We start from the raw sequence: 115343 nt of genomic DNA, 5'->3' as shown, positions 1-115343 counted from the left end.
GGTAGCCGCAGTATCCGTAAGCATTATCAACGTATGCGCCAAATGGGCGCAACCGCCAGAACCATGCTTGAACAAGCCGCAGCACAAATATGGCAAGTTCCAGTGACTGAAGTGTACGCTAAAGCTCATAAAGTCCATCACAAAGGCAGTAAAAAGAGTCTTACTTACGGTGAGTTAGCACTAGTTGCAGCGACATTAGCGATGCCAGAGTTAGATTCGGTTGTGCTCAAGCCCGAAAGTGAATTCACTCATATCGGTCAATCCCACACCATTGTCGACATGGATGCGATGCTAACGGGTAAAGCAATATACGGATATGATATTAAACTCGATGGAATGTTGTATGCCAGTATCACTCGTCCGCCAGTGTTAGGCAGTGATGTGGTTAGTGTTGATGATGCAAAAGCTCGTAAGATTGCTGGGGTGGTTGATATTATTACTTTGCCAGTGCCTAAAGGTGCGCCATTATTCCAAGCTCTAGGTGGGGTTGCCGTGATTGCAACAAACAGCTGGAGTGCAATTGAAGCACGTAAAGCGTTAACCATTACCTGGTCTAAATCGATTAATGATAGTCATGACTCAGAGACATATTTGCAAGGCTTGGTTGAGAGAGTTAACCAACCGGGTAAAGTGATGCGTCAATTAGGTGAGTCTGTTACTGATTGGCCAAAAGCTTCTACGGTTAAGGCCGTTTATACCGTTCCGTATTTAACTCATGCAATGATGGAGCCGCCAGTAGCAACGGCGAATGTGACGGCTGAAGGTTGCGAGTTGTGGGCTTCGAGCCAAACACCACAAAGTACCCAGCAAAATGTGGCAGGTGCGTTAGGGCTTAAAGAAGAGCAAGTTACGGTTAATGTGACTTTGTTGGGCGGTGGTTTTGGACGTAAATCAAAGCCGGACTTTAGTGTTGAAGCTGCTATTTTATCGCAAAAACTCAATAAGCCGATCAAAGTCTGCTGGAGTCGAGAAGACGAAATTCAAAACGGTTATTACCATGCGATCAGTGCACAGATGTATCAAGTTGCATTAGACTGCAATAAGATGCCGACAGCATTATTAGCGCGTACTGGTTTCCCTTCAATTAGTTCAACATTTGCCGAAGGTGTTGAATATCCTTCAGCTGGCGAACTTGATTTAGGCTTTAGCGATGTACCGCTAGCCCTTAAAAATATCCAACTTGAAGCCGTTAAAGCTCCTGCCCACACTCGTATAGGTTGGATGCGGTCAGTATGTAATATTCAACATGCTTTTGGTATTGGCAGTTTTGTCGACGAAATAGCGGTAAATGCTAACAAACCCTGTGTGCAAATGTGGCGTGATTTATTAGGTCCGTCTCGAATTGAGCCGTTTGAAAATCAAGCTTTTACTTATGGTAATTACGGTGAGGAGTTAGCGGATCATCCTGTTGATGTGGGCCGTTATCATAAGGCGTTAGATAAGTTAGAAGCGGTAATGGCAGATGCGCCTAAAGCGGCTGAAAACCAAGGTTGGGGTATGGCTGTTCATCGCAGTTTTGTTAGCTATGTTGCGGTAGCAACATTAGTTGAAGTGGTGGATAAACAGCTCAAAGTATTGAAATCCATAGCGGTGATTGACGCCGGTAGAGTGGTTAATCCTGATCGGGTTAAATCACAACTAGAAGGCGCAATCATTTTTGGGCTAAGTTTAGCCATGATGGGCGAAATCAGCTTTAAAGATGGCAAGGTTGAACAATCTAACTTCCATGATTATCCTTTATTGCGTTTACCGCAATGCCCTGATATTGAGACCTATATTATTGAGTCTACGGCAAAACCTGCCGGTGTTGGTGAGCCAGGCGTACCGCCTGTTGCGCCGAGTTTAACCAATGCGATTTTTGCGGCCACGGGGATCAGATATCGCGATTTACCGCTTAATAAGTTTTTATCGATCTAGCCATTTTCGTGAGCTATAGCACTTAAGTTTTATTATCTTAAGCCGATAATAAATAAGCCAAATGCCTAAGTGTATGCGCACTTAGGCATTATTATTGTGTGCAAAAAAAAATTTAAAAATGTTGGTTATTGAATAGTAATTGAATCTGAATAATCAGACTCTTCTATAATATTAATTGGCGTTTGTGTGGGTGTTATTCGTTTATGTCGTTTTGTTCTCACTGTTGAGATAATGGCCAATTGCCTTAGGAAGCTTATATGAAGCAAATCCAGTTTAGAAAAATTGATGCAATCTTGATTAAATTCAGCCTAAATGGAAAATTTTGGGTGGTGTGTTCACTTGTGGCATTGATCACCAGTGTTGTAGCGCTAATGAATTACCAACAAACAAACGACTTAATTGAACAAACATCGTTACAACGTGTTAAAGCAAGTATTGAAAGTTATGCTTCGGTTGCTAATAATCAAGGTTTAGCAAATGATGCCCTTAAGCAATTTGCCCAAGAAAATCAATTGCAGCTATCTGGGCGCGACAATACGTTACGTAGCGGCGATGTAGTGACGGCATCGGCGAGTGTGGGCAACCAATTTTTAACGATGAGTCAAAATGTACAACCGTCGGAACAAGAGCCGTTAAGCCAAACTAGTTTTATGTTAATAATCGCATTGGTGGGTTTATTACCCTTATTTCAGTTGAGTTACTGGATCTCAACCTCATTAGGGGGAGGTTTATGGGAAATGTACATGGCAATCAAGCGTCTAGCTGACGGTGATTTAACCATGAGGTTAAATTTTTTTGGTACAGACGACTTCAGTTTAATCGCCAAAGATATTGATCGTTGCGCCGATAATATGAGTGAAATGGTCAGTGCTATCCGCAGTAATGCTGAAACCTTGGCTGTTGCCGCTAACGAGTTTAATCATCAAGCCAGTACCAACGACGAGCTGATTGATCAGCAACATCACTTTTTAGACTCAGTGGCACACGCCATGGATCAAATGACGGCCGCCATAGCCGATGTGTCACATCACGCGAGTGATACATCATTAAATACTAAGCAAAATGCAACGCAAATGGATCAAAGCCAAAGTAAGATTAACGATGCCGTCAAACGTATTAGCTATTTGTCTGAGCGTATCGCTGAAGCGTTTTCATCTGTCGAGCAGCTCTCCCGCGATGCCACCCAAATTAATGATGCTGTTACTACCATTGATAGTATTTCTGAACAAACCAATTTATTGGCATTAAATGCTGCCATTGAAGCGGCGCGTGCCGGGGAGCAAGGTCGTGGTTTTGCTGTGGTGGCGGACGAAGTGCGAACCCTTGCGGGGCGTACCCAAAAAGCCACCGTAGAAATTCAAAACATGATTGAAGGGTTGCAACAAGGTTCTAAAAAACTGACCAGTATTACCAATGTGATTGTTGCTGAAGCAGACCAAGGGAGTGCGAGCATTAAGGCGGTCGGTGATGATATTACTCATATGGCTGAGTCTATTAATGCGGTGTTCGATATGAGCAGCCAAATAGCCGCATCCGCGGAACAACAAAGCATGTCTGCGAGGGATATCGCCTCACAACTTAATCAAATTCGTCATCAATCGGAAACGATTCGCAGTACTTCCAAACAAGCTGGTGTATTAGCTAAAGATTTGAATCAATCGTCTAAAGGCTTAGCTGCGATTTTAAGTCAATATAAAATCTAGCGCTTACAGCCTTATCATTAAAGAGGAGATCGTTGATATATTTTTGATTAGCTTGAAATAAAGTACTAAGGTATCTGGTCTGTTACTAAGTTGTTAAGTGGTGATTTAAGTGTATTGACTCTAATTAGTCGTCGAACACCACTTGAGTTAGTCGCATTACACTATTAGATATTTGTGAATAGCATGGTGTATGTGTCATCGCTACCTTATTGCGGCGCTTTATTGTGTTATTAGGCAAACATCATTAGGAGTATAAATGATTATTATCTCTACGCGCGTTGTTATAGCGCTGACCTTAAGCTGTGTATTATTGAGTACCTCTGCCGCGATCGCAGCACCTCAGAGTATTGCGGTGTTAAACGCCCAAGGCCAACCAGCACAAAACATGGTGGTGTATTTACTCCCCAGCGACCCTGCCAATATTGTTACCACCGTTGCTCCGCCAAAAGCTGAAGTTCATCAAAAAGATAAGCAGTTTTCTCCCTATATTACTGTTGTACAAAAAGGCAATGATGTGGCTTTTGTCAATGAAGATGATATTACTCATCATATTTTTTCTGCATTAGGGCCGAAGCGTTTTTCATTCAAACTTCGTCATCAGCAACAACAGCAAATATTGAGATTTGAGCAAACAGGGCATGTGTCTATGGGCTGCAATGTTCATGACTGGATGTCTGGACATTTATTGGTGGTCGACACCCCATATTATGCTGTGACCAATTTAGAAGGGATAGTAGCATTTGCGGATTTACCTGCTGATGACTTCAAGCTGGTTGTGTGGCATCCACAGCTAAAAATGCCTGATAATCAGCAAGTGAAAACTGTTCATTTCCCTAGAGATAACGCTATGACTATCACCTTACAGGCAGAATTTGATAATATTCCCAGCCAGCAAAGTTTAGATGAATTTGAATTTTTAGAAGGATACTAGTATTGCTATTTTTTAATCGGTTGCAAACTCGGATTTTTGCTTTTTTTGTATTGCTAATCATTGCCGTACTGAGTTTGTCTTTTTGGTTAACGTATCAATCTAATCAAAGGTTAGAGCAACAGTATGTGGCCAATCAACTTGAAGTAGCGAGTTTAGTTTTCGAGTCGCAATATGATAACCGAAATTATTATTTGGCTGCATTTGCCGCGACGGCCGCAAAGGATTTTGGTTTAAAAGATATCTTTATTGATGGCGATAATCGTAGTTTTCTAGTGGCGTTAAATAATCATCGCAGTCGGATTAATGCATCTTTAGCAATGGCGGTGTCTGCTGAAGGTAAAGTTATTGGCCAGCTGGTGGCTTCACAAGGTGAATTAGGTCGTGAAGCCGTTGCTCTGGGCTCGGAGCAGAACGAGGTGTTTCGATACAAGTTAGGTTCTGAATTTGAAACACTAAGTCCATTCTATTTATTAGATAATAAACTGTATCAAATTAAGTTTTCACCACTCACTAGTGGCGGTAATAGCGTTATCGGTTGGGTGGGTTTTGGGTTTCTTATTGATGATACCTTAGCTAATTCGTTGCAGAAGCTCACCGGCTTAAACAGCGGTTTTATGTTAACAACTGAAAGTAAAGTCACTGAAATTGGTCATTCAGGTCTGTCGTTGCCTGAAGATGAAAGCTCATTATTATCGCGTTATATCATTGAAGAGAAAACCAACCACGATTATATTCTCTGGAAGCAATCTTTAGGTGAAGTCGATGGTCAGTCTTTACATGCCTATATGTATAAATCCCGCTCTGATTTATTGGCATCAATAGAGTCTCAGTGGTTACAACAAGTTGCGGTGTTAGTCATGATGTTACCGGTGTCCTTACTGTTGGCGTTTTGGATATCGGGCAGTATCACTCGACCTATTACACAGTTAATTGCCCAGGCACGTTTTATCGCACAAGGTAATTATGATTCTAATGTGAGTGTCGATTCCAGTATTGAGCTACAGCAATTAGCCAATGAATTTACCTCGATGCAGCAAGCTATTCTACAACGAGAAAAAGCCATTGCTCATCAAGCCTATCATGACCCATTAACCAATTTAGGCAATCGTAATGAATTACAGCGCATGATTGAACCTTGGTTAGTATCGGGGTCAACCATGGGGCTGTGTTTAATTAATATTCGCCGTATGACTGAAATTAATGTCACCTTAGGTCACGCTGTAGGTGATGAAGTAATTAAAGAAGTGGCTAAACGTTTATGTGAGGTTAATCCCGATGCCTTAGCTTATCGATTGTCGGGTGATGAGTTCGTTTTAGCATTTAAGCATTGTGAACATCAATCGTTTGATGTGCTTCTCAAAAAGCTTCAAGATCAGATTGGCCAAGATTATCACTATCAAGATGTAATGTTACATTTGCAGTTTACTGCTGGTGTCAGTTTTTATCAGCCAAACGTAGATATTGTTACCCTGCTAAGACAAGCTGACACGGCTTTGCAGCACGCTAAAATAAATAAGCGTGATTATCAAATCTACGATGCCAATATCGATAAAAATAGCATTGAACGTTTTCAACTCATTAACGAGCTTAAAGTGGCGATTGAGCAAAATCAGTTAGTGCTTTACTACCAACCAAAATTAAACTTAGCCAAACAAAAAATTACCCATGTTGAAGCGTTAGTTCGCTGGGATCATCCCGCTAGAGGCATTATTCCACCGGATACGTTTATTCCTATCGCTGAAAAAACCATGCAAATGGATGCATTGACCCGCTGGGTGATTACCGAAGCGATAGCTCAATATCATCGTTGGCAATTACTGGGCATTGATATGTGTATAGCAGTAAATATTTCGGCTGAAAATTTAAAAGACGAGCAATTTTGCCACTGGGTCATTAATGCCCTCGCTGAGCATAATGTACCTGTTACCGCGATGACGTTAGAAATAACTGAAGATGCGGTGGTATCTGATCCCGAGCTGGCAATAAAACAGCTCACGTTATTGCGTCAAAATGGACTCACGTTATCAATAGATGACTATGGCACTGGCTATTCTTCATTGGCACAATTGAAACAGCTGCCGGTCGATGAACTTAAAATTGATAAGTCGTTTGTGCAAAAGTTACTTGAAAATGAAGCAGACCAAATCATTGTGCAATCGACGTTACAATTAGCTCATAATTTAGGCCTTAAAGTGGTTGCCGAAGGCATTGAAGACAAGGCTACTTTAGAATGGTTAACCAATCTAAACTGCGAAATGGGCCAAGGCTTTTATTTGTCGCGACCATTGCCTGAACAACAGTTTAATGACTGGTTAGGGCAATCTGATTACCTGTAGGAGAATTGATTATTTGCGGCTTACGTACAAGGATAGTGTGTTGCTTACTGTGTGTGAGTAGCAGTATTTATGCCGAACCATTGGATAATGACGTGATTGGTCATGCAGATGTTGAGCATGATTTCAGTGGCGTGATAGATGTCCGTGTTGGTTATGCCGATAGCATCGATTCATATTTGGATGGTGGATTGGGCAAGTTTGGCGTTGATAATGGCGCGCACTTAGCCTTATCACAACTGGGGTTAAGTTATCACAGCCAATGGGGCGATGCCTGGTCGAGTCGTATTGTGGCGAATGGATATGTTGATGGTATCAATAATGGATTGGGTATCACTGAAGCCATTTTACGTTATCGGGATATTCCGAGTGAGCAAGGTATTCGGTTTGATGTTCAGTTTGGCTTGATGTATCCGCAAATATCGTTAGAAAATGTCGCTACCGCATGGGCATCACCTTTCACCTTAAACTATTCAACCATGAATAGTTGGCTGGCCGAAGAGGTTAGGCACATTGGCCTGTCGACAACGGTTGAATCATTAGGGAAATATCGGCAATCAGAGCATGATTTTTCGTTAACTGCAGAAGCCTTTATGTTTAACGATACCACCGGCGCTATGCTGGCCTGGCATGGCTGGACTCAAACCTCAAGACAAACATTAGTGCAAGAAACCATTCCTATCACTGCCATTCCTGCAATGGAAGAGGAGGGTATGTTAGAGGCCCAAGCCGCTAACTCAGACCCTTTTACTGAACTTGACGACCGCATTGGTGGGCATGTACTCGCAAAGTGGACTTGGCGTAATAAAGGCAGTGTTCAAGCGGGTTACTATGATAATAACGCCAATACGCATATTGTTAAGCAAGGTCAATATGTGTGGTTGACTCAGTTTGGTCATGTTGGCGCAAAATGGCGTTTGCCTTTTGGTGTCAGTTTAATCAGTCAATTTATGCAAGGAACCACCTTAATGACCAACACTGATGGTTATCCTGTGGTCGATAATGATTTTCAATCGGGTTACGTGTTATTGAGTAAACGTTGGGACAAGCACAGATTAAGTTTAAGAGTTGAAGACTTTTCTGTTACCGATAATGATCTTACTCCTGAAGATAATAATAATGAAGATGGCCAATCATTGACCCTTGCGTATCAATATCAACTCGATAGACCGTGGTTTATCCAATTTGAATACAATGCTGTTGATTCAACTCGTCCTGCTAGAGCGTATCTTAATGAATCGGTCGAACTGCTTGAGCAACAATGGCAAGTGTCTAGCCGTTACTTTTTTTAGTTAAGCCTACTGCAAGTTAATTCAATAAAGTTAGCAAGACAAAGTTAGCAAGATAGGGAGCAGTTTGAAAGGTGTTTATTATTCCACGTTTAGGTTAGTTAACGGCTAATATGGGTTAACTACAAGCATGGGCTAATGGCTAATGCAGAGTCAACAATCATAAAAAAACGCTATGCTGTTAGGCATAGCGTTTTTTGTTCAAGCATCATGTCGTTTAATCTAAGGGTCAGTTAACATCCACTTCGATTAACTAAATGTGCTCCAAATTGGCGCATGGTCTGATGGTTTATCAATACCACGTAATTCGTAATCTACATCTGACTCAACTAAACGTGGCAACATTGACTCTGTGACCAGAATGACGTCAATTCGAAGTCCACGGTTATCATCAAAACCTTTACTACGATAATCAAACCATGAATAACGTTCAGTGCGAGTAGGGTGTAATTGACGGAAACTGTCGATAAAGCCCCATTGCTGTAAACGTGCTAACCATTCACGTTCTTCTGGTTGGAAACTACATTTACCGGTTTTTAACCAACGTTTGGCGTTAACCTCACCAATACCGATGTCTAAATCGGTTGGCGAAATATTAATGTCGCCAATAATCGCGATGTCTTCACTTGGATTGTGATGTTTATCTAAATGCAGCATTAAGTCTTGATAAAACTTGCGCTTAGCTGGATATTTCGTTTCGTGATGGATACTTTCACCTTGTGGGAAGTAACCATTAAAAACGGTTAATATACGGCCATTATCTTGTGTGAACTGACCAATAATAAGACGGCGTTGCGCGTCTTCATCATCGGTTTCATACCCTTTAATGATTTCAAGAGGTTCTGCTTTTGACAGCATAGCGACACCGTAATGTGCTTTGCCACCATGATAATGGACTTTGTACCCCATAGCCTCAACGTCAGCAACAGGAAAAGCTTCGTCATGTACTTTGGTTTCTTGTAAGCCAATTATATCGGGTGAATGACTGTCGATGAGAGCTTGCAGTTGATGCAAACGAGCACGAATACCATTGATATTAAAAGAAACTATTTTCATTAAGGAAGCACTCGTTTAAATGGCTTAACGATAACGCTTTTGTACACGCCAGCACCAATATAAGGATCCACATCTGCCCAAGCTTGTGCATCTTCTAATGAAGGGAAATCAGCAACCACTAATGACCCTGTGAAACCCGCTTCACCAGGATTTTCATTATCAATAGCAGGATGTGGTCCAGCGGTTAATAAACGGCCTTCATCGGCTAAAACTTGTAAACGGGCTAAATGTTCAGCACGAACAGATAAACGTTTTTCTAAACTGTTTTCAATATCTTGAGATGAAATCATATACCACATAGAGCTGCTTCCTTTATTTGATTTTACATAAACAATTATTGGTTATCAGTAGGTTGCGAGTTGTCATCTTGCATATTTTTATACAGATACACTACCGTTATCACTGTGTTAATTAAGGTAAGGGCGGTTAAGCCAAATACTTTGAAGTTAACCCAGGTTTCTAAAGGTAAATTAAACGCAATATAAATATTGGCGAAACTACATAATACAAAAAATCCAACCCAATACCATGTGACTTGAGTCCATATTCTATCGTCTACTTTCATTTCTTTGCCTAACATGCTCTTAAGCGCTGATTTCCCCATGATTTGTGAGGCAATTAACCCTATAGCAAACAAGGCATAAACAATACTGACTTTCCATTTGATAAAAGCATCATCGTGGAAAAATAGGGTGAGTGAACCAAATACAGTCACCATGGCGAAGGTGGCTAAATGCATTTTTTCAATATGTTTATAAATCAGATACGTAATGACGAGTTGAATAGCCGTGGCAGCAATCAATACTCCTGTTGCGGCGTAGATATCATAGAATTTGTAAACGGCAAAAAAAATGACCAGTGGTAAAAAGTCTAACAGTTGTTTCATAAAAATCTCTTGCAGAAAAAGGACAACAAACAGCTGTCACTACGACAATATACGCCGATTGTAACATGATGAGATAGTGTTTATGAACCATAAGCAGTTGTGCAATTGCAACCTTAGTGATCATTGTTGTTTTAAGGTGAGCCATAACTGAGTTTCACTTAGTAGATCAGCACTTTTTTTAGATAAAAAGGGATTATGCAGCACAAATTCGGTGCGGTTATCTAATTCGGATTTACTGAGCATACCTTGAGTGATTGGGTGGTTATAGAATAAGTCATCGAAGCTACCGTCATCGATAGCTTTTCTGAGGCCGTATTCGATGCGCTGAGCTAAGGATGTGTTGTCTTTACTGACAAAAAAATAAATGGGCGCGGGATACTTTAATAAGATTTTTTGTTCAAGTGCTAGGTCTGGATAACGGTCCAAGTCTCGCCATGGTTCGTGTATTGAGCGGGGATAGTAGTCAAAGCGACCTTTCAGTAACATGGCTATTAAACGACTATCACTGCCAGATGTGACGGTAAAACCATTACTGTGCAAAATAGGTACATCTGGCCAATCAGCGCCTTGGCCAATTAAGGTCTTTTTGATGTCTTCTATCGCGTTTATGTTGTCAAATTTAGCTTGATCATTTTTACGGATTAGCCCAATTCGGTAACCCATTAGTCCTTTAAGTAATGGCACATAAATAGCTTGTAATTGATCTTCTCGTTCAATGCTGGTCATGGTCCAGACAACATCAATAATCGTGTTATCAGCCACCATTTTAAGTGCTCGACCCTGCGGCATTTGGATCATGGCGGCATTCATTTGAAAGTCGCCATATTTATCGCGACTTTTCTCTAACGCAAGTTCAAGTAACGACACAAAATATGCCTGTTTTGGATCAGTGCCTTGAATTGCAGCATTATAAGTGACAATAATTTTAGGTTGTTCAGACGTCGCCACAGTTTTAAAACTGCAGATAACAGATAGAATGGCAATCGTTAAAATCCCTATTAACGAACTTTTCATATAATACCGAATTGGTTGATATTTATCCTAGTATAACGGACATAAAAAAAGGAGCAATAAAATCGCTCCTTTTTCAACCGGAAAGTGGTCGTTATGTAGCCGCTTTCATTGCTGCGGTAAATTCGGCGAGTTTGGCCAATAATGTCACTTCATCATGTTGATGCGCTTCAATGATTTTAACCACGGCAGAACCTGAAATAGCACCCGCTGCTCCAGCCTTGATGGCGGCGCGTACTTGCTCCGGTTCAGCAATACCAAAACCTAATAGTGGCGGTGGGGCATTAAATTCGACCAGTTGCGCCAGAATATTCTCAATTGGCTCACCCGCTTTGGATTCTGTGCCCGTTACGCCGGCACGAGATAATAGGTAGGTATAACCTTCACCTTGTTCACTAACCAGTTTTAAGGTGTCAGCATCAGCATTAGGCGGTGCAATAAAGATAGGCGCGATACCATGTGCTTTTGCAGCCAAACTAAAGGGTTTTGATTCTTCTACAGGCACATCGGCAATCAATACAGAATCAACACCAGCAGCTTGTGCTTTGGCATAAAATGAATCGATACCATTAGCAAATACTAAGTTGGCATATAGCAATAATCCGATAGGCAGCTCAGGATATTGCGCACGTATTTTAGCGATAATGTCAAAGCAATCACTTTGTTTAGTACCTGCCGCTAATGAGCGCAGGTTAGCACCTTGTATCACCGGACCATCGGCTAATGGATCTGAAAAAGGAAAACCTAATTCAAGTGCATCAGCGCCATTATCAACTAAGGTTTGAATGATTTTCATCGATAATTCAGGACTTGGATCGCCAATGGTCACAAAGGGAACAAATGCGCCTTGATGTTGTGCTTTCAGTGCAGCAAATTTTGCTTGATAACGGTTACTCATTGCCGCTCTCCTGTTGTTTTTGTTTGGCCTCTAAAATATCTGCCACTGTGAAAATATCTTTGTCACCACGACCGGATAAATTAACCACTAAAATGGTTTCTTTAGTGGCTTCCTTTGCCATGCGAACGGCGTAAGCAAGTGCGTGGGCTGATTCTAATGCAGGAATAATGCCTTCACAACGAGCGAGTGTTTGGAACATTTCAAGTGCTTCATCATCGGTTGCCGACTCATAACGAGCACGACCAATAGCGTTTAAATGTGCATGTTGTGGGCCTACCGATGGAAAATCAAGTCCGGCAGAAACTGAATACGATTCTTCAATTTGTCCGTCACTGTTTTGCATTAACGGTGATTTCATGCCAAAGAATATACCTGTTTTACCGTGTTTAAGCGGCGCGCCGTGCATTGCCGTATCAAGGCCTTTACCTGCAGGTTCAACGCCAATCAACTCAACCGATGCTTCGTCAATAAAGTCAGCAAACATACCAATAGCATTTGAGCCTCCGCCAACACAGGCAATAACGGCGTCGGGTAAACGGCCTTCTTTTTCAAGAATTTGTTTTTTAGTTTCTTCACCAATAATGCGCTGAAACTCGCGCACAATTGTCGGAAATGGGTGCGGTCCAGCAGCGGTGCCTAATAAGTAATGCGCTTTATCATAGCTGCCCGACCAGTCGCGCATGGCTTCGTTACACGCATCTTTTAGGGTTGATGAACCTGAGGTAACCGGTATAACTTCAGCGCCCATTAATTTCATGCGGAACACATTTGGCGATTGACGTTCAATGTCTTTAGCGCCCATGTAGACTCTACATTTTAAGCCTAAAAGCGCACAGGCTAGAGCAGTGGCTACGCCGTGTTGACCAGCACCGGTTTCAGCGATGATTTCTTTTTTACCCATGCGTCTGGCTAACAACGCTTGTCCCAATACCTGGTTGGTTTTATGGGCGCCGCCATGAAGTAAGTCTTCACGTTTTAGGTAAATTTTTACCAACGGATTTGGACTTAAATTACGAGTCAGTGTTAGCGCTGTTGGGCGGCCAGCATAGTTCTTTAGCAGGTCGGTAAATTCAGCGATAAAGCTTTCATCTTGTTGTGCTTCAACAAAGGCCGTTTCGAGTTGTTTTAATGCAGGCACTAAAATCTGCGGTACGTACATCCCACCGTATTCGCCGAAATAAGGGTTAAGCTTGAGCTCGGTCATAAATATTCCCTTGAGTAATCATGTTTTTAACTAAAAATGGTGTCGTAAATAGAAAATTAATTACGGCGTAATTGAGTAAATGCAGCAATCAGTTTTTGATGGTCTTTATGGCCAGGGGTAGATTCTACTCCTGAATTTAAGTCGACCCCATAAAATCCTTGTTGGCTTGCTAGATAAACGTTGTCAGGGGTTAATCCACCGGCCAACATCGCATCTTGTTTATCATTAATATTGGCTTGCCAGTTGAATGTTTTTCCGGTGCCGCCAAATTGTTGTGCTGATTTGCTGTCGTATAAATAACGATCGGCGCCAGCAGGTTGTTGACTCACTTCGCCGCTGTTGCTGTCAATTGCAACGGCTTTCCAAATCTCGGTTTTTAGCTGCTGTTGATTCAATAACGCTTTTAATTCGGTGATTTCAAGTTCAGTTTCATTGCCGTGTAATTGCACTGCAAAAAGATTCAGTGTTTGGGCCAATGAAGCGATATCTGCAACGGGGTGATTAACAAACACACCCACCATATTTAAGCCAATATTACGTTGCTGCATTTGGGCGACTAATTCACTTGCTTGTGCTGGTGTTACGGCTCTAGGTGATTTGGGATGAAAAATTAACCCACCAAATACCGCCCCAGCAGTTGCCACCGCCTCAATATCGTCAATTCGAGTCAAACCACAGACTTTATTGTTTCCAAAAATAAGTTGTCTGCACGCTAAATCAATATCGTCTTGCGCCATAATTGAACTGCCAACAAGATAACCGTCAACCAATGGATTTAGGCGGCAAACTTGTTGATGGTTATAAATACCTGATTCGCTAATAACGACTCTGTCTGCTGGGATCTGTGGCGCTAATAACTCAGTTGTCGCCAAATTAGTACTTAAGTCGCGTAAATTACGATTGTTAATACCAATAATTGGGGCAAGGAGATCAATCGCTCGGATCAATTCTTCTTGGTTACTCACTTCGGTTAAGGTATCTAATTGATACTTAGCCGCTTCGTTGGCTAATAAACGATATTGCTCATCATCAAGCACTGACAACATGAGTAAAATAGCATCAGCACCTTGATGGGCCGCCAATTTCACTTGATACGGGTCGACAAAAAAGTCTTTACAGATAATGGGCTGAGTCACTCTGGCGCGGACTTTTGGTATGTAGTCCATGTCACCTTGGAAAAATTGTTCATCGGTGAGTACAGAGATGCCTGCAGCGTAATTGACATAAATATCTGCGATGGCTTCAACATCAAATACAGGGCGAATAAGCCCTTTAGAAGGACTGGCCTTTTTACATTCAAAAATAAACTGAGCATTAGGTGCTTTCAGGGCTTCGTATAAGCTACGGTCAGATATTTTAGGCTGTAGACTGGCCTCAGGGAAACGCAGTTTTAGCGCGGCGATATGTGCCACTTTAGTATCAACGATACGGGTTAATACATTACTTTCTGGCTTACTCATGGTGTTCTCCAGCTTGGCTCGCGGCAGCTAAATCGGTTAATAAGGTAAAAGCTGTACCGCTGGCGAGTGTCGTGAGCGCTAGCTGAGTACCGGCTTGAACTGAGTCGCAAATACCACTGATATACAAAGCACAACCTGCATTAATCGCCACCGCATCTCTATGTGCTGGTAGACCTTTACCTTGTAAAATGGCTTGGGTGATTAAGGCATTATCAGCTGGTTCTCCACCCGTTAACTGCAATATGTCTGCACGGTTAACGCCGAGATCTTCAGGGCTCAGTTGGTAAGTACGCACCACACCGTCTTTTAGTTCTGCCACATGAGTATTATCATGAAGCGCCACTTCATCTAAGCCACTGCCATACACCACCATTGCGCGTTTAACGCCTAGGGCATGTAACACTTGTGCAATAGGTTCGATGAGTTCAAGTGTATATACGCCCAATAGCATAAATTCTGGGCTTGCTGGGTTAATTAATGGGCCTAACACATTAAAAATAGTACGGGTTTTTAACGCTTGCCTTACAGGCACAGCATGTTTCACCCCGCCATGGTAATGCGGCGCAAATAGAAAACATAAACCAAGCTTATCTAAACACTGGCTTGCTGCATCAGGCGCCATGGTGAGCGCGATACCGCAATGTGACAGTAAGTCAGAAGAGCCAGACTTGCTTGAGACGCTGCGGTTACCGTGTTTAGCTACTTTTGCACCTGCTGCTGCTGCAACAAAAGCGGCAGTAGTAGAAATGTTGATGGTGTTATGGCCATCGCCGCCAGTACCGACAATATCAACAATGCCAGTTTGCTTTGAGGCATCACTTCGTGGAAAGGGTTTAGCTGCTTGGCGCAATGCGTCAGCCGCTCCGGCTATTTCATCAATGGTTTCGCCGCGCATTTTTAGCGCCACTAACATACCCGCCATGGTTGCAGGTTGCATATCACCTTGAATAATAGCGCTAAACACTTGTGCCATTTGTTCACGAGTTAATGGCTTACCTTGATACAGATGGTCGAATAACGTTTGCAGATTATCCATTATTCTCCTCCAGTAAAGGCATGGTCTTGGGTTAAATACGCTAATGTCTGCGTGAGTAACTGGCTGCCTAGGGTGGTTAAAATTGATTCTGGATGAAATTGAAAGCCCATAGCTTGATGTTGTGGATGTAATATTGCCATTGGCATGTCATCTGTGGTGGCAATAACGTCTAAGCAGTCAGGTACCTTAGTCGCAACTAAGCTGTGATAACGGGCCACCGGTAATGGTGAGGGTAAGTTTGCAAATACGCCTTGACCATTATGGAAGGTCGGGCTGGCTTTACCGTGGACAACAAACGGCGCTCGCTCTACTTTGCCGCCATAATATTCAACCATGGCTTGATGACCTAAACAAATGCCAAGCATCGGGACTTTACCAGCCACTTTGCCAATGAGTTCCATCATGCAGCCAGCCTCGTGAGGAGCTCCAGGTCCGGGTGATAGCACTAATGCCTTTTTACCCGTTTCATTCATGAGTTTTTCAGCAACATAATCGGCACTGACATCATTACGATAAATGACAACTTCACAGCCAAGGCTGCGGAATTGATCGACTAGATTGTAAGTAAACGAATCGAAGTTATCGAGTAAATATATTTTCATCCGTTGATCGTTTTGTGTGGTTGCGGTGCTCATAGCCCACCTCCCATTTTTATCGCAGAAATGACCGCTTGGGCTTTTTGACGTGTTTCATCTGCTTCGGCTTGTGGATCTGAGTCAAACACCACTCCAGCACCTGCTTGTATATGAGCAACATCATTTTTAACAAACGCGGAACGGATAACAATGCAGGTATCCATGTCGCCGAGACCATTGAGGTAACCCACTGCGCCACCATAACTGCCGCGACGAGCTTGCTCCGCTTGGCGAACTAATTGCGATGCACGCACTTTTGGCGCACCCACTAAGGTTCCCATGTTCATGCAAGCTTGATAAGCGTGCAGGGCATCTAAATCTAAACGTAATTGACCAGTGACGCGACTGACTAAATGCATCACGTGCGAGTAACGATCAACTTTTAACAGTTCGGCCACTTTACGGCTACCGCTTTGGCTGATGCGAGCAATGTCGTTACGTGCTAAATCGACCAGCATTAAATGTTCTGACAATTCTTTCTTATCTAAACGCAGCTCGAGCTCTATACGGCTGTCTAGGTCAAAATCAATCTCACCTTGAGCATTTTTACCGCGCTTACGCGTGCCAGCAATGGGATACACTTCAACTTGGTTACTGGCCGCATCGTATTTCAGGGCACTTTCTGGCGACGCACCAAATAAGGTGAAATCAGGACCTCTAAAATAGAACATATACGGACTTGGATTAGTTAAACGCAAAGCCCGATAAGCCCCGAGTGTATTTGGACAAGGTAAGCTGAAACAACGAGATGGCACTACTTGGAAAATATCGCCGGCGACAATGTGTTCTTTTAAATCAATCACGGTTTGCTTAAATTGCTCGTCGGTGATGTTAACTTCTTCGTCGGTTGTCACTGGTGTTAATTGAGCTATATCACCTAGATCGGCACATTGTTCGATAACGTGTTGCAGTTGCTGAACTAATTGTTGTGCAATCATTTCATCTTGACCGAATTGGTGGCTAACAATCTCGGCTTGCTGAGTTTGATGGTCAATTAAAATAAGTGTTTCAGCAAGATAGAATAAATAATCTGGGCAATCATTGTGAGCGTTGGGCGCTGCAGGGAGTGGCTCGACAGTATCAATTAAGTCATAAGCTAATACACCACCTAAAAATAAATCTTCAAATTTAAGCGGATTATTGGTTTGAATGTGTTTAATAAACATTCTTAAGCCATCAAGAGGAGATGTTGACTTTAAACGTGCATCTTCATCTTGTAACTCGGTGGCCTTTTGCAGCGTCACGATGAGAGTATTATTATCTCGTTGTTGCTGTGCATCGCTGAAGAAGTTGGCTATTGGCGTTAATAACGCTGCACCATTTTGAGTTAATGCGCTGAAGCTGAGCTGATAACCGTCGCAACGTATCATCATTGCCGCATGAGTGAGTACAATGCTTTTTAAATGGTCTTTACTTTCGACCTCTGCTGATTCTAACAGCATGGTATGAGGCGCATTATTAGTCACTTGCTGATACAGTTTTAGTGGATCAGTATGGTAGGTTAATGCCTGCTTTTGCGTGCTAACCTGAGCGAGTTGGTTTGGTGTGGTCACTGTTGTCGTCACTGTTGTCATCACTATGTCGCCGCTCCTTGTATCCTGTTTGTTTATCATCTGTTGGCCTTTAATATTATGTAACCCGAGTGACTAAAGTGAGTGGGCCAAATAACAAGAAAGCCCACATCTCTGCGGGCTTTTTGGTAAAATCTTGTCTCTTAAAAATGAGCACAACGCTTCACACCACCCGTTAATTTGGGAAGTGCCACCACCAAGTAATGTGTAATGAAGCTAAAGAGTGTGTCATTGTTAATCGCTATTTTTTGTCTGTGTTTAATGCCTATAGGAAAACCCAGCTGGAGATTAATGTCAATTGAATATTTCTCAAAAGCTAACAAAAAATGGCAATATGGACAAATCTAGTCTACTTATTGAGCCCTCTAACTAACTTATGCATAAATAATTCATCAATTGCCATCATTTATTCATAAATCCAAGCAGTATTTTAATCGCCACTCTAGTACAATAACCACATGATTACAGAGACTCTCTTGGCCGATCTTCACAGCCACACGACCGCATCAGACGGTCAATTAACACCGACAGAATTATTAACTCGCGCTATTGAAAAAGGCGTTGAGGTGTTTGCTATTACTGACCATGACACTGTCGGAGGGTTAGCGGAAGCGCATCTTGCTAATCAAAACCATGCCACGCCATTAGTATTAATTAATGGTTGTGAGATTTCGACTCGTTGGAACAGTTTTGATATTCATATCGTCGGATTAAACTTGGATATCGCTCATACGGGATTATTGGATTTTTTAACTCATCAACGTGAGTTACGTGAAGTCCGAGCCCAAGAAATTGGTGAACGTTTAGCTAAAGCGGGGATAGAGGGTGCCTATGATGGTGCTAAAGCTATTGCCGGCGATGCAGCGCTGAGTCGTGGCCATTATGCTAGATGGTTAGCCGATAATGGTCATGCGACTGATATGCCTAGTGTATTTAAACGCTTTTTAGCTCGTGGCAAAACAGGTTATGTACCCAATAATTGGGGCGATATGGCCAATGCGATAGCGCATATTCATCAAGCCGGTGGTGTTGCAGTATTAGCTCACCCTAGCGGTTATAAATTATCGGCCAAATGGCTTAAGCGCTTAGTGCGTGAATTTGCAGAGGCCGGTGGCGATGCGATGGAAGTTATTTTAGGCCAGCAAACATTAGACGACCGTAATAACCTTATCGCATTAAGTAAGCAAAATAACCTACTTGCTTCTGTGGGGAGCGATTTTCACTTCCCGAGTAATTGGATCGAGTTAGGTAAAAACTTATTCCAACCACAAGGTGTGGAATGGGTTTGGCAATCACAACATTGGACGAAAAGAGCATGAGTCAATTTTGGTATATTCATGATGAGAACCCACAGGCACGATTAATTAACCAAGCTGTGGCGATTCTTAAACAAGGTGGAGTCATTGTTTATCCCACTGACTCAGGTTATGCATTGGGTTGTATGATTGGCGAAAAAAATGCCATGACGCGTATGGCGCGCATTCGCCAGATTGAAAATGACACTAATTTTTCATTAATGTGTCGTGATCTCTCTGAGTTGGCCAATTTTGCCCGCGTTGATAACCAAGCATATCGTTTATTAAAAAGCTGTATGCCTGGTCCATATACGTTTATTTTCAAAGCCACTAAAGAAGTGCCACGTCGTTTACAGTGTGACAAAAAGCGCACTATTGGTATTCGCGTGCCTAATAATGTCATTGCGCTCGCGTTACTTGAAGCATTGGGTGAACCAATGATGACCACTAGTTTAGTTATGCCAAATGAGCAATTTGCTGAATCTGACCCTGAACATATTCGCGATATACTCGATAACTTGGTAGACGGTATTATTCACGGTGGTTATTTACCTGAAAATCAAACGACAGTGATTGATATGTCTGAAGATGAGATGGTGATATTACGTCATGGTGCTGGCGATACCAGTGCATTTGAATAAACCAACGTGATACCCGCAGACGAATCATCTAAGATAAACATGCCAGGCAGTCAGCAAAGCCTGCCATTAGCAATGGTTCGTGGCCAAGCGCTTAATAGCATGCCCCTAGACTTGTTTATTCCGCCTGAGGCCTTAGAAGTGTTTCTTGAAACCTTTGAAGGCCCATTAGATTTATTATTATATTTAATCCGCAAACAAAAATTAGATGTGGTTGATTTGCCTATTCAACAAATCACCCAACAATATTTACTCTATATTGAAATTCTCACTGAAGCGCGCATTGAACTGGCTGCCGACTACCTTGTGATGGCGGCAACATTAGCGGAGATTAAATCCCGATTATTGTTACCTAAAATGGCCAGTGAAGATGATGAGGAAGAAGATCCTCGCGTGGTGCTTATACGGCAATTAAAAGCCTATGAAGTGATCAAACAAGCTGCTGTGGATATTGATACGTTACCGCGGATTGAACGAGATGTGTTTCAAGCATCTGTTAGCGCAGCCCCAGACATTAAACCGGTGACGGTACCACCAGATGTTTCGCTGGTGGATATAGCTCGTGCGTTTGGCGAAGTGCTAAAACGCATTGATGCCAACGAAGATCATCATGTAAAGCGTGAACATTTATCTACCCGTGAACGCATGAGCCAAATTTTAGCTAAATTATCCAGTACAGAATACATTGGTTTTGAGTGTTTGTTTGATGTCAGTGAAGGTCGAGCCGGTGTAGTGGTGAGTTTTTTGGCACTCATGGAGCTGGTTAAAGAGTTACTCGTTGAGTTAGTGCAAAATGAACCGTTTTCACCCATCTATGTAAAAGCGTATTAATTAACGATATTCGAAGAGATCCATGAAGCCCATTAATCCTATTCAGTTAAAACAGCTTATTGAAGCCAGTTTGTTTGTCTTAGCTAAGCCATTGTCGGTAAAAGCCATTAAAGAAACGGTGTTAGCTGACTTTAGTGTATCGCGCACGCGCATTCAGGAAACGCTTGATGAATTACAGCAAGATTATCAAGAGCGGGGCGTACAGCTAGTTAAAGTCGCTAGTGGTTATCGTTTTCAAACTCAAGAAATACTCAGCCCTTATTTACAACCTCTGTGGCAAGACAAATCCCCTAAGTACTCTCGTGCAACGCTTGAAACGTTGGCGGTGATTGCATATCGGCAACCAGTAACGCGTGGTGATATTGAATATATTAGAGGCGTTGCGATTAGCAGTAATATCATAAAAAGCTTAGCGGATCGGCAGTGGATTAAAGTGGTTGGCCATAAGGAAGTACCTGGTAAACCAGCATTGTATGCGACCACCCCTGCATTTCTGGATTATTTTAATTTAACAAAACTTGCCGATTTACCTGCATTAACCGATGCAGCATCACTGCAAGGGTTATTTGATAAAGTGCAAGTTGCTCTCGATGAGCCTACAGATGATGCCAGTAGTGATGATCACCAAGACGATGGTCAACAAGTCAATGACGAGCAAAACGATAGCGAAAACAGCAGTGATACAACCACAAATGAACTTGATGATGTAGACGATGAAGCCGATGATATTGTTAAAAATAGTCAAAATCTAACCCATTAAATCCACACTTTAGTATTGTTTGCCGCCCCTTTGTCGCTAGTTTGAACAGGGAGCTGGGCGAGCATGTAATCGAGTAAGCGCTGACCCGTTAGGCTTAAAAATCGTCTTGACGGATACACTAGAAATACCACGCCAGTATAAGGCGCTAAATCATTAAATAAACGCACTAACGCCCCTTGCTCTACGTCATCCTGACATAATTTTTTGGGTAAATAACCAATCCCTCGGCCTAATTTTGTGGCTTCATAAGCCAGTTGAATGCTATTGGTGCATAAATTGCCTTTTACGGCCTGCATAGCGTCATTGGCGAGTGGCACTTCACTGAAGGTTTTACCATTTGGGAAGCGAAATAAAATTGAGTTGTGTTGTTCAATATCACTCAAGGTGACAGGCATGCCAGCTTTGGCTAAGTATTCTGGGCTGGCAAAGAAACACATATCTTCACTGATAACCGGTTTGGCCACCATGTCGAGCTCACTAAACGTTTCATTCACCATAAATGCGATATCAATATTGTTACGCACCATGTCTAAGGGCTCGGTACTGGTAATGATCTCAAGCGAAAACTTAGAATTTTCATCCATAAAGGCAAATATTTTACTCACGATATCCATTATCTGCGGGATAGGAAATATCAAAATCCGTAAGTGGCCAGTCAACTCTGCTTTGTTGTCGGTAATATCTGCAAGAGTTCGATCTAAGTCAGCTAACATTACCAAGGTTTTTTCGTAGAAATGACTGCCTGCAGAGGTCAGTGTTATTGCGCGACTTTGACGATGAAACAACTTTAAATTTAATGACTCTTCTAACGATTGCAAGCGTCTGCTGACGGTCGATTTAGGCAAATTCAATAAGTTAGCCGCTTCAAGTATGCTGCCGGTTTCGACAATTCGATGAAATAATGCAATGTCTTCGGTTTTCATGTGGATTGCTCTGATTATGGCAAATAAGTCAAACTCAAATAATGGGATTGATGTTCCCAAATAAACCCATTTATTGCAACTATGATTCAGGGTATTGTTCGGCACAATTGTGAATTAACTGTTATCCCTGAAAAGGGAAATATTGTTGTCACCACGTCTTTTTAATGCTTAGTTCCCAAGGATCATAGTCGATGAAATATCACTCAACGTTGCCGTTGGCATTGCTTATTTCTCTTATTTTAGTCGGTTGTACGCCTGTTGAAAGCGCCGTACAAGATGTACTGGTGCGCCCAGTAAAGTTGTTTGATGTGACACAGGCATCAGGCAATACCATTCGTCAGTTTCCTGCAAGAGTCGAAGCAAATAGCCGTGCAGAATTATCATTTAGGATTTCAGGCCAACTTGTCAGACTGGATCTTGTTGAAGGGCAACATGTTAAACAAGGTTTTTTACTGGCTCAATTAGACGATCGCGATGCGCATAATAATTTAATGACTCGTGAGGCCGAGTATGACTTGTTGCTCGCAGACTTTAGCCGTAATCAAACCTTATTAGAACGTAAATTAATTTCGCAAGCGCTATTTGACAGCAGTAAAGCCCAACTTAAATCGGCCAAAGCAGCGTTAGCTGCTGCCAATGATCAAGTCAGTTATACCCGTTTAGAAGCGCCATTTAGCGGCACCATTGCAAAACGCTTGGTGGATAACCACCAAATTGTTCAAGCAAACCAAGGTGTGATGACCTTGCAAAATAATCAGTTACTTGATGTCAGCATTCAGGTACCTGAAGCAATGGCGGCAGTATTAACTCAAGATATTGCCAATGGTTTAGCTGCAAAAGTTCGTTTTAGCGCATTAGATGACATGGTGTTTGATGCAAAATTTAAAGAATACTCAACTCAAGTGACGCCAGGCACACAAGCTTACGAGGTAGTGTTTTCATTACCACAACCTGACAATGTACAACTATTGCCAGGCATGAGTGCCGAATTAACTTTAGCGACGCTAAATGACTCCCAAAAAGGCTTTAGTACCATAGTGCCTATTTCAGCCGTAGACAAACAAGACCAAAATGGTGATGTAACCGTGTGGCGTTATCAGCCAGATAGTGGAGATGTTAGCCCGGTAAAAGTGACTCTCGGGCGGGTGAGTACTGACGGTGTCGAAGTGTTAACTGGGCTCCAAAAAGGCGATGCTATTGTTGCAGCAGGATTATCGCAATTATCTGAAGGCATGAAAGTGAAGCCTCTACGCTGGCAACGAGGAGTGTAATTGATGAATGTTGCTGAGTATTCCATTCATCACAAAGTCATTAGCTGGATGTTTGCGTTTTTACTGCTTATTGGCGGCAGTGTGGCGTTTACTGGTTTAGGACAATTAGAATTTCCCGAATTTACCATTAAGCAAGCATTGGTGATCACCGCTTATCCTGGCGCGTCGCCTGAGCAAGTAGAAGAAGAGGTGACATTACCGCTTGAAGACGCTTTACAGCAGCTTGATGGTATTAAACATATCACCTCTATCAATAGTGCTGGATTATCACAAATTCAGGTTGAGATTAAAGACAGTTATGACAAACATCGATTACCACAAGTGTGGGATGAGGTGCGTCGAAAAGTTAATGACACTACAGGGCGTTTACCACCCGGTACCGCAAAGCCACAAGTGATTGATGATTTTGGTGATGTATACGGTATTTTACTTAACTTGTCAGGTAACGATTTTAGTAACCGAGAACTGAGCAACTATTCAGATTATTTACGCCGCGAACTGGTGCTTGTTCCCGGGGTAAAAAAAGTCTCTGTGGTGGGTGATGTGACAGAGCAAGTGGTGATTGAGATTTCACAACAAAAATTGTCAGCGCTAGGCTTAGATCAAAATTACATCTATGGATTAGTCAACAATCAGAACGTGGTGTCTAATGCTGGCAGTATTGTCATTGGTGATAATCGTATCCGTTTACATCCTACCGGTGAGTTTAGTTCGGTAGAGGAATTGTCTCGTTTAGTGGTGAGCTCACCTGGCAGCACTGAGCTTATTTATCTCGGGGATATTGCCAACATTGAAAAAGACTATGACGACACTCCCAATGTGCTTTATCACAATAGTGGTGAGGCGGCGTTATCGTTAGGTATTGCGTTTTCTGGCGGCGTAAACGTAGTCGATGTGGGTCAACGTGTTAGTGAACGCTTAGTTGAGCTTGAATCACAACGACCGTTAGGTATGAGCCTTGATACCGTTTATAACCAAAGCTCAGCTGTCGATAATACTGTACAAGGTTTTTTGATTAACCTTTTAGAGTCGATTGCGATTGTTATCGCGGTATTGTTATTGTTTATGGGCCTTCGTTCTGGGTTATTGATGGGCTTAATTCTGTTGCTAACGATTCTAGGTACTTTCATTGTGATGAAAGTATTAGACATTGAATTGCAGCTTATTTCTCTGGGCGCGCTGATCATTGCCTTAGGCATGTTGGTCGACAACGCCATTGTGGTGACCGAAGGTATTTTGATTGGCTTACAACGGGGTAAAACCCGTCTTGAAGCGGCCAAGCAAGTGGTATCGCAAACGCAGTGGCCATTGTTAGGTGCCACTGTGATTGCCATTATTGCTTTTGCACCCATTGGTTTGTCACAAAATGCTGCCGGTGAATTTTGTCGTTCATTGTTCCAAGTGTTGATGATTTCACTGTTTATCAGTTGGATAACGGCAATCACCTTAACACCGTTTTTCTGTAATTTGCTATTCAAAGAGACCTCGCCACAAGCTGAGCAGGTAGATCCTTATAAAGGCTGGTTATTTACCACTTATCGCAGTTTTCTGTACTTTGTATTGCGCTTTCGCCTCGTTACATTGTCAGTGGTGTTGGCGATGTTAGTCACTGCCGTAATAGGCTTTGGTCATATTAAAAACGTGTTTTTCCCCGCGTCTAATACGCCAATATTTTTTGTTGATGTATGGATGCCAGAAGGGACAGACATTAAAGCAACTGAACGTTTTACCGGCGAAATAGAGAAAAAGCTACTGCAAGAAAGTGAGCTTAATGACACAGGTTTAGTGCACCTGACATCTGTCATCGGCCAGGGTGCCCAGCGTTTTGTATTACCTTATCAGCCTGAAAAAGGCTATCCAGCTTTTGCTCAGCTTATCGTCGAAATGCGTGATTTAGCAGCCGTTAAGGCTTATATGCCGCAAGTTGAACAGCTGTTAAATAGCCATTTTCCCCAAGCACAATATCGCTTAAAAAATATGGAAAATGGTCCGTCTCCAGCGGCTAAAATTGAAGCCCGTTTTTATGGCGAAGATCCTCAAGTGCTGCGCAATTTGGCCGCACAAGCTGAAATCGTTTTTAGAAATGAGCCGACAATGGATGGTGTTCGCCATAATTGGCGCAATCAAGTGCCACTCATTCGCCCGCAACTGCAAAATGCTCAAGCGCGTGAAACTGGCATCAGTAAGCAAGATTTAGATAATGCCTTGCTGGTTAATTTTAGCGGCAAACAAATTGGCTTGTATCGTGAAACTAGCCATCTGTTACCGATTGTTGCTCGTGCACCTGCAGCCGAACGTCTTCAAGCTGATAGCTTGTGGAAAATGCAAATATGGAGCACAGAGAACAATATATTTGTACCCGCAACACAAGTTGTTAGTGAGTTCAGCACTGAATGGGAAAACCCTCTCGTGATGCGCCGTGACCGAATTCGTATGTTGGCAGTATTGGGCGATCCCAAATTGGGATCTAATGAAACCGCAGACTCGGTACATAAAAAAGTCAGAAGTAAAGTGGAGGCCATTCAGCTGCCGGCAGGTTATCGCTTAGAGTGGGGCGGGGAGTTTGAATCAGCAGGAGAAGCTCAAACCGCTGTCTTTAGCTCGATCCCAATGGGTTATTTAGCCATGTTTTTAATTACGGTATTTCTGTTCAATTCAGTTAGGCAGCCTTTAGTTATTTGGTTCACTGTACCATTAGCGGTCATCGGTGTTTCTGCGGGATTACTGTTGTTCGATGCCCCATTCAGCTTTATGGCGCTACTTGGATTATTGAGTCTTTCTGGAATGGTGATTAAAAATGGCATTGTATTAGTGGACCAAATCAATCTCGAACTTGAAGAAGGTAAAGAACCTGGATTCGCACTGGTTGATTCGTGTGTGAGCCGTGTTCGCCCGGTGATGATGGCGGCTATTACCACTATGTTAGGCATGATCCCATTAATCAGCGATGCTTTCTTTGGTTCTATGGCCATCACTATCATTTTTGGTTTGGGCTTTGCTTCTCTACTCACCTTAGTGGTGTTGCCGGTAATGTATAGTCTTGTGTTTAACCTTAACGTGACTCGCTAAGCGCTACGTTTTATATTTAATCGTAATATCGAATTGTTTATTAAATGATTAAGGCTGCTGACGGATAATGTTAGCAGCTTTTTTTATGGGCTTAATAAATCTATTGGCTTGGGTTAGGCAGGCTGATAAAAGTATTAAGCAATCGTAACTCGATGTATGGACTCCACCACTCTACGGTCGTAGATTGGTGGAGTCTAAAACAAAAGGAGTCCATACATCGAGTTCGGGTTAAACAGCTTGATTTCTAAGCGTTTATGGCATCTGTTATCCTGAGTTAAGCTTAGTGATGGTATTTTTTGCTCACAAGCCCCATTCAGCGTATAATCTACGCACTTTTCTAATTGTATGCGCCATTGGCGGGTACAATCCTAAAAAGACAATAAAGCAAGAGTAATTAACCTTTTGTTTTTTATAAAATTTCTTTAAAGAGTCCCCGCTAATGAGTGAAAAATTGCAGAAAGTCTTGGCCCGTGCAGGCCATGGCTCCCGTCGTGAGATGGAGGCATGGATTGCTGCAGGCCGAGTTAGTGTTGACGGTGAAATTTCTGGTTTAGGTGATCGTGTAGAGGTTGACGCCAAAATACGTATTGATGGCCGTGCTATTTCATTAAAATCAGCTGACGACATTATTTGTCGTGTACTGGCATACCATAAACCTGAAGGTGAGATTTGCTCGCGCAAAGATCCTGAAGGCCGTACTACCGTGTTTGAACGTTTACCTAAAGTGCGCGATGCTCGCTGGGTTGCGGTAGGGCGTTTAGATATTAATACTTCAGGGTTGCTGTTATTTACCTGTGATGGTGAATTAGCTAACCGTTTAATGCATCCTTCAAATGAAGTAGAGCGTGAATATGCTGTGCGTACATTTGGTGAAGTGCCAGAAGCAGCTGTTCAGCGTTTACGTACCGGCGTGACTTTAGAAGATGGTCCAGCACAGTTTGATACCATTAAAGCTGCTGGTGGCGAAGGCATAAACCAGTGGTGGCATGTCACCCTTCGCGAAGGACGTAATCGTGAAGTACGTCGTTTGTGGGAATCACAAGACGTGCAGGTCAGCCGTTTAATCCGCGTACGTTATGGCAAAGTTGAGTTACCAAAAACCTTACCGCGTGGTGGTTGGATTGAGTTGCCAATGGACCAAGTTAACTATTTACGCCAACTTGCTGGTTTAGAAGCTGAAACGCGATCTGTTTTAGGTTCGGATAAACACAGTGTTGCTCGTTCTAAAGTTAAAAGTGCTAAAATTCGCCGTGCAGTTCATAAGCATAAAGTGGTTGGTAATCACGGTAAACCAACTCGTCAGCGTAGCTAATATTGATATTTAGGTTACTTTATAGAAGGTCGCGGATGCGGCCTTTTTTGTGAGTTTTTTTCGATGAAAATTAATTATTGCTCACCTACTTGTCAAAAGTTTTTTCTCAGATATGATTCTCAAAATTTACGATTTATTGTGCTGTTTTTCGACGATTTATGCGCCGCAGCATTTACATTGGTTATTAGGACTGTATGAAAAAATTATTGTTAGGTTTGTTAGTATCGTTATTGGTAGCATGCGCGTCAGCTCCTAGCTGGCAAGGAATGTCTGAACGTGAGATCAGCCAATGGAAAGCAATAGGCTTTGATTCAACCCAAGCGCAAAATTGGCGCGTAAGAGGTTTTGGCCCTACAGAATCTGATGGTTGGATAAAAGCCAACTTCAATTTAGATACTGCGACCATTTGGGCAAAAGAATCGTTTAATGTTGAAGAAGCACAAGTGTGGAGCGAAGCAGGTTTTGAAATTGAGGAAGCTGTCACCAATCGCAGTAAAGGGTTAACCCCTGTTAGAGCTAATTAATCATTTGTTTGCTAAGCATCTTGTTTTGTTGGATTTTACATCGGATTGACGTTTTTTGAAGCGTTCAGTTCGATGTGATGAATATTTTAGTTGCTTGGCCAAAAAAAAACAGTAAAGTGTCACCAAGTTAAGCGGGACGCGAAAGTAACCCTGTTTATCTTATGCAAATATGAATTAAGTGATTTGATGTTTGTTATCAAGACACGCTCAGTTTGCCCGAGTGGTGGAATCGGTAGACACAAGGGATTTAAAATCCCTCGCTGAATAAGCGTGCCAGTTCAAGTCTGGCCTCGGGTACCATTATAATCTCTAGCAATAGAGAGTGGTGTAAAAAAGCCTCAACTTATGTTGGGGCTTTTTTACGTCTGAAATTTGGTAGTTAAGGGTAACAAACGCTAAAAAAGGTGAGAGCGATAAGAGCCTAGATGCTAGGGCGGACTTCGTCCTGCTAGTTCGCTACGCGGCTATAAGAGCGGGTTATTGGGAAAGTCGTTGGCTAGTTTCAGTTAGGTAGAGTTAAACTGGATAACTGCAGGTATAGCCTCTAGCTACGATCGCTCTAGCACCTAGATTTTTAATCTCCAGACGTTGAGCCATCTACGCTCAGCATGCAACAATAATCCGCAAACCGTTTTCTCGTGACGCAGTTATAGTCTCTAGCCGCGAAGCGTTCTAGTACCTAGGCTTTTAATCTCCAGACGTTGAGCACTCTACGCTCAGCATGCAACAATAATCCGCAAACCGTTTTCTCGTGACGCAGTTATAGTCTCTAGCCGCGAAGCGTTCTAGCACCTAAGCTTTTAATCTCCAGACGTTGAGCTCTCTACGCTCAGCATGCAACAATACTCCGCAAACCGTTTTCTCGTGATGCAGTTATAGTCTCTAGCCGCGAAGCGTTCTAGTACGTCGGCTTATAAGGTTTCTACCACTTTGGTTTAAGCGTTAATCAATGCTTTTAATGCGGGTGATACTTTAAAGCTGGGTTGATTAAATCCGTCAATTTCTATGGTTTCACCCGTTTGTGGATTACGACCTAGTTTTGGTAAGTAAAAACGTAATTCAAATGTACCAAATTGGGGAATGTAAATTTTTTCACCTTCTGCTAAACCTTGATGAATAACCGCTAGGATTTGTTCAAGTTGTTGCTTAGCTTGAACTTGAGGAATGTCCATTTTGTTGGCCATGGTTTGAGTGAGTTGTTTTTTATTCATGTGATTCTCTATTGCTTCAGTACTTCTTATTCACCTTATAACAATTCAGCATGGCCCTTCCTAGTTGTGTATTCATAAATTAATGTTAACTGGTTACTTTTCATCTAGATGATTAATTTTCACTGACTTAGGTAAGGCTTAGGTAGCGAATAGGTAACGCTTTGGTATTCACTTTTGTTGATTAATTGTTTCTTGCACCCAAGCACATTTATTATTAATCATAATGGCTATATTCATTTCACTTACGTGAAAAAACATGACAATATCATTGTGTGGGCCAATGGGGAATAGCATGTTCAGCAAACTGAAACTGTCTGTAAACGTTAGCATAATGGGTATATTGCTTTTGTGTGTGTCGCCATTTGTGTTGGCTAACACTGAAGAGCAATACGGCAATTTGACTCAACATCTGCAATTACAGTATTTGGCTGAGCCCACAGCACAGCGGGCACAATATTTAGCGATATTACAGACAGGGTCCGCTGCTGAACAATTAGAATATATCGACAACATTCAACAGAGTGTGGCCGCTTTTTGGCATAATAAACAAGTACCCCTGCCATTTGATTCAATAGCTAACACCACTTCGTTACGTGATAAAAACATTGCACTGGAGCCTGCTGCAGATGATTACCTTGGGGTAATAAATGATCTGCGTAAGTTAATGTGGTTATCGCAAACGCAAGATTGGCCGACCATCACGCTTGAAGGGCTGTTACGCCCTGGAGATAGTCACCCAAGCATTAAGCAAATTAATCAACGTTTGTGGTTGTTAGGTGATGCGTACGCATACCTTGCGGATGAAGATAAATATCAACCGGCTTTGGAGCAAAGTGTTAAACGCTTTCAGTCTCGGCATGGGTTAAAGGCCGACGCGGTTATTGGTCCTAAAACCTTGTTCTGGTTAAATCAAACTCCACAACAACGAGCCTCTTTATTAGCAAAAAGCTTTGTCGAAAAAACGACCTATTTAAGCCAGCTCCCTCAGTCTTATCTGTTGATTAATATTCCGGCTTTTCAAATGGTATTAGTTGATCAAAATGAAGTGGTGTTGACGTCGAAAGTGATTGTGGGTAAGCCATATCGACAGACTCCGGTGATGACGGGGCAAATTTCTAATATAGTTATCAATCCCACCTGGACAGTACCTCGACAACTTTTACGTAAGGATATTTTACCGCAAGTTAGATTAAATGGTGCTTACTTTACCGATAGACATTTTGATGTGTTTGATTATGAAGGTCATCGTGTCGATAAAACACCTCAACAGTGGCAACAGGCTGCAAAAGGGAAATTCCCGTACAGAGTGGTTCAGCGCCCCGGTAACGGTAATGCATTAGGCCGTTATAAATTCCACTTTAACAATGACCAGAGCGTGTATTTACATGATACGCCAACACCTGAAATGTTTGCACATGTGGAGCGGGATGTATCATCAGGTTGTGTGCGAATTGAAAAAGTACAACAGTTAGCCGACTGGTTTGCCAACCATTTAGTTATTGATAAGCGTACTTGGGCTCATTTGCAGTCTAATCACACTCAAACTCAATGGTTTGCCTTATCATCAACCTTGCCTGTTCACATGGTATATTGGCGCGCTTGGGTCGATGAACAGCATGTTGCGCAGTACCGAGATGACATTTATCAATTAACCCCAGTAGAGTCGATGAAGTTATTAAGCCATAAAGTCACCAGTAACGATATTGTGCAATAATCACAATTGATGAAACAAAGTTAATGAGGTTTTACTTCATCCCTAAGTACTTGAGCTATATCACACTCTTATGTAAGTTAGTGTGTTTAATGCACATCTCAACATAGGCATACTTGCATTTATCAGCATTAATGGTTAATTTATTCGCCAGTTGGATAAAAAAGCAACAACGCAATGAAAAGCGCTGTGAAGATGAAATCGTGCTTTTAAAGCCGATAAGTATCGTAATTTAGATAATTTAAGTGGTGTATAAATGACAATAGAGTGCCTAACTCGTCGGCAGTTATTATTAGGCTTAAGCGGTGCCGCAGTGGTAACTCTGTTACCGAATACCGCGCAAGCAAGTCGTTCTACTCTTGGTGTTAAAGATTTACGTTTTTATAATTTGCATACTGGTGAAAGAAGCCAAGGAAGTTTTTGGGTTGATGGTCAATATCAATCAGAAACGTTGACTGAATTTAATCAAGTATTACGGGATCATCGCCAAAATTTAGCCGCACCGATTGATAAAAGATTATTTGAATATTTGTATAAATTACAGGTTACATTAGATAATCAAGATGAAATCCATGTTATTTCAGCTTATCGTTCACCCAAAACAAATCAAATGCTCGCATCGCGTAGCAATGGGGTTGCCAAGAAAAGTTATCACATGAAAGGCATGGCGATGGATATTGCCTTACCCGGAGTGAAAACTAAACACTTACGCGATGCTGCTGAGTCGCTTAAGTTAGGTGGTGTAGGATTTTATCCTCGAGATGGGTTTGTGCATATTGATTGTGGGCCAGTGAGGCGTTGGGGTTAATTAATACCAATATCATTAAATATCTGGTCAGTTCAGAGTCTGTCAGGTTTTTCATTTCAAGGCGTATTGATGTAGAAATGGTTGTTCCCTTTTAAATCGATGCAACACAGAAGTGGCATACCTGAGAGACTCTATTCTGGCGGGTTTAAAAAGTACTTTATGCTTCATTAGATGCTTTCAAATACGACTGCATGGTCTATTTCCATAAAAATAAGACATTCCCACTATTCATGGCGGTCAGATGCTAGCGGTTAGATGCTATAGGTAGAGTAACGCATGAGCTTGTTACCGATCATCACTATTCGTTTCAATTATCTGCCTTGCCTACAGCACTTTGAACTCCCGCTGAAAGAGCACATATTTAATAGGGTTGGTATATCTTCTTGTGGGTTGATAATGGCTGTGGTAATATCCGTGCGCTTTATTTGAGTCATCGTTGGTCGAAAATGATGACGCCTTCATACTTTATTAATTATTAAGTGAGTGACTAATGTCTTACACAATCAACGCAGTAACCCGCACAGAAATCGGGAAAGGTTCGAGCCGCCGCCTACGTCATGCCGGTAAAGTTCCTGCAGTAATTTATGGTCCAGGTAAAGAGCCTGTATCAATCAAGTTTGAACACAAAGACATCATTAACATCCAGTTAAATGATGACTTTTACACAACTGACTTAACCGTTTCTATTGAAGGTAAAGAAGTTAAAGTTCGTGTAAAAGCTATCCAACGTCACGCATTCAAGCAATTGGTTGAACACATTGACTTTATGTTTGCTTAATCGCAAATGTGAAAAAAAAGCGCCTTAGGGCGCTTTTTTTATGACTGAATGTTTATCGCTAAATTTATTCTTATAATGCCAAATGCCAAATGCCAAATGCCAAATGCTAATCGATTTCGAAGCTATAGTAGATATCCAGTGATTGACTTAAGGTGCTAGACACACTCTCTAAATATAATTGTGAAAACAAATAATATCGTACGGTCATTTCATAACCGGGGTTAAATACTCCCACGCCATACTTAATCATTAAGTCTTCACCTATATACCCACTCACGGCCACTTTTCCGTCATCATTAGTATCAAGTTGTACATTCGAAAATCCAAACTTTTCAATCAGTCCTGTCGCAGTACTGCCAATGCTATTCATTGCTCCACCATCAAATTGTGAACCTAAACTGAGCGCGGCTCCCATCATTAGTGAGTTACTTTGTTGGTTGGTTGTACTGGTAAAACCTTTACCCGTCAAAATATAAGAAAGCACCTCGGCTTGCTCTTTTGCTGGATTAGAGAATAAGGTGACCACTGGGCGCATTGGGGTACCAGTGACTCGAACACCGGCGGTGATATCGCTCTCTTTAATGTCTCTAGTTGCTTCTATATTTAGGTTTGGCAATTCTGTTGGACCAATAAATTGGACTTCACCAGTATTAATACTTAAGGTTTGCCCCATAAACTTATAAGTCCCTTTGTTGACTTTAATATCACCAAATAACATGGGCGGCTTAAAAGCTTGCTGTTTTAGTACCAGATCGCCTTCTAGCCTTCCCTTAAGACCCATACCATCAATAGTAAGGCGTTTACCGACACTGATATTCAAATCGGCTGTAACGGCGTAAGGACTGGTTTTAACGGTTTGTTCAGACACTGAATCGTTAAATACCACATCGTTCGATACCGCAACGCCTCCTTCAGCTAACTGAGTAATTTTTATTTGTCCTGATGGCACGTCAACTTTGCCTTTTATCGCAAACAGTTGCTCATCAAAGGTCATATTAATATCTGGAGAGACATTTAATATTGCCATTGGTGGTTGAATTACCGCTAAATTTTCACCCTTAATATCAATGTCACCACTAAATTTCCCTTGAGGCCAAGCAAGGGTACCTGTCGTACTCACTTGTCCGTCACCCATATGCCATTGGCCATTGAGTTGTCCTTGCTGGCCTTCTAGAGCCAGTGACAAGTACAGTTTATCGATTAATGTTGGGTTAGTGGATAAGGCAAATGCACCGTCACTGAGTTTAATATTACCCGAGACATTAGGGTCCATAAGGGTGCCGGATAAATTTAATCGACTGGATAACATGCCTTCTAAGGTTTCTAGCCTTGGAAAGAACTCTCCAAAAGGAGCGAGATTAAGTTCATTAACATTAATGGTACCTTGTAAGGTCCGATCGGGCGTTATGTTGACACTCAGTTGGCTTTGCCAACTGGCGATTCCGGATGAATCGAAACTCAATGAGCTAGTAATTTGTTTCTCATCAAGCGATGCTTGTAATAGTAACTGCTGGTAGTCGATGCTGATGGTGTTGTTTTTGGCGCGGCTTAGCTTAATATTGCCCGGTAAAAGCGTAAACTGAACATTAGCAGTGGGCTTTTTACCTTTAGCCCAATTAACTTGACTGGTTAGCGCTGCTTCACCGCTCCAAGTGATTTTTTTAGACAACACAGGTGCCAATGTTTTACCGGGATTACCGGTAAAAGTAATATTAGCCTGGCCAGTGTGACCTAAATTAACATCATTGATTAAGCACAATTTATTGTGTGGATGCACTAAGCAAAAACGGCTCACACTGCCACGATTATTGAGCTGATCCCAGCTGAAGGTAATGTGTTTATCTTGTTGCCATTGCCCAAGAGCATTACTGATATTGAATTCTGTTAATGTGGCATTGATCTGTTGTTTATCAATATTACTAATACTGGCCATTTGAGTATTGATGACCACATCACCTTGAGTATTAAGTGTGCTTTGTTGTTGATGTTGATTGCCTTCACTGATGAATGCGATATCTGTTAGCTTATAGCTGTCCCATACAAGATTATTATGCAGTTCTATCCGATATTGATGCTGCGAATAAGGACGATAATTAGCCAGTAAATCAAGGCTGTCAATTTTACTTCCTTGGTAACTGAATTGACTGATTTGCGCGTTAATATCCACAATTGGGTCGGCACTATTACCCGTAACAACAACTTTTGCAAAAATATTGCCGCGGCCGCCTTTTAGCCACTGACTGACATCGGGAACGCTAAGTTCGGCATCGATGTCCCATGTTTTGTCTGCTTGGCCATTGATGATTAATTGAGCGCCAAGGGCATTGGCCTGCAGGTTTGTCGCGTTAATCGCAAAATCTTGATTTAATGAAATATCGCCTTGCAAGTTCAACGGGTATCCATTTAATCGACCGGTTAAATCGGCGTCTTGAATGGCCACTTGCCACTGCTTATCGGCAATGCTGCCCGTGCTATTAAAATGGCCACTGAATTTACTTTTGATCGGATTTTGCTGATTAATATAATCAATATATTGCAACTGAATGTCGTTGGTAAGCACATTGGCTTGCCAGGTTATGTCATCTTTATATGATAGCTGCCCAGTTAGATCTAGGTTGCCCGCGATTGACTGTAAATTGAGTTTATTGATGGTCAACTTTTGATTGTTGTTAACAACATCTGCAATAACTGCCAAAGTAGGGTGGTAAGGTGTTGTCAGTTGCCCTTCAAACCGCGCCACTTGGTCTTTTATATTACCTTTACTGGTAAAGTGGATAATATTGCTGGTGTACTGGGGATTTTTTAACGGCCATTGCAAAGCGGCATCGGTCAGTGTTACTTGGTATTCAAGCGCCGGCGTGGTGAGATTAATGTCGGCTGCAAGATTGAAATGGCTATCGCCTTTAGCGATGGCATTAATATTTAATTGGCTTAAGTCTTGGGTAAGATCTACACGGAGTTGGTGCTGTTGAAGCCCTGGCAACTCAGGCAGATTTTCGACATTAGCAAGTAGTTTTAATGTCAGTGGGTAATGATCGTGTAAGCTAATATCACCGATAACACTCACATCACCATCATCATGTTGAATGTCTAGTTGGGTTATCCCAAGCTGAAATTGACGAAAACTGGCAGCTAATGCGATATGGCTAAAATGGTCGTTGCGCTGGCCGATAATGAGCTGACTGTCGGTGGCATTAAACTGTCTCACATTGACAGGAAAAGGCATAAACACCTGTGGTAAGTTAGCCAATGGCCATGAAGTTTCTTTGGGCGCGGCGGTTTTTTTTGTTGCTTTATTATTTGGCTGAGAACGTGTTTGGGGTGTTGATGTTGCATCTGGGATGTTGACGATTAGCCCTTGGCTGGTGAGTGATTCAACCACAAGGCCAGCGTTATTCCAGATAGCTTGAGTCGTTAAATTGTCGGCATAAAAAGTCATACCATTAACATCTACATTAATATTGGCCAATTGGGCGTGGCTGATATTAATGCCAATGGGTAATTCAAGCTCGGTAAAAGGTTGGTTAGTAGCATCCGTTTCAGTGGTGCTTTCGGTTACTGGAATATCATCACTGATAATGTTCACATCAATACTTGATGCCAGCAGATTTGTGACACAAAGCTGTTTGTTAATCAGACATGTTGGCACCCATTCTAAAGTTAAATCATCAGCTTCGACGCTAATCCCTGACATTGACCATGACAAGTGATGCAACGTGATATCATCATTTAAGGTGCCTGAAGCATATTCAACATCGATATCACTGACAAATTGATTAACGAACATCACCCCCATTTTACTACCAAATGGGGTGCCCATGATGATGGCAAACAGCATCAATAATACCAAAGGGACATAAATCAGTATTCGGGTAGATAGCTTAATACTGCGCCAAATTCTTGCAGATAGACTGGTTGATTTAGGTGCTTTTTTATTACTTGGCTTGAGTGATTCTTGTGACTGAGCGTTTTGCTCATTATGTTGCAAAGTACTTTGTTCAGTATGTTTATCTATCATAAGTCAGTTCCCATGGTTAAATGGAAACGATATGAACGTGCAACTGTCTCGGTTTCTTTCAAGCCAAAACCTAGGTCCATTCGAATCGGGCCAATAGGTGATATCCAGTGTAATCCTCCACCAACCGATACTACCGGTTCAAACTGTTGTGTATCAAAAGCATTACCAGCATCGACAAAGGTGGCAACTCGCCATGTCGGGGTAAGATAATATTGATATTCAACACTGCCAATCGCCAAGTAGCGCCCACCGACAACCTGTCGAGATAAGCCGCCTTCACTGTTGGTGTAGTCAATATAGGGACCTAATTCTTGGTAACTGTAACCTCGTATGCTTTGGTCGCCACCGGCAAAATATCGTAACGATGGCGGTATATTAGCCATATCGTTTTTATCAGCAATATTGGCTCCTAAATCCACCCGGGCAACAAAACGATGTTTATCGAATATAGTCTCTACCCATTTAAATCGGGCTTGTAAACGTGCTAGGCGGATGGTGGAGCCTAAGGACGGGTCGGCGTATTCAACACTGTAAGTTTGACGATACCCAGATTTGGGATCGAGCGTGTTGTCACCACGAACTGTTTTGGTGAGGTTGAAACCCAACAAATAAAAACGTGGATCGTAATCTGTATCGAGTTGATTATAAAACTCTCTAACGGATTCAATTGAATATCCATGTAACCAATTACTTTTAGATCGCCTTTGACGCGTTAAGCCAACGAGATACTTTTTAGACTCTAATTGCCCGGTATTATTAAATTGGCGTTTATCAGCGTCGTAATCTTGGGTGACACCATAGGTGTCGCGTAATAATCCGAGTTTTATTTTCAGTTGATCATCTAAGGGGTGAGTTAACGGAATAGTATAAGTGGTTAAAATCTTAGGTCGCTCAGGTGACCATTCAGCACTGGTTTCTTGATAATGGCCATAGCGATTGATTTGCGGCGTGCGCCAGGTGACTCGCACACGAGGATCAACACTGTTTTCTGTACTATTACCTATATCAGCACCTAAACCCACTTCAATAAGATGGCTAGGTCGAGGGCTTAGCTCAACTTTAATCGGAACTACCCCAGTATCTATTTTGTTTAGCTGTGGCAATACTTTGATATTACTAAAATAACCAGTATCTAATAAATTGCGATTAAACTCAGTTAATAGCTGTGTGGCGTAAGGCGCATCAGCATCAAAAGGAATCAATGATTCAACAATGTCATCATTGAGAGTACTGCCTTCAAAGTGAACATCACCAAATAAATAGCGTTTACCAGAATTAAACTGTAGGTTAATTTGGGCGGTATTTAAGTCACGATTAATGTTGATTTCTGATTTGGTGTATTGACCATCAAAATATCCTCTTGCCAGCGCTAACGTGATCAACTGTGATTTTATCGAATCATATACACCGTGGTTTAAGGTATCACCAGGTTTTATTTTCAAGCTATTAAGCCACAGCGAAAAAGTATTATCTTGGAGCATGTCACCTTGAAAATTAATATCCACCCATTGAATAATGACCGGTTCGCCTGGGGTTATATTGAGGCTTAACTCCCAAGGGCCTTTATCATTCTCTTTGACATCAATATCTAAAATTGCATGGTAGTAGCCCATGGATTCAAGGGCATCATGGGTGTTATCGTCAACGGTAAATAAAAATGCTCGCCGCTGAACATCGTTATCTGGCAGTGTGCCTAAATGAGCAAAAATGTTCTTTTCAATTTTTTTCGGCACGCCGGTAACGTTAATCGTTAACCAATTTTCGTCGGCCAGCACCAAGCCTGACATCAGCAATGTCAACGAAAGCAATAGGAATTGGCTAATTTTAAGGCGTTTTGTCGACAAGTTAAGCTAACTTTTCCAAAATTGATGATGATGACCATTGTCGCTACAAAGTATAAAAGTCGCAAGGATATGATTGAAATTACAAACAGAAATGGTTACAAAGATAAACCACCTTCAAGGATTTTTCTAACATGAATAAATTATATTTAACGATTGCGCTATGTTTAAGCTTAACGTCCAATAGCAGTTTTGCTAAAGACGATACACCTTTTACTATAGCAATCCATGGTGGCGCCGGCACTATTTCAGCAGCCAGTCTAAGCCCTGAGCAAGAGAAAGCCATTCGCGACAAACTTAAACAGGCAGTTGATGCCGGATATAAAGTGTTAGATAAAGGCGGCAACAGCCTTGATGCGGTTCAATCTGCGATAAATGTGTTAGAAAATAGCCCATTATTTAATGCAGGAGTTGGCGCTGTTTATACTTTTGATGGTGGCCATGAACTTGATGCCTCCGTCATGGACGGTAACACTATGAATGCAGGTGCCGTCGCTGGGGTTAAACATATTAAAAACCCGATTGATTTAGCAAGAAAGGTGATGGAAAAATCACCCCATGTGATGCTTTATGGACAAGGGGCGGAAGAATTTGCGCTAACACAACAATTTAGTTTAGTGCCTAACAGTCATTTTGATACCCCACATCGTTATGCACAGTTGCTTGATGCTAAGGCGAGTATCATTGAAGCCGAGCAAAATAATGGCGGAGATTATCAGGCGTCAGTAGAACAGTTAAAAGCCAATTATAAATACGGCACCGTGGGTGCTGTTGCACTTGATAAGCAAGGTAACCTTGCTGCAGGGACATCAACTGGCGGCATGACAGCAAAACGTTTTGGCCGTATTGGTGATTCTCCGGTCATTGGCGCCGGAACGTATGCTGAAAATGGTGTCTGTGCGGTATCTGCAACAGGGCACGGTGAGTATTTTATCCGTTATCAAGTGGCGGGTGACATATGCGCTAGAGTTAAATACCAACAAGTATCGATTATTCAAGCGGCTGATGAAGTCATTAATCAACGTTTAATATCAGCTGATGGAACTGGAGGCGTGATAGCAATTGATCAGCGTGGCAATATCGCAACGCCATTTAATACCGAAGGTATGTATCGTGCAACTCGAAGCAAAGGCCAAGCTGCCACAGTCATGATCTGGCGTGATAAGTAAGTCCTAGCTGTGATGATAAAGACCGATTAAAACAATCGGTTTTATTTTCTATCCACTGAGCCATTATTGACTAAACTTAAATTAAGTCAGTACTTGAATGTTGATTCATTTTGAATTGATTGACGAGATTTATTAAGTACGTAGCCAATTAGCGTGCATTTAGGGGGCAATATGGATTCAATAAAAATTAAAGATCACATGGATAGACGTCCGATACTGTTAACCGCAGATATGTCACTGGCAATAGCGGTTGAGAAACTACTCGAAAGTAATAAGAGCGGCGCGCCAGTTGTGGATAGTGTTGGAAAGTTAGTGGGGTTCTTATCCCAACAAGATTGCTTGTCAGTGATGTTAAAAAGTAGCTACCACTGTGATATGACCAGTACAGTGGCAGATTGTATGAAAACCCCTGTATTATCAGTTACTCCCGATGAAAGTATATTGGAATTAGCTGAACAAATGTTAGGCTCTAAACCAAAAATTTATCCTGTATTGAGTGCCGGAAAAGTCATTGGAACCATTAATCGGACCAATGTGCTTAAGGCGATGAATATTTATATGCAACAGTGTTACTTATCTCCAGCTTAACAATCGTTAAAATCAATACCATTCTGCTGTTTTCCTTGCTAGGATCGCTTTTTTTGATGTAAGCAAGGGAATCAGATTTGAATTCGGACCTTCACCCGCTATCTAAGGCGTATCTCAATCTTTGTTATCAAACCGATGCTGCTAAAATTCGTCGTCGTTTGTATCGTGTCAATAAAGAAGCCGAGTCTGAAAAAAAATCCCAAACGTTAGCGCAGTTAACGGAAGCTGCGCAGCAAGCCTATCAAAAAGCGCAGCAGCGCTTACAGTCTAGACCTATTATTAGTTATCCAGATGAACTTCCTGTGTCGCAAAAACGTGACGATATTGCTTCTGCTATTGCCAATAATCAAGTGGTGATTGTGGCGGGGGAGACAGGATCTGGTAAAACAACCCAGTTACCTAAAATCTGTCTTGAACTGGGTTTAGGAACTCGAGGCTTAATTGGCCATACCCAACCTCGTCGTCTTGCTGCACGAAGTGTCGCGAATCGTATTGCTGATGAACTTAACAGCCCATTAGGTGAAGTTGTTGGCTTTAAAGTTCGTTTTGCTGATGCCATGAGTGACAACAGTTATATTAAACTGATGACCGATGGTATTTTGCTCGCAGAACTCACCTCGGACCGATTTTTAAACCAGTACGATGCGATTATTATTGATGAAGCGCATGAACGCAGCTTAAACATTGATTTTATATTGGGATATCTGAAGCAGGTATTAAAAAAACGTCCTGACTTAAAAGTCATTATTACTTCGGCTACCATAGATGTAGATCGTTTTTCAAAACACTTTAATAATGCACCTGTTATTGAAGTGTCTGGGCGTACATTTGAAGTTGAAACGCGTTATCGTCCTTTAGTGCGCGACACTGATGAAGATTTAGATGTCAGTGATGGCATTTTTGCCGCCGTAGACGAGTTAATGGCCGCGGGTCCTGGCGACATATTGATATTTATGAATGGTGAGCGTGAAATTCGCGATACCGCTGATTTACTCAATAAACAGCAATATCGTGATACTGAAGTTTTACCACTATATGCGCGCCTTTCTTACGGTGAACAATCTAAAGTCTTTAAAAGCCATATTGGCCGTCGTATTGTATTAGCTACCAACGTTGCCGAAACGTCATTAACCGTGCCTGGGATCCGTTATGTTATCGACCCTGGTACCGCACGCATAAGCCGTTATAGTTACCGTACGAAAGTACAACGTTTACCGATAGAACCCATATCGCAAGCCAGTGCCAATCAACGTCAAGGACGTTGTGGTCGTGTAGGCCCAGGTATTTGTATTCGACTTTACGATGAAATGGATTTTATTCAGCGCCCCGAATTCACCGATCCTGAAATTTTGCGTACTAACCTTGCCTCGGTGATTTTACACATGCTGGCGATTGGATTAGGTGACATTGGCGGATTTCCATTTATTCAACCACCGGATCAAAAACACATTCGAGACGGTTTTTTATTGCTTGAAGAATTACAAGCGGTTAAAAAGTCTGGTAATGACCTAGTGTTAACACCATTAGGCAAAGATTTAGCGAAAATTCCACTCGATCCGCGTTTAGCCCGAATGGTCATTGAAGCGAACAAATTGGGTTGTTTGCACGAAGTATTAGTGATTACTGCAGGTTTGTCGATTCAAGATCCGCGTGAACGTCCCGCAGAAAAGAAACAAGCAGCAGACGAGTGTCATCGCCGTTATGCGGATAAAGATTCAGACTTTGCCAGCTGGGTGAAGTTATGGGATCACGTAAAAGATCAAAAGCATGAGCTATCAGCCAGTCAGTTTAGAAAACAATGTCGTGACGAATATCTCGCCTATTTACGCGTACGTGAATGGCAAGATTTATACACTCAAGTGAAACAAGCTGTTCATGAATTGAAATGGCGTATCAATGACAGTGCAGCCAGTTATGAACAGTTACATCGAGCATTATTATCAGGTTTGTTAAGCCATGTTGGTTTTAAAGGCGAGAACAACGAGTATCTAGGGGCGCGTAACCGTAAATTCTTTGTTTTTCCGGGATCGCCTTTAGCGAAAAAAGGTCCTAAGTGGATAATGGCTGCTGAGCTGACTGAAACCTCACGTTTATTTGCGCGTTGTTGTGCCAAAATAGACCCTGAATGGTTAGAATCACTCGCATCTCATTTAGTGAAAAAGAATTATCTAGAACCGCATTTTGAAGCCAAAGCGGCAAGCGTTATAGCACTGGAGAACCAGGTACTTTATGGTTTGACCATAGTCAATCGCCGTCGAGTACAATATGGGCCGATTGACCCTATAGAAGCTCGAGAGATTTTTGTGCGTAGTGCTTTAGCCGAAGGGCAGTTACAGACGAAAGAAACGTTTTTTGTTAATAACCAAAAATTGCTTAATGACATAGAGTCGCTAGAACATAAATCTCGCCGCCGAGATATTTTGGTCGATGAACAAGTGTTGGTGGATTTTTACGAACCACTAATACCCGTTGGCATTTATAATGGGCCACTATTTTTTGCCTGGTGGAAAAAAGCGCGTCAACAAACGCCAGACTTGCTCGATTACAGCCAAGCCTTATTAATGCAGCGTAGTGCCGACCATATATCTGCGCTCGATTTTCCAGAAATATGGCATAAAGGTAATCTCGGCTTAACTGTCAGTTATCATTTTGAACCGGGTAGTATTGATGACGGCGTGTCAGTGCATATTCCTGTTGCACTGATTAATCAAATTGATGACAGTGACTTTGATTGGCTAGTGCCTGGGTTACGACAAGAAAAGTTGATTGCACTGATTAAATCTTTGCCTAAAAATTTGCGTCGTAATTTTGTTCCCGCCCCAGATTATGCTCGGGCATGTTATCAAGCGATGAAGCCGTTTGAGTTATCGATGCTTGATACCATGTGTAAACAGTTACTGCGCATGAGCGGTGTACGCATTTCTGCTGACGACTTTGATGTAACTCAACTGACAGAACATCTTAAGATGAACTTTAAGATTGAGGATGACCATGGTCGTTTAGTTGCCCAAGGTCGTGATTTAGAGCTGTTAAAAGGCCAACTGCAAGGTGTTGTGGCTAAAGCAATACGTAAAGTAGCTGACAAAGGCATTGAGCAAGAGGCAATAACCACATGGTCATTTGGCGATTTACCCGCTCAATATCAGCAGCGCAAAGGTAATTACGAAGTTAAAGCATATCCGGCATTGATTGATAATAAAACCGATGTGGCGATTAAGTTATTTGATGATGAACATGAAGCAAAGCGTCATCATCGAGTAGGCTTACGCCGATTACTGTTGATAAACATTCCTTCGCCAGTGAAACATTTGCAACAAGCTTTGCCTAATAAAGCAAAGCTAGCAATGTACTTTAATCCATTTGGACAAGTGCAGATATTAATCGAAGATATTATTAATGCAGCGGTACAGCAGTTGTTAGATCAAAAGCAACTAGACATTCGCAATGAGCAGCAGTTCGAGCAAGCAAAAGAGTGGGTTCGCCAAGAGCTTAACCCAACAGCAGAGAGCATTGCGCTCAATGTAGAGCAAATTTTGACAATTTATCAACGTATTAAAAAACGTCTAAAGGGCAAAATTAGCTTAGATATTGCATTTGCAATGAGTGATATTCAAACTCAGCTTGATAGCCTTGTGTATAAAGGATTTGTCGAAGACTGTGGCTGGCAACGATTAACGGATGTTGTTCGTTATTTAAAAGCCATTGAAAATAGACTCGATAAGCTACCTGTTGACCCAACACGTGATCGATTACACATGCACAGTATTGCAAAAGTACAAGAGGCGTTAACGGCTCAATTAGCCAAAGTGCCACGTTCACAACCGGTCCCAGAGGCACTCATTGAAGCTCGCTGGATGATAGAAGAGTACCGGGTATCTTGTTTTGCTCAGGTATTAGGTACCGCTTATCCTATTTCAGAAAAGCGAGTATTGAATTCCATCAGCCAAGTGTAACCTTGATGCGTTGCTCCATCGCATGACGATGCGAATAAAACCGATATCACTTAGGTGATGTCGGTTTTTTATTATCCCAAATTGATTCAATTTCTAGTTATGCCTGTAAGACCTGTCATTTCCTGGCAACTAATCCGCTTTAACTATTAATTCTAAACCAAAAGCTTAGCTATATTCGTTAAATGCTTTGATAATGCAGGCTGAGTGCAGGGCATTATTTTTGAGTGAGGCACTCCAGTATTTCATTATGTTGTGGCCTCATCTTTAAAGGGCATTATTCTTTCAATAAATAATCAGAACTATAGAGTTTGAGTTGCTGTTATAGGGGCATAGTAATAGGTATTTAGCCCTAACAGCAGCAATGGAACCGTCGACTTGTATCGCAATGCGCTAGTATGTTGTCACGTCGATTACGTCTCAATTTCTGAAAGACTTTCTGTTTTTTTAGTGCAAAATCTCAATTTTAAGTCACATTTAGACTATCCGCAAAACAGAACTGAAAGTTTTTCGTAATTGTGGTTTGAAAGTGATCTGACTATTGATATACTCAGCGCCAAGAAGAAAGTGATTGGTACTCTTCTCTCTGTAAGGCAAATGTCATCCCCCCAGCATTAACACGATGTCGTCAGTATTAAGGATTCAATATCGTGTTGTTGTTTATAAAAAGACAGGCCTACACCTACAAAACGACCTAAAAGATTGGAGTTATTATGGAAGTTCATGAATACGAAAACGCTTACTATCAAGTGAAAGATGACGTGTTAGAGTCTTTACCTTCTAACGAAGAATAAGACGATTGAACGAGCTTATTAATGCTTTGGCAACTCAGTTGATGCATTAAATACTCCGACAAAAAATAAAAATAGCAGCCTAGGCTGCTATTTTTATTGGTTATTGCTCATTGTTTATTTTATCAATTATTTATAATGCTTAAACATATCGCATAGTGGTGAGTATCTGAAATGAACGATAATTGTTTTTAATCTCCCATCATGATTAAACACTAAAATTAGCTAATTTTGGTAATCTGTTTTGACTCAATACTAACCTTCAATACGACCTTTTTCGGGTAGTATCTCAACAATAATCCAGGTATTGCCTTGTTTATGCAGACGAATGGTTCGATCATCAATCCATTGTCTTCCACCTTTTAATCCTTGCATTTTAACGATTACAGTCACGTCATCGGTAAATTTTCGGAAAAAATCGATATCAATTTCATCAATAGACATCGTCACTTGCTTCATGGATAAGCCTAATACGTGTCGTTGCACCGCTGATGCTATATGATAATGATCCATAACATCCTGTATATCAGGTGCGACAAACTTTTTAGCTTTCTCTACATCACGATCGACATAAATAGCTTCGAAGAAACCCAAAGAAACTTGTTCTGGTGTGAGTTGAGGTTGACCAAATTCATCTGATTGTCCGCAAGCAGTGAGAATGAACAGTAGAAATACAGAGAATATTTTAATGGAAGTCATTTTTAACATAAGGCTTTTTTACTGCTGATATTATAATTTTTATCTAGTATCTCGATTTATGCTATAGCTTACAAGGATAGGCTCGATTTAAATAATATCATTATCAATAATTGTAGCGTAAAGCCTTATATGCTCATATTTTGTAATATATTGAAAGTATCAATGGTTCATTTCAGTTTACTGATAAGCTATTATTTGTTCGATTAACTACAAATGAGGATACTTTTGTAGTTAATGGCTTGACGCAATCAAAATGACATGTCATAAGTTAATTGTATCAACGCACAAGACTTGTATAGAAACAACGATAGAGAGTGTTTGTTCATACCGATTTATTATTGCTAATAAACATAGTGATAAGGAATGTCTCACACAGTTATCCACAGATTCTGTGGACAACTGTGTTGACGAACGTAAGTTATTTTACTAACTCACTGTATTACTGCATTTTTTATGTGTGGTTAAAAAATAACGCAGTTTTTATATTAAATAGATTTAGCGTATAAAAAAACCAAGCCTCCTAAGGAGACCTGGTTTTTTAGTTAGCGAATATAAAGATAATTACCATTTCTTTTTCGGTTGAAACAGCATATCAAGATCATCGCCTTCTTTTTTCGGTTTTGGAGCACTCGGTTCACTGTGTTTTTGAGCGCCCATTATTTCATCGAGTAACTGCTTAGCTTCATCGACTTTACGAGCAATAAAAGGATCATTTGGCGTTTGCGCTTTAATAGTGTGCAACGTGTTTAATGCTTTTGTGACCATTTGTTTACTGGAACCGTACTGCTTCATAAAGCATGCTGCACGAGCGCGGCTAATCATAGAATCAACATTAATCCTTAATTGCAGATTGTCGATACGCATTTCTTCTTCAGCAAAAATAGACGGATCAACTTTTCCCTTATTATGTTCTGCACGTAAAATAGCTTTAAGTTTCTTCAGTGTTTTTACTAATTCTAAAACTTGTCTATCATTATCAGGTAAACGAAAATTCTCAATTGCAGGGACTTGGCTTGGTGAATTCGATACTGTGGCTATTTGCATTTTAATGTCAGCTAGGCGACGCTCATAATCCGATTTTAATTGGCCTGATGCATGGATAACAGATTGTTCTAAAGCATCTTGAATGCGGCGATAGAGTACTAACATAATGTGGCTAGAAGACGGGGTCATACCTGTGTTGGATAATACTGCATCGGTTTCATCTATAATGGCGCGTTGGCGAGATACTTCTACTCGACGTTCAGCTTCAGCACGCTCTTTTTGTTGTTGGACAATACTAAAGCCGATAATCAGCAATAAGAGTGCACCAATAAGAATTAATACCAAAATTAAGGACATAAAGGTTCCATTTTATCTTTCATATCTCATGGTAAATATAGCCAAACGACAATGGCTAAAAGTTATTTTGATGCTGGAATAAATTATTGCAATAAAACTGCATCAAAATGATTCTATATCTTAGCGTATGTTATCGCGGCTGTCGTTGAATAATAAGTCGTTTTGTTGATAAATCATTAAACATTTGAGTAAGGATGTTTATCAAAAGCTAAGTCAATTAAATTGCAGGTGATTTTTACTTGCTCGTTATTCCTATTTATATTACATTTCAATTGTCATATAACGTTTTATTATAGTTGAACAACTGTTCTTGCCATGTGAAACATCGATCGATTTGTTCTTATTTGCATATTTTGCTGATGAGTGCTGGTTAAATAAAGGATAAAACCATGAAGCTGCAACAACTTAGATATATTGCAGAGGTTGTTAAACACAACCTAAATGTGTCATCAACGGCTGAGAACCTCTATACCTCACAACCCGGCATTAGTAAGCAAGTTAGAATGCTAGAAGATGAATTAGGTATTCAAATATTTGGTCGAAGTGGTAAGCACTTGACTCACGTGACTCCAGCTGGTCAGCAAGTTATTGATATTGCAAATGATATACTTGGCAAGGTCGATAGCATTAAAAAGGTATCTGAAGAATATACTCAGCCTAATCAGGGTGATTTAAATATTACCACCACCGATACTCAGGCTCGATATGCTCTGCCACAAATTATTAAAGAGTTTATTAAACGATATCCGAAAGTTAATTTGCATATGCATCAAGGTACGCCGTCACAAATTAGTGAACAAGCGGCTAGAGGTGATGCTGATTTTGCCATTGCTACTGAAGCAATGCACTTGTATACCGATTTAATTATGCTGCCTTGTTATCATTGGAATCGATCAATTGTTGTGACTCGTGACCATCCATTCGCGACTCAATCGACAAAAATTAGTATTGAAGATTTAGCCAAATTTCCGCTGGTGACTTATGTGTTTGGTTTTGATAAAGCCTCTGAAATTGAAAAGTCTTTTAAGCGTGCGGATCTTGATCCTCGGGTGGTGTTTAGTGCAACCAGTGCTGATGTACTTAAAACATACGTACGTTTAGGGTTAGGGGTAGGGGTTATTGCTTCAATGGCTATCGATCCAGCAGTAGATAAAGATCTAGTCGCGATTGATGCGAGTCATTTGTTTGCTCATAGTACAACCAAAATTGGTTTTAGACGTGGTAGCTTTTTACGCAGTTACATGTATGACTTTATGCGACATTTTGCACCGCATTTAACCCGAGATGTGGTAGAAAAAGCGGTCGCGCTTCGTGATCAACAACTGATTGATGAAATGTTTGCAGACATGACATTACCGGTACGTTAGCACTGTATATCGACAATGTTTATTGTATAAAAAAACCTCGCGAATTAGCGAGGTTTTTTGTTTTTAACATAAAGACTTAGTAACTTAGTAACTTAGTAACTTAGTAACTTAGTAACTTAGTAACTTAGTAACTTAGTAATCGATATTAATCTGGTGCGTAACCAGATGGACCAATTAACTCGCCATCTAAGTAAGCTTTACCATCAGCCATCGCTAAACGACCTAAGCTGAACCATTTTACTACAAGAGGATAAATGGCATGTTCTTGTTCATGAACACGCTCAGCTAATACTTCAGCATTATCTTCAGGGTAAATAGGGACTTTAGCTTGTAATATTACCGGTCCGGCATCGAGCTCTGGAATAACAAAATGCACACTAGCGCCATGCTTTTTATCGCCGGCATCAATAGCCCGTTGATGCGTGTGAAGCCCGGTATACTTAGGCAATAATGATGGATGAATATTAATCATCTTTCCAAGGAAGTGACTTACAAAATCATCTGTCAAAATACGCATAAAACCTGCAAGAATAATCAGATCCGGTTGGTATTTTTCAATTGATTTCAATAAACGCGCATCATAATCACTGCGTACTTCATTGGTATAAGGAATAACGCAACTGGTATCAATCTCGCTTTGATGAGCGCGAATTAACCCATAAGCATCCGGCTTGTTACTAATCACACCAACAATGTCAGCTTTTAGGTTATCGTCACAGCCATCAATGATAGCTTGAAGATTACTGCCATTACCGGAAATCAGTACCACAACACGACAGCTTTGGCTCATTAGATGATCTCCACTTGCTCTTCGTCACCTTGACGCGTAGCAATTTCACCTATCAACCAAGCATTTTCGCCTTCTGCTGTTAATAATGCCAATGCAGCATCGACTTTGTCTGTTGGCAGCGCAATAACCATACCCACACCACAGTTAAATGTTAGGAACATTTCGTGTTGTGCTATGTTACCGTTTGTCATTATCCAATCGAACACCACTGGCCATTGCCAAGAGTCACCCTTGATTACAGCTTTACAATCATCAGGAAGCACTCGTGGGATATTTTCCCAGAATCCACCACCGGTAATGTGCGCCATAGCGTGAATGTCTGACTGTTCAATCAGCTTCAACAAAGGCTTAACATAAATTCTGGTAGGCTCTAATAAATGGTCAATTAATGGCTTACCAGCAAGATCTTGCTGAGGGTCTGCTTTGCTGACTTCTAATACCTTGCGGATTAGTGAGTAACCATTTGAATGAGGACCACTTGAGCCAAGTGCTATGAGTGAGTCACCCGCTTTGACTTTGGTACCATCAATGATGTCTGCTTTTTCAACAACACCAACACAAAATCCGGCAAGATCGTAATCTTCGCCTTCGTACATGCCAGGCATTTCTGCCGTTTCGCCACCGATTAATGCGCAACCAGATTGGAAACAACCTTCTGCAATGCCGCTAACAACGGAGGTTGCCGTTTCAACGTCAAGCTTACCCGTTGCGTAGTAATCGAGGAAGAAAAGCGGTTCAGCGCCAGAAACAATCAGGTCATTAACACACATAGCAACTAAATCAACACCGACGGTGTCATGCTTTTTGTAATCAATGGCTAATCTTAATTTAGTGCCAACACCATCAGTGCCCGAAACAAGCACTGGATGTTTGTATTTAGTTGGTAATTCGCATAATGCGCCAAAACCACCTAAATTGCCCATAACTTCTGGACGGCGAGTGCGTTTTACCGCAGATTTAATGTTGTTTACTAACGCATTACCTGCATCGATATCAACGCCGGCGTCTTTGTAACTTAGGGGGGTAGGAGTGGTCACGGAGGATCCTCTAGGGTACATCGTTTTATGGAATTTTATGCGGCAATATTCTACCAGTTTGTGCTGCTAGTCGGAAGCCATGTTTTTACTTTATCCTATAAAGAAAACGATGAATTGCCTATTTTTTATTGGTTTAGGTCACGATTTACTGCAATTTTGAAACTTTATGTTTTATAGAGAGGATAAATCGACTAACATTTGTCAAATTTGCCTGAAATAGTCAGAAATCTAGGAGAAAGAAATGAAAGTCGTTGAAGTAAAGCATCCACTGGTACGTCATAAAGTCGGTTTGATGCGTGAAGCTGATATCAGCACCAAACGATTTCGTGAACTTGCCACTGAAGTTGGCAGTTTATTAACCTACGAAGCTACCGCTGATTTTGAAACTGAAACGGTGACAATTGAAGGTTGGAATGGCCCTGTTACTATTGAGCAACTTAAAGGTAAGAAAGTGACCGTAGTGCCTATTCTTCGTGCGGGTTTAGGTATGATGGATGGCGTTCTTGAGCATCTTCCTAGTGCGCGTATTTCTGTAGTGGGTATTTATCGTGATGAAGAAACACTACAACCTATACCTTACTTTGAAAAAATAGTCAGTAATGTTGAAGAGCGTATTGCTTTAGTGGTTGACCCAATGTTAGCGACTGGCGGTTCAATGATTGCGACTATCGACCTGCTGAAAAAACGTGGTTGTACTTCAATTAAAGCGTTGGTTTTGGTTGCTGCGCCAGAAGGCATTAAAGCACTTGAACTCGCGCATCCTGATATTGAATTGTATACCGCTGCGATTGATGATTGCTTAAACGAGCAAGGTTATATCTTGCCAGGTTTAGGTGATGCGGGCGATAAGATATTCGGTACCAAATAGTTCGTTATCCGAGATTATAGATACCCAGGCTCGATATGATTAATATCATGTACGAGACCATAAAAACGGGAGCCTTTAGTGAGGCTCCCGTTTTTATTTTTATCTTGATAAGCCGTAGCTATCTGTTGAATGTTAAAGCACCATCGCAGCGATCCAACCAAAAACAAGCAGTGGAATATTATAGTGAATAAACGTTGGGATCACGCTGTCGCGAATATGATCATGTTGCCCATCGGCATTAAGACCAGCTGTGGGACCCAGTGTCGAATCTGATGCTGGCGAACCCGCGTCACCAAGCGCTGCAGCGGTACCGACTAGCGCAATGGTTGCAGCGACAGAAAAACCAAAACTGAGCGCTAAAGGCACGTAAATAGTGGCAATAATGGGAATGGTTGAGAACGAAGATCCAATTCCCATGGTGATCAATAATCCAACAATAAGCATCAGTAATGCGGCTAACGCTTTGTTGTCACCAATGATGTCACCTAGAGAGGTCACTAGTGTGCCAACTTCCCCGGTAGATTTAACTACTGCAGCAAAGCCTGCTGCTGCAATCATAATAAAGCCGATGCTGGCCATCATGTGCACACCTTGATTAAACAGGTCTTTGCTTACTTCGTGTTTAATGATTCCAGAAAAACGAAAGATAATAAATCCACTTAATGCACCAAATATCATCGAATCAGTTTGTAATTGAACAATTAAAGTGACCACTATTGCTGAGAGTGATATCACTAGGCTTTTTCGACTTATCGTGGTTTCAATATTGTCGCTTACCACTGGTTCTTCAATCATATATTGTCTAGGTTTGCGGTAACTAATAAATATTGCGGTGAGTAAACCTACAACCATGCCCATAGCAGGTAATAGCATTGCGTTAGGAATTTGTTCACGGATTGCATTTAGCCCATTTGTATTTAAATTTGCCAACAGGATATCATTGAGGAAAATACCGCCAAAACCGATGGGTAGAATCATGTACGTGGTGACCAAGCCAAATGTGAGAATACAGGCTATAAGACGGCGGTCGATATGTAGCTTTGAAATGACATGCAGTAATGGTGGAATAAGAATGGGTATGAAAGCGATGTGTATAGGCAAAATATTTTGTGATGAAACTGCCATCAATAATATTGTGACCAATAACAACCAACGTACAACTTGAGTATTACTACTATTGGGTTCTTTACCGAGTTTCTTTATAATTGAATGAGAAATCAATGTTGTTAAGCCTGAATGTGACAACGCTGCTGCAAATGCACCAAGCAATGCGTAGCTTAGGGCTATTTGAGCGCCGCCGCCTAGGCCATCATTAAAGGCTGCAATTGTTTGATGAATATCTAATCCACCGACTAAACCGGCGACAACAGCACTGATGGTTAGTGAGACCACAACGTTAATTCGAATAAAGCTTAAAAACAGCATTAAGCAAACCGCGATAACAACCGCATTCATAATCATTTTTCTTAAAAGTAAGTGAGGCCGCTATTCTTGACTGTCTAGTGTCTATTTGTCCAGCGCATATCGCTTTTTTAGGTATTTTTTGCTGATAGTTAGCTCAGAATTATTTGCTGTTTAACATGTGGTTGTTGATAGTGATGAGTGAAATCTTGTTATCAAATCATTTTGTCATATTTGAAACTTATTATTTAATGGGTCATCATGTTTTATTTTTCAGCAAGTAAACCAACTTTCATCTGAAATGACTTATAAGTCCGTTAATTTAGATGTATGGTATACGACTGATATAAGTCCCAACGGTATGGGTAATTGCTTGGTGGATCATCATTTTGCGATAAGCATATACCGTTGTTGAGTGTTTAAGCCATTAAATGGAGATAGATAATGAGCGTATTAGTAGGCCGTCCAGCCCCAGATTTTACCGCAGCAGCCGTTCTTGGTTCTGGTGAAATTGTTGACACATTTAACCTTGCTACCGCAATTAAAGGTAAGCCTGCAGTTATTTTCTTCTACCCACTCGATTTTACTTTTGTATGCCCATCAGAGCTAATTGCTTTTGATCACCGTATGGAAGAGTTCACTAAACGTGGTGTTGAAGTGATTGGTGTTTCTATTGATTCACAGTTTACTCATAACGCATGGCGTAACACTCCAGTAGACAAGGGTGGTATTGGCCAAGTTAAGTACACTTTAGTTGCTGATGTTAAGCACGAAATTTGTAAAGCATACGACGTAGAGCATCCAGAAGCTGGTGTGGCTTTCCGTGGTTCTTTCTTAGTAGACAAAGAAGGCCAAGTTCGTCACCAAGTGGTTAACGATTTACCACTAGGCCGTAACGTTGATGAAATGATCCGTATGATTGACGCACTTCAGTTCCATGAAGAGCACGGTGAAGTTTGTCCAGCGGGCTGGTCAAAAGGCGAAAAAGGTATGACTGCAAGCACTGAAGGTGTTGCTGCATATCTAAAAGATAATTCTGACAAGCTATAATCTAGCAAGTTAGAGACAATAAAAAAGCTGCTTCGGCAGCTTTTTTATTGGGTAAAATTAATAATTTGTTATCGCACTAGCTGAGTGTAGATGGCTGGCATGAGATCAAAGGGCTGAGTATTCATTATTCGCTTGCTGAGTCGGTATCATCTTCCACAGCCGCTAATGGCCAACCACCCAATGCTTTCCATCGATTGACTATAAGGCAAAATAGTTCGGCGGTACGTTCGGTATCATATAATGCTGAATGGGCTTCATTGTTGTCGAAATCGATCCCTGCCATTTTACAGGCTTTAGCTAATACTGTGTGTCCAATAGCAAGGCCTGCAAGTGTCGCGGTATCAAAGCTAGCAAAAGGATGAAAAGGAGAACGTTTTAAACCATTTCGTTCAATAGCCTTGTTAACAAAACCTAAATCAAAAGCGGCATTGTGCGCGACAATGATACTGCGATGACAATCTGCTGCTTTTTGGGCTTTTTTTACTTCTTTAAAAATCTCTAAAAAAGCGACTTTTTCGTCTACTGCACCACGAAGTGGATTAGTGGGGTCTATACCATTAAAAGCTAAAGCTGCAGGCTCTAAGTTCGCGCCTTCAAAAGGCTCAATATGAAAATGAAGGGTTCTATCAAGTACAATGATCCCATCACTATTCATTTTTAGTAAGCTGACGGCAATTTCAAGCAACGCATCGGTATTAGCATTAAACCCAGCAGTTTCGACATCGATAACAACAGGGAAATAACCACGAAATCGGTGTTTAAACTTATTAGCGTCGCAAATATCAGTCATTACAGTTTTTATCCTCAATAGCTATCATTCATCGGTGCAAATGATATAAGCCGAGTATTATGCGCAAACTCAAGCGCAGTGTCATGTTTGATTGTGGTTTTTATCATCGATTAAACATGATTGTTTACTAAAGGAACTGACTTTATGGCCGATAGAACAAATGTAATCGGGTATAAAGGGTGGTTTTATGTGGCGAAAACTGATGGTCCTCACAAGTTTGTGTCTTTGCTCAACGGCTAATGCCGATTTGAGGCACTACGTTGCGTCACTGGAAAACTCAGCATGGCGTATCGGTGAGAACAATCCGATAGAATGCCGTCTTGAACATGATATTCCTGACTATGGGCGTGCTGTGTTTACCAGTAATGCCGGTAAAGAGCTAAATTTACATTTTACGTTAGATATGTGGTTAAAACCTGATTCGGTGACCAACGCGACATTAATTAGTCGAGCCCCTAGTTGGCGTCCTGGACACAATTCTAAAGAAATCACTCAACTGACTTACAATAAGCAATTTAATGGTGAAGTACCCAAAAAAGCCGCTTGGTCGATGTTGAATGAATTGAGTCAAGGAATGGAGCCCACGTTTTATTATGCGGATTGGTATAATCACAACGCTAAAATTGCCGTGGGATTGTCGTCAGCTAATTTTGGCGGTAAATACCGTGAATTTCGCGCCTGCTTGGCTAATTTACTGCCTTACAGTTTTGATGATATTGCTTTTACAGTGTTAAATTACCAAGAAGGCGGGGTAGATCTGACTCGTTTTTCTACCCAACAATTACAGAAAATACAGCGTTATTTGTCTTATGACCCTGAAGTCGAGCTTGTACTGATTGATGCTTACACCGACAGTTACGGTGGACGCTCGGTTAACCAAAAGGTGTCAGATAAACGTGCGGACTCAGTGAAAGATATTCTCATTGCTAGTGGTATTCCTAAGGATCGGATTCATACATCGGGTCATGGTGAAAAACGCCATGTAACAGGCAATGATCTTGCTGAAGAACGTAAGATGAACCGCAGAGTCGTGATTAAAATAACCAAGCCTATATAAACCCATTCATGTATCACTCACTGCTCAGCCATGGGCAGTATCCTTATTACTGGTTATGATTGAGATATCAATTTACTTGAGTCACGATGTTGCTAGTAACTTGATTCAGCTATTTTTCTAATAAATAGTATTGATACGACAGCCAAAGTTCCCCTATGTTTATCAGTCTGCTTTACTCGGCATTTATTCAACATTCATAACACTAAATTGAGCCAAATCGACAATACTCTTTATAAATGAACCATCGTTCCTTTAAGAGCCTAATCAATAAAAAATGTAAGGGTATTTTGCGTGGTGATCATTTGAAAGGGTTCAACCTATCAGTAGCGCTCGAATTTACAATTTTTTTCGCAAAGCTTCTCATTTGGGTTTATAAAGATGCTAAAAAAAAGGTAAAAAAAACCCACTTAATCCAAGTGGGCTAAATAATTTGCAATCAACAAATTTAAGGAAGGAAGTCAAGCATAAGAACTAGGGATAACTGAGGTATTGGGTTACATCAGTTTGGAGTTCTTGGTTTTCAACATCTGAATCAGATGTGTCCTGAAAACGAGGCAATAATAGAATGTATACACTAATCTGACAAACTAGAAAAATTAAGCATTAGCATTAGTAAAGCTAATGCTTTGTGGCTGTGGTGATATGTTATTTATACTCTAATCGTCTTATATAGCGCTTTATTAGGTTATTACTTATATTTTATGCATAACTATTCGGATTAGTTAATTAGGAAACAATAATATTTAACAAATAGTATATATCCCGTCATGCTGTAAAGTCTGCTTACTCCTTTTAATATGTTAAATATTACTCTACACCACTATGGATATGATTATTCTACCCATATTTAAGGTGGGATTTTACGGTTATCTCTTCTTGATGTTTAACACACAGCATATGGTCATCAAGATGAGTAAGATAATGCTATTAACTTAACAATTGATAATGTATTTGATAAAAAGAGGTTGGTGAATTTTACCGGCTTAACATTTATTCACGTTTACATTTTGCAAAGTGTGCGATGGTAAGGGGGATTCGCAGTTTACTTTTACCTGATTATTGTGTTTTTGTGAGTTTTAGGCCGTAAAAGTATGCTGTTGTTACCAGGAACAATTCTATTTATATGACATGTTTTGTTTAATAAATTGTTAAATTTTTGGGTAAACACATTAATAAAGCTTCATCTCTTACAGTTCCTGAGGTTTTTAGTGTGTTTTAGCGCATTTTGAGCAAAATAAAGTCTGCTTTTCCCTCGGTACAATATTCACAAGCGTGTTGGTACTCGGTATAGTAAGCCAACTTTTACAACCTAAAAATTGATGTTCAGATTATGTTTGTTTGGCCTATTTCAATCTATTACGAAGATACCGATGCCGGCGGTGTTGTGTACCATTCGAATTACTTAAAATTTTTTGAACGAGCCCGAACGCAATGGTTAAAAGCAATGGGTGTTCGCCAAGCTGAACTGTTGGCAGAAGATATTGCTTTTGTCGTCAAACATGCAGAATTAGATTTTCGTAAAGCTGCAAAATTTGAACAGGATTTCGTGGTTGAATCCAAGGTTATAGAATTAAAAAAAGTGTCGTTGGTATTTCACCAGCGCCTAGTTGATCATCAAGGTGATTGCTATTGTGAAGCGACTGTTGTTGTCGCGTGTATATCTTTATCACGTATGCGTCCCCGTGCTATTCCCCTAAATATTGTTCAGGAGTTTGACAGTGCACGCTGAAATTTCATTTATTGGTTTGTTTTTAGAAGCCAGTGTGTTGGTAAAGTTAGTTATGCTGACCTTGTTGGCATTATCGATTGCCTCATGGGCAGTGATCATTCAACGCAACAAATTATTAGGCTCTGCAAGAGTTAAGTCATTACGTTTTGAAGAAACGTTTTGGTCTGGTGTTGATTTAAATCGTCTTTACAAAGAATTAATTGCGCGTGGTAGTGCTATCTCTGGTTTAGAATCGATGTTTGTGGCTGGTTTCAAAGAATATACTCGTTTGAGCAAAGTAAACAGTAAAGCTCCTGAAGCGGTTATGGATGGAACGTCTCGAGCAATGCGAGTGAGTTTGTCGCGCGAAATGGAGAAACTTGAAAACCATTTACCGTTATTGGCAACGATTGGTTCAACCAGTCCATACATTGGCTTGTTTGGTACGGTATGGGGAATTATGAATTCCTTTATTGCACTGGGCGCGGTAGAAAATGCCACATTGGCAATGGTTGCACCTGGTATTGCAGAAGCATTGATTGCAACTGCAATGGGCTTGTTTGCTGCAATACCTGCCGTTATTGGTTATAACCGTTTTACAACGCAAGTTGATAAAATTGAAATGAGTTATGCTAACTTTATGGAAGAATTCTCCAACATATTGCAACGTCAAGCGTATAGCGAGAAGGAAGCTGTTTAATGTATCAGCGTAAACGTCGTCGTCCAGTTGCAGAAATCAACGTGGTACCTTACATCGACGTGATGTTGGTGTTGTTGATTATTTTTATGGTGACAGCGCCTATTGTATCGCAAGGAGTCAAAGTAGAATTGCCTCAAGGTAATGCGGAGTCGTTGCCACCTGATAGTAAGCCTCCTATCGTTGCATCGATTGACGCAGAGGGACAATATTTTTTGAATATCGGCAGTAGTTCTAACTCTGAAGTTATGGACTTAGAGCAAGTATCAACTGAAGTTGGAGCGTTAATCCAACTTGAACCGTTAAGGCCAGTGGTTGTAAAAGCGGACCGCACGATACCTTATGAAAGCGTTATTCAATTAATGATTAGCTTGCAAGGTGCTGGCGTGCCTGCCGTAGGGCTAATGACCGATTCACCAAAGGAGAAATAGGTGGCTGGAAATTCAGATTTAACCGTACCAGTTTCTATTTCTGCTGGTATTCATATTGGATTTATCGTCATTCTTGCTTTAGGCATTAGTTTTGATGATAAGCCCAAGCAAATGCAAACGGCAGCAGCAAGTGCACCTGCCGTTCAAGCAATTGTAATTGATCAACAGAAAGTGAATGACAGAGTTGAGCAATTAAAGAAACAAAAGCAAGATGTGACTAAGCAAGAAAAAGCCCGTCAAGCAGAACTAGAACGTAAAGCATCAGAAGCTCGCCGTGAGCGTGAACGTGAACAAGAAAAAATTAAAACTTTAGAGATCCAGCGTAAACAAAAAGAGCAGGAAACTCAAAAGGCTAATGACGCCGCTAAAGCCGCTCAGGCAAAGCAAGTGCTAGAAAAAGAGCGAGCAGATAAAGCTGAAGTAGTACGCAAGCAAAAAGAACAAGAGCAAAAAGCTTCTGAAGACGCAGCTAAGAAAGCCGCTGAAAAACGTAAGCAAGAAGAAGCTGCTGCGAAAAAAGCTCAAGAAGAACGTCAACGCGCTGATGACGAACGTAAACGTAAAGAAGATGCTGAGCGTAAACGTAAAGCAGAAGCTGATACTAAAGCGCGTCAAGAACGTGAAATGGCAGAGGCTATGGCTGCTGAACAAGACTCACTTTCTAAAACACGTAACAAGCAAGTGTTGTCAGAAGTTGATAAGTATAAAGCCATGATTATTGCCACTATTCAACGAAATTTAGTTGTTGATGAGTCAATGCGTGGGAAAAGCTGCAGGGTCTTTATTCGTCTAGCGTCAGATGGTTTTGTCACAACAAGCCAAACGTTAGATGGTGATCAGGTAGTTTGTCGAGCCGCCAAAGCGTCGATAAATAAAGCGGGACGGTTACCAGTATCGCCTGAACCGGCTGTTTATCAGCAATTAAAAGAAATTAATTTAACCGTTTCACCGGAATTTAATTAATATCAATCGTATTTAATGATGGAATGGAGTTAAAAGGAGTCGCATGAATAATTTGGCTAAATGGCTAACACTGGTATTAATAGTGTTAACTACACCCGCTCGCGCAGCGTTAGATATTGTGATTACAGAAGGGGTTGATGCAGCAAGACCGATTGCTGTTGTACCTTTTGTATGGCAAGGTCAAGGTCCAGCTCCTGCATCTATTTCTGATGTGGTAGCATCTGATTTGTCTCGCAGTGGTACATTTAAGACACTTGATGTGCGTGCATTGCCACAATCAACTATTTCGTCTGTAAATGGATTTACTGCTCAAAATTGGGCTAATGTAGAAGCGGAAGCGCTTGTGGTTGGTACGGTTAAGCCATATGGCGCCGATCAATATTTAGTGAGTTTTGAGCTGATTGATTTAGTCAAAGCACAACTTCAAGCGGGTAAAGGGCCTCAGAATAACAATGAGTTATTACTTGAAAGCCGTGAAACGGTTATTAGTGCAAACCAATTTAGACAGTACAGCCACCGTATCAGTGATATTGTGTATGAAAAGCTCACCGGTATTCGTGGTGCATTTTTAACCCGTATCGCATATGTTGTGGTTAAACAAGGTCAAAAAGCACCTTACCATCTAATGATTGCGGATTACGATGGCTACAATGAACAAATGTTACTACGTTCACCAGAGCCATTGATGTCACCAACGTGGTCTCCTGATGGTCGTCGTTTAGCTTATGTGAGTTTTGAAAATAGAAAAGCTGAAATCTTTGTTCAAGACATTTACAGCCAAACTCGTACATTAGTGAGTAGTTTTGACGGTATTAATGGTGCACCAGCATTTTCTCCTGATGGCAAAAAATTAGCTGTTACACTGTCAAAAGATGGCCAACCAGAAATTTATGTCGTCGATATTGCGACTAAAGCAACTCGACGTATTACAGAGCATTACGCAATCGATACTGAACCTTCTTGGTTCCCAGACGGTAAATCAATTTTATTTACCTCTGAACGTGGTGGGAAACCACAGTTATATCGCGTAAGTTTAGATACAAATAAAGTCTCGCGTATGACTTTTGAAGGTGAATGGAACCTAGGCGGTTCAATTAGCCCAGACGGTCGTAGTATGATTTTTGTAAACCGTACTAACGGTAAATTCCATATTGCTAGAATGGATCTTGCAACACGCTTTATGCAGGTGCTTTCATCAACTCAACTCGATGAATCACCAAGTGTTGCTCCAAATGGCACTATGGTTATCTACGGTACAACCCATCAAGGTAAACAAGTGTTAGCTGCTGTTTCTATGGACGGCAGATTTAAAGCAAGATTGCCTGTCGGCCAGGGCGAGGTGAAGTCACCAGCATGGTCTCCGTTTCTCTAAATAGATATTGATAAGGATTTAAAATGGATCTGAATAAGTTGTTTAAAGCTATGTTGGTTGCAGTTCCGCTTATGGCACTGGGTGCCTGTAGCTCAACTTCAGACTCTGAAACTGACGCTAACGGTTCTATGAGTGGTACTGGTAGTGAATACGGTAATGGTGGTATTGAAACTGGTGGTGTAGCTCCTGTACTGAGCTCTGCAGAACAGCAGCGTTTAAAAGAACAAGAATTACGTCGTCAAAATATCATTTACTTCGACTTTGATCGCAGTGAAGTTCAAAGTGAAAATGCTGAGATCATTCAAGCTCATGGTAACTATTTAGTTGAGCATCCAAATGTTCGAGTGTTGATTGAAGGTCATGCTGATGAACGTGGTACTCCAGAATACAACATCGCACTAGGCGAACGTCGTGCTAAAGCGGTTGCTAAGTATTTACAAGGTATGGGTGTACAACCTAGCCAAATGAGCATCGTGAGCTACGGCGAAGAAAAGCCATTAGATTATTCACGTAACGATACTGGTTTTGCTAAAAACCGTCGTGGTGTGTTAGTTTACTAAAGCGTAAGAAGTGTAAGGCCAACCGTTATCGGTTGGCCTTTTTTAGGAGATAAAAATGAAACTAGCCATATTAGTTGCGGCGATGTTCTTTACAACGGCCACGGCTTTTGCTGCACCAGCACCGGTTTCGGATGCATCTGGTGGTTCAAATGATGACAGAATTTCAAGATTAGAACGCATCATTAAAGCAAAGCAACAAGGCGAATTCGACATGCAACGTCGTATGGATGCATTGCAAAATGAAGTGTTAGATTTAAGAGGCATTACTGAGCAACAAAATTATCAAATGAATCAGATGTTACAGCGTCAACGACAGCTGTACGAGGAAATTGCTAATCTTACTGCTAAGTCATCAACCCCAGCAGCGCCAGCTCAAGCTGATGCCACTACGGTTGCCGCAGCCAGTTCAACGTTAGGTGAAACAGGAAGCTATGAGGCCGCCGTTAACTTGGTTCTTAAAGAACGCAAGTATGATGAAGCCATTCCTGCTTTTCGTAGTTTTATATCGACATACCCAGAATCTAATTATGCAGCTAATGCAAACTATTGGTTAGGCCAATTGTTGTACAATAAAAGTGAGTACAATGATGCGAAACAAGCTTTTAGTACAGTTGTCAGTAAATTTGCAGATTCAAATAAGCGTGGCGATAGTTTAGTTAAGCTTGGCATGATTGCAGAAAAAGAAAATGACTCTGCGGGTGCAAGAGCACTGTATAACAAAGTCTTAAAAGAGTACGCAGATAGTGCCTCCGCACGCCTTGCACAACAGCAATTATCAGCATTGAAAGGCTAATTAAGCCAAAAAACAGCCTCTTAGTCTGTTTTTCATGCAAACAACAAGAAATTATAAATTTGGGCTTGCATGAGAAATTGAAAAAGGTATTATAGGCGCCCTCAGAACGGCAGAGCCTTCTGGGGTGTGTTGAGGTGATAATAACTTAGTCTACAGTTACTGTAATATGAGTTGTTATTAACAAACAACAAAATGGGATGATAATTTAACAAGACTTGAAATATAGGCAGTTTGTTTCATTCCAGTAAGAACCTTAAGTTCTTGCAAAACCAAGATGGGTCGTTAGCTCAGTTGGTCTTGAAATAGAGACAGTTGGCTTTTGTTCCAGTAAGAATATCAGTTCTTGCAAAACCAAGATGGGTCGTTAGTTCAGTTGGTCTTGAAATAGAGACAGTTGGCTTTTGTTCCAGTAAGAATATCAGTTCTTGCAAAACCAAGATGGGTCGTTAGCTCAGTTGGTAGAGCAGTTGGCTTTTAACCAATTGGTCGAAGGTTCGAATCCTTCACGACCCACCACTTTTTAAATCGTGGTTAAAGAATTTAAATGTTATAAAATGGGGCATTCACTCCAGTAAGAATATCAGTTCTTGCAAAACCAAGATGGGTCGTTAGCTCAGTTGGTAGAGCAGTTGGCTTTTAACCAATTGGTCGAAGGTTCGAATCCTTCACGACCCACCACTTTTTAAATCGTGGTTAAAGAATTTAAATGTTATATCAAGATGGGTCGTTAGCTCAGTTGGTAGAGCAGTTGGCTTTTAACCAATTGGTCGAAGGTTCGAATCCTTCACGACCCACCACTTTTTAAATCGTGGTTAAAGAATTTAAATGTTATAAAATGGGGCATTCACTCCAGTAAGAATATCAGTTCTTGCAAAACCAAGATGGGTCGTTAGCTCAGTTGGTCTTGAAATAGAGACAGTTGGCTTTTGTTCCAGCAAGAGTATGAATATCGCAACACCAAGATGGGTCGTTAGCTCAGTTGGTAGAGCAGTTGGCTTTTAACCAATTGGTCGAAGGTTCGAATCCTTCACGACCCACCACTTTTTAAATCGTGGTTAAAGAATTTAAATGTCATATCAATATGGGTCGTTAGCTAAGTTGGTCTTGAAATAGAGACAATTGGCTTTAGTTCCAGTAAGAATATCAGTTCTTGCAAAACCAAGATGGGTCGTTAGCTCAGTTGGTAGAGCAGTTGGCTTTTAACCAATTGGTCGAAGGTTCGAATCCTTCACGACCCACCACTTTTTAAATCGTGGTTAAAGAATTTAAATGTCATATCAAGATGGGTCGTTAGCTCAGTTGGTCTTGAAATAGAGACAGTTGGCTTTTGTTTCAGTAAGAATATAAGTTCTTGCAAAACCAAGATGGGTCGTTAGCTCAGTTAGTCTTGAAATAGAGACAGTTGGCTTTTGTTCCAGCAAGAGTATGAATATCGCAACACCAAGATGGGTCGTTAGCTCAGTTGGTAGAGCAGTTGGCTTTTAACCAATTGGTCGAAGGTTCGAATCCTTCACGACCCACCACTTTCTCTGTTATTCCCTCACTATTCTTTCTAAATCATCACAGAATACCAGACTTATCATTGGCTGAAATAGCTCGGTATATTTTCAGATGTTTAAATCTCGATAGTTTGTTTTAACTTCAATAATAATTAGGTTTTGCAAAATCAAGATGGATCGTCAGCTCAGTTACTCTGTATGAAATCAACTGCTGCCGTTGACTTTTGAGTCATTTTTCCAATGTTTGAACCTTTCATCACCCACTATTTTACTCCTTTAGTTATGTCCTCTAATAATCCCTTTTATCAACGTTAAATCTTATTATTACGTTACAAGATTTGAGTAGCGTTCGATGATTATATTCCAGCGAGCCTAAGATGCTATACGAAACCAATCCAGGTCGTAACTGGTCGATGTATTTTGTTATCAGCTTATTTAGCGTTTAATTTCTTATAAATCTTTAGTGTCCAAACTCATCAAGATCTACATTGTATTAAACAACATCTTGTTTTCGAAGTAGTCTATTTATTAGTTTTTGCTTGTCTACTTTTGTCTCATAGACCTATTGCTAATGTTACATGGCTGTTAATTGGCTCATATTGCTCAAGATTAGAACAATATCAATAGGGAGATAATAATGAAAAAGCAAAAACTCAGTCTTTATGTTGCAGGCGCGTTATTGGCGATGAGTGGGGGAGCTCAGGCTGCTACAGATATGACTTTTGGTGGTTACATTAAAGCCGATGTGATGTTTAGTGATTATGGCAATGGGGCGCCAGATTCAGGTTCGTTATCTCGTCAGTTTTATGTGCCAGGCACTATTTATGGTACGACGGGTAATGGTAAGCAAGTAGTCGACTTTCAAGCTCGTGAATCACGTTTTAATTTTAAGACTGTTACTGATGTTGAAGGGCATACACTGACTGGTTTTATTGAACTGGATTTTATGACGCATACAGATGGTAATGAACGAGTTTCTAATAGTTACTCTCCACGTATTCGCCATGCATTTGTAAGTTATGACAATTGGACTGTAGGGCAAACGTGGACTACTTTCCAAAACCCTGGTGCTTTACCGGAAAACCTAGACTTTGTCGGTGCGGCTGATGGAACACCGTTTGTGAGACAATCACAACTACGTTATACCAGTGGCAATTGGCAGTTCTCAATTGAGAATCCTGAAACAACTGTGACGCCATTGAGCGGCGGTGGTCGAATTACTAGTGGCAGTGGCGTTGTTCCTGATTTTGTTGGTCGCTATAACTTTAGTGCTGCCAGTGGTTCTGCATTTTCAGTGGCGGCGATTGTAAGGCAATTAGATCTAGAGCAAGTTGTTGGTACCACAACGTATGACACATCAGAACTAGGTTATGGTGTCAGTTTCGCGGGTGTTATTCCTGTCGGTAAAGATGACTTCAAATTTACTGCAACTTACGGGGAAGGGTTAGGTCGTTATATGGCGCTAAATTATGCCAACGCTGGCGTGCTTGATACCAATGGGGAAATTCAAGCGATTAAATCATTTGGTGGTTTTGTGTCATATCGTCACTGGTGGTCGGAGCAATGGCGTTCTAGTGTGACGTTCTCAGGTTTTAGCGCAGATAATGATGTGGCGCTTACCGGTGGTGCAGTTAATAAAGAGGCTTACTCTGGTTACGTTAACTTATTGTTTTCACCTTCAAAGCCACTAACATTTGGGGTTGAGTTTATGCATGCCTTAAATGAACGTGAAGACGGTTCTGATGGCGACTTAAATCGGATTATGTTTTCGGCGAAATATGCTCTTTAATATTTGAGCAGATAACAAAAAGGCAACCAGATCGGTTGCCTTTTTAGTTTAAATTTAAGAAGCTTACTTAATTGAGTAAGTTGTTTTGACGAACATAAGCTTCAAATTCGGTGCAACCACCAATAGGTTGTTCATCAACAAAGATTTGTGGAACAGTTTCTACCGTTTTACCCACACTTTTTGATAAATCCGCTTTAGTGATGCCTTCGGCATGAATATCAATATATTTGAATTTAAAATCTTCACTTTGCGCCGCTAACTTTTCTGATAATTCAACAGCTCGAACACAATATGGGCAACCTGGGCGGCCAAAAATAACTACAAACATGGTGACTCCTGTTTAATGATATGGCCAATTTATACCATAAGTACTTTTCAAATCATAATTCAACGCAATTAATTTTGTTTTAACTCATATCGATTTTATATTTGCCTTGATAGTCAAAAAATGAATCAACTAAATCCCAACGATGTTTGTTTTTTTTCAGTAATAATAAATCGGGTTTTCTGAATCGAGTTTGATCCGCCAATACATCAGTGACTTTTTTATATTGAGGATGGGGAATGCCTGGCGTGCGGGTATGACTGAGAACATATACCGCATAAAAAGCTTTTCGTTGTGCTGGTGTCGCGAAGTTAAACGTTTGCTTAAAATCATTACCTTCAATGTCAATGTATTGAATAAGCAACTTATTGTCTTGATCGTGCAACAACATTTGCTCACATTTAAATAAATGATGATGCTGAGCATTAAGTACTTGTTTTAGGCGTTTATCGGGATCAATTAAGGTCGATTGGCAGCTATGACAAATGCGAGCCGCGATATCATTCTCCGCTCCACAGTCTGGGCATGATTTTGATCGAAATCTAAAATCACACTGTTGTTGCTCATTGATTAATCCTTGGCAGCGTCTGCCATAATGTTCAACAATATCACCATCGCCATCCACTAGACCCCAAAAAGTATTAGCAAATTGACACACAGGACAATGCACTTGTACTGGCACTGATTTGCTATTGGGTTTGGCTTGACCGACTTCTGGGTAAAATAAGTCGTAACCATTAGCGGCATAATCAATGACTAAACAATCTGTTTTATTGGGAGCTAAACGTAACCCTCGGCCAATCATTTGTTGGAATAGGCTCACCGATGCAGTGGGGCGCAAAATTGCGATAAGGTCGACGTGAGGAGCATCGAAGCCTGTGGTTAATACGGCAACGTTAACAATGTATTTGAGGTTCTGGGCTTTAAAGCGATGTATGATGTCATCACGTTCGTTATGTGGCGTTTGAGCGGTAATTAAGGCGGCATCGTTGTCTAACAGAGTCATGATTTCATTGGCATGTCTGACCGTAGCTGCAAAAATTAAAATACCTTTTCGGCATTCGGCAAGTTGTTTTACTTGCTTGATAATTGCAGTGGTTGCTCGTCCCTGATGATGCAATAAAGAATCGATTTCCATTTGTGGGTATTCACCACTGTCATGCGCCACCAGTTCACTAAAATCATATTGCGCACTCAACCCGTCAAAAATGGTCGGTTTGGTTAGGTAACCTTTCTTGATTAATGGTCGCATTGGGAGTTCAAAAATGCATTTTTCGAATACAGGTTTATCAGTATTACCTACTTTCCCATGATAATGGTGCCGATAAATCCAGCCTAAACCTAAACGATAAGGCGTGGCGGTTAGCCCAAGCAGTTTAATGTCAGGATTACGCGCTTTAAGGTGCGTGAGCAGTTGTTGATATTGACTGGTAGACTCATTACTGACTCGATGACATTCATCAATGATCACTAATGAAAATGCTTGAGTGAATTTTTCTAGGGCGCAAGCGGCCGATTGAACACTGGCTACCACGGTTTTGCCATTAGCCTTTTTTTGATTTAATCCTGCTGAATAGATATTGGCCTCTTGGGTGAGTAAACCCACTTTTTCAGCATTTTGAGCGACTAATTCCTTTACATGAGTTAGCACCAGTACATTACCATTAGCAATACGGGCCAGTTCGGCAATGACAATACTTTTTCCCGCACCGGTAGGTAACACTAACACCGCTGATTGTTGGCTGTGCTTGAAATGAGCGATAGCCGCATCAACTGATTGCTGCTGATAGTCGCGTAAGGTGATATTTCCGGGTTGAGTAGATGAATGTTTCACGTTATCGAGTAGTGTTATTTTGGTTTATACAAAGCTTAACATAGCCAATGATTGATAGACCATGATGTTTTAAATGCGTTAAATAAATCAATTGGTCATGGTTAAAGATGATAAATACACTGGGATGGTACTTTTTGCGTGTTAAGCGCTGTTTTTTTATATCAGTTGGTGTAGATTCATCTATTGAAATAAGATGATATTGATACTAATAAAAATGAAATTTATCACCATCAGGAAGAACACATTATGAAATTTTTATCGTTAGCCGCTCTGTTAATGGTTAGCCACCTCGCCGTTGCCGAAGAAGGTCTTGTCATTGGTTTATCTATTGAAGAAACGGTTAAGCATTCAGATGATGCAACTGCATCGGCTTCAAAAATTGTGATGGGATTAAATGAATCTGTGTCACTTAGTGTCGAAGGAGACTATGGCGTGACCATAGTGTCGACAGCAAATAGTGATAATAAGGTTAATTTGTTGATAAGTTTACGTGATGAATCTAATGACGGTGCGGATCTATTAGGTGACAAAGCCATAACGATTAAAGTGGGCCAATCAACGAGCTATAAAATGACTCTAAATGATCATTCATATAATGTCACCATTGATACTGCTTATGGCCCACAGCCTAAGGTTTCAGATAAATAAAAACGTCAATGAATCTTAATTTTTAGATAAAAAAAGCCCCTCAATCGAGGGGCGAAAAGAGAAATTGGTCAGGATTTCTCAGGGTGGATAGAACATCATAAGTTGATTTTATTACTCTGTTTTGTTTAAGCGAGACTCAATCAAGGTATCAATCACCGCAGGATCTGCCAGAGTAGAAGAATCACCTAAATTAGTGACTTCATTAGCCGCAATTTTACGTAAGAATCGACGCATAATTTTGCCTGAACGCGTTTTAGGTAAACCACTTGCCCATTGGATAAGATCCGGGGTTGCAAGTGCACCAATTTCTTTACGAACCCATTGACGAAGTTCTTGACGTAACTCTTCTGTTGGCTCAATGCCACGAGTTAGGGTGACGTATGCATAAATGCCTTGGCCTTTAATGTCATGGGGGTAACCCACAACGGCCGCTTCAGCAACAAGCTCATGCGACACTAAAGCGCTTTCCACTTCAGCAGTACCTAAGCGATGTCCCGAAACGTTGATGACATCATCGACACGGCCTGTAATCCAATAATAGCCATCTTCATCACGACGCGCGCCATCACCGGTAAAATACATACCGCGGAATGTTTTAAAATACGTCAGCGCAAATCTATCATGGTCACCGTACACTGTTCGCATTTGGCCTGGCCACGAGTCAAGGATAACTAGGTTACCTTCACCAGTGCCTTCAACAATATCACCCATGTTATCAACCAGTGCTGGCTGTACCCCAAAAAATGGTCGAGTCGCTGAGCCAGGTTTGGTATCAGTTGCGCCAGGTAATGGACTAATCAGAATGCCACCAGTTTCAGTTTGCCACCAAGTATCGACGATAGGGCAGTTCTCATGACCAATCACTTCATGGTACCAACGCCAAGCTTCAGGGTTTATCGGTTCACCCACAGAACCCATAATGCGCAATGAATCGCCTTTATAGCTACTAAAAGGTTCTTTACCTTCAGCCATTAATGCGCGAATTAAGGTTGGCGCGGTATACAGGATATTGACCTTATGTCGATCAATCATTTCACCTAATCGAGCTGGAGTAGGGTGATTAGGTACGCCTTCATGAATTAATACCGTGGCGGCATTAGCAAAAGGTCCATATACCATATACGAATGGCCAGTAATCCAGCCTACGTCGGCTGTACACCAATATACTTCGTCTGCTTTATAGTCAAACACGTATTCGTGTGTCATCGAGGCATATACCATATAACCGCCGGTAGTATGCAGCACACCTTTAGGGTTACCTGTAGAACCTGAGGTATAAAGCAAAAATAATGGATCTTCGGCGTTCATCTCTGCTGGTTGGCAAAATTCTGAAGCAACTTCCATGAGTGAATGCCACCAAACATCTCGGCCTTCAACCCAATCTACATCTCCACCAGTGCGCTTAAATACAATGACTTTTTCGACGCACGTAACATCAGGATTTGATATTGCTTCATCGATACTGCGTTTTAGAGGAATTTTACGGCCACCACGAACACCTTCGTCGGCGGTTATTAAGACTTTTGATTTTCCATCAATTACCCTTGCCGCTATCGAGTCTGGTGAGAAGCCACCAAATACCACTGAATGAACAGCACCAATGCGAGCACAAGCCAGCATCGCGACTGCAGCTTCAGGCACCATAGGCATGTAGATAGTGACGATATCGCCCTTATTAACCCCTTGGCTACGTAGCGCATTGGCAAACTTACACACTTGCGTATGCAGTTCTGCGTAAGTTAATTTGCGTTGTTCGTTGGCGTCATCGCCTTCCCAAATAATAGCAAGCTTATCGCCGTGTTCTTCAAGGTGACGATCTAAACAATTGGCCGAGGCATTGAGCGTGCCATCATAAAACCAATTAATCGAAAGATTATGATCATCAAAAGACGTTTTCTTAATTTTGGTATAAGGTTTAATCCAATCAATACGTTTGCCGTGTTCTCTCCAGAAACCTTCTGGATTAATAATGGACTCCTGGTACATTTTCTTATATTGATCGTTATTAACCAGTGCGTTTTCTGCAATGTCACTAGGAACTTTGTAAAGAGACTGCGGGGTCATGGGGCTTCCCTTTCTAAAAATGGCGTGGTTAAAGTATCATCTGCAACGGGCTGTTTGCACTATTAGACCTTGGTCTAGTTTTAAAATATCCTTAATATTTAGTCTGTTGCACGTGTTAATATGGTAATGATTGCTGCAGATTTGGTCGATTATTTATATCGATTCTCTTATGTAGGTTGTTTTCTGCTCAATACATGATGTTTTAGATGAAAATAAAACAGATTTTTAATAATAATAAAGTGATAGCGGACGTTTCATGAACTTAACCTTAATCGTGGCCGTGATTGCGGTGTGTTATGTGTCATTGCTGTTTATTTTGGCATGGGGTGCCGAGCGATGGTTTAGTAAAATAAACCAAAAAGCTCAAGTATGGATTTATGGGCTCAGCTTAGCGGTGTATTGCTCATCATGGAGTTTTTTAGGCACAGTAGGTCAGTCTGCCAATGATTTATGGTCATTTCTACCTATTTTTGTCGGCCCAATATTAGTGTTTACCCTTGGGTTTGGCATGCTACGAAAAATGGTTGTAGTGTCTAAAGCACAAAACATTACTTCAGTTGCCGACTTTATTGCTGCTCGTTATGGCAAGTCACAGTTATTAGCCGCTTTAGTGACGCTTATTGCTTTGTTTGGCATCATGCCTTATATCGCGCTACAGCTTAAAGCAATGGTGTTTAGCCTTAACTTATTCCAACCTGACAATACCCCCTTGAGCCCAGTGGCGGTGCCATTATTGATCACCATGTTACTGGCCATTTTTGCCATTTTATTTGGTACGCGTAAATTAGATGCGACTGAACATAATCCTGGAATGATGGTCGCGATTGCGTTTGAGTCATTGGTTAAACTTGCGGCATTTATCTCAGTCGGCGTGGTAATTAGTTTTGGTGTTTTTGATGGCTTTGGCGATATTTGGCAGCAGGCATCAGATAAAGCATTAATCGAAAATAGTCACATTCGTTTAGAGTCGTTTCTCCCTGAACTATTTGTTGGAATGGCCGCTTTTTTATGTATGCCAAGGCAGTTCCATGTGATGGTGGTCGAGTGTGGCGGCGAGCATATTTTAAAAAAATCACGTTGGATATTTCCGATTTATTTAGCCTTGTTTGGCTTGTTTGTCGCGCCATTAGCATTAGCCGGTAAAATTATTTTGGGTGATTCGGTATCTGCTGATACCTATGTGATTAATTTGCCTTTGGCACTAGACCAACCAATATTAGCGGTTGTTGCCTTGTTAGGTAGTTTATCTGCAGCAACGGGGATGGTGATTGTTGCTGTGGTGACTATCAGTGTGATGGTCAGTAATGAGTGGCTGGTGCCATTTTTGCTGCGAACGGGGCAAATAAGGGAAAAGAACTTCAGCCAATTTTCTCAATTATTGTTAAATGTACGCCGTTTATCGATTGTGGTTATTTTAGGCTTCGGCTATTTGAGTTACTTACTGTTTACCGACAGTGATTCACTTTCACATTTGGGGATGATGTCCTTTGGTGCATTTTCTCAACTAGCCCCCGCACTAGTCGGCGGATTATATTGGAAGCACGGCAATCGAGCTGGTGTCTATCTAGGCCTTGCTGTCGGTTTTAGCCTGTGGTGTTTTATTTTACTTCAAGGTGCCGGTGAAGCCCGTTTGATTGGTAGTGAGTCAGGCTTACTCAATTCGATAACCCCAAATGTTAGTGATACTTTGATTGCTTTGTTAGCGAATATATTTTGCTATGTACTAGGATCTATTTGGTTTAGAGCTGGTGTTGCTGAGCGCATTCAAGCGAGTAATTTTGTTAAACCTTGGTCATCAAAAAAAGATTCAAAAAAACGTCAAGGGCCTATTTCGCAACAAGATTTGTTAATTTTGGCTAGCCGATTTGTGAGTCCTACTCGTGCTTATGAGAGTTTTAGTCGTTTTTCAGCCGATGCAGTAAAAAGTGATAGTTGGTACAAAGCTGCCCCAGAAGAATTAATTGCCCACACCGAACATATGTTGTCGGGGGTTTTAGGTGCATCAAGTGCATCATTAGTGATGGACTCAGTCCTGCAAGGCCGCGATTTGGCGCTGGATGAAGTATTCAGTCTCGTTGATGAAGCATCCTCTAAAATTATTTTAAGCCAAGATATGTTACGTGGCGCAATTGAACATGCTTATGAAGGCATGAGTGTGGTCGATAAAGATCTTAATTTAGTTGCCTGGAATTATCGCTATGTCGAGCTATACCAATACCCTGAAAGCTTTTTAGTCCAAGGAATGCCTATTGCTGATGTGGTGCGATTTAATGCGTTGCGCGGCTTTTGTGGTACTGGAGACATTGAAAACCAGGTTGCTGTGCGAGTTCAACATATGCGTAATGGCACTCCGCACACATCTGAGCGTGAACGCCAAGATGGTAAAGTCATTAAAATTCAAGGAAACCCAATGCCTGATGGCGGTTTTGTAATGACATTTACTGACATTACCCAATATCGCTTACAAGAGAAGGCGTTACTGGAAGCCAATGAAACATTAGAAAGTCGGGTACAAGAACGAACCTATGAATTGGCAATGTTAAACAGTGAATTACTTGAAGCTAAAGCACAGGAAGAAATGGCACACGCGTCTAAAACTCGCTTTTTAGCCGCAGTGGGCCACGACTTAATGCAGCCACTAAATGCCGCGAGATTATTTACAGCATCGTTATCACAATATCCTAATCTGGATCTTGAAGCCCGCACCACCTTAACTCATGTGAATAGTTCGTTGAAAATAGCGGGAGAGTTATTGACCGATTTGCTCGATATTTCTAAGCTCGACTCTGGCATGGTGGACGTTAACCGCCGTGATTTTGCTATTGCTGAAGTGATTAATGGTTTATCGGTTGAATTTGATGCAATGGCAAGTGACAGCCAAATTTCTTTTTCGATGGTGCCCTCTACCGCGACGGTGAACTCCGACCCTTCATTGTTGCGGCGTATTTTACAAAACTTTTTAACCAACGCTTATCGTTATGCTCGAGGTGGTAAAGTGTTATTTGGTTGCCGACATCGAGGTGACTTTATCGAGATTCAAGTACTCGATACGGGTTGTGGGATTAATGAGTTTGATATACAAGAAATTTTTAAAGAGTTTAAACGTCTTAATCATCCCAGTAGTCGTAATGTCAGTGGTTTGGGGCTGGGGCTAGCGATTGCCGATAGGATTAGCAAAGTACTTGATCATCAAATTCATGTAAGTTCGACCTTAGGCCATGGTTCTCTATTCTCTATATTCGTGCCATTAGGTGAAACGGTCAGCCAAATAAGCATTAAGCCTTTACCAACATTATTACAGCCTTTAGCTGGCATTAAAGTATTGTGTATTGATAATGAAGATGCCATTCTCGCGGGGCTAGAGTCGTTATTAAGTCGTTGGCAATGCGAGGTTATTTGTGCCAAAGATCTTGCTGACGCTCGAATTAAGTTAGGGCTTAAAGGGGTTGCCCCTGACATCATGTTAGCTGATTATCATTTAGATGATGATCAAAATGGTATTGATGCGATGAATGGTATTCGCAGTCGTTATGGTGAACATTTACCTGGAATATTAATTACTGCCAATACCAATAAAGAGTTGGTTGATGATGTCGAAAGACGCGGCTATCACTATATGGCTAAGATGGTTAAACCTGCCGCATTACGCGCGTTAATTTCTAGTCTGGTCAAAAAGTAAGTGAGTTATTTAGCGTTGAGGACAACTAATGATCACAGCCTATGGCGATAGCATGTCAGGTAATTGTTATAAAGTGCAGCTGGTGCTGAATATGCTAGGTGTTGAGCATCTATGGCAAGAAATAAGTATCACGAAAGGTGAAACGCAGACACCAGAGTTTTTAGCTAAAAATCCAGCAGGAAAAATACCATCAATTGAACTCAATGATGGCAGAGTGTTGTCTGAATCTAATGCCATTATGGGTTATCTTGCAGAAGGCTCTGAGTTGATCCCAACTGATGTCTTTAGTAAAGCGAAAATGTACCAGTGGATGTTTTTTGAACAATATGGTCATGAGCCATATATTGCCGTTGCACGCTTTATTCAGTTGTATTTAGGGTTGCCTGATGATCGTTTAGTTGAATATCACTCACTGCACGTTAAAGGCCATAAAGCGCTGGCGGTTATGGAGGCTGAACTTGCTAAGCAATCCTTTCTGTGTGGTTCGCAGCTTACCTTAGCGGACATTGCTTTGTTTGCGTACACCCATGTAGCTCATCAAGGTGGCTTTGAGTTAGCCCATTACCCAAAGATTAATCAATGGTTAATACGCATAAAACAGCAAGCTGGGTTTGTGCCGATGGAGAGTTAATTCTTTACTATTTTTATGAATATCTTTTGATTTTCATGTGTTGTCTGTCGCTATGAATTTGTTGGTATTATTAATAAAGTATTAAATACTGAATAGGCGATAAAAAGCATAATTGTGCCGACTAAGACATCAATCACGCGTTGAACTTTCGGCGCACCTAACCAAGGGGCAAGTTTAGCGGCGCCAAGTGCAATAGTATAAAACCGCAAAACCGACGCCAGTATGGTATCTATAGCAAATGCCCATTTTTCGTTACCATCAAAAGTGTCGCCCACGCTACCTAATATCATCACAGTATCTAAATACACATGAGGGTTAAGCAAGGTGACCGAAAATGTGGTGCCGATAATTTTTTTACGACTATTAGCTGCTGTAATATGTGTTGCAATTTGGTACTGATTTCGCAATACATTTTTGAACGATGTTGAAGGTAAAGATCCTACGATTAATAGGTTAAAGGATGGCCAAGCTTTTGGCGTCATTTCGGTGCTATCTACACCGATTAAAGGTTGTCAACTAACTCGATTAGGCTGTGTCGACTATCTGCTAGTCGCTTCACCTGAGTTTAGTCGTCATTACTTCCCTAATGGAATTAGTGCAGACAGTCTTAGAAAAGCTCGGGGTATTGCGTTTGATCACAAAGACAATATGCACACACGCTATATTCAACAGCATTTTAGTCTGATGCAAGGTGAATACCCATTACATGCTGTTCGTTCATCAGATTCCTTTGTTACCATTGCTAAACATGGCGCTGCCCATTGTTTAGTACCAAAAACGCAAATTAAATCAGAACTAGCCACTGGTGAGTTAGTGCACATATGTAAAGACCATATCATCACTGAAACGCTTTACTGGCACCATTGGATTTTACTTAAAGGTGTCTATAAAGACGTTTCAGATGCCATTATTGCCCACGCTCAATCGGTATTAGATTAAGCTAAACTTTGACCTAATTAAACTGAGCATGACCCAATTTAAAATCTGGCCAAGCAAGAGAAGAGTTAAGTTTTAATTATCCATGGCTAATCAACGTTTGATTCTCTTCGGTAGGAATAAGGGTATCGGCAATTAACAACATGGCCGAGGTTAGTTGGGTTAATTGTGCAGCGCTAATAGTGTAAGGCGGCATGATGTAGATATAGCGGCTAAAAGGCCTTACCCACACACCTAAGTCAACAAAGGCTTTTTGTAAGGCTGCGGTATTCACTGGCGAGTGCATTTCGATTACGCCGACACTGCCAAGTACTCGTACATCTTTAACCTCTTTTGACGCCATGGCTGCGGGTAAGGTGCGGATTAAATGCGCTTCAATGTTTTTTACCTGTAGTTGCCAATCGCCGGCAAGCAATAAGTCTAAGCTAGCGGTTGCTGCAGCACATGCTAATGGATTCCCCATAAAAGTAGGGCCATGCATAAACACACCGGCGGGAGAATCACTAATACCATTGGCCACTTCGTCACTGCATAAGGTGGCTGCGAGGCTAATATATCCACCGGTTAAGGCTTTACCTACACATAAAATATCGGCCTCAATATTAGCATGCTCATAAGCGAAGAGGGTGCCAGTACGGCCAAATCCGGTAGCGATTTCGTCTAATATCAATAGCACATCGTATTGGTCGCAAAGTTGGCGCAGTTTAACTAAATAAGCTGGTGAGTAAAAACGCATTCCGCCAGCACCTTGCATGATGGGTTCAATAATCACCGCAGCAATATCTTGATTATGTTGCGCAAATGCGGCATTTAATGCGAGTGTATCGGTTTGATTCAACGGTTCGTCAAACTTTGAGGTTGGCGCAGGGATAAAGACTTGTTCAGTGACATTATTACCAAACATGGTGTGCATTCCACCATCAGGATCACATACGCTCATCGCGGCAAAAGTATCACCATGATAACCACTTTTTACGGTCATAATCCGTTGCTTTTGCGGCTGGTTCCGCCCCTGCCAATATTGCAGCGCCATCTTTAGCGCAACTTCCACAGCAATTGAGCCTGAATCAGCTAAGAAAACCTTAGTTAAGTTATCGCTGGTCATCTGCACTAAGCGTTTTGAGGTCTCAATGGCTGGCTGATGGGTTATGCCGCCAAACATCACATGACTGAGCTGTGATAGCTGCTTTTGCATAGCGGCCAAAATGGTCGGATGACTATAACCATGCACACAAGACCACCATGAACTGGTGCCATCTATAAGTACTTTTCCATCATCTAAAGTCAACTCACAACCTTGTGCTGAAACGACTCCATATACAGGCAGAGACTGGGTCATAGAGGTATAAGGGTGCCATATATGTTGTGCATCGAAAGCGTAATCGATAGTGGTATTTGTGTCGGGAAGTGCCATAATTATAGGTGCTCATCATTTGACCACTAGTAAAGCGCAAAGTGGTTGTTGCGTTGACAGTTTACGGGCTCAGGGTATCCTAGCCAACATAAAATCAAAATAAAGGAATGAACCATGTCGTTAGCTGAAGTTCGTCACGATTGGCAAAAAGCACAAATTGAAGCATTGTTTGCGCTGCCTATGAATGATTTATTGTTTAAGGCTCACAGTATTCATCGTGAAACGTTTGACCCTAACGAAGTGCAGATAAGCCGTCTTTTATCAATTAAAACCGGTGCATGCCCTGAGGACTGTAAATATTGTCCACAAAGCGCACGCTATGACACTGGCCTTGAAAAAGAACGTTTGCTTGAAATTGATAAAGTATTAACCGAGGCTAAAAGTGCTAAAGCTGCTGGAGCATCGCGTTTTTGTATGGGGGCAGCCTGGCGTAACCCGCGTGACAAAGATATGCCATATTTAACGCAAATGGTAAAAGATGTTCGTGCCTTAGGCATGGAAACCTGTATGACATTAGGCATGTTGTCATCTGAGCAGGCCGGGAAATTAGCCGATGCTGGTTTGGATTACTACAACCATAACCTTGATACCTCACCAGAATATTACGGCGACGTTATTACCACTCGCACCTATCAAAGTCGCTTAGATACGCTAACAAACGTACGTGCATCTGGGATGAAAGTCTGTTCTGGCGGCATTGTTGGAATGGGCGAACAAGCCACAGATCGTGCAGGTTTATTGCAACAATTGGCCAATTTAGAACAACATCCAGATTCAGTGCCAATCAACATGTTAGTCAAAGTGGCCGGAACGCCGTTTGAGAATATAGATGATCTTGACCCGCTTGAATTTGTGCGCACCATTGCTGTAGCCCGCATTATTATGCCTAAGTCGCGGGTACGTTTATCTGCAGGACGAGAAAGCATGAGTGATGAACTGCAATCTATGTGTTTCTTTGCCGGTGCTAACTCTATTTTCTACGGTTGTAAGCTATTAACTACAGCAAACCCAGAAGAAAACGATGATATGAATTTGTTCCGTCGTTTAGGTTTGCACCCGGAACAAGGCCCACAAGCCCACATTGAAACAGATAACGCATTATTAGCCAAAGCTAACGCCATACAAGATAAGTCGACCAAGCAGTTTTTTGACGCAGCAGCGCTGTAATTTAGCATGACGTCATTAGGCCTGCCTGCGATTGGGAAACACCCAATAGCTTTAAGGATAAGTGAAAAGCTTGCTGAACTAAACGCAGCAGGTCTTTTACGCCAGCGACATGTGGCAGCAACGTCGCAACAGTCAGTATTGATTGATTTTAGTCATAATGATTATTTGGGTTTAGCCCATGAACCAGCGTTAGCACAAGCACTTTACGACGGTGCAACAGTATATGGTGTGGGCAGTGGGGCATCACCGCTTGTAAGTGGTTATAGCCAAGCCCATGTGGCGCTGGAACAAGGTTTATGTGAGATTACCGGTCACCAAGCTTGTATGCTGTTTAGTTCAGGCTTTAGTGCCAATAGCGCGTTAATGAAAACCTTGTTTAACCCCGATGATACGGTCATTGCTGATAAATTGGTGCATGCCTCTGTCATTGACGGTTTAAAAGACAGCGGCAGCAAAATTAGCCGATTTTTGCATAACGAAATCAATAGCGCTGCCCGCATTATTGAACGAAATCCCAATACCGCAGTGGTTACCGAGAGCGTATTCAGTATGGACGGCGACATAGCCCCCATTGTTGAGCTATCGGATTTATGTAAGCAACATGGCTGCTGGCTCATTGTCGATGATGCCCATGGTTTTGGGGTATTACCAAGCTCGTTTGTTAATGCCGATAATGTCGATATTCAAGTCGTCACCTTTGGTAAGGCGCTAGGCTGCCAAGGCGCCGCTATTTTAGCTTCCACAGAAGTGATTGATTACTTGGTTGCGACGTGTCGTGAGTATATTTACTCAACCGCTTTAGCGCCAGCCAATGCTCAATTAGCATTAGCGGCAATTAATTGGCAACAAACTCACCCAGAATTATTGGAACAATTAACGGCTAATATTGCATTGTTTAGGCAACTCGCATTAGTAAATAAATTGAGTATTACGTCTTCTACTACCGCAATTCAACCGATTATGATCGGTGATAATCATCAGGTTATCGCTATTGCGCAGCAGTTAAAACAACAAGGTTTTTTAGTTGGTGCTATTCGTTCACCAACCGTGCCAAAAGGTCAGGCGCGTTTGCGGATTACTTTAAATGCACAGCATAAAGCTTCTGATATTCAATCACTTGTGAGCACTTTAACTCAGCTTATTCACCAATATAGTGATACTGACGCAAAGCTAGGTGCATTAGCGCCACAAACAGTGGCTAAATAAATCGTATCAATGAGACTCTCATGACGTTAGATAATCCAGTGGCAAGCAAATTTTCAATCGCCGCATCTCATTACAAGCAACATGATGTATTACAACGTATTACCGCTAAGCAATTATTAGACAATGCGCATCTATTTGGCACCTTACTTGATGTCGGTGCCGGTCCTGGTACGAGTTTTCATGCCTTTGATGTTAAGCAGGTCGTTGCGGTTGATATCGCTCATGGCATGCTTAAGCAATTAACCAAACAACACCCTGATTATTTACCGATATGCAGCGACGCACAGGCGCTTGGATTACAGAGTGCTTCCATTGACAGTATCTATTCTAATTTAGCCTTGCAATGGTGCCAAACGTTACCACAAGCATTTGCTGAGTTTCATCGAGTATTGCGACAAAATGGTGAGTGTCATCTTAGTGTAGTTGTTGATGGCAGTTTGGCTGAATTACAAACATTAGGCTTTAGAGTTAACCCATTTTATTCCGTATCGGCACTTAATGCCGCATTGAGTGCATCTCATACGACTGTGGATGATTGGCACAGCATTGATATCCATGTTGAGAGTATTAGCGTGCATTTTGATGATTTGCGCAGCTTGCTGTACTCAATAAAGGGTGTGGGTGCGTCGTTTGCTCAACAAGACGAAAACAATTCAACACAACATCAGCCACTCACAAAGCAACAATGGCAGCAACGCATCGTACTTGCAGAAACAATGCGTACCGATAAAGGCTTGCCATTAACTTATCAAATTGCGTATATCCGCGCCAAGCGAGGTTGAAACGATGTTGTACTTTGTGACAGGAACCGATACCGACAGCGGTAAAACCTTAGTTTCGGCTGCATTATTATCCAAGGCTCAAGGCCATAAATGTGGCTTTAAACCGATAGCATCAGGATGTATATCCACCGACGCGGGCTTACGCAACAGTGATGCCTTAATGCTAATAGCTCAGTCGAATATGGATTTACCGTATCAAGTGGTGAATCCTATTTGTTTTGAACCCGCTATAGCGCCGCACATTGCTGCCAAACAAACTAATCAAACATTAACGGCTCAACGTGTACTTGATACTATGTACCATCCCGCGATGTTAGATGCAGATTTTGCCTTGATAGAAGGTGCTGGTGGCTGGCGTTTACCACTAGGTAATGGTGAGTATTTATCTGAGACTGTTAAATTATTGCACGCCAAGCTACAACAAATTCAGCTGGTTCAAGGTCAAAAGGCGATATCTCAGGTTGAGGTTATTTTAGTTGTAGGCATGAAACTAGGCTGTTTAAACCATGCGTTATTAACTCAAGAGGCTGTGTTGGCCGACGGATTGTCGATAGCGGGGTGGGTTGCTAATCAAGTGGACCCTGATATGGCTTTTATTGACGATAACCTCAACAGTTTACAGCAGATGATGCAGGGACCATTTTTAGGTTATGTGCCTCATTTAGCCAATGCAACAGCTGAACATGCCGCGAGTTATCTGCAATTACCGAAATAATTCGTAGTCGAAAATATTAAGCCCAACTTTGCCCGCAGTTAGCTTTTCAGTATGAGCAGGCAAAAGCGGGCGATCAATCAATTGATATTACCAGAATGATTAGTTTGCGATTGGCATCACTCTATTACGACCTAAGCGTTTTGCTTCGTACAGTAACTTATCGGTTGCTTCAATTAATTGCGATACATTTTGCTTAGGTTTCCATTCAGCAACACCAAAAGATGCGGTTATCGAATCAATAACCTTGTCACTGCGTCTGTCTTTGACACTGAGTTTTTCGAGCGCTCTGCGAATGCCTTCAGCTAATTGTCTAGCAACTCTAAACTGACTACTTGGCACAATAATGGCGAACTCTTCACCACCAAAACGGTACAATTTAATTCCGTCACGGCAGGCTTCTTGGATCCGTTTCGCAACGGTTTTTAGGACTAAATCACCAAGTTGATGACCAAAATTATCGTTGAAGGTTTTAAAGTGATCAATATCAATTAAAATCATGCAGGTACCCGCAGGGGCTGAACTTATTTGCGCTTCAATATCAGTGTTAAATGCACGGCGATTTAACACATTGGTTAGGGCGTCAAATAGCATGTCTTTTTCAGATTCAGCTAAACGAGTTTTGAGAGTATCAATCTCTGATTGAGCTTTTTGGAGTTGTTCGGTAAAACTCACGGTACTAGAACGGATGCTGGAAGATTCTTTAACGATATTTCTAATAATACCAATCACTTGCTCGAGAGAGAAACCTTTATTTTCAAGATCGCTTAATTTTTTAAAATCTTTATCAATTTGATTTTGAAATGTCTCAGTGTCCAAATTAGTATCTTTGAGTGACTGAGATAACTCACATACCATAGCATCAAGGTTCTTACGCATGTCGCGCACATCTAGCTCAACCGGATCAGCCACATGTTTACGATATAACAATTCGCTGGTCACTGGTGAACAGGTTTGATTTTGTTTTACTGCAGTATCTAACTCTTGATTAAGTAACGGGTTTTGTTCACCCACGTAAGCATACCAAAGCGCGTAGTTTGTTGGTGTTGTGGGTATTCTATATTTTAACATTAACGGAACAGCTTTTTTCAAATTGGCTGCAGCGGTTTGCAGTAGAGTGTTCGACATTAAGTGCCTCATGATCCGGGCTAAGGAAAAACTTTAAAAAATCTACAATTGAAGTAAATATAACAATAATAGCAGAGTTTGTACCATGATATTATAGTGATACAAATAACAAAAAAGCATCCGAAGATGCTTTTTAGTGACTTGAATCATATTAAAAAACGTAAGAGACAGCAAACATTGGGCCAGTAAAGCTGTAGTTTATATTGTAATCAAAAGTACGCTGTTCAATATTACCGACATTACGTGTTTTTTCGATTGTTACATCAACATCATAATAGTTGTAAGCCAGTTTTAATGACCAATTATCGCAAACCTTAGCTTCAACACCTAAACGGATATCGATAAGTGATCCATCTACATCATCATATTTGATAGCAAAATATTGGGCGTGAGCATCAAATGTCCAACCAGGATAAAATTCGTAAGAGCCGTAAAGGCCAATGTCTGGTAGAGGCGCCGTTAGAGTATCGTCTATCACTTCAGGTGTTGCTACTGCATCGTTGCATAAACTGGTTAAAGTTGAGTCAGGCACGCAAATACCGATAGTGCCTTTAAAAGCGGTTTCGATAAACATGGTATGTATACCAACGGATACTCCAACAGCGTAGTGAGTTCCTTGCCATATGTCATAACCATAGCCAATTCGCAGAATATCAATATTGAGTTCGGTATTCAGTTTGGCGCCAGTTTCAATCAGGTAGTCTTTTCCATCAATATCTTCAAGAATAAAATCTTCTGATACCGTTTCAGTGTCTGCTTTGCGATCCAACGACTTCCAATCAATATAAATACTATGGCGTTGGTTAAAAGAGAATGTGAATTCAAAGTAGGGTAAGTATTGCTCTTCAGCAAGTAGCAGTTCATCTTCAAAGTCTACCGGGAATGTTCCGCCTGTTTTAGGGTTTGTAGCGATGAAGTTTGAATCTGAATTAGCATAAAACATACCGATATCAAGGGTATATTTATCGGTAACTGTTGAGTTGTTAGTTGATAGCTCCGTTTCTGCCGCAGCAGTTCGAGTACCTAATATCAACAACACTATACAAATAAAAGATCTTATCATTGAAACTCCGCATTTATTATTTTTTCTATCACAGGATATGCGTCTTCATATGATGCTTTTGTCGAATTTAATACCTAACCTATTCAGCGCTGATATCCCAAATAAGGATTATCAAAATGCGCAGCCATAAACATTAAGTTAAAATAAAAACGACAAACTGTTCAGTGCATATACTAGCACCTTGCTACTAAATGTGAAGTATTTGTATAGAATTATTGCGCTAAATCAAGTTTTCGTTAATAGCTTGAACTCAACGGTGTAAAAACAACCATTCCAGCGAAAAGTCAACACGAATAAAGGCGCCAGAGCATTGGCGTAGCTGCGGTGGGTGACAAAAATGTGACATAACAAGAAAAGTAGAGCAGGATGTTGACTCTACTTTTACTACTTATATAACAAATATGTTACATGTTTAATGTGGCGACTTTAGCCGTTGAAAGATAGTTTATTCTGACTCATCGGTGTCAGAAGCATCTTCTTCTACATCGTCAAATTCAATTTCAACTTTAGAGCTTGCTGGCGCGTGAATTGTCCCAACAACAGCATAAAATGGTTTGCCTTTTGCTAGACGACAATATTTAGACCACAATAGCTCCATTGGTGTTGTTGCAGGTTTTTTACCCTGTAAAACGTTAACAAATTGGTCTTCGTCAACATGACAAGGTAACTGCGAGCCATCGGCTAAATTTTTCATTGCTTGACCGTGTTGTTCAAGCAACTCAGCTTCCTTATTGGTAAAATCACCACAACGTTTAAATCCTTTTGGGAAATTCACGTCATCATAGAAGCGTTTAGTAGATTGAAAACTGTTGCTATGACCATTGGTGTTAGCATCAATACCTTGTTTTGCATTGATAAATGATTGCTGAGACATGGCTAATACCTTCTAGATTATGAGATATAAAGATTTGCAACTGGAGTATTGGCTAGTATTATCATTTTTTAAATCAAAATATTTTGTCCTTAATGGTAAAGAATTTTTATGGATACAGATTTATTAAAAACCTTCTTAGAAGTGTCCCGTACTCGACACTTTGGTAAAGCGGCTGAAAATCTATACCTCACTCGAAGTGCTGTCAGTTTTAGAATAAAGCAATTAGAAAATATTCTGGGTATAGAGTTATTTGAACGCTTACGTAACAACATTCAACCAACTCCGGCAGGTGAAAGAATGCTCGGCCATGCTGAGGCCGTGCTTAACGCCTGGGAAAGAGCAAAACAAGATATTATTTTAAATCAGCAGCACAGTGCTCAGTTAGCGTTGTCGGCTGGCGATAATATTTGGGATGCTTTTTTACAAGGTTTTTTACAGCCATTACATTTAGGCTTGGAAGGAGTGGCTTTAAGAACGGATGTGTTACCTGCAACAGTGATGACTCGTCAACTTATTGAACGAACCTTAGATATTGCGATTACGTTTGATCCTCCAAAGCTTGATGGCGTTATATTAGTAAAGCTTGCTGAAGTAAAATTGTATTTAGTCTGCAAACAAGCAGGCGTTAAGCTTACTCAAACACCTACTTTACCTTATATAAAAGTAGATTGGGGCACTGCCTTTAATATCACTCATGCTCAGGATTTTACCATGTTACCTTTGCCGGTATTACATACAAGTTCTGCTCGTATGGCGTTGGACTTTATACTTAATAACGGTGGATGTGCATTTTTGCCTGAAGCACTCATACAGCCTTATTTAGATAACGGGACTCTGTATGTTGTCGATGATGCAAAATGTATCCATCGGCATGTGTATGCTGCTTATTGGGCTGAAAATGAAAGACTTGCTTATATTGAACAAGCCATTTCAATTTTGACTACCGCTAAGCACACTGAATGATATTCGTCTGGCTGTTATTAAAACAGTAATGGCCAAATAACGATGCCCCAAGTGATGGCACATAATACTAAACTGATAAAGACTGCTGCAGAAGCAATGTCTTTTGCCTGACCACTGAGTGGATGGATCTCATCACCAATCCGATCAACTACCGCTTCAATAGCGGAGTTCAACAATTCTACAATCAATACAATTAACACAGTCATGATAAGCAAAATACGATCAGTACTACTGATATTGAGTAGTAGTGCAATAGGTAGCATTAGGCAAGCAAGCACGATTTCTTGTCTGAATGCCGCTTCATTTTTCCACGCTGACTTTAGCCCTAGCATTGAAAATCCTGTCGCTCGAAATACGCGTTTTAGACCATGATTGTTCTCTGGTTTCATTTTGCTCATTATCTTTTTGATGTTCATTCCGTAGATTGTAACATTCTGTTCATATGCATCCAGCAGTTATTTCGGTCTTATGATGTGCTGTAGAGCAGAGAAAATATTTATTTTTGTGCTGATATCTGCCCTCATCATGCATCGTTTTATATCAAAATAAGCCCGACCAATGAATGGATAATTCTTCTGTTTGTACTAGGCTCACTTAACATTACAGATAATCATTTTAAACAGGCGTAAGTCTTTCGTCACGAATGGCAGGTGTTATAACAGTGTTTTGAGCGGTATTGCTCGGAAGTGACTTGATGCCCAATACAGTAAACACTTGAGGCATTGAAATAAACTTTTGAACAAAAACGAAAACGAAAAGACACTAAATGGATTTTATTATTAGCAAGGATTGCATATGCGTAAGCTACCTTATATTTTAATTTTGGTCATTAGTTCACTGCATTGTTTTACGATAAAGAGTGAAGTCTTATCAATTCCTCCTATTCAGTTAGCAACAAAGTATCAACAAGATATCGACGTCACTGAATACTTAATCAGCGAGAAACTCGATGGCGTTCGAGGCTATTGGGATGGCAGTAATATGCTGACTCGCAGTGGCCGAAAAGTGACTCTACCTGCGTCGTTTACCCTTGGTTTTCCTAATACTGCTATTGACGGTGAACTTTGGTTAGGTCGTAATCGTTTCGAAGATATTTCTGCATTGGTTCGACGTCAGCAAGTACCTGATAAAGAGTGGCTGGAAGTCAAGTTTATGATGTTTGATTTGCCACGACATTCCGGCCCCTTTATTGATCGCTATTTAGCAATGAAAATGTTGGTAGAACAAACGGCCTCCATACATTTACAGGTCATTAAGCAGGGGCCAGTGGTTTCAACGGAAGCTTTGTTTACACTGCTTGATTCCGTCGTTAATGCTGGCGGTGAAGGATTGATGTTACATTATCAGCAAGCGCATTATGCTGTCGGCCGCAGTGAGTATATTGTTAAGCTCAAACCCAAATATGACGCTGAAGCTGTAGTGATCGGTCATACAGAAGGTAAAGGTAAATATAGAGGTAAGCTAGGTGCGTTAATCGTAAAAACACCTGCAGGGATCGTGTTTAATATAGGCAGTGGTTTAAGCGATAAACAACGAGAAAATCCACCTTTAGTTGGTTCGATAATTACTTATCAATATTTAGGCTTAACTCAAAAAGGGACACCAAGATTTGCTACTTTTCTACGCCAAAGGCCATCACAATAACGCTCAAACTTGCTGACATGTTGCGTGGTGTATTATTAAATAATAATGGTAAAACTAAATGTAGAACTAAATGTAGAACTAAATGTAGAACTAAATGTAGAACTACAATGGGTAATGATCCTAACTTCGGTTAAGGCATAGGCAACATAATTAAGTGATGGTATAAAACTGGAGATAATGGCGGTTATCAATGATCGATGATAAATATCTTTTAAATGTTCGCTCGGTGTTGTTTGTCTGTATGGGCAATATTTGCCGTTCGCCGACTGCAGAGGCAGTGTTTAGGCAACAAATGAAACGTCACTCGCTTCAACTTGATATCGATTCTGCAGGGACTATTGCTTATCATCAAGGGCATGCTCCAGATAGTCGCAGTATTATTGCTGGCAACAAGCACGGACTTGATTTTTCAGGAATGAAAGCTCGGCAGGTTATCGACGCTGACTTTGAACGATTCGATTTAATTTTAGCGGCAGACTTTGCCAATTTAAATGATTTGAAAGACAGGTGTCCTGCCCATTTACGATATAAATTACAGTTGATATTAAGCTATGGTGATTCGTTAGTCGAAGAAGTACCTGACCCATATTATGGTGGTGAGCGAGGATTTGAGATGGTTATCGATTTACTTGAAGCCAGTTTAATGGCATTGGCGATTAAGTTAGCTAAACGTTGAAATATAATCAATTAACTAAGAAGATTTAACTAAGGCTACTTATCTAGGTTAATTAATTATGGTTACTTAATTCAGGCTACTTAAGCATGGTTACTTCATTCAGACTACTTAAGCATGGCAGTTCACTCTGAATAATAAGTGCTAGGCCGGCATTGATGTTGACGACCTAGACTTTGTTCGGCTTAATCGTTATAACGTTTACCGGATCGTTTAAGTTTCTCTTGCTCTATTTTCTGCTGTTTAATGAGTTCTTTCTCAGCTAATTTACGTGCAACTTCCTCTTTTTCTACTTCAGCCATCGCTGGGGTTTCAAGACTTAATAGTCCGATTTTCCCTGAGCGGTATTCATGTAGTAAGAGTTCAGATACTTTATGGTAATCAACTCGTGCACCAGGACGAAGAGCTCCGCGAGAACGACTGATAGCTTCGAGTAATTCGATATCGCTGGCGGGTAGCGATTGAAGCTTATAACGTTCGCAAATTTCGTCGGGATAGGCTTTAAGGAAATAGCCTGCAGCAAACATTGCCACATCTTCGTATTCCATAGCGGTATCTTTAATTGCACCAGTGACAGCAAGGCGATAGCTACTGGCTTCATTGTCCACCTTTGGCCATAAAATGCCCGGAGTATCCGACAGTACGATTCCGTTACGTAAGTTAATACGTTGCTGACGTCTTGTGACTGCAGGTTCATTACCTGTTTTGGCTATAGTGCGACCCGCCAAGGTATTAATAATTGTAGATTTACCAACATTAGGAATACCCATGATCATGGTGCGGATGTCTTTTTCCATAATGTCACGGTGTGGCACCAGTTTACGGCAAAGATCAGGAATGCTTTTTACCATACTGGGTTGTAAACTTGTGATTGCTGATGCCTGAACGCCTTGTTCACGTTCTAGGTATTCAATCCATTGGGCGGTAACCTTAGGATCGGCTAAATCAGATTTATTCAGTAATTTAATGCAGGGTTTATCACCACGTAGTTGTGACACCATCGGATTTTCACTGCTGTATGGAATACGTGCATCGAGCACTTCAATAACGAGATCCACTTGAGGCATTGCCTCCTCGATCTCTTTACGTGCTTTGTGCATGTGTCCTGGATACCACTGAATTGCCATGATGTTGCCTTATAAACCGGAGAGTAAATACAATAAATACAAAAGTGATATTCTACCTCGTTAGCAGATTAAATGCATAAAAAAAGCGTCCGAAGGCGCTTAGTATCATTGCTAAATGAAGCATTAATGCTTAAATAACGCCTAATTCACGTAATCTTTCCTGTAAATAGCTGTCAGCGGTATAACGCTCTGATAACACGACTTCTGGATTCGGATGCAAAAACAGCGGTAATGAAATCCGTGATTTGGTTTTGTCTGCCCCTTCAGGGTTGATTACCCTATGTGATGTCGAAGGGAAATAGCCACCCGATGCTTCTTGCAACATGTCACCGATGTTAATAATGATGCTGCCAAAATCGCTAGGTACGTCAATCCATTCACCGGTTTTGGTTTTCACTTGTAATCCAGGTTCATTTGCTGCAGGTAATATAGTGATGAGGTTAATGTCCTCATGCGCTGCAGCGCGGATAGCGCCCATTTCTTCATCACCTTTCATTGGTGGATAATGTAAAATCCGCAACAAGGTTTGTTGGCTTTGTGCAATCATGTCTGGTAGTGGAATCGTATATTTTGCCGCAACATCTGCAGGTGTATATTTTTCAATCCAACTGAGTAATTCCGCAGCTAGGGTGTTGGCATGTTCATAATATGCAAGAATATTGGATCTAAGTGAATCAGGAATACGGCCCCAAGGATACACATGATAATATTCTTTGATATCTTTTACATTGTTACCTTTGGCTGTTTCAGAAATCGATGCAGGAAAAAATCCATCGTGTGTTTCTGACTTGAACAAAAAGTCATGTTTTTGTTCAGATTGGAAGAAGTTGTACCACTCTTTATAAATGTCTTCGACAAGTTGCTTTTGAATAGGGTGATTCGATAGTACCCCAAAACCTGTTTGTTGAAGCGATTCAACAAAGCGCTCAGCGCTATCTGGTGCTAAGTAATCAATTGTATTTAGTTTCATTATATTTTCTTATTAGTGTGTTGACCCACTGCTAATGGTAACCTTAGTCACACTTTGTCGCAATTCTTTGCGTGTCTTCATGTTGTATTGGTTGAACTGATGCTGCGGATCTCACGTATCCTTTGTTAATATTTGCGACAAACAACTCAATGAGAGCCGACAATGAATAATTTAACCGAATTTGAAAAATATGTAATTGAACAAAAAGGTACAGAACGGCCTTTCAGCGGTGAATATGTTGATCATGATGCGCAAGGCGTTTATTTATGTAAAAAGTGCCATGCACCTCTCTATAACAGTGAACATAAATTTAATGCACATTGTGGCTGGCCTGCATTTGATGATGAAATCGAGGGCGCAGTAGAACATACTCCTGATGCTGATGGTCATCGAACCGAAATCACCTGTGCACAATGTGGCGGTCATTTAGGTCATGTGTTTGAAGGCGAACATTTAACGGATAATAATGTTCGTCATTGTGTTAATTCAGTATCGATGATTTTTAAATCCCGTGATGAGTTAGCGGAATCAAGTTCGGCGGTAGCTTCTTTCCAAAAGGCCACTTTTGGCGCTGGGTGCTTTTGGTGTGTTGAGGCTATTTTTGCTCAACTTAATGGCGTGCTAAGTGTTAAATCAGGTTATTGTGGCGGTGAAGCAAAAGATGCAAATTATGACGCAGTGTGTTCTGGTAAAACAGCTCATGCAGAAGTGGTTCATATTGAATTTGACCCTGCGGTTATTCAATTTGACACCTTACTTAGCGTACTATTTGAAAGCCACGATCCGACCACACTTAATCAACAGGGTAATGATAAAGGGCCACAGTATCGTTCAGCTATTTTTGCCCATAATAGTGAACAAGTAGATGCTGCAAACCGATTTATTCATGCGTTAACTGAACAACAACTTTGGCCTAGGCCGATAGTGACCGAAATCAGTGCGTTTGACACATTTTATCCTGCTGAAAATTATCATGATGACTACTTTGCAAAGCATGGTGAACAACCTTATTGCCAATTAGTGGTTAAGCCTAAATTTGATAAAGTCATGAGTAAGTTTGCAGATAAGCGTAAAGTGTAAACTAAATTTTTTGCTCTTTTATTAGGGCTAAGCATAATAAAAAAGGGGTGATTGAATATTCAATCACCCTTTTTTTTATATCAATTCCATTAATTATGTGCTCAATCAGAGCCTCTCAGGTTTTCCAGTTTGAGGCGCATTGTTGAAAGAATGGTTGTTCCCTTGTAAAACAATGCAACAAAGAAATGGAAAGCCTGAGTAACTCCCGCTGAATGACCAGATAATTATTGGAATTTGTATTATGTCCGTTTAGTCTAATTTATCGTCGGCCACTTTGTTGTGCAGATCTTCAATAAGGTACATTTCAACCAAATCAAGTGCTTTAGGAGTAGGGCTTTACAATCTTGGCTTAAGTGACGTAAATGCAGACGTTTCCCCGCAACCACATAACGTTCAGCTAAAGTATCGATAGCCTCTAATGTTGAATGATCTGCCACTCGTGAATTTTGAAAATCAATAATCACATCTTAGTTATTATTTTCAGCATCAAATAATTCAAGGAAATTAGCCACTGAGCCAAAGAATAATGGCCCATTTAAGCGATATATTGTCCAGCCATTTGTGTCTTCACTTATCTCTACGTTGATGTGTTTTGCATGTTGCCATGCAAACACCAAAGCAGATACGATAACACCAACAAACACAGCAAAAGCCAGATCGGTAAATGCCGCTTCACCGTGTTCAATCACTAATGACACCATGACTACTGCCATAGCACCTGTAGCGCCGGAAATCATCCCCGGTCGTCCACCAATGCGGTGATTAAACCCATAATGAAGGCTGCGTATAGTCCTACCATGGGTTCAACATGGGCTACGAATGCAAAGGCAACAGCTTCAGGGATAAGGGCGAGTATCACGGTTAATCCAGATAAGATATCGATTTTACTACTTGTTTAATGGCGAATGAGATCGAACATTTAACCTCTGGTTTTGTATGTAAGTTAATAAAAAGGATGTTTGCTTTAACACAAAAAATTAACCGTTGAATGATAATGACATCGATTCAATGACACTAAATGTTAAGTTTTATATTAATATTTCCAATAAAAAAGCCATGCTTAGCATGGCTTTTTTATTAATGGGGCGAAGTTAGCCCTTTATTAAGGTTACTCTCCAGGGCGAGTCATATCAGCAGATGCACTGTTATTCTTCGCTACTTTCGGAGCCTTGCTGTCAGTCGCTTGAGCTTCGTAAGTACGTCCTTGAGGTACTGCTTTCTGCTCACGGACATCGACTGTAGGTTTAGTCATGTCAGATGACACCATAGAACCAAAGCGACTTACCTTTACAGGGGCTTTGGTTGATGGCGCTGCTTCAGTAGAAACCGTCTCTGCTATTGTCGCCGCGACTTCTTTTACGACTTCAGGTTTAGCTTGACGCACAATTGCAGCAGGCTTAGCCATTGGCGCAGAGGAATTGGCCGCAACCGATTTATCTTGCTTGCTAGTTAACGCTGCGGTTTTTTCAGTTTCAATAGATGTTGTTTCAGTCACTGTCGCTACCGGTGCTTGTTTAGCTTCAACATCAACCGTTGTTTTAGCAACTTCTACTTCAGCTTTAAGTTCAGGGGCCTCAGGTGCTTTTACTGCTTGAGGAGCCACCTTTATTTCTACTGGCGTTTCAGTTGTTTCAACATTAACCGCTACAGCATCAGCTTTGTTAGCTTCTGTCTCTACGGCTTCAACTGGCTTAGTAACGGGTTCAACAGGTGTATTAACGACTTCAGCAATTGCTTCACCTTCAATATCTGGAGTCTTCGCTTGAGCTCTAGCTTGTTCAGCGTCTAATTGCTTTTCTAGCTCATCATTAGGTGTGAAAACGGCTGGTTGAGTAGAGCCCGTTTCATCATCACGACGACGGCGTTGACCTGCTGCACGCAAGTGACGCGGGCTACGACGGCTACGACGTTGACCTTCACGCCCTTCAGCTTCGCTGTCTGATGTTGCATCGTCAGCGCTTGAACTTGACTCATCAGTTTCAGCTGCAACGTCAGTGCTAGCAACTACCGTTTCAGTGACAGTATCAACATCTGCTTGAGTTGTTTCTGTTTTTACTTCAACGATATTAGTGGTGTCAGCTTCAACGGGTGCAGTAATGGTAACATTTGTTACTTCAGCTACTGGATCAGTTGTTTGCTCTGTTCCATTTTCTGCTGGCGCTTCAACCGCCTGTTCAGTCTTCTCTTTACGAGGTTGACGACGACTGCGTGGAGCTCTAGTTTCTGATGTTTTTTCTTCAGCTACTTTTGACTCTACCGCTTTAGGTTCTGATGTCATTACCTCAACTGATTGCTCAGTTGATTTATTATCATTAACATCGGTTGTTGGTAATGTTTCACTCTGTTCGCTTTCAATTCGCACTTTACGACGTAAATTACGACGCTGGCGACGCTCACGAGCAGCTTCTTGTTTTGGAGATTTTTCCGTAGCAACTTTAGACTCTGTTACTTTAGCCTCTGTTGCTTTGGTTTCATTGACAGGCAATGGCTTGTCAACTTTCTCTGTTCTCGGTTTGTTTTTGGCGTTGTCATCTTGAACCGTATTTCTGCTATTACGTTCATTACGCTTATTCTGAGGACGAGCTTCTGTGCTGTCTTTTGATTTATCGCTGTCATTTCGCTGACGACGACTATCATTGCGTTTGTCATTACGGTTAGTGCTGTCGTTACGAGTGTCATTACGACGGGTATTACGACGGGTGTTAGTTTGAGCCGTTTCTTTCGTTGGTTCAGCTGCTTTGGTATCTTTGGCCTCAGCTTCATTACCTGAAAATAAGGCGCTAATTGCTGAGATCATTCGAGTGAATAATCCTGGCTGATTAGACGTTGCCACCGGAGCGACATTTGCAGGTATTGCTTTTACTGTATCTTCAGCTGCTTTTTGTGGAGCAGTAAAGCCTTTTAATGCAGGTTCAGGAGACGCTGCACGCTCAAGCTTACGAGGCTCATACAATTTGGCGACGGGTTGTTCTACTCGTTTATAGCTAGATTCACTGACTTCATCATCACTCTTACGACGTACAACGCGGTAATCAGGTGTTTGCATGTGTGCATCTGGGATGATGTAAACTTCAACTTCGTGACGTTCTTCGGTAATACGAATTGCTTTACGTTTCTCGTTTAATAAGAACGCAGCAACATCAACCGGTACAATCGCTTCGATTTGTGTAGTGTTCTCTTTAATGGCTTCTTCTTCCATTAAACGTAAAATCGATAGCGCTAATGATTCAGTACTGCGAATAGTGCCTTGGCCATGACAACGTGGACACAAGTGAGCTGCTGATTCTTCTAACGATGGACGCAGACGCTGACGCGACATTTCCATTAAACCAAAGCGAGAAATACGACCTAATTGCACACGAGCACGGTCATGGTGTACTGCATCACGTAAACGGTTTTCTACTTCACGTTGATGACGAACAGGTGTCATATCGATAAAGTCGATAACCACTAAACCGCCTAAGTCACGTAGACGTAATTGACGAGCAATTTCATCCGCAGCTTCAAGGTTAGTGTTGAGTGCTGTTTCTTCAATATCGCCGCCTTTAGTTGCACGGGCTGAGTTGATATCGATCGACGTTAATGCTTCTGTCGGGTCAATAACAATTGATCCGCCTGAAGGCAAACGCACTTCACGTTGGAACGCTGACTCGATTTGAGACTCAATTTGAAAGTGAGTAAACAACGGTACTTCAGAATCATATAGTTTTACACGTTCTACAAAATCGGGGCGAACTAAACCAATGTGCAATTTAGCTTCTTCGAAAATACGTGGGTGATCGATAAGGATCTCACCCACATCGCGACGTAAGTAGTCACGAATAGCGCGAACAATCACGTTGCTTTCTTGATGAATTAAGAATGGCGCGGCTTTACTTTGAGCAGCTTCTTGAATAGCGTCCCAATGATGTTGTAGTACTTTTAAGTCCCACTTTAGCTCTGTTGATTCTTTGCCTACACCAGCAGTTCGCACAATCAAGCCCATACCATTAGGTACTTCTAGCTCAGCCATTGCTTCTTTGAGTTCGGTACGTTCATCACCTTCGATGCGACGAGAAATACCGCCAGCACGAGGGTTATTTGGCATTAATACTAAATAAGAGCCAGCAAGACTAATAAAGGTAGTTAGTGCAGCGCCTTTGTTGCCACGTTCTTCTTTATCGATTTGAACGATGACTTCTTGGCCTTCTTGTACCACTTCTTTAATGTTTGGGCGTCCTTGGAATGAATAACCTTTAGGGAAGTATTCGCGACCAATTTCTTTGAGGGGTAAAAAACCATGACGATCTGCACCGTAATCAACGAATGCGGCTTCAAGTGACGGTTCTACTCGAGTGATTTTACCTTTATAGATATTTGATTTTTTCTGTTCGTGACCTGGACTTTCAATGTCTAAATCATACAGTTCTTGCCCATCAACTAGGGCTACGCGCAACTCTTCTGATTGAGTTGCATTAATTAACATACGTTTCATGATGACGTGATTCTTCTAAATGAGGTCATCAAACAACACGATTTTTTCTGCATTACGGGCCTGAATTAATCGGTATAACCTCACGGCTAGATCCAGGCAATTAGGTGCTCATTACTGTAAAACGCAGTCACTGCGTGTCGCATCCTATTTATGGCTTATTTTCTAATGTTTACAAAAACAAGGAATTGGTTGACTAACAACCAACCCCATAAATTATGGTATTTTAATCCGTTAATGCCCAAGTCGAATCGGTTTGTTTGATAACAAGCTAAAATGTTGTTCGAATTTGGGGCGATTTACTACAGTTAAATTGAAATCTTTATTCAAAACTTACGGTTTAATTGCACAAACGGTTTTTGTCGTTTTTTAATTAATACAATTTGCAAATCAATGAGTTGCTACCGATTAGGTTCATTTTTTTAACTGCTAGTGTTTCGCATTTGGTCAAAGTTGTGAACACTTTATCCACTGTTTACTCTCAACCTGTGGGCAAATATAGCAACAAACGTTATTTTCAGCAATCAAAAGCCTATATTCTTTCATGTATTTATTTCAAGTCTGATGCGGCAATAGCCAATCATTTGCAAGATAAGGTACACTATTAGGGTTACCACTATATGGCGCATCATGAATACTGAAACTACCCCCCAAGTTGAATACGTGACTATCGACGAAGATCATTTTGAACAACGAATCGATAATTTTCTGCTAACTAAATTAAAAGGTGTTCCTAAAAGCATGATCTATCGGATTGTGCGCAAAGGGGAAGTGCGGGTAAATAAAAAACGCATCAAGCCTGAATACAAATTACAAATTGGTGACATCGTAAGAGTACCGCCTGTTCGTGTTGCCGAAAAAGACAATCGCAAGGCACCATCTCCTAATTTATCCAGAGTGTCACAGCTTGAAGATCGTATTATCCATGAAGATAATCATCTTATCGTGTTAAACAAGCCTGCTGGTATTGCTGTGCATGGTGGCAGCGGTGTCGATTATGGTGTGATTGAAGGATTACGCTCACTGCGACCACAGCAAAAGTTTTTAGAGCTAGTGCATCGATTAGATAAAGATACCTCGGGTGTGCTGCTTGTGGCTAAGAAGCGAAGTGCACTAAAGCATTTACATGAGCAATTGCGCAGTAAAACCATGCAAAAAGATTATTTAGCGTTGGTGCGTGGTGAATGGCAAGCAAGTGATAAAGTGGTTAAAGCACCGCTATTAAAAATTACCTTAAAGTCGGGCGAGAGAATCGTTCGGGTTAACAAAGAGGGTAAAGAGTCAGAAACCCGCTATAAGATCATGCAGCGTTACCAAGGGTGTACTTTAGTTAAGGCGAGTCCTGTTACAGGGCGAACCCATCAAATACGAGTACATTGTCAGTATGCAGGCCACGCAATTGCTTGTGATGATAAATACAGCGAGCAACAATTTGACGACAGCATGCGTGCTTTAGGGTTAGACCGTCTGTTTTTACACGCGGCTGAACTTAAATTCACTCATCCAGAAAATGATGAAATCATGCAAGTTAAAGCGCCTTTAGATCCAGTGTTATTGAGCACTCTTGATAAATTGAAGAGAGTATAACACCCACAGATATGTGCAAATGAAGTAGGGCATGATATTGAACATTAAAGATAAAGCTTATGAACTAGTCATTTTCGATTGGGATGGCACGCTAATGGATACCGTAGGTAAAATAGTGTCTTGTATGCAAGATGTAGCACAAGAATTAATTTTACCTATACCCTCTGAGCAACAAATTAGAGATGTCATAGGCTTATCTTTACCTAAAATCATGCCGATTTTATTTGTTGGTCACCAAAACAATCAACAGATTATTGATTGTTATCGACGTCATCATTTTGCCAATGAGCAGCCTACACCTCTATTTGAGGGGGTAGAGTCGCTCATTATTAATCTACATGCGGCTGGTTATCAATTAGCTGTGGCGACGGGTAAAGGACGAGATGGTCTAGACAAGGTATTAGCATTAACAGGCTTAGGACAGTATTTTCATGCGACGCGTTGCGCTGATGACGCTAAGAGCAAGCCAGATCCTGAGATGCTGCATTCATTATTGAGACATTTTGATGTTGCTGCCGATAGAGCCGTCATGATTGGTGATTCGATTCATGATTTAACCATGGCCAATAATGCTGGCATGGCGAGTATCGGTGTGAGTTACGGCGCACATAATGAAGCTAGATTGAAAACGTTAAATCCACGCGCGATTGTCGACCAACCATCGGCGATACATGACTATGTTTAATTATTGTGGGTGATGTATTGCCAGATGTGTAATGCAGCGTCGAATATAAGTGTTCGATGCTGCATAGCATACGCTTTATATGTTGCTTAGCTTATCTCGGTGTTACACCTGTTATCGTTCCCACATCAAGCGCAAACACCATTACCTTCATCAATGCACCTTTTTAGATTCGGTATCGACCTTATATTCGATATTAGTATTCGATATTAGTATTCGTTGATTGAGCATTCTGCTGCTGTACTAAGAACATCTACACCGTGTTGTGAGAGTAAATCAATCAGCTTAATTAATGGTAGTCCAATTAAGCTATTTGGGTCGTCACCTTCTAAACGGCTAAATAAGGCAATGCCTAACCCTTCGCATTTAAAACTCCCCGCGCAATATAGTGGCTGCTCTGCATCGACGTAATAGCGAATTTGCGCAGCAGATAAGTGTTTAAAATGAACCGTAAACGGTTCAACACAAGATATCATTTGTTGATTGGCACTATTGAATACAGCAAGACCTGTATAAAAAGTAATTGCTTGACCAGATGCTGAGCTTAATTGAGCTATCGCATTGTCTACAGTATAAGGCTTACCGATAATTTGACCGTTAATCAGCGCGACTTGATCGGAACCAATAATTAATTGCGGCACAGATGTTTGATCAATTAAGTTCGCGCCTGCTAATGCTTTTTGCTCGGCTAAGCGCTTAACCAATGCTAATGCTGTCTCATCTTTTAATGGGGTTTCATCAATATCTGGGTTAACACAACTAAAAGGCAGCATTAATTTTTGCAATAGTTGTTGACGAAAAGGTGAGGTTGACGCAAGTACAAGATTGAATTTCATTGGTTTTGTTTCATTATTTATTGGCTAATAACAGAATATTAGTCAGTTTACTGTATTCATCTATGCAAATGGATCATTTTTCTCGAGTAATGCTTGTGTGATGGGGTTGGGTTCGGTAAAATTTACCAACTTTCAAATTCAATGCCGGATTTAAAGAGTACCTAAAGTTCCTTGTTAGGTGAGGTTACCGTATTTTTACGGAAATTTTCTTTGACTCCAGCGTTTTCAAACTATAATATGCGCGCCTTATGCAAACAGTAAAGATACCGGTTTCAATTGATCCTATACGCGCTGCCTCTAGCGGCCTTCGATATGAAGGTACCATTTTAGGTAAGCAACTTAAGCGATTAAGCGAGTTATGTGCCGGCGACTGTTCCGACGTAGTTGTGTCGTTGGAATGTGGCGTCGATTTACAGGGGATAGTCTACCTTCGCGGGAAGGCTGTGACGGAGCTCACTCTGCTATGTCAACGTTGCATGACACAATTTACTACTGAGGTTACGGTCGACTTTTGTTTTAGTCCTTGTAAGACTGAGGCAGAAATCGATGAGCTCCCGGATGCGTATGATCCAATTGAGTGTAATGAGATTGGTGAAGTACGTCTGCATCAATTGATTGAAGATGAATTGATAGTCGCTATGCCTATCATCCCGATGCACGATGATAATAGTTGTAAGTCTGGATCGAAAGATATAGTTGTAGGCGAGATCGAACCCGCTCATGAGGAGCGTCCAAATCCGTTTGCAGTGTTAGAAAAACTGAAGAGCAAGTAATCGTAGGAGACAGGTCCAATGGCTGTACAACAGAATAAAAAATCACGTTCAAAGCGCGGCATGCGTCGTTCACATGATTCATTGAGCACTGCTCAATTATCAGTAGACGCAACTAGCGGTGAATTACATCTACGTCACAACGTGACTGCTGATGGTTTTTACCGCGGTAAAAAGGTTATCAACAAGTAATTTGTTGATTATCTGATGACAAATCTGACGCTTGCGTTAGATGCGATGGGGGGCGATCACGGCCCCCACGTGACAGTGCCTGCAGCGATGCAGGCACTGAAATTTCATACCTCTTTAAATATTATTTTGGTTGGTAATAAAACCGAAATAGAAAAATACCTTCCCCAAGCTCACTCAGCTGATTTATCCAGAATTGAAATAATCCACACTACTGAAGTCGTGACAATGTGCGATAGGCCCATTCATGCTTTGCGTTCACGTAAAAACAGTTCTATGAGAATAGCGCTTGAACTGGTACGTGACGGAAAAGCCGAGGCCTGCGTTAGCGCTGGTAATACTGGTGCGTTGATGGCGATGGCTAAGGTGCTATTAAAAACATTACCGGGTATTGATAGACCCGCACTGGTTTCTTGTTTACCTGCAATGACTGGCAAGCCCGTTTATCTGCTGGATTTAGGGGCTAATGTATCTTGTGATTCCGAGACCTTATTCCAGTTTGCTATTATGGGGTCTGTCTTATGTGAAGCTGTCCATAAGAAATCCCGTCCCAAAGTCGCTTTGCTTAATGTCGGTATTGAAGCCATTAAGGGGAACGACCAGGTTCAACAGGCCGGACAAATTTTACAACACACCGAACAAGTTAATTATATCGGCTTTGTTGAAGGCGATGAAATTTACACTGGTAATGTGGATGTCATTGTTTGTGATGGCTTTGTCGGTAATATCACCTTAAAGACTTCTGAAGGCATCGCAAAACTGTTAGTACATCAATTAAAACGCGGCTTAAATGACGGTTTTTTTGTTCGTTTACTCTCCAAACTCATCGCTCCACGCATACAAGCAGTACTCAGTAAGATGAACCCCGACCACTATAACGGTGCAAGTCTGATAGGATTGCGCGGAATAGTAGTAAAGAGTCATGGTAACGCGGATGAAGCTGCATTTTTACAAGCATTAAATTTAGCAGCAACAGAAGCAAAACGTCGTCTTCCTGAAATGATTAAAGATCGTTTGGAGTCGATTCTTTTAGACATCAATAGCTGATCTCATATATGCACACAAAAATTCTCGGAACAGGTAGCTATCTACCTGTGCAAGTTCGTAGCAATCAAGATCTCGAAAAAATGGTTGAAACCAGTGACCAATGGATTGTTGACCGAACCGGTATTTCTGAACGGCGCATTGCTGCATCAGATGAATCGGTTTCAACAATGGGTTATCAAGCGGCACTAAAAGCGCTTGAAATGGCAGGGATCGAAGCAAGCGATCTTGATATGATTGTTTGTGGAACCACCAGTGCATCAAACGCATTTCCTGCAGCTGCATGCGAAATTCAAGCCTTATTAGGCGTCAAAAATATCCCTGCCTTTGATATTGCTGCCGCGTGTTCTGGATTTATTTATGCACTATCGGTTGCGGATCAATTCGTAAAAACGGGTTCTGCTAAAAAAGTACTGGTTATAGGTTCTGACGTATTGTCACGGATGTGCGATCCTGCTGATCGCTCTACCGTCATTTTATTTGGCGATGGTGCCGGCGCCGCGATTATTGGTGTTAGTGATACTCCCGGTATCATTGCGACGCATATCTATGCTGATGGCAGCCAAGGGGATTTATTAAAATGCTCTTTCCCTCCTCGTGCTAATGAAAGTTCTGAAGCCGTTGGTTTTATGACGATGAAAGGCAACGATGTGTTTAAAGTTGCGGTTACGCAGTTGTCTAATGTGGTCACCGAAACCTTACGTCTTAATAATGTCGATAAATCAGAAATTGACTGGCTAGTGCCACATCAAGCTAATTTCCGCATTATTAATGCCACGGCTAAAAAGTTGCACATGAGTCTAGATAAAGTCGTGCTGACTTTAGCGAGACACGGTAATACTTCTGCCGCATCGGTGCCTATCGCATTAGATGAAGCGGTGCGTGATGGTCGAATTCAGCGTGGACATTTATTACTACTCGAAGCATTTGGCGGTGGTTTTGCTTGGGGCAGTGCTTTAGTTCGTTTTTAATTTTCAAATTAATTTTATACAGGTAAGCGTTTATGGAAAATGTTGCTTTTGTATTTCCTGGCCAAGGTTCACAGGCTGTAGGAATGTTAGCTGAATTAGCTCAATCTAACGATGTTATCGAAAAAACCTTTGCTGAAGCGAGTGAAGCGTTAGGTTATGATTTATGGGATCTTGTTGCCAATGGTCCAGCTGAGACCTTGAATGAAACAGATAAAACTCAGCCTGCATTGCTTACGGCAAGCGTAGCTATTTGGCGTGCATATCAAGCATCTAACAAGCCCATGCCTTCTTTATTAGCAGGTCACAGCCTTGGAGAGTATTCTGCTTTAGTTTGCGCAGGTGTGATTGAATTTATTGATGCAGTTAAATTAGTTGAACTACGCGGAAAGTTAATGCAACAAGCTGTGCCAGCAGGTTCTGGTGCCATGTTTGCCATTATTGGTCTTGATGATGCTGCTATTGCTAAAGCATGCGCAGAGTCTGCTGAAGGTAGCGTGGTAAGCCCTGTTAACTACAATAGCCCAGGTCAAGTTGTGATAGCCGGTGAGAAAGCGGCTGTTGAACGCGCTGCAGCTGCATGTAAAGCTGCAGGGGCAAAAATGACAGTAGCATTACCTGTGAGTGTACCGTCACATTGTGCACTAATGAAGCCAGCCGCTGATGAACTCGCTAAAGCGTTAATTGAAGTGACATTCTCAGAGCCTACCATTAATGTCGTCAACAATGTTGATGTGGCCATGCCGACAGATTCACAGGCAATTAAAGATGCATTAGTGCGTCAGTTATATTGCCCAGTGCGTTGGAGCGAGTCTGTTGAATTTATGGCGACACAAGGTGTTACAAAATTAATAGAGTGTGGACCGGGTAAAGTATTAACCGGTTTAACAAAAAGAATTAATAAATCGATATCCGCTCAAGCGGTCAATGATGTTGCTTCATTTGCAGCATTAGTCGAATAAAGGAGTTGATATGAGCTTTAGCATTAATTTAGACGGTAAAGTTGCTTTAGTGACAGGCGCTAGTCGCGGTATTGGGCGTGCAATTGCTGAATCATTGGTACAAGCTGGCGCGATGGTTATCGGTACGGCAACCAGTGAAAAAGGTGCAGCGGCGATTCAAGCATACCTAGGTGACAAAGGCTTTGGGATGGTGTTAAATGTCACTGACTCTCAATCTGTTGCTGATTTATATAGCCAGATCAAAGAAAAAGCAGGTGAAGTTGATATTCTTATCAACAATGCGGGTATTACCCGTGATAATTTATTAATGCGGATGAAAGATGATGAGTGGCAAGATATTATTGACACTAATTTGACTTCATTATTTAAATTGTCTAAACCAGTAATGCGATCTATGATGAAAAAACGTTTCGGACGTATTATCAGTATCGGTTCTGTAGTAGGTACAATGGGCAACGCTGGCCAAGTAAATTACTCGGCAGCTAAAGCTGGTTTGATCGGATTTACAAAATCTCTTGCAAGAGAGGTTGCATCTCGTCAAATAACAGTGAATGCTATTGCACCTGGATTTATTCAGACAGACATGACAGATGAGCTGACAGTTGAGCAGCAACAAGCTATTATGTCGCAAGTTCCGATGGAACGATTAGGGCAAGCACAAGAAATTGCCAATGCAGTATTGTTTTTGGCCTCGGATTCAGCCGCTTACATCACAGGCGAAACATTGCATGTGAATGGCGGTATGTACATGGTTTAAGGGCGATAGGTAGGTAACTACCTTCATTTGAGTCAGTGTTAGTGACAATTCAATGTTAATTTTTGTGGTTAGACCACAAAATCTAAGCTTGCATTGTTATCTAATTCGAATAAACTACTCGCAATCTTACGCAAGTGCGTAATTTGAATAGGAAAGAAAACTAATGAGCAACATCGAAGAACGTGTAAAGAAAATCATCATCGAACAACTTGGCGTTAAAGAAGAAGACGTTAAATCAGCTGCTTCTTTTGTAGACGATTTAGGCGCTGATTCTCTAGACACTGTTGAATTGGTTATGGCTCTAGAAGAAGAGTTTGATACCGAGATCCCTGACGAAGAAGCTGAAAAGATCACTACTGTTCAAGCAGCGATCGATTACGTTTCTAAGAATCAGTAATCAAGAATTCACAAAAACAGGCGGCATTTATGCCGCCTGTTTTTGTTTAAAGCATTTGTAAACGCTCGTTCCATTTAATTGCATTAGAACATCCCTCCTTATACTTCTTTAGCTAAATCGCAATAATGGCATCGTGGCAGATTTTATTTAAAGGTGAATATCATGTCTAAACGTCGTGTCGTCATCACAGGTCTTGGTCTTGTGACTCCTGTGGGTAATGATGTCGAGTCTACTTGGAATGCCTTATTGGCTGGTAAGAGTGGTATAGCTCCAATCACAAAGTTTGATTCTAGTGAATTTGGTACTCGTTTCAGTGGCTCTGTGAAAGATTTTGACGTCGAACAATACCTAACCAAAAAAGATGCTCGTAAAATGGATTTATTTATCCAATACGGCATGGCTGCGGGTATTCAAGCAGTAAAAGATTCAGGCTTAGATATGAGCCAAGAAAATCCAGCTCGTATAGGTACTGCTATTGGTTCTGGTATGGGTGGTATGTGGTTAATTGAACAAGGCCATTCTGCATTATTAAATGGTGGACCACGTAAAGTGTCGCCATTTTTTGTGCCAAGCACCATTATCAATATGATAGCCGGAAACTTGTCGATTATGTATGGCATGACAGGTCCTAATTTTGCTGTGACTACAGCCTGTACAACGGGTGTACACAATATTGGTTTTGCAGCACGTACCATTGCTTACGGTGATGCTGATGTGATGGTGGCTGGTGGCGCAGAAGATGTTACTAGCCCATTAGGCGTTGCAGGTTTTAGTGCTGCTAAAGCATTATCGACTCGTAATGACAATCCAACAGCAGCAAGTCGCCCTTGGGACAAAGACCGTGATGGCTTTGTTATTGGCGATGGCGCCGGTGTTATTGTGATGGAAGAGTATGAACGAGCTAAAGCTCGTGGTGCTAAAATTTACGGTGAGTTAGTTGGTTTTGGTATGAGCGGCGATGCATTTCACATGACATCACCTCCAAGTGATGGTGCTGGTGCCGCAGCGGCAATGGTTAACGCCATTAATGATGCCCAAATTGACAAAGAGCTTGTGGGTTACATCAATGCACATGGCACCTCAACTCATGCGGGTGATAAAGCAGAAGCTGCAGCAGTTAAATCGGTGTTTGGACCACATGCCTACGAGGTACTTGTAAGTTCAACTAAATCAATGACTGGACATTTGTTGGGCGCAGCTGGCGCTGTTGAAGCCATTATTACTTTGCTTGCACTGCGTGATCAGCACGTACCGCCAACAATCAACTTAGATAACCCAGACGAAGGTTGCGATTTAGATTTTGTTGCCCACACTTCACGTCGTCATCAGTTTGACTATGCCTTATGTAATTCATTTGGTTTTGGTGGCACGAACGGTTCGTTACTGTTTAAGAGAATTTAATCGAGTTAATGCCAATAAGGGAAGATGAAAATCTTCCCTTTTTTATTTATTTGGTTTGTTTTTTTGTCACATTAGTATTTATCAATTCCCGCTAAATGATGATTTAGCGTAGACTGACAAGTAATGACATATATCTAATAGGATCTATTATGGCCGGTAAAGATAGACAACTTACATTACGTTTTTTGGCCGAACCTGCAGACGTCAATTTTGGCGGTAAGGTTCACGGCGGTGCAGTAATGAAATGGATCGATTTAGCCGCTTATGCAGCAGCAGCAGGCTGGAGCGGTAAATATTGTATTACTGTGTATGCTGGCGGCATTCGATTTGTTAAGCCTATCCATGTGGGTAATATTGTTGAAGTGACTGGTAAAGTTATTTATACCGGTACAACGTCTATGCATATTGCGATTGATGTAAAGGCGGGCGATCCTAAAGAGTCTGAACGTCATCTGACGACACACTGTATCGTTATCATGGTAGCCGTTGATGATGAAGGTCATCCCACATCGGTTCCTGAGTGGATACCAGCTACTGCCGATGATGTTCGCTTACGTGATAGTGCATTGAGACTAATGGATATGCGTAAGCGTATCGGTGCCGAAATGGAAGCTCACGTTAAACCTTCAGTTGAATAAATAAGGGGAAATCATGGCCAAGGTAGCATTTATTGGTTTAGGCGTTATGGGGTTCCCGATGGCGGGACATTTGGTTAAACAGGGTCATGACGTTACTGTGTATAACCGTACAGGGGCTAAAGCGGCTCAGTGGGTTGAACAATATGGTGGTAAGAAGGCCGATACACCAAAAGATGCCGCCAAAGGCCAAGACATTGTTTTTACCTGTGTGGGTAATGATGATGACTTACGTCAGGTCGTACTAGGTGAGCAAGGTGTTGTTCATGGTATGCATGCAGGTGCTATTTTGGTTGACCATACTACGGCTTCTGCTGATGTCGCGCGTGAAATTGCTGCGCACATAGAGCCACTTCAGATTGCCTTTTTAGATGCGCCTGTATCTGGTGGTCAAGCTGGAGCAGAAAATGGTGCGTTAACCGTGATGATGGGTGGCGAACAGACTCATTTTGATACCGTTAAACCTGTTATTGCGGCATACAGCCGCTGCGCTGAACTGTTAGGGCCAGTTGGTTCTGGGCAGTTGACTAAAATGGTTAATCAAATTTGTATTGCTGGTGTAGTGCAAGGTCTAGCTGAGGGACTTCATTTTGCTAAGAGTGCGGGCTTAGATGGCTTAAAAGTGATTGAAGTGATCAGCAAAGGTGCGGCACAAAGCTGGCAGATGGAAAATCGCTATCAAACTATGTGGCAAGGTCAATATGATTTCGGGTTTGCTATCGATTGGATGCGCAAAGATTTGGGTATTGCATTAGACGAAGCTCGTCGTAATGGTAGCCATTTACCGGTGGCCGCATTAGTTGATCAGTTTTATTCAGAAGTTCAAGCAATGAAAGGTAATCGCTGGGATACCTCTAGCTTACTTGCCCGCTTAGAAAAGTCGCGCAGTTAATATCATCACATATTGGTTGTAACATATTATTGCGAGAATGTAGCCCCAATATAGATTGGGGCTTTTTTATTGGCTACAAATCCACAAACATTAGCCTTTGCTTTATTAGCTGCTTTCTGATCTTAAGTTGATTTATTGACTAAAAACCATCGAGTTACATGATATAGCGCACATCTTCATCTAATTATCGCTGCTATTATTGTTTAATCTAAATTAATTTTGCTTAAAGTGGATTGATTAACTACGTTTATATTGTCAGTCAATTTGAGATTGTTTATAAATTTTTTGATAAACGGTCTATAAACAAAGTTGTTAAATAACCCTTAAGCAAAGTGTCGTGCTGCAGTGTGATGATCCGTGTCAGATAAAAGAATGCGGACACACACTAAAATTGGAGGAATGAATAGTGAGCAATAAACTACTGAGTGCATTGTTTGCGGCTGGTTTCGCGGTAATGATGATGTCTTCTGCATCATTTGCTGCTGATGAGACCCTCGCAGAGTTTCACGTTGAAATGGGTGGCTGTGAAAACTGTCACGCTGATGGCGAACCATCAAAAGATGGCGCTTATGAATTTGAACAATGTCAAAGTTGCCATGGTACACTTGCCGAAATGGATGATAACCATAAGCCGCATGATGGTATTTTAATGTGCGCAGATTGTCATGCACCACATGAAGCTAAAGTAGGCGAAATGCCAACATGTGATACATGCCACGATGATGGCCGTGTTGCTAAATAAAGTATTTTAGTAGCTGAAAAATACCGACGTAATGTCGGTATTTTGTTTTAATATCCCCATCATTCTTTACGATCTTCCGCATAAAGTGCACTAGTCAATTGAATCAATTTGTATACAAACTTGCTCTTATTAGATGATGCAGCGAATTTTAGTCAGTCTAATAAAATATCTCACCCTCGTGTATTAATTGTCTCTCCTCAACCTTTAACATGCTTTGAAGAAATTCATCACTTAACGTTAATTCGTCAAGTTAGAAAATCATGAGGCTGAGTGAAACACATATATAAAACGTTTTCACTTGCAGTGGCATACCTCTTTTTAGGTATTTAAATTCTTTTATTTTCAAGTAGATGCGCAACATAAGGGCGCAGGCTGCGCACTTTTGTTGCACAAATGTTGTTTTAAAATACCTAGGTATTTTCTATTTCTATTGTAAATCAGTAAGTTATTTTTTTGGCACATCTTTCGCAGTATTTCAATTATGTAATCGTTAATGTGAAAGGGTAGATGTATGTCAGCAATCCAATCTAGTTGTGCTTATTGTGGTGTCGGATGCGGCATTAGCGTGTCTTCAAATAAAGCGGATTGGACCGATATCGATGCTGTAGATTTAGAATTAGTCGGCGATAACATGCATCCGGCTAACTACGGTCATTTATGTGCCAAAGGCGAACGCTTACTCGACAGTTTAGCCCAACCGAATGTACTGCGTTACCCTAAACTACGATCTGGTATGCCACTTGATTGGGACCGTGCTAGCACCTTGATTGCCGATACATTTGCACAAACCATTGCTGAGCACGGCCCAGACTCTGTTGCGCTTTATCTATCAGGGCAATTACTCACTGAAGATTATTATGTAGCCAACAAGTTTGCCAAAGGCTTTTTAAAGACAGCCAACGTCGATACTAATTCACGGTTATGCATGTCGTCAGCGGTGAGTGCGATGCAACGCGCCTTTGGTGAAGATGTTGTACCTGGTTGTTACGACGACCTAGAGCAAGCTGATGTGATTGTGCTTGTAGGGGCCAATACTGCTTGGACTCATCCCGTTCTTTTTCAACGGATTTTAGCCGCAAAAAAAATCAATAATGCTCGTTTAGTGGTAATCGACCCGTTATCAACAGCCACAGCAAAACAAGCAGATTTACATTTAGCCATTAAGCCGGGCGTTGATTTAACATTATTTCATGGTTTACTCGGTTATTTAGCCGATCAAAATTGTGTCGACCATGCGTACATTGCCGCACACACAGAAGGCTTTGATACCGTGGTTTTGCAGGCGCAACAATTAAGTATTAATTTAGCCGATCTTGCCACACAAGTCGGTGTTTCAGTCACTCAGCTGACGCAATTCTATCAACTTGTAGCCAACAATAAAAAAGTACTTACGGCATCTTGTCAGGGGGTTAATCAGTCAACCATTGGCACCGATGCAACCAATGCGATGATTAATTGTCACCTCGCGTTAGGACACATCGGTCAAGCTGGTTGTGGATTCTTTTCGTTAACAGGGCAGCCCAATGCCATGGGCGGCCGTGAGGTCGGTGGGTTAGCCACTCAGTTAGCGTGTCATATGGGGTTTTCACAATCGGAGCAGCAGTTATTAGCTGATTTTTGGCAAGTTGACAGTGTTGCAGATCAAAAAGGTTTAGCAGCAGTTGAGATGTTTGATGCCCTTGCCGAAGGTAAAATCAAAGCGATTTGGATTATGGGCACCAATCCTGTGGTGTCTTTGCCCAACAGTGAAAAAATAGCACAAGCATTAGCCGATTGTCCTTTTGTGGTGGTGTCTGAAATCAGTCCTGATTCTGATACCGCCAAACTTGCTGATGTATTACTCCCAGCTCAAGGCTGGTCAGAAAAGTGCGGTACCGTCACTAATAGTGAGCGCACTATTACGCGTCAACGTGGCTTTATCACAGCCAAAGGCCAAGCTAAACCTGATTGGTGGGCGGTTAGCCAAGTCGCGAACAAAATGGGCTTTGATGGTTTTAATTTTGATGACAATGCCAGTGTATTTAGCGAGTTTGCAGCTTTATCCGCTATAGTTAAACAAGCTTTTCCGACTAAGGTGTTTGATCTCACTGGGCTAACAGATTTATCCAAAGCGCAATATGATGCACTAGCACCGACACAATGGCCCATTGCTTTGGCGACACAAATTGGTCAACAAAACGTGCGAGTTTTTAGCCAGGGAGAGTTTGCTACCGCGACGGGTAAAGCTCAGTTTGTTGCGCCTGCGGTTGTTAGTGTTCCGCAACAATCATTACCGAGTAACACCTTGTTATTAAACACTGGCCGCAGCCGAGATCAGTGGCATACCATGACTCGCACCGGACATATTGCTAGCTTACGAGCCAGTATTCCTGAGCCTGTCGTTCACCTGCATTCATCACAACTCAATGCATTCTCTTTAACCGAAGGTGGCTTGGTCCGCATTGAAGCTATTCAAAATCAAATTGAACAATACTCCACAGAGACCGCTACCCCCGACCTTTTTACCCACGCCTCATTCACGATGGCTCGCGCTGTTGTCGATGATGACATACCGACAAATATGGCTTTGATGTCAATGCATTGGTCTGCACAGTTTTCGCTGACAAAAGGCGTGAATCAAGCATTAGATGCTCGCGTCGACCCAATATCAAAACAACCTGGGTTTAAGTGTCAACCCGTGACATTAACCCCTGTTGAACTTGCGCTGCAAGGGGTGGTTTTTGGTCAACACGACTCTTCTGCTCACGGGCTATGTTGGCAAGTTGCACAAACGCTAGAGAACGGAGTGTGTCATCACATCGGTTTTACGGATACCGACGACGGCTTTGCGTATCAAGCGACGGTGCATTCACTTAAGTGGACTTTAACGGTAGATGGCCAGCCTTTATATATCCAATGCAATATGGATAAAGGATTACTTAAAGCATTAAAAGTCTTGTCTCATACTCAAGTCAATGTGGCCCTATATCAGATGAATGATTTTATTGGTAAGCCTGTCGATAAACAGTTAATTAAGCAGCTACATCAGCAAATAAAAGCCGGAAATAGTCCGTTAATCTGCGCTTGTACAGGGGTAACCGAAGCGAACATTAACGACGAAATCAATCAACAATTTAACGACCAAGTGATGAGTGACGGTTTAGCGAATATCAGTTTTGAGCAGGCGTTAGATAGCACCCAGTTATTACTCGGTTGCGGCCGTCAATGTGGCAGTTGTCATAGTGAAGTTAAACAGTGTGCCAAGCAAAGTTGGCAAGACGCCTTATCTTATTCCGGCATTGAAGATCAACAATCAGTAGCAGAGGACGTAGCCTAATGAATACCGTAGAAGCAATGATAAAAGGTCGTCAACCTATAAGTACTTTAGGACATGCGGCGAATGAATTACACGCGGGTGATGTGGCTATTGTCGGTGCGGGTTGTGGTCAATTAGAGTTAATGACGCTCAAGGCCGCTAGAATTGTTGCACAAGCTGAGGCGTTGGTGTTCGACAGTCTGGTCAGTAGTGACATTTTGACGTTAGTGACGCCAACTTGTCAGCGTCATTTTGTGGGTAAACGCTGTGGTCAGCAGAGTAAAAAGCAAGACGACATTAATGCCTTATTGCTGACATTAGCGCAGCAAGGATTAAAAGTGGTGCGATTAAAGGGCGGCGATCCGCATATTTTTGGTAGAGGTGCAGAAGAAGCACTTTACCTTGCACAAAATGGTATCCGTTCGCAATTTATTGCTGGTGTTACCGCGGCGTTAGGTTGTGCATCAAGTACCGGAATTCCATTAACGTATCGTGGTATGGCTCGCAGTGTTACGCTGATCACCGGCACCAAAATGACCGATGCCGATAATGCAAATGCACCTACGCAGTGGCAAGCATTATTAGCAGCGCAATCAACCTTGGTGTTTTATATGGGTAAAGAACAAGCGGCAAGCATTTCAATTGGATTACTCGATGCTCAAAGTGCCGCTAATCTGCCGGTAGCATTTGTTACCAATGGTGGAAGACCGAATCAAATTGTTACTTATGCCACAGTCGCTTCTATGGCCGATGCCGCGTTAACCATTAAAGACTCTGGGCCGACGTTAATCATCATTGGTGAAGTGGTGTCTGTTGGTCAACAGCTGAATGCTTTGCTTGCCGATATTGATGTCGCTGCAACACAAACCTCATTTGAATATGGGCGTGAGGCTTTATATGCCTAAAATTGGTGAGTTAACGCTGACATCCGTGGATGAGTTTGACTTTCGTTTGCTGATAAAAGCATTAGGTAAGGGCGAAAAAGGCTCACGTGCATTAACGTTTGATGAGGCATGTTTGCTGCTTGAAGGTTTTGCCAAAGGAAAAGTATCGCGTGTGCAAATGGCCAGTGCCATGATGCTCATGCGCGTGCGCGGTGAAACGACTGAAGAAATAGCAGGGATGGTGGCGGGCTTACGTCGCACTGTCGATAAAGGTTGGCATTCGCTGGCAGTAGATATCGATTGGCCAGTATATGCGGGCAAGCGCGAGCAGTTACCTTGGCTTCTACTCGTTGCTAAGTTATTAGCGAAACAAGGTGTTCGGGTGATGTTACACGGTGACAGCCAAGCGTTACCTCATCGCCGTCATGTTGAATCATGTTTAGCATCACTTAATATTGCGTGTTGTACATCATCACAAATGGCCAAAGTGGCATTACAGTCAGATAATATTGTTTATGTCCGAGCGGGTGACTTAGCACCAGTGTTAGATGAGTGTCGTCAATTACATCAAGAATTAGGTCTACGCAGTTTGATTCAAACCGCAGCGCGTTGCATGAACCCAACTAATGCACCAATAAGCCTTCGCAGTTATTTTCACCCTGGGTTAGATGCGGTACACCAAGGAATATGCGAAATTTTATTTGAGAAAAGCGAATATCACGCCGGCAGTGTGGCTATTTTTAAAGGCTTACAAGGTGAAACCGAGTGTAATCCAAGAGTGGCTACCACGATAACTGTCGTCAACGGACAGACAGATAATATAGCGGTATCGAGCTTATCTATCCCTACGTTATTAGAAGGCTTTTCTGGTGCAAAAGTGGGTCAAGCTGAATTATCTAGCGACATTCTTGCGCTGTTATGGCGCGAAAAAGAGCCTTTTTCTGCTGATGCGCTGACATCATTAATGTCGCGCACCATGATTGAGCAGGCGCTTAGCAGTATGACGGCAACGTTGGCTGCAGTATTGTTATTACTTAACCACAAATTAAATACAGCGATTATTCCACAGGAATCAATTTCACCAGAATCAATTTCACAAAAATCAAATTCACAGAAGATTATGGCAGCGGAGCAAGCCGTTTACTTGAGTCAACAATGTTGGGCAAACCGCTTCAGTTCAACAGACAATCCATTAGCCAAATGGCTGAACGAGGAGTGGTTATGCGCAGTTTAATTTTTTGTGACCTGAGTTTTTCAGCTGTGCCAGTGGTCGATTGTGAAGTTGTAAAGTACCAAGCTTGTTTGGCAGCGTTTGGACATGTCACGGTGTTAACTTCTGTGAGCCAAATTGAGCAACGATTACATCAACAAACATTTGATACCTTGTTGATATTAACCGACACATTGCACGCTCAAATCCAAGGACTTATTCAGCGTACATTAACCAGTAAGCCAATGGTGATAGTTGTCAATGCCAAAACATGGCAGCAGACAGCATTAACCGAGTTACTTGATTGCGGTCGCATCACTTTTATTCCTGAGATGTTAAGTGTTAATCGTTTAACCAGTGTCATTAGTTTGGCCCAAGCACGTTTTAATGCTGCGAGTAAAACACTCGCCGAATTTAAGAAACTGGATGATGAAATCCGCAGTATAAAACTACTTAGTCAGGCCAAGCTTATCGTTATGCAGCAAGGGTTCGATGAAACCAAAGCGCACCAGATTATTCAACAACAAGCGATGCAAAAAGGTTTGTCATTAGCTCAAATGTCAGCGCAAATTATTGCTATTGTGACTCAGCATCATGGTAAGTCAAAATCACTAAACACCGCAGTGAACAACGATGGTGCGCCTCACTTTGGTGCGGTTGTGACCAAGATGGACAACAGTAGAGCGTTTAGTAAAGGCTGTTGATTTTTTAAGGCTAATAAATCAATAGTTTAAGTCTTTTTTGTAGTTGGCATAGAGCCTGCAAACAATACATATAATGAATAAAGTATCAGATTGACGATAGTGTGAATGGCAGCAATTAACGGGGTCGTTTACCTCAACAATTTATTTTAAAAATTTGGATCTCAACAGGCAATGGCGCCAACTCCTTAAGCGGAGTTGGCGCCATTTTGCTTTTTACGGTCCAAGGCATGAAGGAGTTGGATATGGCAGTCTCAAAACCCAAGTTAGTGGTCGTTGGTAATGGCATGGTTGGTCATCATTTTATTGAGCAAGTGTGCAGTTTAGGTCTCAATAAAACGTTTGATGTGCACGTGTTTGGTGAAGAGCCGCGTCCAGCTTATGACCGAGTGCAGCTGTCAAAATATTTCGAGACCGGTAGCGCCGATCCACTGATGTTAACCAGCGCGCAAGATTATCAAGATTGGGGCATTACGCTTCACTTAAACACACCTATTACGGCAATTGATATTGCCGCCAAAACGGTGACTAGCGCGCAAGGTGATCATTATTCTTATACCCGCTTAGTGCTTGCAACGGGATCATTTCCATTTGTGCCACCGATACAAGGTAACGATCGTGCTCAATGCTTAGTGTATCGCACCATTGAAGATCTTGAATCGATTCAGGCCGCAGCTCAAAACAGTCAAGTTGGGGTGGTTGTTGGTGGTGGACTATTAGGTTTAGAAGCCGCCAATGCCATGATGCAGCTCGGGGTAAAAACCCACGTTGTTGAGTTTGCACCACAATTGATGCCCGTTCAGCTAAATGATAAAGCGGGTGAATTACTGTGCAGTAAAATTGAACAGCTCGGCGTGAGTGTACATACTTCAAAAGCCACCACTGCGATTATTGACGGTGAAACGGCAATGCACCGAATGACCTTTAATGATGAGTCTTATCTTGAAACTGACATGATTGTGTTTTCTGCCGGTATTCGTCCACAAGATTCATTAGCTCGAGTTTCAAATATCTGTATCGGTGAACGTGGCGGCATTGAAATTGACGATTACTGTTTAACCTCAGCGCCCGATGTTTATGCCATCGGTGAGTGTGCGTTATGGCAACAAAAAATATTTGGTTTAGTTGCACCTGGTTACCAAATGGCCCGAGTGGTCGCTTCGCATATTGCTTCATTAACATCTAATAGCGTGTCGCAGTCATTTACCGGCGCAGACATGAGTACCAAACTTAAATTATTGGGTGTTGATGTGGCCGCTATTGGTGCTAGCCGTGGTTTTGATAACGCACAGTTTGTTGAGTTATCTGATAACCAAGCGGGTATTTATAAAAAATTATGGTTAGACGAAACCGGTAAATTTTTAAAAGGTGCAGTGCTGATTGGTGATAACAGCGATTACAGCCGCTTGCTTGATAGCTATTTGTCTCAAGACGAGATTGAAGGTTCCGCAGTTGAGTTATTGCTAGCCGGTGCAGAAAACGAAGCCGATTTAAAAGACACTTCTATAGTGTGTTCTTGTCATCAAGTAACCAAGGGCGACATTGTTGGGGCCGTGACCGCTGGCAACCATAAAATCGCCGAGATTAAAGCATGTACCCGTGCGGTATCGGGTTGTGGTGGTTGTGCGCCGTTAGTTCAAAAAATTATTGATCAAACCTTACAAGCTGCAGGACTCGATTTTAATGCCGGAATTTGCGCCCATTTTGATCATGACCGACAAGCCTTGTATCACTTATGCCAAGTCGAAGGCATTAATGATTTTAATACCTTAATCACTCAGCATGGAAAACCTTCAGCTAGTGGTCATACATATGGCTGTGATATTTGTAAACCTGCCGCCGCGTCCATATTTGCTAGCTTACAAAACCAATATGTGTTGAATCAAGATAGCAGTCATGTGCAACTGCAAGACACCAATGATGCTTACTTAGGCAACATCCAAAAAAACGGCACTTACTCTATTGTGCCGCGAGTCGCTGGTGGTGAAATTACCCCAACTAAGCTGATAGCCATGGGCCAAATTGCCCAAGAATATGACCTCTATACCAAAATAACCGGTGGCCAACGTATTGATATGTTTGGCGCAACGTTATCGCAGCTACCCGAAATTTGGAAAAAACTCATTGATGCTGGTTTTGAAACAGGCCATGCCTACGGTAAATCATTGCGCACGGTAAAATCCTGTGTTGGCAGCACTTGGTGTCGTTACGGGGTGCAAGACGCCGTTGGTTTCGCGATTGATTTAGAAAACCGTTACAAGGGCTTACGCAGTCCACATAAATTAAAATTTGCTGTGTCTGGATGTACTCGTGAATGTGCTGAAGCACAAAGCAAAGATATTGGCATTATCGCAACCGACAAAGGTTGGA

At 41.5% G+C, this 115343-nt stretch carries 93 protein-coding genes, 7 tRNA genes and 2 pseudogenes (2 of these 102 running past the window's edge); 68 read left to right on the top strand and 34 right to left on the bottom strand.

The features are described from left to right. The 5 genes from GUY17_RS13335 to GUY17_RS13315 form a co-directional block, all read left to right on the top strand. Positions 1-1917, top strand: the 3' portion of a protein-coding gene (locus GUY17_RS13335) for a molybdopterin cofactor-binding domain-containing protein (protein WP_162023423.1). Its footprint begins 327 nt before the window's first position; only the last 1917 of its 2244 coding nucleotides appear in the window; the start codon falls outside the window, past its left edge; the stop codon is at positions 1915-1917. Between the two features lie 257 nt (positions 1918-2174). Further along, a complete protein-coding gene (locus tag GUY17_RS13330) occupies positions 2175-3620 on the top strand; it encodes a methyl-accepting chemotaxis protein (RefSeq protein WP_101086743.1) in 1446 nt (481 codons plus the stop codon). A 256-nt stretch (positions 3621-3876) separates the two neighbouring features. Next, positions 3877-4551, top strand: a complete 675-nt coding sequence (locus GUY17_RS13325) for a hypothetical protein (RefSeq protein ID WP_254439824.1) — start codon at positions 3877-3879, stop codon at positions 4549-4551. Positions 4552-4553: 2 nt separating this feature from the next. Continuing rightward, on the top strand, positions 4554-6887 hold the full coding sequence (locus GUY17_RS13320; RefSeq protein ID WP_162023422.1) for an EAL domain-containing protein: 2334 nt from the start codon (positions 4554-4556) through the stop codon (positions 6885-6887). A 53-nt stretch (positions 6888-6940) separates the two neighbouring features. Next, a complete protein-coding gene (locus GUY17_RS13315) occupies positions 6941-8176 on the top strand; it encodes a hypothetical protein (RefSeq protein WP_254439823.1) in 1236 nt (411 codons plus the stop codon). Positions 8177-8422: 246 nt separating this feature from the next. On the opposite strand, the gene xthA is transcribed toward GUY17_RS13315, so the two are convergent. From xthA to GUY17_RS13265, 10 genes are all read right to left on the bottom strand, one after another. Next, positions 8423-9229 (bottom strand): exodeoxyribonuclease III, encoded by an 807-nt coding sequence (gene xthA, locus GUY17_RS13310; protein ID WP_101086746.1) that lies wholly within the window; start codon positions 9227-9229, stop codon positions 8423-8425. Next, the gene (locus GUY17_RS13305; protein WP_101086747.1) at positions 9229-9528 is read right to left on the bottom strand and encodes a YciI family protein; all 300 of its coding nucleotides are present in this window, start codon (positions 9526-9528) and stop codon (positions 9229-9231) included. The genes xthA and GUY17_RS13305 overlap by 1 nt, the downstream gene beginning before the upstream one ends. Positions 9529-9563: 35 nt before the next feature. Further along, positions 9564-10115 (bottom strand): septation protein A, encoded by a 552-nt coding sequence (locus GUY17_RS13300; RefSeq protein WP_162023420.1) that lies wholly within the window; start codon positions 10113-10115, stop codon positions 9564-9566. 120 nt (positions 10116-10235) lie between these two features. After that, on the bottom strand, positions 10236-11129 hold the full coding sequence (locus GUY17_RS13295) for an ABC transporter substrate-binding protein (RefSeq protein ID WP_162023419.1): 894 nt from the start codon (positions 11127-11129) through the stop codon (positions 10236-10238). A 91-nt stretch (positions 11130-11220) separates the two neighbouring features. Continuing rightward, positions 11221-12024, bottom strand: a complete 804-nt coding sequence (trpA, locus tag GUY17_RS13290; RefSeq protein WP_162023418.1) for a tryptophan synthase subunit alpha — start codon at positions 12022-12024, stop codon at positions 11221-11223. Next, positions 12017-13228, bottom strand: a complete 1212-nt coding sequence (trpB, locus tag GUY17_RS13285; RefSeq protein WP_101086751.1) for a tryptophan synthase subunit beta — start codon at positions 13226-13228, stop codon at positions 12017-12019. Before trpB ends, trpA begins: the two co-directional genes overlap by 8 nt. Positions 13229-13284: 56 nt before the next feature. Continuing rightward, entirely contained in the window at positions 13285-14688 is a 1404-nt protein-coding gene (gene trpCF / locus GUY17_RS13280) for a bifunctional indole-3-glycerol-phosphate synthase TrpC/phosphoribosylanthranilate isomerase TrpF (protein ID WP_162023417.1), read from the bottom strand. After that, positions 14681-15724 carry an anthranilate phosphoribosyltransferase gene (gene trpD / locus GUY17_RS13275; RefSeq protein WP_162023416.1) on the bottom strand — a complete coding sequence of 348 codons (1044 nt, stop codon included), beginning with the start codon at positions 15722-15724 and terminating at the stop codon, positions 14681-14683. The genes trpCF and trpD overlap by 8 nt, the downstream gene beginning before the upstream one ends. Beyond that, on the bottom strand, positions 15724-16326 hold the full coding sequence (locus GUY17_RS13270; protein WP_101087210.1) for an aminodeoxychorismate/anthranilate synthase component II: 603 nt from the start codon (positions 16324-16326) through the stop codon (positions 15724-15726). Before GUY17_RS13270 ends, trpD begins: the two co-directional genes overlap by 1 nt. A 29-nt stretch (positions 16327-16355) precedes the next feature. Continuing rightward, a complete protein-coding gene (locus GUY17_RS13265) occupies positions 16356-17933 on the bottom strand; it encodes an anthranilate synthase component 1 (RefSeq protein WP_162023415.1) in 1578 nt (525 codons plus the stop codon). 455 nt (positions 17934-18388) lie between these two features. Between GUY17_RS13265 and GUY17_RS13260 the strand changes: the two genes are divergently transcribed. The 4 genes and pseudogenes from GUY17_RS13260 to scpB all read left to right on the top strand — a co-directional run. After that, positions 18389-19249, top strand: a complete 861-nt coding sequence (locus tag GUY17_RS13260) for a PHP domain-containing protein (RefSeq protein WP_162023414.1) — start codon at positions 18389-18391, stop codon at positions 19247-19249. Then, a complete protein-coding gene (locus GUY17_RS13255) occupies positions 19246-19866 on the top strand; it encodes an L-threonylcarbamoyladenylate synthase (RefSeq protein WP_101086756.1) in 621 nt (206 codons plus the stop codon). Before GUY17_RS13260 ends, GUY17_RS13255 begins: the two co-directional genes overlap by 4 nt. A 39-nt stretch (positions 19867-19905) precedes the next feature. Next, complete coding sequence (locus GUY17_RS13250; protein ID WP_162023413.1) at positions 19906-20694, top strand: ScpA family protein; 789 nt, start codon at positions 19906-19908, stop codon at positions 20692-20694. 22 nt (positions 20695-20716) lie between these two features. Next, a pseudogene (scpB, locus tag GUY17_RS13245) lies at positions 20717-21313 on the top strand (SMC-Scp complex subunit ScpB); the annotation flags it as partial. Between the two features lie 137 nt (positions 21314-21450). Here the strand turns inward: scpB and GUY17_RS13240 are convergent. Continuing rightward, positions 21451-22377: a LysR family transcriptional regulator gene (locus GUY17_RS13240; RefSeq protein WP_254439822.1), complete on the bottom strand. Its 927-nt coding sequence runs from the start codon at positions 22375-22377 to the stop codon at positions 21451-21453. Between the two features lie 191 nt (positions 22378-22568). Here GUY17_RS13240 and GUY17_RS13235 point away from each other — a divergent pair, with 191 nt between their 5' ends. The 5 genes from GUY17_RS13235 to GUY17_RS13215 all read left to right on the top strand — a co-directional run bounded on the left by GUY17_RS13235 (position 22569) and on the right by GUY17_RS13215 (position 28853). Next, the gene (locus tag GUY17_RS13235) at positions 22569-23648 is read left to right on the top strand and encodes an efflux RND transporter periplasmic adaptor subunit (RefSeq protein ID WP_162023410.1); all 1080 of its coding nucleotides are present in this window, start codon (positions 22569-22571) and stop codon (positions 23646-23648) included. 3 nt (positions 23649-23651) lie between these two features. Next, on the top strand, positions 23652-26717 hold the full coding sequence (locus GUY17_RS13230; RefSeq protein WP_162023409.1) for an efflux RND transporter permease subunit: 3066 nt from the start codon (positions 23652-23654) through the stop codon (positions 26715-26717). 439 nt (positions 26718-27156) lie between these two features. After that, positions 27157-28029, top strand: coding sequence for a 23S rRNA pseudouridine(2605) synthase RluB (gene rluB, locus GUY17_RS13225; protein WP_101086762.1), 873 nt, complete (start codon positions 27157-27159; stop codon positions 28027-28029). A 194-nt stretch (positions 28030-28223) separates the two neighbouring features. Continuing rightward, positions 28224-28553 (top strand): hypothetical protein, encoded by a 330-nt coding sequence (locus GUY17_RS13220; protein ID WP_101086763.1) that lies wholly within the window; start codon positions 28224-28226, stop codon positions 28551-28553. 214 nt (positions 28554-28767) lie between these two features. Further along, a tRNA-Leu gene (locus tag GUY17_RS13215) sits at positions 28768-28853 on the top strand. A gap of 635 nt (positions 28854-29488) precedes the next feature. Here GUY17_RS13215 and GUY17_RS13210 read toward each other — a convergent pair. Further along, positions 29489-29764, bottom strand: a complete 276-nt coding sequence (locus tag GUY17_RS13210; protein ID WP_101086764.1) for an HU family DNA-binding protein — start codon at positions 29762-29764, stop codon at positions 29489-29491. A gap of 292 nt (positions 29765-30056) precedes the next feature. Here GUY17_RS13210 and GUY17_RS13205 point away from each other — a divergent pair, with 292 nt between their 5' ends. The 3 genes from GUY17_RS13205 to rplY all read left to right on the top strand — a co-directional run bounded on the left by GUY17_RS13205 (position 30057) and on the right by rplY (position 33061). Then, entirely contained in the window at positions 30057-31478 is a 1422-nt protein-coding gene (locus tag GUY17_RS13205) for a murein L,D-transpeptidase (protein WP_162023408.1), read from the top strand. Between the two features lie 253 nt (positions 31479-31731). Then, positions 31732-32283 carry a DUF882 domain-containing protein gene (locus tag GUY17_RS13200; protein ID WP_101086766.1) on the top strand — a complete coding sequence of 184 codons (552 nt, stop codon included), beginning with the start codon at positions 31732-31734 and terminating at the stop codon, positions 32281-32283. Between the two features lie 490 nt (positions 32284-32773). Next, the gene (gene rplY, locus GUY17_RS13195; protein ID WP_011636915.1) at positions 32774-33061 is read left to right on the top strand and encodes a 50S ribosomal protein L25; all 288 of its coding nucleotides are present in this window, start codon (positions 32774-32776) and stop codon (positions 33059-33061) included. A gap of 106 nt (positions 33062-33167) precedes the next feature. On the opposite strand, the gene GUY17_RS13190 is transcribed toward rplY, so the two are convergent. Next, a complete protein-coding gene (locus GUY17_RS13190; protein WP_162023407.1) occupies positions 33168-37079 on the bottom strand; it encodes a translocation/assembly module TamB domain-containing protein in 3912 nt (1303 codons plus the stop codon). Further along, on the bottom strand, positions 37076-38866 hold the full coding sequence (locus GUY17_RS13185; RefSeq protein WP_174839679.1) for an autotransporter assembly complex family protein: 1791 nt from the start codon (positions 38864-38866) through the stop codon (positions 37076-37078). Before GUY17_RS13185 ends, GUY17_RS13190 begins: the two co-directional genes overlap by 4 nt. A 188-nt stretch (positions 38867-39054) precedes the next feature. Here GUY17_RS13185 and GUY17_RS13180 point away from each other — a divergent pair, with 188 nt between their 5' ends. The 3 genes from GUY17_RS13180 (at position 39055) to hrpA (ending at position 44630) form a co-directional block, all read left to right on the top strand. Further along, on the top strand, positions 39055-40089 hold the full coding sequence (locus GUY17_RS13180; RefSeq protein ID WP_162023406.1) for an isoaspartyl peptidase/L-asparaginase family protein: 1035 nt from the start codon (positions 39055-39057) through the stop codon (positions 40087-40089). Between the two features lie 171 nt (positions 40090-40260). After that, positions 40261-40677, top strand: a complete 417-nt coding sequence (locus GUY17_RS13175; RefSeq protein ID WP_162023405.1) for a CBS domain-containing protein — start codon at positions 40261-40263, stop codon at positions 40675-40677. Positions 40678-40754: 77 nt separating this feature from the next. Continuing rightward, entirely contained in the window at positions 40755-44630 is a 3876-nt protein-coding gene (gene hrpA / locus GUY17_RS13170; protein WP_162023404.1) for an ATP-dependent RNA helicase HrpA, read from the top strand. 1043 nt (positions 44631-45673) lie between these two features. Here the strand turns inward: hrpA and GUY17_RS13165 are convergent. Both GUY17_RS13165 and GUY17_RS13160 read right to left on the bottom strand, forming a co-directional pair. Continuing rightward, the gene (locus GUY17_RS13165; protein WP_101086772.1) at positions 45674-46126 is read right to left on the bottom strand and encodes a DUF4878 domain-containing protein; all 453 of its coding nucleotides are present in this window, start codon (positions 46124-46126) and stop codon (positions 45674-45676) included. A 552-nt stretch (positions 46127-46678) separates the two neighbouring features. Continuing rightward, positions 46679-47458 carry a hypothetical protein gene (locus GUY17_RS13160; protein ID WP_101086773.1) on the bottom strand — a complete coding sequence of 260 codons (780 nt, stop codon included), beginning with the start codon at positions 47456-47458 and terminating at the stop codon, positions 46679-46681. A gap of 389 nt (positions 47459-47847) precedes the next feature. Between GUY17_RS13160 and cysB the strand changes: the two genes are divergently transcribed. After that, positions 47848-48825: an HTH-type transcriptional regulator CysB gene (cysB, locus tag GUY17_RS13155; protein ID WP_162023403.1), complete on the top strand. Its 978-nt coding sequence runs from the start codon at positions 47848-47850 to the stop codon at positions 48823-48825. Between the two features lie 145 nt (positions 48826-48970). On the opposite strand, the gene purN is transcribed toward cysB, so the two are convergent. Both purN and purM read right to left on the bottom strand, forming a co-directional pair. Continuing rightward, a complete protein-coding gene (gene purN / locus GUY17_RS13150; RefSeq protein WP_101086775.1) occupies positions 48971-49615 on the bottom strand; it encodes a phosphoribosylglycinamide formyltransferase in 645 nt (214 codons plus the stop codon). Continuing rightward, positions 49615-50652 carry a phosphoribosylformylglycinamidine cyclo-ligase gene (gene purM, locus GUY17_RS13145; protein ID WP_101086776.1) on the bottom strand — a complete coding sequence of 346 codons (1038 nt, stop codon included), beginning with the start codon at positions 50650-50652 and terminating at the stop codon, positions 49615-49617. Before purM ends, purN begins: the two co-directional genes overlap by 1 nt. A gap of 241 nt (positions 50653-50893) precedes the next feature. Here purM and upp point away from each other — a divergent pair, with 241 nt between their 5' ends. Continuing rightward, complete coding sequence (gene upp, locus GUY17_RS13140) at positions 50894-51520, top strand: uracil phosphoribosyltransferase (protein ID WP_101086777.1); 627 nt, start codon at positions 50894-50896, stop codon at positions 51518-51520. A gap of 132 nt (positions 51521-51652) precedes the next feature. On the opposite strand, the gene GUY17_RS13135 is transcribed toward upp, so the two are convergent. Then, entirely contained in the window at positions 51653-52975 is a 1323-nt protein-coding gene (locus tag GUY17_RS13135; RefSeq protein WP_101086778.1) for a Na+/H+ antiporter family protein, read from the bottom strand. Positions 52976-53365: 390 nt separating this feature from the next. On the opposite strand from GUY17_RS13135, the gene GUY17_RS13130 reads away from it, so the two are divergent. Continuing rightward, on the top strand, positions 53366-53971 hold the full coding sequence (locus GUY17_RS13130) for a peroxiredoxin (protein ID WP_011636928.1): 606 nt from the start codon (positions 53366-53368) through the stop codon (positions 53969-53971). Positions 53972-54095: 124 nt separating this feature from the next. On the opposite strand, the gene rnt is transcribed toward GUY17_RS13130, so the two are convergent. Next, positions 54096-54761: a ribonuclease T gene (gene rnt / locus GUY17_RS13125; RefSeq protein WP_162023402.1), complete on the bottom strand. Its 666-nt coding sequence runs from the start codon at positions 54759-54761 to the stop codon at positions 54096-54098. 187 nt (positions 54762-54948) lie between these two features. Between rnt and GUY17_RS13120 the strand changes: the two genes are divergently transcribed. The 15 genes from GUY17_RS13120 to GUY17_RS13050 all read left to right on the top strand — a co-directional run bounded on the left by GUY17_RS13120 (position 54949) and on the right by GUY17_RS13050 (position 65630). Then, positions 54949-55818, top strand: coding sequence for an OmpA family protein (locus GUY17_RS13120; RefSeq protein WP_162023401.1), 870 nt, complete (start codon positions 54949-54951; stop codon positions 55816-55818). 1327 nt (positions 55819-57145) lie between these two features. Further along, positions 57146-57547 carry a tol-pal system-associated acyl-CoA thioesterase gene (gene ybgC, locus GUY17_RS13115; RefSeq protein ID WP_101086782.1) on the top strand — a complete coding sequence of 134 codons (402 nt, stop codon included), beginning with the start codon at positions 57146-57148 and terminating at the stop codon, positions 57545-57547. Next, positions 57537-58226: a protein TolQ gene (tolQ, locus tag GUY17_RS13110; RefSeq protein ID WP_101086783.1), complete on the top strand. Its 690-nt coding sequence runs from the start codon at positions 57537-57539 to the stop codon at positions 58224-58226. The genes ybgC and tolQ overlap by 11 nt, the downstream gene beginning before the upstream one ends. Next, the gene (gene tolR / locus GUY17_RS13105; RefSeq protein ID WP_101086784.1) at positions 58226-58654 is read left to right on the top strand and encodes a protein TolR; all 429 of its coding nucleotides are present in this window, start codon (positions 58226-58228) and stop codon (positions 58652-58654) included. Before tolQ ends, tolR begins: the two co-directional genes overlap by 1 nt. Then, positions 58655-59617 (top strand): cell envelope integrity protein TolA, encoded by a 963-nt coding sequence (gene tolA, locus GUY17_RS13100; protein ID WP_162023399.1) that lies wholly within the window; start codon positions 58655-58657, stop codon positions 59615-59617. A 43-nt stretch (positions 59618-59660) separates the two neighbouring features. Continuing rightward, positions 59661-60989 (top strand): Tol-Pal system beta propeller repeat protein TolB, encoded by a 1329-nt coding sequence (gene tolB / locus GUY17_RS13095; RefSeq protein WP_011636935.1) that lies wholly within the window; start codon positions 59661-59663, stop codon positions 60987-60989. Positions 60990-61012: 23 nt separating this feature from the next. Further along, complete coding sequence (gene pal, locus GUY17_RS13090) at positions 61013-61549, top strand: peptidoglycan-associated lipoprotein Pal (RefSeq protein ID WP_101086786.1); 537 nt, start codon at positions 61013-61015, stop codon at positions 61547-61549. Positions 61550-61604: 55 nt separating this feature from the next. Continuing rightward, positions 61605-62342, top strand: coding sequence for a tol-pal system protein YbgF (gene ybgF / locus GUY17_RS13085; RefSeq protein WP_059745509.1), 738 nt, complete (start codon positions 61605-61607; stop codon positions 62340-62342). 440 nt (positions 62343-62782) lie between these two features. Next, positions 62783-62858: transfer RNA gene (locus tag GUY17_RS13080), tRNA-Lys, on the top strand. 86 nt (positions 62859-62944) lie between these two features. Continuing rightward, positions 62945-63020, top strand: a tRNA-Lys gene (locus GUY17_RS13075). Positions 63021-63063: 43 nt separating this feature from the next. Then, a tRNA-Lys gene (locus tag GUY17_RS13070) sits at positions 63064-63139 on the top strand. Positions 63140-63306: 167 nt separating this feature from the next. Further along, positions 63307-63382 (top strand) — tRNA-Lys (locus tag GUY17_RS13065). A 125-nt stretch (positions 63383-63507) separates the two neighbouring features. Beyond that, positions 63508-63583 (top strand) — tRNA-Lys (locus GUY17_RS13060). 206 nt (positions 63584-63789) lie between these two features. Next, positions 63790-63865 (top strand) — tRNA-Lys (locus GUY17_RS13055). Between the two features lie 613 nt (positions 63866-64478). Continuing rightward, complete coding sequence (locus tag GUY17_RS13050) at positions 64479-65630, top strand: DcaP family trimeric outer membrane transporter (protein WP_101086787.1); 1152 nt, start codon at positions 64479-64481, stop codon at positions 65628-65630. 67 nt (positions 65631-65697) lie between these two features. Here the strand turns inward: GUY17_RS13050 and GUY17_RS13045 are convergent, their stop codons facing one another. Further along, positions 65698-65958: a GrxA family glutaredoxin gene (locus tag GUY17_RS13045; RefSeq protein WP_011636939.1), complete on the bottom strand. Its 261-nt coding sequence runs from the start codon at positions 65956-65958 to the stop codon at positions 65698-65700. A 79-nt stretch (positions 65959-66037) separates the two neighbouring features. After that, positions 66038-67789, bottom strand: coding sequence for a DEAD/DEAH box helicase (locus GUY17_RS13040; RefSeq protein WP_162023398.1), 1752 nt, complete (start codon positions 67787-67789; stop codon positions 66038-66040). Positions 67790-68035: 246 nt separating this feature from the next. Between GUY17_RS13040 and GUY17_RS13035 the strand changes: the two genes are divergently transcribed. Next, positions 68036-68437, top strand: coding sequence for a hypothetical protein (locus GUY17_RS13035; protein WP_101086789.1), 402 nt, complete (start codon positions 68036-68038; stop codon positions 68435-68437). A gap of 111 nt (positions 68438-68548) precedes the next feature. Here the strand turns inward: GUY17_RS13035 and acs are convergent, their stop codons facing one another. Next, positions 68549-70501, bottom strand: coding sequence for an acetate--CoA ligase (acs, locus tag GUY17_RS13030; RefSeq protein ID WP_162023397.1), 1953 nt, complete (start codon positions 70499-70501; stop codon positions 68549-68551). A 256-nt stretch (positions 70502-70757) separates the two neighbouring features. Here acs and GUY17_RS13025 point away from each other — a divergent pair, with 256 nt between their 5' ends. Then, a complete protein-coding gene (locus GUY17_RS13025) occupies positions 70758-74180 on the top strand; it encodes a PAS domain-containing hybrid sensor histidine kinase/response regulator (protein ID WP_162023396.1) in 3423 nt (1140 codons plus the stop codon). Positions 74181-74211: 31 nt separating this feature from the next. Continuing rightward, a complete protein-coding gene (locus tag GUY17_RS13020; protein ID WP_162024363.1) occupies positions 74212-74811 on the top strand; it encodes a glutathione S-transferase family protein in 600 nt (199 codons plus the stop codon). Between the two features lie 50 nt (positions 74812-74861). Here GUY17_RS13020 and GUY17_RS13015 read toward each other — a convergent pair whose 3' ends face one another. Further along, positions 74862-75218: a LysE/ArgO family amino acid transporter gene (locus GUY17_RS13015; RefSeq protein ID WP_254439821.1), complete on the bottom strand. Its 357-nt coding sequence runs from the start codon at positions 75216-75218 to the stop codon at positions 74862-74864. A gap of 7 nt (positions 75219-75225) precedes the next feature. On the opposite strand from GUY17_RS13015, the gene GUY17_RS13010 reads away from it, so the two are divergent. Next, positions 75226-75750, top strand: a complete 525-nt coding sequence (locus GUY17_RS13010; RefSeq protein WP_174839617.1) for a hypothetical protein — start codon at positions 75226-75228, stop codon at positions 75748-75750. Between the two features lie 76 nt (positions 75751-75826). On the opposite strand, the gene bioA is transcribed toward GUY17_RS13010, so the two are convergent. After that, positions 75827-77161, bottom strand: a complete 1335-nt coding sequence (gene bioA, locus GUY17_RS13005) for an adenosylmethionine--8-amino-7-oxononanoate transaminase (RefSeq protein WP_162023395.1) — start codon at positions 77159-77161, stop codon at positions 75827-75829. A gap of 114 nt (positions 77162-77275) precedes the next feature. Here bioA and bioB point away from each other — a divergent pair, with 114 nt between their 5' ends. Genes bioB through bioD form a run of 4 tightly spaced genes read left to right on the top strand, consistent with a single transcriptional unit; the run spans position 77276 to position 81031 of the window. Continuing rightward, positions 77276-78328: a biotin synthase BioB gene (gene bioB / locus GUY17_RS13000; protein ID WP_162023394.1), complete on the top strand. Its 1053-nt coding sequence runs from the start codon at positions 77276-77278 to the stop codon at positions 78326-78328. Positions 78329-78334: 6 nt separating this feature from the next. After that, on the top strand, positions 78335-79534 hold the full coding sequence (locus GUY17_RS12995) for an 8-amino-7-oxononanoate synthase (RefSeq protein ID WP_162023393.1): 1200 nt from the start codon (positions 78335-78337) through the stop codon (positions 79532-79534). 20 nt (positions 79535-79554) lie between these two features. After that, positions 79555-80316, top strand: coding sequence for a methyltransferase domain-containing protein (locus tag GUY17_RS12990; protein WP_162023392.1), 762 nt, complete (start codon positions 79555-79557; stop codon positions 80314-80316). A 7-nt stretch (positions 80317-80323) separates the two neighbouring features. Beyond that, positions 80324-81031, top strand: coding sequence for a dethiobiotin synthase (gene bioD, locus GUY17_RS12985; protein WP_162024362.1), 708 nt, complete (start codon positions 80324-80326; stop codon positions 81029-81031). 99 nt (positions 81032-81130) lie between these two features. On the opposite strand, the gene GUY17_RS12980 is transcribed toward bioD, so the two are convergent. The 3 genes from GUY17_RS12980 to GUY17_RS12970 all read right to left on the bottom strand — a co-directional run bounded on the left by GUY17_RS12980 (position 81131) and on the right by GUY17_RS12970 (position 84093). Beyond that, on the bottom strand, positions 81131-82156 hold the full coding sequence (locus GUY17_RS12980) for a GGDEF domain-containing protein (protein ID WP_162023391.1): 1026 nt from the start codon (positions 82154-82156) through the stop codon (positions 81131-81133). 151 nt (positions 82157-82307) lie between these two features. Further along, positions 82308-83219 (bottom strand): hypothetical protein, encoded by a 912-nt coding sequence (locus GUY17_RS12975; RefSeq protein WP_101086798.1) that lies wholly within the window; start codon positions 83217-83219, stop codon positions 82308-82310. Between the two features lie 445 nt (positions 83220-83664). Further along, positions 83665-84093: a DUF413 domain-containing protein gene (locus GUY17_RS12970; RefSeq protein ID WP_101086799.1), complete on the bottom strand. Its 429-nt coding sequence runs from the start codon at positions 84091-84093 to the stop codon at positions 83665-83667. A 108-nt stretch (positions 84094-84201) separates the two neighbouring features. Here GUY17_RS12970 and hdfR point away from each other — a divergent pair, with 108 nt between their 5' ends. After that, the gene (gene hdfR / locus GUY17_RS12965) at positions 84202-85056 is read left to right on the top strand and encodes an HTH-type transcriptional regulator HdfR (RefSeq protein ID WP_162023390.1); all 855 of its coding nucleotides are present in this window, start codon (positions 84202-84204) and stop codon (positions 85054-85056) included. A gap of 17 nt (positions 85057-85073) precedes the next feature. Here the strand turns inward: hdfR and GUY17_RS12960 are convergent, their stop codons facing one another. Further along, a complete protein-coding gene (locus GUY17_RS12960; RefSeq protein WP_162023389.1) occupies positions 85074-85445 on the bottom strand; it encodes a diacylglycerol kinase in 372 nt (123 codons plus the stop codon). 406 nt (positions 85446-85851) lie between these two features. Here GUY17_RS12960 and GUY17_RS12955 point away from each other — a divergent pair, with 406 nt between their 5' ends. Together GUY17_RS12955 and GUY17_RS12950 are read left to right on the top strand one after the other, a co-directional pair. Next, positions 85852-86700: a DNA ligase gene (locus GUY17_RS12955; RefSeq protein WP_162023388.1), complete on the top strand. Its 849-nt coding sequence runs from the start codon at positions 85852-85854 to the stop codon at positions 86698-86700. Positions 86701-86890: 190 nt separating this feature from the next. Beyond that, positions 86891-87376 (top strand): low molecular weight protein-tyrosine-phosphatase, encoded by a 486-nt coding sequence (locus GUY17_RS12950; RefSeq protein ID WP_162023387.1) that lies wholly within the window; start codon positions 86891-86893, stop codon positions 87374-87376. Between the two features lie 182 nt (positions 87377-87558). Here GUY17_RS12950 and ylqF read toward each other — a convergent pair whose 3' ends face one another. Both ylqF and GUY17_RS12940 read right to left on the bottom strand, forming a co-directional pair. Beyond that, complete coding sequence (ylqF, locus tag GUY17_RS12945) at positions 87559-88500, bottom strand: ribosome biogenesis GTPase YlqF (protein WP_059745525.1); 942 nt, start codon at positions 88498-88500, stop codon at positions 87559-87561. Positions 88501-88630: 130 nt separating this feature from the next. Further along, positions 88631-89470: an isopenicillin N synthase family oxygenase gene (locus GUY17_RS12940; protein ID WP_162023386.1), complete on the bottom strand. Its 840-nt coding sequence runs from the start codon at positions 89468-89470 to the stop codon at positions 88631-88633. A 162-nt stretch (positions 89471-89632) separates the two neighbouring features. Between GUY17_RS12940 and GUY17_RS12935 the strand changes: the two genes are divergently transcribed. Beyond that, positions 89633-90550, top strand: a complete 918-nt coding sequence (locus GUY17_RS12935) for a bifunctional methionine sulfoxide reductase B/A protein (RefSeq protein WP_162023385.1) — start codon at positions 89633-89635, stop codon at positions 90548-90550. Between the two features lie 249 nt (positions 90551-90799). On the opposite strand, the pseudogene GUY17_RS12930 reads toward GUY17_RS12935, so the two are convergent. Next, positions 90800-91433 (bottom strand): annotated as a pseudogene (locus GUY17_RS12930) (SulP family inorganic anion transporter). A gap of 225 nt (positions 91434-91658) precedes the next feature. Beyond that, the gene (gene rne, locus GUY17_RS12925; RefSeq protein ID WP_162023384.1) at positions 91659-95024 is read right to left on the bottom strand and encodes a ribonuclease E; all 3366 of its coding nucleotides are present in this window, start codon (positions 95022-95024) and stop codon (positions 91659-91661) included. 627 nt (positions 95025-95651) lie between these two features. Here rne and rluC point away from each other — a divergent pair. Then, positions 95652-96608: a 23S rRNA pseudouridine(955/2504/2580) synthase RluC gene (rluC, locus tag GUY17_RS12920; protein WP_011636963.1), complete on the top strand. Its 957-nt coding sequence runs from the start codon at positions 95652-95654 to the stop codon at positions 96606-96608. Positions 96609-96639: 31 nt separating this feature from the next. Next, complete coding sequence (locus tag GUY17_RS12915) at positions 96640-97293, top strand: HAD-IIIA family hydrolase (RefSeq protein ID WP_162023383.1); 654 nt, start codon at positions 96640-96642, stop codon at positions 97291-97293. A 206-nt stretch (positions 97294-97499) separates the two neighbouring features. Here the strand turns inward: GUY17_RS12915 and GUY17_RS12910 are convergent, their stop codons facing one another. Next, a complete protein-coding gene (locus tag GUY17_RS12910) occupies positions 97500-98126 on the bottom strand; it encodes a nucleoside triphosphate pyrophosphatase (RefSeq protein WP_162023382.1) in 627 nt (208 codons plus the stop codon). Positions 98127-98374: 248 nt separating this feature from the next. Here GUY17_RS12910 and yceD point away from each other — a divergent pair, with 248 nt between their 5' ends. The 16 genes from yceD to nirB form a co-directional block, all read left to right on the top strand. After that, positions 98375-98899, top strand: a complete 525-nt coding sequence (gene yceD, locus GUY17_RS12905) for a 23S rRNA accumulation protein YceD (RefSeq protein WP_101086810.1) — start codon at positions 98375-98377, stop codon at positions 98897-98899. 18 nt (positions 98900-98917) lie between these two features. Continuing rightward, entirely contained in the window at positions 98918-99088 is a 171-nt protein-coding gene (gene rpmF / locus GUY17_RS12900) for a 50S ribosomal protein L32 (protein WP_011636967.1), read from the top strand. A gap of 15 nt (positions 99089-99103) precedes the next feature. Beyond that, complete coding sequence (gene plsX, locus GUY17_RS12895; RefSeq protein WP_101086811.1) at positions 99104-100132, top strand: phosphate acyltransferase PlsX; 1029 nt, start codon at positions 99104-99106, stop codon at positions 100130-100132. An 8-nt stretch (positions 100133-100140) separates the two neighbouring features. Continuing rightward, on the top strand, positions 100141-101100 hold the full coding sequence (locus GUY17_RS12890) for a beta-ketoacyl-ACP synthase III (protein WP_011636969.1): 960 nt from the start codon (positions 100141-100143) through the stop codon (positions 101098-101100). A gap of 32 nt (positions 101101-101132) precedes the next feature. Next, complete coding sequence (fabD, locus tag GUY17_RS12885) at positions 101133-102059, top strand: ACP S-malonyltransferase (protein WP_162023381.1); 927 nt, start codon at positions 101133-101135, stop codon at positions 102057-102059. A gap of 10 nt (positions 102060-102069) precedes the next feature. Beyond that, positions 102070-102816, top strand: a complete 747-nt coding sequence (fabG, locus tag GUY17_RS12880; RefSeq protein WP_011636971.1) for a 3-oxoacyl-ACP reductase FabG — start codon at positions 102070-102072, stop codon at positions 102814-102816. A 163-nt stretch (positions 102817-102979) separates the two neighbouring features. Then, positions 102980-103213 carry an acyl carrier protein gene (gene acpP / locus GUY17_RS12875; RefSeq protein WP_011496723.1) on the top strand — a complete coding sequence of 78 codons (234 nt, stop codon included), beginning with the start codon at positions 102980-102982 and terminating at the stop codon, positions 103211-103213. A 162-nt stretch (positions 103214-103375) separates the two neighbouring features. Further along, positions 103376-104614 (top strand): beta-ketoacyl-ACP synthase II, encoded by a 1239-nt coding sequence (fabF, locus tag GUY17_RS12870; protein WP_162023380.1) that lies wholly within the window; start codon positions 103376-103378, stop codon positions 104612-104614. 149 nt (positions 104615-104763) lie between these two features. Further along, positions 104764-105252, top strand: a complete 489-nt coding sequence (locus tag GUY17_RS12865; protein ID WP_011636973.1) for an acyl-CoA thioesterase — start codon at positions 104764-104766, stop codon at positions 105250-105252. 13 nt (positions 105253-105265) lie between these two features. Beyond that, the gene (locus GUY17_RS12860; protein WP_101086815.1) at positions 105266-106141 is read left to right on the top strand and encodes an NAD(P)-dependent oxidoreductase; all 876 of its coding nucleotides are present in this window, start codon (positions 105266-105268) and stop codon (positions 106139-106141) included. A gap of 406 nt (positions 106142-106547) precedes the next feature. Continuing rightward, a complete protein-coding gene (locus GUY17_RS12855) occupies positions 106548-106883 on the top strand; it encodes a cytochrome c3 family protein (RefSeq protein ID WP_101086816.1) in 336 nt (111 codons plus the stop codon). 511 nt (positions 106884-107394) lie between these two features. Beyond that, on the top strand, positions 107395-110199 hold the full coding sequence (locus GUY17_RS12850) for a molybdopterin-dependent oxidoreductase (RefSeq protein WP_162023379.1): 2805 nt from the start codon (positions 107395-107397) through the stop codon (positions 110197-110199). Then, positions 110199-111083, top strand: a complete 885-nt coding sequence (cobA, locus tag GUY17_RS12845; protein ID WP_162023378.1) for a uroporphyrinogen-III C-methyltransferase — start codon at positions 110199-110201, stop codon at positions 111081-111083. The genes GUY17_RS12850 and cobA overlap by 1 nt, the downstream gene beginning before the upstream one ends. Further along, complete coding sequence (locus tag GUY17_RS12840) at positions 111076-112296, top strand: glycosyl transferase (protein ID WP_162023377.1); 1221 nt, start codon at positions 111076-111078, stop codon at positions 112294-112296. The genes cobA and GUY17_RS12840 overlap by 8 nt, the downstream gene beginning before the upstream one ends. Next, positions 112284-112976 (top strand): ANTAR domain-containing response regulator, encoded by a 693-nt coding sequence (locus GUY17_RS12835; protein ID WP_162023376.1) that lies wholly within the window; start codon positions 112284-112286, stop codon positions 112974-112976. The genes GUY17_RS12840 and GUY17_RS12835 overlap by 13 nt, the downstream gene beginning before the upstream one ends. A 242-nt stretch (positions 112977-113218) precedes the next feature. After that, positions 113219-115343 carry the 5' portion of a nitrite reductase large subunit NirB gene (nirB, locus tag GUY17_RS12830; RefSeq protein WP_162023375.1) on the top strand. 479 nt of this gene lie beyond the right edge of the window, so 2125 of the gene's 2604 nt are visible here — the first part of the coding sequence; it begins with the start codon at positions 113219-113221; the stop codon falls past the right edge of the window.

This window comes from Shewanella sp. Arc9-LZ (assembly GCF_010092445.1).
Classification (GTDB): Bacteria; Pseudomonadota; Gammaproteobacteria; order Enterobacterales; family Shewanellaceae; genus Shewanella.
This window is presented reverse-complemented; position numbering and strand designations above follow the sequence as displayed.

Excerpts from the sequence above, each read along its gene's own strand:
- GUY17_RS13330 (WP_101086743.1), top strand. The coding sequence starts at position 2,175 with ATGAAGCAAATCCAGTTTAGAAAAATTGATGCAATCTTGATTAAATTC.
- GUY17_RS13325 (WP_254439824.1), top strand. The coding sequence starts at position 3,877 with ATGATTATTATCTCTACGCGCGTTGTTATAGCGCTGACCTTAAGCTGT.
- xthA (WP_101086746.1), bottom strand. The coding sequence starts at position 9,229 with ATGAAAATAGTTTCTTTTAATATCAATGGTATTCGTGCTCGTTTGCAT.
- GUY17_RS13305 (WP_101086747.1), bottom strand. The coding sequence starts at position 9,528 with ATGTGGTATATGATTTCATCTCAAGATATTGAAAACAGTTTAGAAAAA.
- GUY17_RS13300 (WP_162023420.1), bottom strand. The coding sequence starts at position 10,115 with ATGAAACAACTGTTAGACTTTTTACCACTGGTCATTTTTTTTGCCGTT.
- GUY17_RS13295 (WP_162023419.1), bottom strand. The coding sequence starts at position 11,129 with ATGAAAAGTTCGTTAATAGGGATTTTAACGATTGCCATTCTATCTGTT.
- trpA (WP_162023418.1), bottom strand. The coding sequence starts at position 12,024 with ATGAGTAACCGTTATCAAGCAAAATTTGCTGCACTGAAAGCACAACAT.
- trpB (WP_101086751.1), bottom strand. The coding sequence starts at position 13,228 with ATGACCGAGCTCAAGCTTAACCCTTATTTCGGCGAATACGGTGGGATG.
- trpCF (WP_162023417.1), bottom strand. The coding sequence starts at position 14,688 with ATGAGTAAGCCAGAAAGTAATGTATTAACCCGTATCGTTGATACTAAA.
- trpD (WP_162023416.1), bottom strand. The coding sequence starts at position 15,724 with ATGGATAATCTGCAAACGTTATTCGACCATCTGTATCAAGGTAAGCCA.
- GUY17_RS13270 (WP_101087210.1), bottom strand. The coding sequence starts at position 16,326 with ATGAAAATATATTTACTCGATAACTTCGATTCGTTTACTTACAATCTA.
- GUY17_RS13265 (WP_162023415.1), bottom strand. The coding sequence starts at position 17,933 with ATGACAACAGTGACGACAACAGTGACCACACCAAACCAACTCGCTCAG.
- GUY17_RS13260 (WP_162023414.1), top strand. The coding sequence starts at position 18,389 with ATGATTACAGAGACTCTCTTGGCCGATCTTCACAGCCACACGACCGCA.
- GUY17_RS13255 (WP_101086756.1), top strand. The coding sequence starts at position 19,246 with ATGAGTCAATTTTGGTATATTCATGATGAGAACCCACAGGCACGATTA.
- GUY17_RS13250 (WP_162023413.1), top strand. The coding sequence starts at position 19,906 with ATGCCAGGCAGTCAGCAAAGCCTGCCATTAGCAATGGTTCGTGGCCAA.
- GUY17_RS13240 (WP_254439822.1), bottom strand. The coding sequence starts at position 22,377 with ATGAAAACCGAAGACATTGCATTATTTCATCGAATTGTCGAAACCGGC.
- GUY17_RS13235 (WP_162023410.1), top strand. The coding sequence starts at position 22,569 with ATGAAATATCACTCAACGTTGCCGTTGGCATTGCTTATTTCTCTTATT.
- GUY17_RS13230 (WP_162023409.1), top strand. The coding sequence starts at position 23,652 with ATGAATGTTGCTGAGTATTCCATTCATCACAAAGTCATTAGCTGGATG.
- rluB (WP_101086762.1), top strand. The coding sequence starts at position 27,157 with ATGAGTGAAAAATTGCAGAAAGTCTTGGCCCGTGCAGGCCATGGCTCC.
- GUY17_RS13220 (WP_101086763.1), top strand. The coding sequence starts at position 28,224 with ATGAAAAAATTATTGTTAGGTTTGTTAGTATCGTTATTGGTAGCATGC.
- GUY17_RS13210 (WP_101086764.1), bottom strand. The coding sequence starts at position 29,764 with ATGAATAAAAAACAACTCACTCAAACCATGGCCAACAAAATGGACATT.
- GUY17_RS13205 (WP_162023408.1), top strand. The coding sequence starts at position 30,057 with ATGTTCAGCAAACTGAAACTGTCTGTAAACGTTAGCATAATGGGTATA.
- GUY17_RS13200 (WP_101086766.1), top strand. The coding sequence starts at position 31,732 with ATGACAATAGAGTGCCTAACTCGTCGGCAGTTATTATTAGGCTTAAGC.
- rplY (WP_011636915.1), top strand. The coding sequence starts at position 32,774 with ATGTCTTACACAATCAACGCAGTAACCCGCACAGAAATCGGGAAAGGT.
- GUY17_RS13190 (WP_162023407.1), bottom strand. The coding sequence starts at position 37,079 with ATGATAGATAAACATACTGAACAAAGTACTTTGCAACATAATGAGCAA.
- GUY17_RS13185 (WP_174839679.1), bottom strand. The coding sequence starts at position 38,866 with ATGTCAGGCTTGGTGCTGGCCGACGAAAATTGGTTAACGATTAACGTT.
- GUY17_RS13180 (WP_162023406.1), top strand. The coding sequence starts at position 39,055 with ATGAATAAATTATATTTAACGATTGCGCTATGTTTAAGCTTAACGTCC.
- GUY17_RS13175 (WP_162023405.1), top strand. The coding sequence starts at position 40,261 with ATGGATTCAATAAAAATTAAAGATCACATGGATAGACGTCCGATACTG.
- GUY17_RS13165 (WP_101086772.1), bottom strand. The coding sequence starts at position 46,126 with ATGTTAAAAATGACTTCCATTAAAATATTCTCTGTATTTCTACTGTTC.
- GUY17_RS13160 (WP_101086773.1), bottom strand. The coding sequence starts at position 47,458 with ATGTCCTTAATTTTGGTATTAATTCTTATTGGTGCACTCTTATTGCTG.
- cysB (WP_162023403.1), top strand. The coding sequence starts at position 47,848 with ATGAAGCTGCAACAACTTAGATATATTGCAGAGGTTGTTAAACACAAC.
- purN (WP_101086775.1), bottom strand. The coding sequence starts at position 49,615 with ATGAGCCAAAGCTGTCGTGTTGTGGTACTGATTTCCGGTAATGGCAGT.
- upp (WP_101086777.1), top strand. The coding sequence starts at position 50,894 with ATGAAAGTCGTTGAAGTAAAGCATCCACTGGTACGTCATAAAGTCGGT.
- GUY17_RS13135 (WP_101086778.1), bottom strand. The coding sequence starts at position 52,975 with ATGAATGCGGTTGTTATCGCGGTTTGCTTAATGCTGTTTTTAAGCTTT.
- GUY17_RS13130 (WP_011636928.1), top strand. The coding sequence starts at position 53,366 with ATGAGCGTATTAGTAGGCCGTCCAGCCCCAGATTTTACCGCAGCAGCC.
- rnt (WP_162023402.1), bottom strand. The coding sequence starts at position 54,761 with ATGACTGATATTTGCGACGCTAATAAGTTTAAACACCGATTTCGTGGT.
- GUY17_RS13120 (WP_162023401.1), top strand. The coding sequence starts at position 54,949 with ATGTGGCGAAAACTGATGGTCCTCACAAGTTTGTGTCTTTGCTCAACG.
- tolR (WP_101086784.1), top strand. The coding sequence starts at position 58,226 with ATGTATCAGCGTAAACGTCGTCGTCCAGTTGCAGAAATCAACGTGGTA.
- tolB (WP_011636935.1), top strand. The coding sequence starts at position 59,661 with ATGAATAATTTGGCTAAATGGCTAACACTGGTATTAATAGTGTTAACT.
- pal (WP_101086786.1), top strand. The coding sequence starts at position 61,013 with ATGGATCTGAATAAGTTGTTTAAAGCTATGTTGGTTGCAGTTCCGCTT.
- ybgF (WP_059745509.1), top strand. The coding sequence starts at position 61,605 with ATGAAACTAGCCATATTAGTTGCGGCGATGTTCTTTACAACGGCCACG.
- GUY17_RS13050 (WP_101086787.1), top strand. The coding sequence starts at position 64,479 with ATGAAAAAGCAAAAACTCAGTCTTTATGTTGCAGGCGCGTTATTGGCG.
- GUY17_RS13045 (WP_011636939.1), bottom strand. The coding sequence starts at position 65,958 with ATGTTTGTAGTTATTTTTGGCCGCCCAGGTTGCCCATATTGTGTTCGA.
- GUY17_RS13035 (WP_101086789.1), top strand. The coding sequence starts at position 68,036 with ATGAAATTTTTATCGTTAGCCGCTCTGTTAATGGTTAGCCACCTCGCC.
- acs (WP_162023397.1), bottom strand. The coding sequence starts at position 70,501 with ATGACCCCGCAGTCTCTTTACAAAGTTCCTAGTGACATTGCAGAAAAC.
- GUY17_RS13025 (WP_162023396.1), top strand. The coding sequence starts at position 70,758 with ATGAACTTAACCTTAATCGTGGCCGTGATTGCGGTGTGTTATGTGTCA.
- bioA (WP_162023395.1), bottom strand. The coding sequence starts at position 77,161 with ATGGCACTTCCCGACACAAATACCACTATCGATTACGCTTTCGATGCA.
- bioB (WP_162023394.1), top strand. The coding sequence starts at position 77,276 with ATGTCGTTAGCTGAAGTTCGTCACGATTGGCAAAAAGCACAAATTGAA.
- GUY17_RS12995 (WP_162023393.1), top strand. The coding sequence starts at position 78,335 with ATGACGTCATTAGGCCTGCCTGCGATTGGGAAACACCCAATAGCTTTA.
- GUY17_RS12990 (WP_162023392.1), top strand. The coding sequence starts at position 79,555 with ATGACGTTAGATAATCCAGTGGCAAGCAAATTTTCAATCGCCGCATCT.
- GUY17_RS12980 (WP_162023391.1), bottom strand. The coding sequence starts at position 82,156 with ATGTCGAACACTCTACTGCAAACCGCTGCAGCCAATTTGAAAAAAGCT.
- GUY17_RS12975 (WP_101086798.1), bottom strand. The coding sequence starts at position 83,219 with ATGATAAGATCTTTTATTTGTATAGTGTTGTTGATATTAGGTACTCGA.
- GUY17_RS12970 (WP_101086799.1), bottom strand. The coding sequence starts at position 84,093 with ATGTCTCAGCAATCATTTATCAATGCAAAACAAGGTATTGATGCTAAC.
- hdfR (WP_162023390.1), top strand. The coding sequence starts at position 84,202 with ATGGATACAGATTTATTAAAAACCTTCTTAGAAGTGTCCCGTACTCGA.
- GUY17_RS12960 (WP_162023389.1), bottom strand. The coding sequence starts at position 85,445 with ATGAAACCAGAGAACAATCATGGTCTAAAACGCGTATTTCGAGCGACA.
- GUY17_RS12955 (WP_162023388.1), top strand. The coding sequence starts at position 85,852 with ATGCGTAAGCTACCTTATATTTTAATTTTGGTCATTAGTTCACTGCAT.
- GUY17_RS12950 (WP_162023387.1), top strand. The coding sequence starts at position 86,891 with ATGATCGATGATAAATATCTTTTAAATGTTCGCTCGGTGTTGTTTGTC.
- ylqF (WP_059745525.1), bottom strand. The coding sequence starts at position 88,500 with ATGGCAATTCAGTGGTATCCAGGACACATGCACAAAGCACGTAAAGAG.
- GUY17_RS12940 (WP_162023386.1), bottom strand. The coding sequence starts at position 89,470 with ATGAAACTAAATACAATTGATTACTTAGCACCAGATAGCGCTGAGCGC.
- GUY17_RS12935 (WP_162023385.1), top strand. The coding sequence starts at position 89,633 with ATGAATAATTTAACCGAATTTGAAAAATATGTAATTGAACAAAAAGGT.
- rne (WP_162023384.1), bottom strand. The coding sequence starts at position 95,024 with ATGAAACGTATGTTAATTAATGCAACTCAATCAGAAGAGTTGCGCGTA.
- rluC (WP_011636963.1), top strand. The coding sequence starts at position 95,652 with ATGAATACTGAAACTACCCCCCAAGTTGAATACGTGACTATCGACGAA.
- GUY17_RS12915 (WP_162023383.1), top strand. The coding sequence starts at position 96,640 with ATGATATTGAACATTAAAGATAAAGCTTATGAACTAGTCATTTTCGAT.
- GUY17_RS12910 (WP_162023382.1), bottom strand. The coding sequence starts at position 98,126 with ATGAAATTCAATCTTGTACTTGCGTCAACCTCACCTTTTCGTCAACAA.
- yceD (WP_101086810.1), top strand. The coding sequence starts at position 98,375 with ATGCAAACAGTAAAGATACCGGTTTCAATTGATCCTATACGCGCTGCC.
- rpmF (WP_011636967.1), top strand. The coding sequence starts at position 98,918 with ATGGCTGTACAACAGAATAAAAAATCACGTTCAAAGCGCGGCATGCGT.
- plsX (WP_101086811.1), top strand. The coding sequence starts at position 99,104 with ATGACAAATCTGACGCTTGCGTTAGATGCGATGGGGGGCGATCACGGC.
- GUY17_RS12890 (WP_011636969.1), top strand. The coding sequence starts at position 100,141 with ATGCACACAAAAATTCTCGGAACAGGTAGCTATCTACCTGTGCAAGTT.
- fabD (WP_162023381.1), top strand. The coding sequence starts at position 101,133 with ATGGAAAATGTTGCTTTTGTATTTCCTGGCCAAGGTTCACAGGCTGTA.
- fabG (WP_011636971.1), top strand. The coding sequence starts at position 102,070 with ATGAGCTTTAGCATTAATTTAGACGGTAAAGTTGCTTTAGTGACAGGC.
- acpP (WP_011496723.1), top strand. The coding sequence starts at position 102,980 with ATGAGCAACATCGAAGAACGTGTAAAGAAAATCATCATCGAACAACTT.
- fabF (WP_162023380.1), top strand. The coding sequence starts at position 103,376 with ATGTCTAAACGTCGTGTCGTCATCACAGGTCTTGGTCTTGTGACTCCT.
- GUY17_RS12865 (WP_011636973.1), top strand. The coding sequence starts at position 104,764 with ATGGCCGGTAAAGATAGACAACTTACATTACGTTTTTTGGCCGAACCT.
- GUY17_RS12860 (WP_101086815.1), top strand. The coding sequence starts at position 105,266 with ATGGCCAAGGTAGCATTTATTGGTTTAGGCGTTATGGGGTTCCCGATG.
- GUY17_RS12850 (WP_162023379.1), top strand. The coding sequence starts at position 107,395 with ATGTCAGCAATCCAATCTAGTTGTGCTTATTGTGGTGTCGGATGCGGC.
- cobA (WP_162023378.1), top strand. The coding sequence starts at position 110,199 with ATGAATACCGTAGAAGCAATGATAAAAGGTCGTCAACCTATAAGTACT.
- GUY17_RS12840 (WP_162023377.1), top strand. The coding sequence starts at position 111,076 with ATGCCTAAAATTGGTGAGTTAACGCTGACATCCGTGGATGAGTTTGAC.
- GUY17_RS12835 (WP_162023376.1), top strand. The coding sequence starts at position 112,284 with ATGCGCAGTTTAATTTTTTGTGACCTGAGTTTTTCAGCTGTGCCAGTG.